Origin of the sequence: Arenimonas sp. (genome assembly GCF_044353605.1) — a bacterium.
In the GTDB taxonomy this organism is placed as follows: Bacteria; Pseudomonadota; Gammaproteobacteria; order Xanthomonadales; family Xanthomonadaceae; genus Arenimonas.
On sequence record NZ_JBILBO010000001.1, the window covers coordinates 1 to 114002 of the forward strand.

Here is a 114002-nt window from a genome sequence, read left to right on the forward strand (position 1 = left end):
CCTGAGTCGGCCGAACATAGGGTGGCGTCACCACCAAGGCGACATCGGCACCGCTGTCTTTGGCCAGTTTGGTCTGACGGATGGTTTTAGCCGTCGAAGAAAGACCGGTGCCCGCCAGCACAGGAATCCGTCCGGCCACCCGAATTGCAGCCAATTCAATAAGTTGACTGTACTCCTCATCGCTCAATGTAGCGGCTTCGCCGGTCGACCCGGCAACGACTATGGCGGCGGAACCGCTCCGAATCTGCATATCAATTTGGGCACGCCATGCGCCGAGATCGAGCATTCCGGACTCGGTGAACGGGGTGGTCAATGCGGTAATACTGCCTTGCAACTGCACTTTCAGGCTCCTTGGAATTAAAAACGGACCGGGGCTTGCCGGACCGCCATCGAGACTCTATTCTGTGTTTAATATTCTGACACAGATTTCCGTGTCGCAGGAACGCCACTTGAACGAACACGAAACCGCTTCCCCTGCCTCCCCCGCCTCCGGCAATCACTTGCTGATCAGCGCCTACAGCACCTACCCCAACTCGCCGCTCCTGATGGTTTCCAGGCGGATCTCCGAATCAGGTTGCAATCTCGTCGACACGCGTCTGGCGACCGTTGGCCGTGACGTGTCTCTGGTCGCATTGGCGACTGGCAGCTGGGACAGCATCGTCAAACTGGAATCCCTGCTCGCAAAATTCGAGCGTGAACACGACATCAAACTGACCTTCTACCGCACCGGCCCGAAACCGATGCAGAGCAATCTGCTTCCGTATCTGGTGGAAGTGGTTGCGGCGGACAAACCCGGCATTCTGTTCCAGCTGGCCGATTTTTTCGACCGCCAGGGCATCACCATCGAGAACATGCAGTCCAATGGCTACCAGGCCATGCATACCGGGGCATCCATGTTCACGGCACAGCTGACCATCGGCATTCCCGCCAACATGCACATCGCGGCATTACGCGATGATTTTATGGAGTTCTGCGACCATCTGAACCTCGACGCGATCATGGATCCAATGAAATACTGACCTTTCCCTCCTTAAGGAAAACTCAATGACCCGCAGCAAGCGCATCTATGTCCTCGATACCAATATCCTGATGCATGATCCAACCGCGCTGTTTAAGTTTGAAGAACACGATGTTTTCATTCCAATGATGGTCCTTGAGGAACTGGACAATGGCAAGAAAGGCCACTCCGAATCCTCACGCAACGCCCGCCAGGTCAGCCGTTTCCTCAATGAACTGGTCGAATCGCACGGCAACCGCGACATCGCCGAGGGCATCGCCCTGATCCAACCGAAAGGCCTCAATCTGCGTGCCGAACAAAGCGTTGGCAAACTCCACTTCCAACTGAAACAGGTCGAAGCCGGCAAGCGCTTCGGTACGGTGCTGCCCGACAACCTGATCCTCGGTTCAATTCTTCAGCTCAAAGAGGATAATCCGGGCGTGCCGGTCGTACTGGTCTCGAAGGATATCAACCTGCGCATCAAGGCCTCGATTTGCGGCGTCGCCGCCGAGGATTACGAAAACGACCGCGCCATCGATGATTTCAACCTGCTGTTCACCGGCGTACGCGAGCTGGAGGCCGACTTCTGGGAGCGTCATCAGGGCAATCTGCGCTCCTGGACCGATAAGGGCCGTACGTTCTATGAAATACAACGCACACGCGGTGATGACTGGTTCATCAACCAGTTCCTGTATATGCCGGGTGAGGATGAAGTTGAAATGCGGGTCTGCCGCATGGACGGCGATAAAGTCGTGCTGCAGATCGTCGACGACTACCGGACGCCGCAGCATCAGGTGTGGGGAGTGAGTGCCCGCAACCGCGAACAGAACTTCGCACTGAATGCCCTGATGGATCCCGAAATCGATCTGGTCACCCTGCTCGGCACCGCGGGAACAGGTAAAACCCTGCTGGCATTGGCTGCCGGCTTGACCCAGACCATGGACAATCAACGCTATCGGGAAATCATCATGACCCGCGCCACGGTTTCCGTCGGCGAGGACATCGGCTTCCTGCCCGGCACCGAAGAGGAAAAAATGACGCCGTGGATGGGCGCGCTGACCGACAATCTGGAAGTGTTGACCAACACCCAGGAACAGAATTCCTGGGGTCGCGGCGCCACCAACGAACTACTCGCTTCCCGGATCAAGATCCGTGCAATGAATTTCATGCGCGGCCGCACCTTCCTCAGCCGCTGGCTGATTGTGGATGAAGCCCAGAACCTGACTCCGAAGCAGATGAAAACCTTGATCACCCGGGCAGGCCCGGGCACCAAGATCATCTGCATGGGCAACGTCGAGCAGATTGATACCCCCTATCTGACCGAAACCACATCGGGTCTGACCTATGCAGTGGACCGGTTCAAGAACTGGGCCCATTCGGCGCACATCACGCTGCGTCGCGGCGAGCGTTCGCGTCTGGCCGACTACGCGTCAGAGGTGCTTTAAGTCATGGCGCGGATGCCGTCCGTGCTCACCATCGCCGGATCCGATTCCGGCGGTGGTGCCGGCATCCAGGCCGACCTGAAAACCTTTGCCGCACATGGCCTGCATGGCCTGTCGGCGATTGCGGCCTTGACCGCACAAAACACACACGGCGTACAAGCCATCCATGTGCCGCCGCCTTCATTTCTGAAGGCTCAGCTGGATTCTGTTTTTTCCGATTTCGACATCCGCGCAGTCAAAATCGGCATGCTGGCCAATGCCACCATCATCAATGTGGTCGCCGACGCCATGGAACGGTACCGTCCGAAACACATCGTACTCGACCCGGTCATGGTGTCCAGCTCCGGTCACACTCTGTTGGAAACACGTGCCATCCGGCGCCTGGTTGAGCGCTTGCTGCCCTTGGCCACGGTCATTACCCCCAACATCAACGAGGCCTTACTGCTGCTCGATCACAGCATTGACAACGATGAACAAGCCGAAGGCGCGTTGGTCGAATTGCTGGCTCTGGGCGCGAAAGCGGTGTTGCTCAAAGGCGGCCATCTGTCTGGCAAGAAGGTCATCGACCGGCTTGATACGGGAAAAGCACTGTATGAGTTCGAACACCCGCGCTTGAAGGTTTCCGGCCACGGCACCGGCTGTACCTTGGCAGCGGCCATTGCCGCCAATCTGGCGTTGAAGAAATCCCTACCGGACGCCTGTGAAGCGGCAGGCGATTATGTGTTCAGATCCCTGAAACGCGCTTACAATCCGGGAACTAGCGGGCTATCGGTTCTGAAACACCTTTAGTAATGCTTTGATAATTAAAAAACGCGCCGAAGCGCGTTTTTTTTTGAAGTTGCAGGAAATATCAGGCCTTGATGTGCTTGATGATGGCCGCCGCAAAGGTCTGAGTGGTCCCTGACCCACCCAGATCCGGGGTCAGGTGGTCTTTGTCGTTCATGGTATCGATGATGGCCTGTTTCAGGCGGCGGCCGGCATCGACCTGGCCGATGTGCTCCAGCATCTGCACGGCGCCCAGCAGCAGCGCGCACGGATTGGCGATGCCTTTGCCGGCGATGTCCGGCGCAGAACCGTGCACGGCTTCGAAAATGGCGCAGTCCTTGCCGATGTTGGCGCCCGGTGCCAGACCGAGACCGCCGACCAGACCGGCACACAGATCGGAAATGATGTCACCGAACAGGTTGGTGGTCACGATGACGTCGAACTGCTCCGGCTTCATCACCAGCTGCATGCAGGTGTTATCGACAATCATCTCGTTGCATTCGATCTGCGGGTATTCAGCAGCAACCTCACGGGCCACTTTCAGGAACAAGCCGGACGTGCTTTTCAGGATATTGGCTTTGTGGACGATGGTGATTTTCTTGCGACCGAGATTCTTGGCCAGTTCAAAAGCATAACGGACAATCCGTTCGGAGCCTTTACGGGTAATCTTCTGGGTCAGCAGAGCCGTATCACCGTCTTCGGAAATACTCTGACCTTCACCGATGTAGGCGCCTTCGGTATTTTCGCGCACGGTAATCAGATCGATGTTGCTGTAGCGCGACTTGGTGTTCGGAAAGCTGATGGCCGGACGGACATTGGCATACAGATCGAATTTACGACGCAGGGCGACATTGATCGAGGAAAAACCCTCGCCGACCGGCGTGGTGAGCGGGCTTTTCAGTGCGACTTTGTGTTTGATGATCGCGGCCAGCGTGGCTTCCGGCAGCAGCTCACCGATTTTCTCGTAGGCGCTCAGACCGGCATCGACGAAATCATACTGCAGACCGACGTTAAGGGCGTTGAGCACATCCAGGGTGGCGTCCATGATTTCCGGACCGATCCCATCTCCTTTGATGACGGCGATTGTCTGCGACATATGATGATTCCTGGGGTATTGAAGTTAGCCCGCTATTATAGCGGACAAGCTCCTTCGGGAGCCGAACAGAGGCTAAACCACCCGCAAAACAGGGCTTAAGGGCTCAATCGTGCTTGTGCTCGGGAATGGCATGGATGCCCTGCTCCTCGAGCTGGTCGAGGAAGTCGACACCGCGGCGCAGATGCGGGATCACGATTGATCCACCGACCACCAGCGCGACGGAGAATGCTTCGAAAAACTCCTCGCGATTGACTCCGGCCTCCTTGCATTGCGCGATGTGGTAGCTGATACAGTCATCGCAACGAAGCACCATCGATGCCACCAGACCCAAAAGCTCCTTGGTTTTCAGATTCAGGGCGCCGTCCTTGTAAGTCTGGGTATCGAGCGCGAAGAAGCGGCGCACAACCTGATTATCCTCCGACAGAATGCGTTCATTCATGCGTTGACGGAACTCGGTAAAGGCTTTGACGCGGTCTTGTTCGCTCACGGGGCTTGCTCCAGCAGAGGTTGGAAATGTCCGGCACGGTCGAGGGCCACCATATCGTCGAACCCGCCGACATGGGTGCCGTTCACGAAAATCTGCGGTACCGAGGTGCGCTTGGCCCGGGCCATCATCTCGGCGCGGGCATCGGCATCCTGGTCGATGCGGATTTCACGGTAATCCAGCCCGCGGGCTTTCAGGAAATTCTTGGCCGCAACACAGTATGGGCAGACGGCGGCGCTGTACAGGAGGATATCGGCCATGGGGTCCTTGGGATGGCGGGGAACTATGCGCTAGTATGTAAGTCCCAGTGTAAGTGAATTCAAGTGCATAACGGATGAACAGACCCCCCATCTCTCGGAACGGACTGGCCCTAGCGGTATTCGCGGCTCTCTGCGCTTCCGGCAGCATCTGCACAGCCCAGGAGACCGCTTTGCCGGAGCTGGGTTCCTCAGCCGGTGAAATGATCACCCCGGCCCAGGAAGCACAATACGGAGGCTACACCCTGCACCAGTTGCGGCAGATGAATTATGTTCTGGACGACCCCTTGCTGGACTCCTGGTTGCAGACCATGGGGCACCGGCTCGGCGCCAATTCCGACAACCCGAAGCAGCCCTATACCTTTTTTCTGCTGCGTGACCGTCAAATCAACGCATTCGCCACGCTGGGGGGTTACATTGGCACCAACGCAGGCCTCGTTCTGACCGCCAAGACCGAGGACGAGGTAGCTGCTGTAATCAGCCATGAAATCTCGCACGTTACCCAGAAGCACGTTATCCGTTCGGTCGAACGTGCGAAGAAAGACCAGATTCCGATCATGTTGGCCGCACTGGGAGTCATCGTGGCGGCCCAGTCGGCCGGCGGCCCCGGCAAATCCTCGGACAATGCCACGGCGGCTGCGATGCTGAGCGCACAGGCTTTGATGATCCAGCGTCAAATCGATTACACCCGGTCCAATGAGTCCGAAGCCGACCGGATCGGTATCCAGACCCTTTACCGTGCCGGCTACAATCCGGACGCACTGGCCGATTTCTTTGCGCGCATGGAGAGTGTCACCCGCGCCAATGCCGGCGGTTACAATGCCCCGGACTACCTTCGCAGCCATCCGGTGAGCGCCACACGAATCAGCGAGGCCCGCGACCGGGCCCACAAGATGCAGGAAAACCGCGCCGAACTTAACGCCAGCAGGACATCGGTGCCCAGTAATCCGCTATTGCCGGAGTTTGCACAACCCGCCGGAACCCAAAAAGCCGGGGGCAGCAGCGACTTCATCTGGGCCAAGGAACGCATGCGTGTCCTTTCCGCAATCAGTCCGGGAGCCGCCATCATCGAATACCGTCGGGGCATCGATGGGTTCGAAAGCAAACCCAGTGATGCCCACCAATATGGACTGGCCTTGGCCTACATCGCCAACAGGCAAGGCAATGATGCCGAATTACTGCTGGCCGAGCTGGGCAAAAAGTACCCCGACCATCTGTGGATTGCCATCGCCCGTGCGCAGGCGGCACAAGCCGCCAAAAAGCCTTTACAGGCCGAATCACGTTTCGAGCAGCTGGTTTCAAAATACCCAGAAAACCGGGCAGTTGTATTGGCCTATGCCGACTTTCTGCTGGAACTGGACAGTGCCGATAAAGCGCAACGCGCCCAGAACCTTTTACGTCGAATCGGCAGCGATGGCGAGGATTTCGTCTATCAACGCCTTCTGGCCCGGGCCTATGAGCTCTCCGGAAACACCCTGAGGGCGGCCGAGGCCTATGCCGAGGTGGCTTTCCTGAACGGACGGGTCGATGATGCCATCAGCCAGCTCAGTACCCTGCTGAAAAACGATGATCTGGACTACTACCAGCGCGCCCGGGTCGAGGCCAGAATTGCCGAATTCATGCCGATTTCATTGGAGCTGAAGCGTCAGGGCATCAAACCTGAGCAGCAAGGCGGCTGAGTCTGTGACAGGCTGTCATAAAGCCGTCATAATGATTAGATGTAATGCCTTAACTCCCGAGCCTAAGGTCCTGCCGTGCAAGCCCATATCCTGATTGTAGAAGACGAACCGGCCATCCGCGACATGATCGCCTATGCCCTGCGTACTCAGTCCTACCAACCGATCTGCGCCCAGGATGCCAAAGAGGCCGTTCAGGCGGTGTCCGAACGTATTCCGGATTTGATTCTTCTGGACTGGATGCTTCCGGGGACACCGGGCATCGAACTGGCACGGCGCTTACGCCGTGAAAGCAATACCCGCGATGTTCCGATTATCATGCTCACCGCCAAGGGTGAGGAGTCCGACCGCATCGCCGGCTTCGACAGTGGCGTCGATGATTATGTAGTCAAACCCTTCTCGGCACGTGAATTGCTGGCCCGCATCAAGGCCGTGCTTCGCCGCAGCCGTGAAAACGAGGAAGACGGATCGATCGAAGTCGGGCCTTTACGTCTGGATGCCAACCAACAGAAGTTGCTGGTACGTGATGAAAAAGTCCACCTCGGACCGACGGAATATCGTCTGCTGCATTTCATGATGAGCCATGCCAACCGAGTCTACAGTCGGAATCAATTGCTCGATTTCGTCTGGGGCGGCGGCAGCGACATCGAAGACCGGACCGTGGACGTGCATGTCCGTCGGCTGCGCAAGGTGCTGGAACCGTTCCGTCTCGAATCCATGATTGAGACCGTGCGCGGCGCCGGTTACCGCTTTGTCGGACAGCCCCCAGCATCCTGAGCATGCCGAAAGCGACCCTCACCGCATTGGCATGGCGACAGTCCCTGATACTCTGGGGCTTCACTTATGCGATTGGACTCGGCATCGGCTATGCCACGGGCGGCCTCACCGGACTGCTGATCGCCTTCATTTTGCTCTCCACCTTCCAGATTGTCCGCAGCTACCGCAAGCTCGGCCGCATCCTCGACCAGCTGGAGTCGCACGCTCTCAATCCACAGCCTGAAGGCCAGGGTGTTTGGGCGGCGCTGGAAACGCTGATCTATAAAAAGAACCGTGAGCACCGCATCCGGATTGGGCGCTTGGTCCAGATGCTCCGCGGCTACCGGCTTGCCGCTGGCGCCATGCCGGAAGGCGCTCTGGTGGTCAGTCGCGAAACGGGTTACATCGTCTGGTCGAACAAGACCGCGAAGCGAATGCTCGGCCTACATCCGGGCGAGGAAGATGCCAACCTGTTCCGGCTTTTCGATGCCGATGTCAAAAATTGGTTCAATTCATCCGATTCCGAAAAGCCGCTTCTGAACGTGCTTTCACCGGGCGAGCTTGATGCCTATCTCGATTTTTTCCAGCTGCCCTATACACTCGTCAACAGCCTGGTGGTGCTGCGTGATTCAACCAAGATGCGCCGGTTGGAAAAAATGCGGAGCGACTTCGTAGCCAACGTCTCGCACGAACTGCGAACCCCGCTCACCGTCATCCATGGTTATCTGGAACTGATTGAGCAGCAGGAGAATCCGGAACTTCAGACCATCATCGGCGAGATGCAGAAGCAATCCAGCCGGATGAACCACCTTGTCGAGGACCTGCTGAATCTGTCACGGCTTGAGTCCGGAAACATGCTGCCTGAAGAAGCCATCAGTACCGGCACGCTGTTGCACACGCTGCAACAGGAAGCTATCGCACTCAGCCAAGGGCGCCATCAGATTACCCTTGTTCCCGATTACAACGGTCTGTTGATCGGGTCCCCGAAGGACATCCATAGTGCATTTTCTAATCTGGTCTCGAATGCCGTTCGCTATACGCCCACCGACGGCAGCATCGCCATCGGATTTCGCCGGAATGAGGTCAACGGCCTCGATTTCTGGGTACAGGATACCGGTTTCGGCATTCCGGCCGACCAAATCAGCCGGCTGACCGAACGCTTCTACCGTGTTTCAATAAGCCGTTCGCGCGAGCTCGGTGGTACCGGCCTTGGCCTTTCCATCTGCAAACATGTGCTGAATCTGCATCAAGCCGAACTGCACATCGAGAGCACGCCCGGCAAGGGCAGTCGCTTCCTCTGCCGCTTTCCGCCAGAGCGAGTGGCTTAACCGTCCCTGCCTCATCTGTTATGCTTGTTTAAAAGGCCCGACTGAAACTCATGAGCGATATTAACGATTATTCCGATTCGGACCTGTTCCTGAACCGCGAGCTGTCGCAGCTGGAGTTCAATTTCCGTGTGCTTGCACAGGCCCAAGATCCTGTAATTCCGTTGCTCGAACGCCTGAAATATCTGTGCATTTCCTGCACTAACCTCGACGAGTTCTTTGAAATCCGTGCCGCAACCGTTAAAACTGCGCTTCAGTACAAGGCGCCGCTGCTGCCGGACAACATGGATCCGCAGTTGGCTCTCGACAAAATCTATTTGCTCTCAAACCGGCTGGTCAAGGCGCAATATGCGCTTTGGAACGAGGTCCTGCGTCCGGAGCTGGCGGCCGCAGGCGTCCGCATCCTCGACCGTGCAAATTGGAATGCCACACAGCGACGCTGGCTTCATCACTATTTCAAGACTGAAGTGCTCCCCATCCTGTCGCCGTTGGCGCTCGACCCGGCGCATCCATTTCCGCAGATTCTCAACAAAAGTCTCAATGTGGCCGTGGTTCTGGACGGCAAGGACGCTTTCGGCAGACGCGGGGGCATCGCCATCGTAAGAGCTCCGCGTTCATTGCCGCGCATCATCCAACTGCCGGAATCGGTATCCGGCGGCCGTGACGATTTCGTATTCCTGTCGGCGATGCTCAGTGAATTCGTCGGGGACTCGTTTCCGGGCATGAAGGTAAAAGGCGCCTATCAGTTCAGGGTGACCCGCAATTCCGAACTGTTCGTCGATGAAGAAGAGGTCGAAAACCTCGCCAGTGCGCTCAAGGACGAGCTGCATTCACGCGGTTACAACCCCGCGGTCCGACTGGAGATTGCCAAGGACTGCCCGAACCGCATCGTCCAGGTACTTCTGGAAAATTTCAATCTTGCCGAAAATGCGGTATCCAGAATCAACGGACCGGTCAATCTCAATCGCGTGATCCAGGTCTATGACATGGCGAAGCGTGCCGACCTCAAGTTCCCGAATTTCAAACAGGGGCGCTCCACGCTCGATGAAGAGGACCCGTTCGGCAGCATCCGCAGCGGAGATATCCTGCTGCACCACCCCTATCAGAGCTTCAATGACGTTCTTGACGTGTTGCAGCATGCCGCCAGCGATCCGCATGTGCTTGCGATCAAACAGACGCTTTACCGGACCGGCAAGGACTCAAAAATCATTGAGCACCTGATAACCGCCGCGCACAACGGCAAGGATGTTTCGGTCGTGGTCGAACTACGCGCGCGTTTCGATGAAGAAGCCAATCTCAATCTTGCTAACCGCCTCCAGGAAGCAGGCGTTCAAGTGATTTACGGCGTCGTCGGCTTCAAAACCCACGCCAAGATGATGCTGATTGTCCGGCGTGAGGGCAAGACATTGCGCCGTTACGCGCACTTGGGTACGGGCAATTACCATGCCGGCACCGCGAAGGTGTACACCGATATCGGTCTGCTGACCTGCCATCCCGGAATCACCCAGGACGTGCACTCGATTTTCCAGCAGCTGTCCGGCTTGAGCAAGCCGATTGCGCTGAAACATCTGCTGACTTCGCCTTTCACCCTGCACGCAAGTCTTCTCAAGAAAATTAAACGCGAAGAGAAACTTGCCCGCGAGGGAAAGAAAGGTCACATCATCGCCAAGATGAATGCCATCAACGAGCCTGAGGTCATCAAAGCGCTTTATGCGGCATCCCAGGCCGGCGTCACCATTGAATTGATTGTTCGCGGCGCCTGCTGCCTGCGCCCAGGCGTGCCCGGACTATCCGATAACATCACCGTCCGCGCCTTGGTCGGCCGCTTTCTCGAACACAGCCGTGTCTACTGGTTCGCCAATAATGGTAAATCCGAGATTTACTGTTCCAGCGCCGACTGGCTCGAGCGCAATCTGCTGCGGCGTGTCGAAACCTGCTTTCCGGTAATCGAACCCGAACTTGCCCAACGGGTCTTTACTGAAGAACTCGAATACTACCTTCGCGACAACTGCCAATCCTGGATGCTGAATGCGGACGGAAGTTACCGGAAAATCGTCCGTGCCGAGTCCGAACCCGTGTTCTGTGCGCAGGCCCGCCTTCTCTCCGAACTCTGCCGGAAGCGATGAAAAACAGCCGCTACAATCCAGCACTGAAAGATGGCGACCTGGTCGCCGCGGTCGACCTCGGCTCGAACAGCTTCCATATGGTGGTGGCCCGGCATGTGCTCGGGCAGCTGCGCATCATCGACCGCATCAAAGAACACGTCATGCTTGCGGACGGACTCGATGCGGACAAGAACCTGAACCCGAAAGCGGCCAAACGCGCACTCGATTGCCTTGCACTGTTTGGTCAACGTCTGGCCTATGTCAAGCCGGTCAACGTGCGTGTAGTCGCGACCAACACCATCCGCACCATGGTCAATCCCGATGCCTTTCTGGCCAAGGCCGAGGCCGCCATCGGGCACCGCATCGAAGTCATCGCCGGCCGTGAAGAGGCGCGGCTGATCTATCTCGGCGTCGCGCACGACAAGCCGCCGGGAAAAGGTAAACGTCTGGTCATCGACATCGGCGGCGGGTCCACGGAGTTCGTGCTTGGCCGAGGCTTCGATATCATCGAACGTGAAAGTCTGCAGATCGGTTGCATCGCCAATCTTCACCGCTTTTTCCCCGGCGGAAAGTGGACTGCGCGCCAATGGCAAAAGGCCAAGAACCAGATTGCAGTCGACATGCAGCCGTTCGTGCGCAACTACCGCAACCAAGGATGGAAGGAGGCTTACGGCGCTTCGGGCACCATCAAGGCTCTTTCCGATATTGCTAAAAGCCGTGCAATGAGCGACGGGACCCTTACCCTGAAGACATTGCAGCTGCTGCGCCAGGAGCTCATCGAGTTCGGAACGATGCAGAACATCCGTTGGCCGCAGATTTCAGTGTCGCGGAGACATTCCATTGCGGGCGGCCTGCTCACGCTTGAAACCGCCTTCGAAGAGCTGGGTATCGAAAGCATGCAGACCAGTGATTATGCACTGCGTGAAGGCGCGCTCTTCGATATACTCGGCCGCAACAAAGACCATGACCCGCGCCTGGGCTCAGTCAAAGCGCTGCAGGAACGCTATTCCATCGACATGGAGCAGGCTGAGCGGGTCGAACATTACGCACTGACTCTGTTCGATCAGGTCCGGAAGTTCTGGGATCTCGATGCGATAGACCGGGAAACCCTGTCCTGGGCATGCAAACTCCATGAAATCGGGCTCGCCGTGGCCCATAGCCAGCATCATCATCATGGCTCTTACCTCATCGAGCATTCCGATATTTCCGGCTTTTCCAAGACCGAGCAGCACCAGATCGCAGTTCTGATTCGAAACCAGCGCCGAAGCATCCATTTCAAAAGCCTGCTGACCCTGAACGAATCGCGGGCAATCCGCGCGCTGCGCTGTATTCTGCTATTACGGCTTACCATTCTGCTTTACCGCAGCCATTCCGCTGAAAAAATTCCAAAGCTCAAGCTGTCAGTCGTGCACTCCAAGCTTCAGTTCGAAATCCCACGCAAATGGCTGGCCAAACATCCGTTGACACGGTCGGACCTCGACAATGAAATCGCCTACCTGAAGGCCGCGGACATCGCGCTGGCCGTCATTGAGAAGTAAATGAATTATCTGCACGGATTCCATGCCGGCAACCATGCCGATGTCCTCAAACATATGGTATTGCTGGCGTTGCTGGCACGGCTGAGACAGAAGGAAAAGCCTTTTTTCGTGCTCGATAGCCATGCCGGACGCGGCCAGTATCTCATTCAAGGCGAACAGGCGCGCAAAACCGATGAAGCCCGTGGCGGCATCTTCAAATTGATTGTCCTGAAGAAACTCCCGGAAGTGCTCAACAACTACCTTAAGCAGGTGGAAAGGGTCAATCCTGTCGGTGGCCTCATCAACTATCCGGGCTCACCGCTTCTGATTGCGCAGCAGCTTCGTGACAGCGACCGACTGGTGTGCGTGGAAATGCAGAAAGGCGAAGCCGATGCCCTCAAACAGCTGTTCGCGCACGACGGGAAGGTACAGGTGCAGCAAGGGGACGGCTATCAGGCGGTCAAAGCGCTGTTGCCGCCCACGCCACGCCGCGGCTTGGTGCTGATTGACCCGCCCTACGAAGCCCAGGAACAGGAATACACACAGATCCTGCAGTGTCTTCAGGACGGTCTCAGTCGTTGGCCGACCGGTCAGTTCGCGGTCTGGTACCCGATCAAACAACGCGCAGCAATCAAATTCTTCCTACGCAGGGCTGCGCAACTGCCCTGCCAGACTGCTCTGGCGGTCGAACTTCTGGTGCGTCCCGATAACTCGCCGCTACGGATGAACGGCAGTGGCATGCTACTGATCAATCCACCCTACCGTATCGATGCCGATCTGCACCCGGGCATGCGGCAACTGGCCGAACTGCTCGACGACGGCGGATCCTCGTTCACCATGAAGTGGCTCAAAACCGAGAATCCCGAAGCCGCAAACTGATAAAATGGCGGCATGAGTTCCGCCTTGCTGCCCTTGCCAGCACCCAATCACCTGCTGACTACCGTCAAGTCACCGCCCAATGGGGCGGCCCTGGCTTATGTCATCCAAGCCCAAGCTATGGCACATCACCGTCTGCAGGTGGTGGTGGTGTCCGACAGTTACCGGGCACAGCAACTGGAGCAGGATCTGCGCGCCCTTCGCACCGAACTGCCCATCCTGCACTTTCCGGATTGGGAAACCCTGAGCTACGACCAGTTCAGCCCCCATCCAGATCTGGTTTCCCAGCGTATAGATTGCCTATACCGGCTGCCCCAAAGCAACCGGGGAATTCTTGTAGTTCCAGTAACCAGTCTGATGCAGCGCATTACGCCCGTGGACTGGATTGCCGCCCAGGTGCTCGACCTATCCGTCGGAATGAAGCTCGACCTTCAGGCCGAACGCGGACGTCTGCAGAAATTCGGATACCGGCACGTTCCGCAAGTGATGGATGCCGGTGATTTCTCGATACGTGGTTCCATCCTGGATCTGTTTCCTGCCGGATCGGCCTTTCCGATACGCATTGAACTGCTGGATGACGAAATCGAATCACTTCGTTTGTTCGATCCGGAATCCCAGCGCTCGGGAGAGACCCGGAAAAGCATCAAGCTGCTGCCGGCCCGCGAATTTCCACTCGATGCACAGGCCTGCAAACATGCGCGCGAACAGTTGCTTGAACGGTTCGAGATCAACCCCCGGAACTGCGGCCTTTATGCCGATCTTAAAGAAGGCGTAGCACCGGCCGGAATCGAATACTACCTTCCGCTTTTTTTCACCGAAACCGCCAGTCTGATCGACTACCTACCCGCGGACTTCGATTTGCTGCTTGCACCCGATGTCCTGAATGCCTCAGATCAGTTCTGGCGGCAGACCACCGAACGCTATGAACAGCGGCGGCACGATATCGAGCGTCCGGTCTTGGCACCGGCTGAGTTGTATTTCACACCCGAGGCCCTGCGTGCCCGCTTCAACCAGCATCACCGCTACCAGTTGCTCAGTGCAGATGAACCCGGCTATTCGGCCGCGGCAACCCTGGCCCTGACACCGCCATTCAGCGGCGCATGGCTTGATTCGGCACGAAAATCCGGGCAGGCCCTGATCGATTTCCTCGTGTCCTATCCCGGAAAAGTGATTCTGGCCGCCGACAGTGCCGGCCGCCGGGAGTCCCTGAAAACACTTTTCAAGGATGCCGGCATCGACGCCATGATGGCAAGTGATTGGCAGGAAGCCTTCCATGCCGCCGAACCCCATCGGCTGATGCTGACCAGCGCGGACCTGTCGGACGGTTTCAGTCTAATCACTCCGCCACTGACGGTTCTGACCGAGCGTCAACTGTTTCCCGAACGCGTCAACCAAAGCCGGCGCCGGAAAAACAAACAGAAAGATCCCGAGGCGATCCTGCGTGATCTCAACGAAATCAGCATCGGTGCACCGATCGTGCATGAAGACCACGGTGTCGGGCGTTATCAGGGTTTGGTCAGCCTTGAAACCGGCGGCATGCCCGGTGAATTCCTCAGCATTGAATATGCCAAAGGCGACAAGCTCTATGTGCCGGTCGCACAACTGCATCTGGTATCGCGCTACTCCGGGACCAGCGCCGAGCATGCCCCGTTACACAGTCTGGGCGGGGAGTCTTGGGATAAGGCCAAGCGCAAAGCTGCGGAAAGGGTCCATGACGTAGCAGCCGAACTGCTGGAGATCCAGGCCAAGCGCCTGGCCCGGGAGGGTTTCGCCCTGGATACCGAGCGCGCACTTTACGAACGTTTTTCCGCTGGATTCCCGTTCGAGGAAACACCGGACCAGGAACAGGCCATCGAGGCAGTGCTTTCAGACATGGCGCAGGCGCATCCGATGGACAGGGTGGTCTGCGGCGATGTCGGCTTCGGCAAAACCGAGGTGGCGTTGCGGGCTGCTTTTGTCGCCGCCATGGCCGGAAAACAAGTGGCAGTTCTGGTGCCGACCACGCTGTTGGCGGAGCAGCATTTCCGGAATTTCAGTGACCGATTCGCCGATTGGCCGATCCGCATCGAGGTGCTTTCCCGTTTTAAAAGCACGAAGGAAATCAAACAGGCACTCGATCTGCTCGCCGTCGGTAAAATCGATATCATCATCGGTACGCACCGGCTTCTACAGAAAGACGTGGCTTTCGATCGTCTTGGACTGGTCATTGTCGATGAGGAACAACGCTTCGGTGTTCGCCATAAGGAAACCCTGAAAGCATTGAAAGCGGACGTGCATTTGCTGACACTGACCGCCACGCCGATACCGCGCACACTGAACATGGCAATGAGCGGCCTGCGCCAGCTCTCCATTATCGGAACCCCACCCGCGCACCGTGTCGCGGTCAAGACTTTCATCTGCCCCTGGGACCAGAATACGCTTCTTGAGGCATTCCAACGTGAACTGGCCCGCGGCGGCCAGGTTTATTTTCTGCACAACGACATCGATACCATCGAGAAAACCGCCGCTGACCTCGAAACCATGTTGCCGGACGCACGCATCCGCATCGCCCATGGACAGATGCCGGAACGGCAGTTGGAAAAGGTCATGCTGGATTTCCATAAGCAGCGGTTCAACGTTCTTGTATCTACCACCATCATTGAATCCGGTATCGACATCCCAAGCGCCAACACCATCATCATCAACCGCGCTGACCGTTTCGGACTGGCCCAGCTACATCAGTTACGCGGCCGCGTCGGACGATCGCATCACCGCGCCTATGCCTACCTGATTGTGCCGGATCTCAAACGGATTACAGCCGATGCCCGGAAACGTCTGGACGCTCTGGCTTCGCTGGAAGAATTGGGCGCCGGTTTTACCCTGTCGACCCATGACCTTGAAATACGCGGCGCAGGCGAACTTCTCGGGGAAGGACAATCCGGCCAGATCACCGAAATTGGATTTGCACTGTACGCACAGTACCTGGAACGCGCTGTGGCTTCAATCAAGGATGGAAAAATCCCCGACGTGCTGGCCGCCATGCCTGCAAGTGCACAAGTCAACCTGCACAGCCCCGCGTTGCTTCCGGAAAGCATGATCGATGATGTACATACGCGCCTGATGCTTTACAAACGCATCGCTTCGGCCAAATCACCCGCCGATCTTCAAGAACTTCAGATTGAAATCATTGACCGTTTCGGTCTGTTGCCACCGGCAGCGGAACACCTGTTTTCCTGTGCCGAATTGCGCTTGATGGCAGAACAACTCGGTGTTCATCGCATCGACCTGCACGATACAGGAGGCTATCTGGCATTCGCAGCCAAACCCTCCATCGACCCGATATCCGTCATCCAGCTGATTCAACGCAATCCGAAGACCTATGCGATGCAGGGATCGGACCGCTTGAAGATCGCCAATAAAACTGAAAACGGCGAGCTACGCGCGCTGTTCCTGCGCGCCCTGCTGACGCAGCTGGGAGCAAGACCTTGAATGCCGGAAAATGCCGCAACGCCGCAATGCTTGCGCTGTTGATCAGCGGGGCGGTGTCTGCACAGAGCCATACGGTTTTTCTGGTACGTCATGCCGAGAAAGCCACCGAACCGGTATCCGACCCGCCACTCAGCGCGGCTGGAATGCAGCGTGCTGACACCCTCGCCCACCTGCTTGCCAATGCCAAACCCGTTGCAATCTACACCAGCCAATACCAGCGCACGCAACTGACCGCGAAACCGTTGGTCGATGCCGTCGGCATCGCCATAACGGTCGTACCGATTGATAAAGCCACCGCCACCGAATATCCGCAACAGTTGCGGGAACAGATCTGTGCACAGGCGCCCGACAGTAATGCCGTGATTATCGGTCACAGCAACACGATACCCGCCATTGCCACGGCCTGGACAGGCCATTCGGTTCGGCCGATTGCCGATGATGAATATAATCGAATACTAATGCTCAAGCTAAAGGAATGCATCGTCGTGGAATCACTCGATTTACGGTATTGAATAGATATTCCAAGGATTTACGCTAGAATCTGACCAAACACCATAAGGAAACAGCCATGAAAAGAGCAGTCTTGATATTGGCCGTCTGTGCAGCGCTGAGCGCGTGCGGCAACAAGGAAGAAGCAAGGAAAGCCGAAGCGGACTCCAAGGTCCTTTATGTCTACAACTGGAACGATTACATCGCCGAAGATACCGTGGCCGGATTCACCAAGGAAACCGGGATAAAGGTCGTCTACGACAGTAACGAAACCTTGGAAGCGAAACTGCTTTCAGGTTCCTCCGGCTACGATCTGGTATTTCCTTCCGCCCGCCCGTTTGCCGAAAAGCAGATCGCCGCTGGCGTCTACACAGACCTGGACAAGGGCGCACTCGCCAATCTGGGCAATCTCGACCCGGCGATTCTGAAATCGCTGGGAGCCATCGATCCGGGCAACGCCAAGCTCGTCCCCTACATGTGGGGCACCACGGGTATCGGCTACAACCTGAAAAAAGTCCGTGAAATCCTCGGGCCGGATGCCGCAATCGACAGCTGGTCGCTGGTTTTCGATCCTGAAACCGCCGGCAAGCTGGCGCAATGCGGCATCGCCGTTCTGGACGATCCGGAGGATGCCATCTCTTCGGCACTGCTATGGAAAGGCGTGGATCCGAGGGTTTCCGACAGCAAAGCGCTGGAAGCCGCAAAACAGGCCTTCCTTGGCACGCGTGCCAACATCAAGTATTTCCACTCCTCGCAGTACATTTCCGATCTCGCCAACGGTGACATCTGTGTTGCTATGGGTTACTCCAGAGACATATTCCAGGCGCGTGACCGAGCCGAAGAAGCCGCAAACGGTGTTGAAATCGAATTTTTCATTCCAAAAGAAGGTGCTGTTCGCTGGGTGGATGTCATGGCTATTCCTGGCGATGCCAAGAACAAGGCCAACGCCATGAAATTCATCGATTATCTATTGCGACCCCGGATTGCCGCGGATATCAGCAATTACGTGTCCTATGCCACTCCAAACACCCCGGCAAGGGCCCTGCTCGACCCCGAACTGGCTGCCGATGAGTCGGTGTATCCGAATGCCGAGGTCAGTGCCAAGCTGGTCGATCCGGTCAGTTTCCCGGCGGATGTACAGCGTGAGCGCGTGCGTTTGTGGACGACCATCAAAACCGGAAAGTGACTCACGAAGCACATTGAATTAAAAATGAACCCGCTCCGCCGGGTTTATTTTTTTGTCAGTTTCCAGCAGCGATGTATTTTCGGATTGCGCTCGAAATCCGGATCAATGGTCTGGGCCGAAATGTCCTCAATCACTGCAAAGGCCGATACGGCGGCGACATCCATTTTGAACTTCCGGAAATTGTTCGAGAAATAGCATACGCCATCATCGGCAACGACTGCCATGATCTTTTCAAGCAAAGCGATATGGTCTTTCTGGACATCGAAATCCGCGGCGCTGGCTGAATTCGAGAATGTCGGTGGATCGCAGAACACCAGATCGAACTTCTGCCGGCAGTTGCCAAGCCATTCCACGACATCGGCCTTGACCAGTTGATGGCTTCCACCCTGGATGTCGTTCAATTCGAAATTAGCTTCGGCCCAATCCAGATAGGTCGCCGACAGATCCACCGAAGTCGAAGCTGCAGCGCCACCTGCAATCGCCTGCACACTGGCGCTACCGGTATAGCAGAACAGGTTCAGGAAACGCTTGCCGCGCGCTTCGGCAACCAAACGCAGCCGTAATGGACGGTGATCGAGGAACAGACCGGTATCCAGATAGTCGAACAGATTCACCCACAATTTCGACACCCCTTCCTTGACCTGGATGAAATCGTGGGTATCATCCATGCGACCGTATTTGCTGCCGCCCTTGCCCCGTCGGCGCGTTTTCACCGAGACCTGTGCACGCGGCAATGCAAACACCGATTCGACCGCCTGCAGCAGTTCACCGAAGCGGCGACGGGTCGTTTCTTCCGGGATTTCGGACGGAGCTTCGTATTCCTGTACATGCAGGAACAGACGGTGTTCGCCGTCATCCTCGGGATAGAGATCGATGGCGGCGGCGTATTCGGGCAGATCGGCATCGTAGACGCGATAACAGGAAATATCGTTCTGCTTCGCCCACTTGCCGAACTTCTTCAGATTCTTCTGCAGCCGGTTGGCCACCATCAATGCACCGTCACCGAGCAGTTTGGGGCCGTCCCGCTCCAGACGAGGGCTGAACACCGGATCACAAAGCAGCAAGGTGCAGGGCAGCGCTCCGTTATGGAACTCGTATTTCTTCTTCGCGCGCAGACCGGTGGCATAAGCCAGCTCATCGTTGCCGCACAATAGAACAGCACGCCATTGGGGAACGCAGGCACTCAATGCATCGCCGGTTTCGCGGTACAGGGCCGTATCGGCTTGCAAGCGCTGGTTATACGGCATGTTGCAGACGACCAGACCTGAAGACTGGAGTGGCGCTTTCAATTGCGAAACGGATTGCCGCTCGAACCGGATTAACTCGGCAAGTCCAGCCCGGTCGCAATTGGCCACGGCCTTGCGCAACACATCCGCCTGTGTGTCGTATCCGGTAAACACCGGCTTCAGCGCACTGCGTCCGTCGTCGGCGCGTCGGCGCGCCTCCGTTCGTAGCGACTGCCAAGCCTCGACATCCAAGCCGAGCCACTTGGTCGGCAGATTGTCGCCATGCCGATGCAGGCCGGGCGCTTCATCGGCGGCCATCAATGCCGCTTCAATCAGCAGCGTGCCACTGCCGCACATCGGATCCAGCAGACCACCGCCTTCCCGGTAAACCTGCAGCCATTTGCCCCGATAGAGCATCGCGGCAGCCAGATTTTCCTTGATCGGCGCCTCGCCCTGCTCCTGACGCCAGCCGCGTTTATGCAGAGAGCCGCCACCCAGATCAACGGCGATATCCGCCTTGTCCTTCCGCACGTGCACGTTGATGCGCACATCGGGATGTTCAACGTCGACATCGGGGCGCGTTCCGGTCTGGGCGCGAAGCCGGTCGACGATGGCATCCTTGCTGCGCTGCGCCGCGTAACGCTCGTGGGTCAGGGTCTGGCTGGAAATGCGGGCATCAATGGCAAAGGTCGCACCCGGACCGATATGCTTCGCCCAATCAATGGCATGTACGCCCTGATACAGGTCCTGTTCGTTCTGACAGTCAAAATGGGCAATCGGCCACAGCACCCGAGAGGCCAGTCGCGAATGCATCACCAGTCCGAGCGCATCGCTCAGGCTACCCTCGGCATTGACCCCGGCCATCGTGGCGGTCGCTTTGACACCCATGGCGGCGGCCTCGTCGACCAGGAGATACTCCAGGCCTTTGGCGCAGGATAAAAAGAACTTCACGACAAGCCGCCAAGGAACAGCGCGAATTGCTGGGCACAGAAGTCGACATGCGCACCCAGCCGGTGATCGTCATTGACCAGACAGATCCGGGCCTGATGGTGCTTGGCCCATTGGGCGACATCATCGGCGGGTATAAGTTCATCGTGCCAACCATGCACAATCGAAAGTGGCACGGCGGATGTCTGTAGACGCATTTCATGGCCTTCCAGACTAATCGGTGGTGCCATCAGGAACAGACCGCGGACCGGCATGCGCAAGGAGACCTGAGCAGAGATGAAGGCCCCCATGCTGGACCCAGCCAGAACGACCGGGCCGTTGATGGCGGCGGTGAGCTCCTGCAGGCGTGCAATCCGGGACTGAACATCGCCCAAAGGCGGCATGACAGTGTCCAGATCCCGGTAATCCGGGCGCTCGCAGCTCCAGCCCAGCAAATCGCAGGCCTGCGCCAGTGCCGTGGCCTTGGTGGCATCGGGCCCGCTGTTGAGTCCGTGCGAAATGATGACGTGTCCGCTCATGCAGCTGTTCCCGTTAAAGCCCGGATGCTGAAAGCGACCGGCCGGCGATGGTATTATGTCGCCATTATGAATGATTTAAGCCCCGCATGGCCAATCCGACAAGACCGACTGCCCTATGAAGCGAAGTTGGATGTCCGCGAAATCGCCCAGATCGACCTGGTGGTGATGCACTGTACCGAACTGCCCGATCTGGCCATGGCCCGCGAATACGGCGAGCGTGTTCTTTATCCTGCCGGCACCGGCAATAGCGGGCATTACTACATCGACCGCGATGGTGGCGTGCATTGCTATGTTGGCCCGGATTTCGTCGCGCATCACACCCGTGGCTACAATCCGCGCGCTATTGGCATCGAGTTGGTCAATACCGGCCGTTACCCGGACTGGTACCGCAGCGACCACCAAGACATGAACGAACCCTACACGGACATGCAAATCCGGGCGACTTCCGCATTGCTTCTGCAGTTAAAGACTGTTCTCCCCAATCTGCAGCTTATTGCCGGGCATGAGGACCTTGATACGGCGGAGGTCGAGGCCAGTGACAATCCCGAACGCTGGGTTCGCCGCAAGTGCGATCCTGGCCCACATTTTCCTTGGTCGCGGATTCTGTCCGAGACCGGTTTGACCCGTCTGCTACCGGAGGCCACGGCATGAGTGCTCCTGTCGTCAACGAACTAATCGATCTGCTGACCCTGGAACGTCTGGAAGAAAACCTGTTCCGTGGCCAGAGTCGGGATATCGGAACCAAATACGTGTTCGGCGGCCAGGTGCTGGGACAATCGCTCAGTGCCGCCCAGCAGACGGTGGATGACGAACGCACCGTTCACTCGCTGCACGCTTATTTTCTGCGTGCCGGCGATATCGACGCGCCCATCGTGTTCGATGTCGACCGTTCGCGCGACGGCCACAGCTTTTCCGTCCGCCGGGTAACCGCGATTCAGCACGGCAAACCCATTCTGGTGTTTGCAGCCTCGTTCCAAAAGCAGGAACCGGGCGTCGAGCATCAGTTCCACATTCCGGAAGTGCCGCAACCCGAAGATGTACCGCCGCAGACGCCGCCAAGCCCGGAGGTCATGGCCGGACTTTCAGCGAAAATGCAGCGCTGGCTCTCCCGCATGGGACCCTTCGAAATGCGTCCGGTATATCCCCGCGACGAACTCAACCCAAGCAAGCGGCCGCCCTACCAGCAGGTTTGGTTCCGGCTGATGGATAAAATCGGTGATGATGCCAATATGCACCGTGCCATGCTGGCTTATGCCTCCGACTTCTATCTACTCGGTACCAGCACCTTTCCCAGCGGCATCAGTTATTACCAACACAATGTACAGATGGCCTCGCTTGACCATGCTCTTTGGTTCCATCGGCCGTTCCGCATTGACGACTGGCTGCTGTATTCGCTCGACAGCCCGTCCGCCAGTGGCGCACGTGGACTGGCGCGCGGCAGCATCTATACACGTGACGGCATTCTGGTAGCCTCGGTTGCGCAAGAGGGCCTGATTCGGGTGACCGATGGCCATATGGAGAAGTCGGCATGAGGATGATGTTCAGCTCGGCACGACTCGAGAACGTCGAACATGTCCGTAAACTTTTTGAAGACGCGGATATCGCTACCAAAATCGTAGGCGGCCGCAGCTACAAGACCTATTCCCGTCGCGGGTTCAGCTATAACGAGCGCCAATCTGCATCGAATGAGCCCCAGCCCCAGCTCTGGGTCTTACGCGCCGACGATTACCGGCGCGCGCGCGAGATACTCTTGGAGAACGGGCTACTGGATGCCAGCCCAGAATCCTATATACCCGAAAGCTATCGGCAACAGAAGAAATCAATCCCTGCACCGGCAGACCGACTGAACAAAGCGCGCATGGCGCTGCTTGTGGCCGTCATCGCTTTGATGGTGATTCAGGGAATCCGTCTGATGAATCAGACCTGATTTTCAACGACGACGTTTAAGCAGAACACCGAGCAAGCCTGCAATCAGCAGCAGCGCAGCAAATGCCGCATAAGGGCTGTAGTACCAGGGATCAGAAGCCGTCACTGCAGTCGGTACAGCCGCGGTCGCAGTATTTCCAGGCTGTTCGCCTTTTTCCAATTGCTGCATGCGCTCCGTCAGCTGTTTGATCTGGGAGTTCTGGAGCTCGATAAGGCGTTTGCTCTCTGTCTGTAACTTGGCGGCTTCATCGAGCTGGTTCCGGAGATTGGCTATCTCAGCCTGTCGGGCGACTATTTCTTCCTGGGTGAGGGAATTTTCGGCACGGAGTTCCGCACCTTGGCCCGATTTACTGGCGCCGGACTGACTGCCTGCATTGTTCATGGTACCTACCGTGGGCACGATTTTGAGTCGCCCTTGATTGAGTGGAAGCGCCTTGCCCGGACCATTCGCTACTGGCGCCGTGGATGGGCGGCTAAGACGATTGGCCGCGCCAAGCACTGGGGCCGGCTGGGCCTGAACTTTCCGGGCCCACTGCCCAGCAAGCAACCCTGCACTGTCATCCGGCAACAGAGCGCGCACTTGCTCTTCGTCGGGAAGACGCAAAATACTACCGCGTTTGAGACGGTTGGCATCGCCCTGAATAAACGCCTCCGGATTGGCGCGCTGGATGGCGGTCATCATCTGGTTCAGGCTGACCGTAGAGGTTTGTGTCTGTTTGTGCGCAATGGCGATGGTGTAAAGGCTTTCGCCGTTTTGGACTTCCCTTTGATTATCCGGTGTCGCTGGAATCTGGCGGATAGCCGGAGCAGGCGAAGCGGAAGCTGGCGCTGAAACATTACGGACAGGCGCCGGTTTCGGCGGGGACTCTTCCGCTGGTTTCGGTTCAGGCACTGACTGCTTCTGAGCCATCGGCGCCGGTTTCGGTTCAGACCCGGTCGGCACAGCCGCTGTCCGGGTGATGGGCGCTGCCGTCGGCGCTGCAACGACCGGCGTCAGCGTCACCTCAGGGGCATCGATGGTCTGTACGGCTGCCTTGGATATGAAGGGCGGATCGACCAGAGCCGTCATTTCCTTGATTTGCCGGCCTCCGTTGCGCCAACTGGCATCAATCAGGATGTTCAGAACCGGTTCGTAAAAGGGGCGAGCTGTGCTCAACTGCACGAACGGACGACCCGAATCATCGATTTGAAGACGGACCTGAAGATCAGCGTAAATATTACGGTCTATGCCAAGCCTGCGAAACGCATCTTCGGAGGCCAATTGCACCGTGAGCGACTGCAAGTCCGCGTCATCGGCATCATAAACCGGTATGCGTGCGGACAGCGGCTGACCGAGTCCGGATTGCATCTGCACCTGGCCAAGCGTAACTGCATAAGCCGGCAGACAAGATAGCCAAGCGAATACCAAAAGTACGATCAGCTTGTATGTACTTCGGGTCATGTTTTTCCCCAGACGACAATCACCGTTTATTCGCCAAAAGCTCGGCAATCTGTACCGCATTGAGTGCCGCGCCTTTACGGATATTGTCGGAAACCACCCACATATTCAAGCCATTCTCACAGGAAATATCCTCGCGGATACGACCGACATAGACGGCATCGGTACCGGAGGCGTGGGTCACCGGGGTCGGGTAGCCGCCTGCAGTACGGTCGTCGACTACCGTCACTCCTGGTGATTTTTCAAGCAGGCTGCGTGCTTCAGCCGCGGTTATTTTTTTTCGTGTTTCGACATGTACCGCCTCCGAGTGTCCGTAGAATACCGGGACACGGACCGCAGTCGGATTGACTTGGATGCTTTCATCCCCCAGGATTTTCCGGGTTTCCCACACCAATTTCATTTCTTCCTTGGTGTAGCCGTTATCGAGGAAATCATCGATGTGCGGAATCAGATTGAATGCGATTTGCACCGGAAACCGCTTCGGGTCGGGATCTTTGAAACTGAGGATGTTGGCGGTCTGCCGGCCGAGCTCTTCCAATGCGGAACGGCCAGCGCCGGAAACCGATTGGTAGGTGGCGACATTGATCCGGCTGATGCCGACTGCGCGGTGAATTGGTGCAAGCGCCACTAGCATCTGCATTGTGGAGCAGTTCGGATTGGCAACGATTCCGCGCGGGATGCTGTCCAATGCCTTGGGATTGACTTCGGAAACCACCAAAGGCACATCCGCATCCATCCGGAACGCGGAGCTGTTGTCGATGACGATGGCACCGGCTGCCACGAACTTGGGGGCGTATTCTTTTGAAATCAAGCCGCCGGCAGAGAACAGTGCAAAATCGACTCCGGTTGGATCGAAGCCGGCCAGATCCTGTACCGTGATTTTCCGACCGTCATACTCAATCTGCTCGCCGGCAGAACGTTCAGAAGCAAGCACATGCAGGGATGCAACCGGGAACCGGCGCTCCTGCAGGATAGAAAGCATGGTCTGACCAACAGCGCCGGTGGCGCCAACAACTGCAACAGTAAATGTTTTCATCATTCGTGCATTCTACGGGGTATCGGGAGTCAAAGGGGGCGACCCGGAACCAGTGGTGTCTGGGCGGGAACATCCCCGCATTGGGCGCGGTGCCGCAAGGCCAAATCCATCAGGCATAGCGCCAGCATGGCTTCACAGATCGGTGGTGCGCGTAACCCTACACAGGGGTCGTGACGGCCGGTGGTAACGACTTCGACTGAATTGCCTTCGGAATCGAGACTGTTGCCGGGCAGACGAAGACTGGATGTCGGTTTGAAGGCGACCTGACAGGTGATGTCCTGCCCGGTGCTGATACCGCCGAGAATGCCGCCCGCTTGATTACTCAGGAAGCCCTCGGCACTCATCAAGTCGCGATGCATGCTGCCGGGCTGGCTGACCGAGGCGAATCCAGCACCGATTTCAACACCTTTGACCGCATTGATTGACATCATGGCGGATGCGATTTCGGCATCGAGCTTGCCATATATAGGTTGTCCCCAACCGACCGGTACACCGGATGCCTGCACGAAAACCCGGGCACCCAGGGAGTCGCCGGACTTGCGGGCGGCATCGAGCAAGGCCTCGAGCTCAGACACTTGCGCTGCGACAGGCCAGAAAAACGGGTTGCTTTCGACCACCGACCAATCCACGGCCTGAGGCATAAGGGCCTGCAGCTGTCCGATCTGGTTGATGCCGGCATGAATCTGGATGTCGTAGCTTTCGAACAGCCATTTCTTGGCAATTACTCCGGCCGCCACACGCATGGTGGTTTCACGCGCGGATGACCGTCCGCCGCCACGTGGATCACGGATACCGTATTTGTGATGGTAGGTGTAATCGGCATGGCCCGGACGGAACTGTTCGGCAATGCCGGAATAATCCTTCGAGCGGGCATCGGTGTTGCAGATCAACAAGGCGATGGGCGTGCCGGTGGTTCGTCCAGCGTAAACGCCCGAGAGTATTTCGATGTCATCCGCTTCATGACGCTGGGATGTGTGACGGGTCTTGCCGGTAGCGCGGCGGGCCAGATCGGTCCGGAACTCCCCGGGGCTGATGGCGATTCCAGGCGGACAGCCGTCGATGACGCATCCGATGGCGGGGCCGTGGCTTTCGCCGAACGTCGTGACTGTAAACAGTTTTCCGAAACAGTTGTCCGACACGGGTTTCCTTTAGCGAATGGACGCCAGTTGGCTGATGCGTTCATGATGGGCGAGGATATCGTTGCGGTCAATCGCAAAAATTCCCATCTGACCGACTTTGAACTCCACCCAGGCGAACGGCACCTCCGGCAACAATTGCATCAGGTGGCGCTCGCTTTCACCGACTTCGCAAATCAGCAGGCCATGTTCGGACAGATGCGCGGGAGCATCACGGAGGATCTTGAGGGCGAAATCAAGACCATCGTCGCCGGCACGCAGTCCCAGATCCGGTTCATGCGCATACTCTTTGGGCAGCGCATCGGTTTCGTCATTGGTGACATAGGGGGGATTGGTCACGATCAGGTCGTAGACCTTACCGACCAGTCCCGAAAACAGATCGCTTCTGATGAGATGGCAGTTGTCGGCATAAAGTCGGGCTTTGTTTTCAGCCGCCAGACTGAGCGCCTCATCCGAGATATCGACGCCATCGACCCGCCAATCGGGGTTGTAGTGGGCCATCGCAATGGCAATGCAGCCCGAACCTGTGCACAGATCCAGCGCTGAATGCACAGGGCGACCACCCAACCACGGCTCGAAACCGGACTCAATCAGCTCGGCAATCGGCGAGCGGGGCACCAAGGCACGGGCGTCGGACTTGAAATTCAGACCGGCGAACCAAGCCTCGCCAGTGAGGTAACAGGCCGGAATACGCTCATCGATACGACGCCGGAATAGCGCCAGAACGGCCTCCTTTTCCTCGGCAGTCAATCGGGCCTGACCATAGGCCGGTCCGATATCATGCGGCAGATGCAGGGCGTGCAACACCAATTGGGTGGACTCATCCAAGGCGTTGTCAAAACTGTGGCCGAAAGTCAGACCAGCGCGGCCGAATGCGCTCGCTCCGTAACGGATGAAATCGATGATGCTGGACAATTCGGCGGTCATGGTCATTCCGGTGCAATTCAATACCCGTATTATAGCCCCAGAGGCTATAATTCAGGCTGAAAAACGCCTTTTAGAGCCTTCGCATGAACCGAAAAATCCTCCTGATCCTCATTGCCGCATTGGCAGCTGGCCTTGGCCTGGCGCTCTCGGTGGCCGTGTTCAAGCCGGTATTGCCTGCCAAGCCGTTGCCGGCGCTGACGGCGGCCAAGGTCATTGACAGTCCTCGCGCCCTGCCCCCGTTTCAGTTGCAAAGCGCAACTGGACCGCTCACTGCCGAGCAGCTCAAAGGCCACTGGACGGTCGTATTTATCGGATTTACCCATTGCCCCGATGTTTGCCCGACGACTTTGACCGATATGGCACGCGCACAAGCTCTTTGGGATATAGCTGGACTGAAGTCCAAGCCCAAACTGCTGTTTGTTTCCATCGACCCGGAACGCGACACGCCTGAAAAAATCGCCGAATACGCCGCCTATTTCCATAAAGACACCCTGACGGCCACTGCCGCTGAACCGCAATTAACGGAATTCACCCGTTCGCTCGGCTTGGTCTACATGAAAGTTCCACAGGGGGATTCCTACACCATGGATCACTCAGCCACCTTGGTGCTGCTCAATCCGCAGGCCGAATTTGCCGGCATCATCCGCCCACCCCTCAAGCCGGAGGCCATCGGCGCGGATCTGCTTGCACTGGCAAAAGCCCGCCCATGAAAATCGCCTCGCTCGCACAGTACCTGCTGCCGCACCGGTTGCTTTCGCACCTAGCCCACCGGTTGGCGTATTCGAAAACCCCTTGGATCAAACACCGTTTCATCCACACGATTCTGGCCAATTTCGATGTCAATCTCGCGGAAGCCGCCAATTCCGACCCGGACAGCTACGAAAGCTTCAATGCCTTCTTCACCCGCGCCCTGAAACCCGGCGCCCGCAGTCCGGATGCCGATCCACGGACGCTGATTCTGCCGGCCGATGGCAAAGTCAGCCAATGCGGAAAAATCGAAAACGGACGCATCTTCCAGGCCAAAGGTCAGGACTACACCGCTGCCGAACTGTTGGGTGATCCCGAAATGGCGAAGGCCTACGCGAACGGCGTATTCATGAACATCTACCTGTCGCCGCGCGATTACCACCGCGTGCACATGCCCTGGGCCGGCACGCTGACCGAAACCCTGCATGTTCCGGGACGTCTGTTCAGTGTGTCACCGGGCACGGTGGCCGATGTCCCCCGCCTGTTCGCCCGTAACGAACGCCTGGTCTGCCACTTCGACACCGACTTCGGGCCGATGTGTTCGGTGATGGTGGGCGCGATGTTGGTTTCCGGCGTGGAAACGGTCTGGAATGGCGTCAATATCCCGGAATACGCCGATGCGCCGAAACGGCTTGATTTCCGTGGCAAGAACATCCGCCTGGAACGCTTTGCGGAAATGGCGCGCTTCAACTACGGATCGACCGTGATTTTGTTATTCCCCGAAGGGGCTGTGCAGTTGGATGAATTTGAACATCAAGCGCCGACCGTACTCGGCAAGCGCCTGGGCCTCTGCCTGAGCTGATTTATGGCTTGCCGGCAGAAATCGGCGGACAGGTCAGCGGTGCATCTTTGACCAAGCGGTAGTGGCTACCGGCGATGACGGCATCCGCCATTTGAGCCGGTGCGGCGGCAATACGTCCAAGCCGCAGGGCATCATTGATCGGTCCACAATCATGCGGGACCGAGATGTTGCCCTCATGCTCCCATCCGCCTTTGTTCAAGCGGAATACGAAAAGCGGCCCAACCTCTTGACGGATCAGCACCTCGGAAACGCCATCGGCGGTCAAATCCACTAAAAAGACATCGCAGGACTTACCGCTGTCATGCAGGCAGTCCGGATACTTCCATGCATTGTCTTTGATGCTTTCCTGCCAGTTCTGCGCCAGAAAACTTTCCGGAACAACCTGCCCCGGGGTTCGCACGCTGAGGTTCAGAGCCAGTAACTTGCGGTCGATTTTTTGCGGTTGTGCATTCCACAGCGCGTCTTTTTCAAGCGCGGCTTTCGCCTTCATGGTGATGACGGCAGCATCTTTCCCGGATGAAGTGGCGGCCAGATTCTTCAAAGCAGCCGTGCCGAAACGTTGCCCCTGGAAACGCAGGTAGTCGTAATCGAACTTTTCAGCATTGACCTTGCCTGCTTTGAGATGCGCCATCTGGCTGTTGACGGAAATACGTGCCGGATCGAGCACCGGCGAGAAAATAGCCAGTAACAGGAACAGCAGAATGAAAGCGGTGCCGATATTGACCGGTGCGATCCGCGACAGCCACTGCGGGCTGCGCAGCGCCGCCCAGAAATAGCCTGAGCCGCAACACAAGGCGACCACTAGGCAGAACGCCGCCACCAGACGGTCGACCGTCCAACCGTATTGACCGACCCGCAGACTCAGGGCATAGGTGGCAATCAACGCCAAGGGCAAAATCAGCGCGGCGGCAATCCGGGCGATGAAACGAATCAAAGGAGCAATTTCTTCAGTGACACTGCCATCCTGGAAAGCAGCATTGATCAGAATGGCCAGCACCGCCGATGCCGCCAGCAGAAGCGCTGTGGCCGCTTTGGTGGCCCAGAGCGGTTCCAATCCGGTAAACGGCAAGGCGAGCAGGAATCCGCCAATCAACAACACGGCCACCGGCAGAATCCAGGACAGCAACACCAGCACCAGACTGCGAACGCCATGCACGATGGCCGGACGGACATCGGTGATGTGCATGGCATAGGCGAACGCGAAGGTGGTGACGGGAATGGCGAACCACGGCTCATCCAGCACATTCTTGAGGAATGCCAGTTTGATCATGTCGAACAGGGCTGCACCGAGCAGCAATACCAACCAGATGATGCCGGTAAACAACGCCGCGAAGGCAAACTGGATCAGCAGCTTGGTTGCGCTTTCGAAATAACTCCGGTAACCGGCGATCAGGCGTCCGTCAAGAACAGCGGCACCGACCATGGCATGGGCGATGAAAAATCCGGCGACGGCATGCAACCAGAACTGTGGCGAAGGATAACGGGCATCCTCAGCAAATTTCTGGGTATCCCAGTACGGCGCCCCGATTCCGCGCCAGATGTCATAGAACCCGAGCAGCGCCAGAACGGCAGCGGCTGGCACCAACCAGCGCCAGAGTGTCCGTGAAGGCATATGACCCAGCGCCGAGATCAGCAGCACGGGCACTAGGGTCATGACCAACAGCAAAGGGGCGAACAAGGCCGAATTTCCGGCGACCCAGAGCCGGCTCTCTGCAGCTTGGTAAATCAGATACAGCACCAGCCCCTGAAGCAAGCCAATCAATAGACGGCTTCCCGCCACGGAACGGCTAACCGAGGATTTCGGAACATAGCTTTCAACGCTGCTCATGGCTGATTTCCTGATGTTTGGCGTTTAGCCGTATTTGAGTTTCATGGCCAACACCGAGCCGGCCAATACAATGGTGATGCTGTTGGCGACGATGATCGGTGTCGATTCCAGCAAAATTCCGTAAACCAGCCATGCCAAGATGCCGGCGGTGAATATCGCATACATGCCCAGAGAGATATCCTGGGTTTGCTTGCTGCGCCAGACCTGGATGACCTGCGGAATGAAAGAAACGGTGGTCAGGGTGGCGGCCAGGAAGCCGAACAGTTCAGTTGCGTTCATGGCAGTCTCGATGGGGTCATGCTGCGATTATACCCACAGCGTATGGCACAATGTACGAAACCCCATTTACGGACGCAGCATGCGTTTCATCGCCCTTTTCGCCCTGTCCACATGTCTCGCCTTCATAGATGCGGTAGCGGCTTCGGAGACTATCCGGGTAGCTAGCTTTAATGCCTCCTTGTATTCGGACAGCGCCGTTGGGCTGATCCAGCGGTTAGAAAATGACGATATTCCTGCACGTAAAATCGCGGCCGTCATCCAGCACCAAAGGCCGGACCTGCTATTGCTCAATGAGTTTGATTACGATGCCGATGGCCGTGCGGCTGATCTGTTCCAGAAACGCTATCTCGGCAAAGCGCAATTCGGCCAAAAATCCATCGCCTACAAATACCGGTATTTCGCTCCGGTCAACACCGGTGTACCGAGCGGTTTCGATCTGAATAGCGATGGAAAAATCGAAGGCGGCAATGACGCCTTCGGCTTCGGTAATCATCCCGGTCAATACGGCATGCTGGTGCTGTCGAAATTCCCCATCGATAAACGAGCCGTCCGGACATTCCAGAAATTCCTTTGGAAAGACATGCCACGGGCACGGATTCCGACGCGTGCCGATAGTTCGCCGTGGTATTCGGAAGAAGCCTGGAATGCCTTCCGCCTGTCTTCGAAATCGCATTGGGATGTTCCGGTCGCCACGCCGATGGGCACCCTGCACTTTCTGGTCTCGCACCCGACGCCGCCGGTGTTCGACGGCCCGGAAGACCGCAACGGCAAACGCAATGCCGATGAAATCCGACTCTGGGGAGAGTATGTCTGGAACCGCGGAAGCGACTGGATTGTCGATGATCAGGGACAGCGTGGCGGCCTGAAGGATGGCGAACGTTTCGTCATCGCTGGCGACTTGAATGCCGATCCTGCCGACGGTGACGGGATTCCCGGCGCCATCACCGAGCTGCTTGAAAACCCGCGCGTGCTGAGAATGCTGACGCCGCGTTCCGAGGGCGCGGTGCAGGCGGCGGAGGCTGCGGGTGGCGCCAATAGCAAGCACCGCGGCTCACCGCGGCATGACACCGGCGATTTCGGGCCGAGAGTCGGCAATCTGCGTCTGGATTATGTGCTGCCCTCGGTCGGCTGGCAGGTCATCGGTAGCGGCGTTTTTTGGCCGAAGGTCGGTGAACCGGGCCGCGACTGGCTGGACGCCACCGACCATCGCATGGTCTGGGTGGATCTGCGCGGCGATTAAACCAGATCCACCTTGAGTGCGGCTGCGACGCGACGGGCCTTCTCACGCGCGGCTTCCAGAGATACGTCACGCGCCAGTGCCACGGCAACACGCCGGGAGCCCTCGACATACGGCTTACCGAACAGACGCAGGGCCGTTCCGGTTTCAGCCAGTGCTTCGGCCACGCCGCTGAATTCGGGAACGCCTGTTCCTTTTGCCAAAATCGCGACCGAGGCCGACGGACCGTAGTCGCGGATTTCGGGGATCGGCAGGCCGAGTATGGCGCGGGTATGCAAGGCGAATTCGGACAGCTCCTGCGATATCAGAGTTACTAATCCGGTGTCATGCGGACGTGGCGACACTTCACTGAACCAGACCTTGTCGCCTTTGACGAACAATTCGACGCCGAATAAGCCATAACCTCCGAGGTTATCGGTGATGGTGCGCGCGATGTCCTGCGCCCTGGCCCAAGCCGTTTCGCTCATCGGCTGCGGCATCCAGCTTTCGCGGTAATCGCCATCAATCTGCAAATGACCGACCGGTGCGCAGAAGGAAGTGCCGCCACGATGACGGACGGTGAGCAAGGTGATTTCGTAATCGAAATCGATGAAGCCCTCGACAATGCAACGGCCCATGCCGGCACGGCCGCCCGTTTGCGCCTTGTGCCAAGCGGCATCGATATCGGATTCGCTTCGGACGGTGCTTTGCCCTTTCCCAGAAGAAGACATGAGCGGCTTGATGACACAGGGAATCCCGACCTCCGGCAAGGCTGCTCGATAACCAGCCTCGTCATCGACGAACCGATACGGAGACGTCGGCAAGCCCAGGGTCTCTGCCGCCAAGCGCCGTATGCCTTCGCGATCCATGGTCAGTCGTGCCGCACGCGCCGTTGGAATCACCTGCAGGCCTTGATTTTCCTCCAGATCAACCAGCGTCTGGGTATGGATGGCTTCGATTTCAGGCACCACCAGATGCGGCCTGACCCGAGCGATGAGATCGCGCAATGCGGCCGGATCGAGCATGTTGAGGGTATGGCATTCGTGCGCGACCTGCATGGCCGGTGCGTTGTCGTAGCGGTCTGCGGCGATGACCTGCACCCCAAAACGCTGCAGCTCGATGGCCACCTCCTTGCCGAGCTCACCCGAGCCCAGAAGCAGGACACGGAAGGCATTTTTCGCTTCGGGAGTACCAAAAACGGGCGGAGAATGGGGCATGGCAATTGTCTGCAGATGGCGGTTTATGCCATTATACCTCTGATGAAAAGTAACGCTCTTTTGAAACCACGCAGCCTATTCCTCGGACTTTTTTCCGTCGGTTATCTGTTTTTGTCGGCCTGCCAGGCCACTTCTGAAGCCACGGTTCCGCGCTGGTCCGAGCCGGTGTTCGCTGGCATACCGGATGCCGGCAAGCTGTCCGAACTGTCAGGACTGACCCGTTCCAACCATGCCGAGGGCGTGTATTGGGCCATCAATGACGGCAATAATCCGGCCGAAATCATCGCCATCGACGCCAATGCGCAGACACTGGGTACGTTCAGCGCGGTTGGATTACGCAATATCGACTGGGAAGACATTGCCAGTTACACGCTGTCCGGCAAGCACTACCTCGCCATTGCGGATTCCGGCGACAACGGTGGTGTGCGCGATGAACTCTACATTCATATCTTTGAGGAACCCGCTGATGCAAAGCGCAGCGGGCAGATACATCCGATCAAAAGCATTCGCTTTCTTTGGCCAGACGGGGCACGGGATGCCGAATCACTTTTCGCTTCCGCGAAAGACAGAAGCTTTTATCTGATATCCAAGAAACGCGTGCCTGCGGAACTGTTCGCGCTCCCGTTCGATGCCGCCGACGGCACCAAAGCCGTTTTGGTCGCAACACTCGAAGGCATCGCCCAACCTGATGCAGAAACCATGAACAACAAAGGCGATTATGGCCGCTATCGGGCACAAATCACCGCCGCCGACCTCCATCCGGACAACCGCACCATCGCTGTGCTGAATTATCAGGAAATCAACTTCTTTACGATGCCGAAGAAATCCAACACGGTTCTGAAACCGGCATCCACCCTCACCCTGCCTTGGTTGCCTCAGGCTGAAGGCATTGCGTTTTCACGGGACGGCAAACAGCTTTATGTCGGCAGCGAACAGGCTCCGACGCCGGTCATCCGATACGACATAGTGCAACCCTGAAGCTTCACTTTGCATTCACAACCTGTAGGCAAATTATCACGGATGCTTCATATCACTCTTCCTAGACTGACTTCGCCGCGATAGTCGGCATCAATGTGGGCAACGGCAGCGGCTTCGTCTGGGGCGGCGGTGCTGACGTCTTGCTCAACGACAACTGGTTCCTGCGTGGAGATCTTTAAAAAGATGGATTTCGATGCTACGGTCAACATCGAGACCCTGGGAAATGTTGGCAAGGCTGAAGTCAACCCGCTATATCTGCAACTTTCAGTCGGCTATCAGTTTTGAGCATGTACCATGAAAGAAAACGGGCAGCTTCGGCTGCCCTTTTTTTATATTATTGTTTTTATTATAAATATTTTTATTGACTGTTCAGTTATTTTTGATATCATTTAAATATCAACCAAGGGGCCTCACATGAAAGAAAACAATCTGAAATCACTACACGGCATCACATTCCTGATCGTCAGCCTGTTGGCCAGCGTACTCAGTGCCTATGGATTTTTCATCGGTGCCCAGGCGCATGACCCCGTCATTGCCTTCGGGTCCTTATTGAGCCTGATCGTATTCACTTTCCTGCTGGTTGGCCTGTACATGGTCGAACCGAACCAGGCTGCCGTACTCAGTCTGTTTGGCAAGTACGTGGGGACCGTGAAGGAGCAAGGTCTGCGCTGGAACAATCCCTTTTACAGCAAGAAGAAGATCTCGCTGCGCACGCGCAACTTTGAATCGGGCAAGCTGAAGGTCAACGATCTGGAGGGCAGCCCGATTGAAATCGCGGCCGTCGTGGTCTGGAGTGTCGTCGATTCGGCAGAAGCGGTATTCAATGTCGACGATTACGAAAGTTTCGTGCACATCCAATCCGAAGCCGCCCTGCGCGCCATGGCCACCTCTTATCCGTATGACCAGCATGAAGAAGGCAAGATTTCCCTGCGCAGCCATGCCGGCGAAATCGCCAAACACCTGACCGAGGAAATCCAGGAGCGTCTGGCTGAGGCCGGCGTGCGCGTCATCGAAGCGCGCATCAGCCACCTGGCCTATGCCCCGGAAATCGCCCAGGCCATGCTGCAACGCCAGCAGGCAAGCGCCATCATCGCCGCCCGCACACGCATCGTCGAAGGCGCGGTCAGCATGGTCGAAATGGCCCTGGCCGAGCTTTCGAAACGCAATGTCGTCGACCTTGACCCGGAACGCCGTGCGGCCATGGTCAGCAATCTGCTGGTCGTACTGTGCGGCGAACGCGGCACCCAGCCCATCGTCAATACCGGTTCGATTTACTGATTCCGCTCGTCAATACCGGTTCGATTTACTGATTCCGCTGCGATGACCGCAAAAAAAGCCTTTCCGCTACGCATCAACGCCCGGTTGCTGGAAGCTGTCCAGCACTGGGCCGATGACGATTTGCGATCGCTGAATGCGCAGATCGAATATGTGTTGCGCGAGGCGCTGCGCAAGGCTGACCGCCTTCCGGCGGCAAGAACCGATGAGGACGACCGCAATGAACGATAACCGCAAGAGTTTCACCCTTTCACCCATCGGCGCATCCGCCAAATGGTTCTTTGCCTTAATGACACTGCTTCCGGTCCTGATTGTCGCTTTCATCTGGTGGAACAATCCTGATGAATTCAGCGAGATGCCGCTCTGGCTACTGGGCCTGCTGCTCGGCATCGGCCCCGCAATTCTGATTGCCGCCGCCATGGGCGTCAGGAATCCCCAAGCCAAACTGGGCAAGGATGGGCTGTCGATTAAAGTCAGCTTCATCGATAAGCAATGGGCAATCAGTGCCATCGATCGCGCCAATGCAGCACTGGTCAATCTGGAATCCCGGCAGGAGCTGCGGCCGAAATGGAAACTGTGGGGGGCGGCTATGCCCGGTCTGAGCTCGGGACTGTTCAAACTCTACGATGGCCGTAAAGCGCACGTCTACATCACCGATCGCAGCAAAGTCGTCTATCTGCCTACCCAAAGTGGTCCGGTTTTATTAAGCTTGGAGCGACCGAGGGAATTCCTCGACACCTTGCAGGCCCTGTAATGCTGATACCCGCGGAATACCGCCTGATCAATGGCAGCTGGCTGGATGTGGTGCCTGCCTGCCTGTACCGTGCCCGCGCCAACAATCATGCACGGCAACTGGCCCGCGCGGATTGGCTGATCCGAGACCGGAGCAGCGGTAGCTATATCGCAACCATGCAAGCCTCACATGTGCACTTCCTGAACCGCAGCCCTGCCCCGCAACAGCGGCTCGACGCCGTTGGTGAGTTGTTGGCAGCGGCCGATGGCAGCGTCACCCATCTTCCGCTTTCCGATCTGGCGCCATTGCATGCGGAACTGGATTTCGATGCCGATGCTTACTGCCAGCAGAGCGGCCTATCCGCAGTGCCCGAGCCGGTCCAACTTGAATACGCGGGCCGTGATTGTTTCCGACGGCCCTTATGGCTGGTCTACGATGCTGCCAAGGCCTGGACCCGGATGCGGACGGCCGCTGAAGCTGACGGGGTCCGAATTCAGGCCATTTCCGGTTACCGAAGCGTGCATTACCAAATGGGTATTTTCCGCCGCAAAATTGCACGCGGCATCGCCTTGCATGACATTCTTTCGGTAAACGCAGCGCCTGGGTTCAGTGAACACCACAGCGGACGCGCCATCGATATCGGCACGCCGGGAGAACCTGCCGCACAGGAATGCTTCGAGAACACACCGGCATTCTCCTGGTTGAACCGCAACGCGGCGGCATTCGGGTTCAGAATCAGCTATCCACGCGGTAATGCACATGGCATCAGCTATGAGCCGTGGCATTGGTTCTGGATCGGCAGTAATCAGTCCTGAGAGCGTTTTACGGCTTCTTTTCGGAAGTCGGCGATGCGCCAAAGGTAGAAGCTGGCCAATGTCCGATAAGGCGCCCAGGCCTCGCCGCGCAACGCCAGTACTTTAGGATGCGGCATTTCCGGCAATCCATCCAAGAGCATGACGCCCTGACGCACACCCAGATCGTCTACGGGCAGTATATCCGGCCGGCCAAGCCGGAACATGAGCATCATTTCGACCGTCCAGCGTCCGATCCCGCGGGTCGGCACCAGCGCCGCAATAATGGCTTCGTTGTCGAGATATTGAAGGCTCCGTACATCCGGAATCTCGCCCGCCTTGTCACGGCGCGCCAAATCGCGCAATGCCAGCGTTTTGTTGCCCGAAACCCCACATGCTCGAAGCTGTGCATCGCTTAAGCGCTCAAGATTCCGGTGATGGAATCGCGGCTCACGCATTGCCTGCTCGACCCTGCCGACAATGGTGGCTGCCGCCTTGCCGCTGAGCTGCTGGTAAAGAATCGCGCGCGCAAGCGCATCGGCGATATCGAACGGCCGACCCCATCCCGATGCGTAGTCAATTGGACCGATCGTGCTGACCCAGGGCCTGAACGCGGGATCGGCCTTGACCAGCGCGCGCCTGGCGACGGCTGCATCGAATCCGCGTTTATGCCGAGGCATGTCCGGGGACCCGGGCGTAATCCTTGAACATCCTTCTGCGGATTGCGATGATGCCGGCAACTATCAGGAGCAGTACCGACAGACCGAAGATGTTCAGAAGCTTGATGCGCTGCCCCAGATTTTCGACATCTTCGTTTAACTCACGCTGGATGCGGCGGAGCTGCTTACGGAGATTGATCTTCTTGGCATCAAGAGCTGCACGACGCGGGTCCTCTATTAAGGAGCCAGGTTTAGCTCCTGCCTGGAGAGCATTGATTTCTCCTTGCACCGTTTCCAAATCAGCCAATAGTCCAATCTGACTGTCACGGTAACGCTGTTCAGCTGTACGGCGGAGCTGGTCGACTTTTTCAAAGGGCCTGGCAACCATTCCGCGACTCCGGATCGAGATCAGATCATCGGATCCTGAGAGCTGGTCGATGATGTTAAAGAAAAAATCGCCATTGCTGGCCTGGGCGCTGTATACAGGCTCGCCGAACAGATTGCTTTCCAGAACCCAAAGTCGATCGCTGAGAAAATCGGTATCACTGATGACGATGAAGTTGATACCGCCTGGTCCTGATTTTGATCCGGCAACCTTGCCAGTGAATCGTGCCGCAAGCACGAACGGTTCCTGGCTTGACACGAATTTATTCAACAGCTTTTCCGGATCATCGGCAGCGCTCCGGTATGCCATAACATCAAGCAGTCGTGAAGCATCTGAACTCTGCAGCAGGGGTTCAATCTTCAGCGTACTGCTGTCGCGCATAGTCAAGGCTCCGGCACTGGACAGGACGATACGGTCGAGGTCCGTTGTCACGACATCGCGTTGATTCATTGCGGCACCAGGAAGGCTGATCAGGCCCGGATTGCGCTTCGGAAACTGGTTCTCGTTGAGTTGCATGAGCCACGCGTACTTGCTGTCAAGTACGACCTGGCCAGGATCGAACACGATGCCCCAAGGCTGTAAAAGTGCGACCGCATCCGACCCGAGGTACAGCTCGCCAGTATTGCCGAAAACCGGAACCGATTCGGCGTTCGGATCAAGCAGGATGACGGCGTGGCGTCCCGCATTGATGAAATTCTGAATCTGCCTGTAGCTGTCTGCCGGCCAACCGCGCGGATGCATGACCCACAGCACATCGACATCCTCGGGGATGCTAAGGCCCCTCGGCGATAGCGTGACCATGTCATAGCGTTCTGAGAGCTGCCGGAATGCCACCCAGGCCGGCGTTACCGGTCCAAAAACCGGATTGGCATTGCCGGTAACCGGCAGTTCGGTGACCAGGGCCACTTTCGGCTTTTTAATGCGTTGGACCGAGCGGATGAGTTTGGAAAGCTCGTATTCCAGATGCTCTTCCGCTTCCGGCTTGACGAATCCGATGGTGTTTTTCCGTCCATCGGAAAGCGCCGTCAAACCGAAATACAGCGGCCCCGATCCATCCTCGAGCGGAATGGCCGAAATGCCATCGGCAATGGCGGCATCCTCCATGACCGAATACGGCTCCGGATCGAGTATACGCAGCTTGATTTTGCCATCGGACTGCGCCGCATACTCTTCGACCTTTTCGACAACGCGCGTGGCGTATTGACGGAACTGGGGGTATGGACGCGCCTCCTTTTCCGAATAATACAGCGTCAGCGTGACCGGAGTCCGGATATCGCGCAGGATGTGAATGCTGCCCTCGGAAAGGGTGAATAGTCGTTTCTCGGTCAAATCGAGACGCACTGGCGGCATCAGAACCAGAACCAACTGGCAAAGCGCGAAATAGACGCAGGACAGCAAGAGAATGGATAAGGGCAGGCGTGCAGAAACCGGCAGAGTCATACGCCCCCTTTTCTTGCGCGCAGCACGAGCAGATTGACCACGAGCCAGAACAAGGTGGTTATTGCAAAAAACAGAACATCGCGCAGATCCAATACCCCGCGGGTAATGGCATTCAGATGGGTCAGAAAACTCATGGACCCGATCAGATCGACGACATGCTGCGGAAAGACTTCACGGATGGGATTGAGCGCAAGCGGATAACCCGCGAGAAGGTATAGCAGCAGAATCATCGCGCTCAGCAGGTAGACCACGAGCTGGTTTTCACTGAACGAGGAAACGCAAAGTCCTATCGAGAGCATGGCCGCAAGCATCAGAAAGGTTCCGATGTAGCCAAGCATGATGGTTCCGTGATCGGGATCGCCCAGCCAGGCCAGACTCAGCCAAAGCGGAAAGGAGAGCAGTAGGGCTGCTACCGCGACACTCCAGAGCGCCCCAAACTTCGCCAGAACCTGCTGCCAGGGCGGCAAAGGAAGTGCGTCCAGCAATTCGATGGTGCCCGAACGGAATTCCTCCGACCAGCTGCGCATCGACAGGGCCGGCACCAACAGCAGACATACCCAGGGCAATAGCCGGAAATAGGCCTGCATGCTTGCCTGTCCGGTTTCGTAGAGATCGCCGAGATAGAACACGAAACTGTTCGAGAGCATGAGAAAAATAATGGCATACACCAAAGCCAGCGGCGTGCGGAAATACGCCGAAAGTTCACGCCTGAACAACGCCAGAAAAGGATTCATGACCTAGCCTCGGCAACGGTCTTTGCAAATACTTCGTCGAGACGTCCGACCTCGAGGCGCAAATCAAGATAAGGCACGTTCTTTTGTGCCAGACGTTCGGCGATGATCTGGTTCTGCGGCTTGCTGCCCTGTACGAATACATAGAGGCGTCCATCGGCGGCGTTCTGCTCGAAACCGCTTATACCGGACAGCCCTTCCAAGGCCGCACGTGCCGCGATGCTTTCACGGGCAACGAACGAAACCGCATTATGGTACTTCGATTGATGCAAAAGTTCTTCGGTGCTCTTGTCGAGCAATTTCCTGCCGCCACCCATGATCAGCGTACGCGGACAAAGTGCCAGAACATCGTCGATCTGATGGGTGCTCATCAGAATGGCGCTGTTTTTCCCGAGATCCTGGATCAGGCGCCGGACCTGCTGCTTCTGGATGGGGTCCAGACCGTCAGTCGGCTCATCGAGCAATAGTACCGGCGGCCGATGCATAATCGCTGCCGCCAGGGCAACACGGCGCATCGAGCCCTTGGACAAAGTTGAGACGGTCTGGTGAGCGATCGGATTGAGTGTTAGCCGCTCGCAGATGTCATCGACGGTGTTGTAGGCCTGCTTGCCAAGCCCACGAACGGACGCAATGAAGCGCAGGTAGGCAAGAACGCTGGACTCCCGATAAATCGGGGCATGTTCCGGCAGATAGCCAAGACTGCGACGTAGAGCGATCGGCTTGTCCGATGGATCATAGCCGCCGAGCCGAACGTTGCCGCGATCGGGCCTCAGGAATCCGGACAGCATACGCATACAGGTGGTCTTGCCCGCGCCATTGGGGCCGAGCAGCGCCACGATTTCCCCGCTCTCGACCTGGAAACCGAGATCCTCAACGGCGGCAATCGCACCGAAACGCTTACTGATTCCTTCTGCCTGGATCATCCCGCCCTATCCGATCGGTTTACTCAAGTGTATAGAACATCAGAGGATGCTGACAACTTCCACCCAAAGAAAAAGCGGGCCGTAGCCCGCTTTTCCGGAGTTCTTACTTAATCGGCCAATAGACCTTGAACTTGGCGTCCTCAGTCATCATCAACTGTGGCGCCACCAGGTATTCCTCGTAGGCGCGATCGCGCGTGGAGGCTCCGTTGACCATAGCCCAGGCACGTATGGACTGGCGCTCGCTTTCGAGGCCGGTCGCATAGCCGGTGTAATCGGTGGTCGCGGCGCGGCCTCCCGGAATCTGTTCCAAGGTGACTTCGGCTTCAGTTTTAACAGCCCATTCGCCGCTGCTTTCACCATTTTTGCTCACCGGCTGGACGACATCGAAACTGTAGCTGTCCGAGGTGAACTCATTGGTCACGATGCGCATCGGACCATTGGCCTGCAGACCATTGGCGGCGATGATTTTGTTGATCCAGGCCATTTTGTTAACGATGCCGATGGCGATTTCATTGTTGTCACGCTTGGAAATCACGGTGGCCACCAGAGCGTTGGTTGCCGGAACCTCTGTAAACGTAATCGGATTCACGCGGTCGGCATAGGAAAGCTTCGGAACCGTGGCAAGGAAGGTGGTCAGACGCTTGCCACCGGCTTTGATCTTGTCACCGACGTTGCGCTCGACGTACATCCCTGCAAAACGGCCAAAAAGGTTCCAGCCGTAATCGACTTCATAGACCTGGCGGATTTCGACGTTCTTATTGAGCGGGCCGGTACGGTCGAGATGGATGGTCAGGAATTTATCACTGCCCTGCGAGGAGTCATCAATGGCATATTTGATTTTTTCCTGGGGAATGCTTTCAATCAGCTTCCAGGTTCCGCTGCCGGTGGAGCGGTTCAGCGAGCTGTAGCTCATGGTCGCGCCGACGCCGGTGGCCGGGTCGCTGACCTGGGACTTGAGCATGCTGTCCGAGCGCAGGATGTTCCACTCGTCAAAACGGTTGAAGCCGTTGAGGACGTCGTATACGGTGCTGATTGGACGATTGCTCTCGATTTTATGTTCAACAGTACGCTTCGAAGGCAGGAACAGGCCGACGGTGGCGAACAATACAACGACCACAGCCAGCGAAATCAGGAATTCGTAAATTCGGTTCATTATAAAGACTCTCTCCAAGGGCAAACTGCCTTTACAGGCAATCAGTCCTAAAGGATACCATTTAATGTCCGGATTGGGTTGCCCCCGGCCGGCACTTTTCACCGGCCGGAGGGTACCGTTTAGACGATTTTAAGTTCGAAAGCCTTTAACACGGCCCGGGTACGGTCACGCACGCCGAGCTTGGACAGGATGTTGGAGACATGGTTCTTGATGGTGCCTTCAGCCACATGCAGGGAGTTGGCAATCTCCTTATTGGAGAACCCACCGGCCATCAACCGCAGGATTTCGGTTTCACGCTCGGTCAATGGATCCGGGCGTTCGAGGCTGACGAAATGGTTGTTCAGCCCTTCCAATCCCGACAGTAGACGTTGTGACATCGCCGGCTGCACCAAGGATCCGCCCTTGGCCACGACCTGTATGGCTTCAACCAGTTGCTCCAGACTCACGTCTTTCAGCAAATACCCTTTGGCGCCGGCGCGAATTCCGGCCAGCACCAGATCATCATCATCGAACGTGGTCAGAATGATGGTCGGCGGCAGGCGGCCGGCGGCCGAGAGTTCCTGCACCGCCTCCAGGCCGGATTTCACCGGCATCCGCATGTCCATCAACACCACATCCGGTTTGATTTCGGGGATCTTATCGATAGCCTGTTGGCCATCACTGGCTTCCGCAACCACCTCGATGTCGCTTGCCAGGGACAGTAAGGATCTGACCCCTTGACGGACCAAGGTCTGATCATCCACCAAAAAAACTCGAATCATGCGCTATTCTCCCAAAGGCAAAGTAATGCTGACGCTGAATCCATGACCGGGCGTGGATTGAATCAAGAGTTTCCCGTTGAGGGCCCTGACGCGCTCTTTCATACCCTGCAAGCCGTTGCCGAGGCGAGCCAGTGTTGCCCCGACCCCGTCGTCTTCCGACTTCAAAATCAATAAATTATCCAACTTTTGTAAAGACAATTCGAGCTTACTGGCGCGGGCATGTTTGATCGTGTTAGTGATCAATTCCTGAACACAGCGGAGAATGACCTGTGCCACGCCGGAGTCCTCCAAGGTCAGATCCGGATCGGCATGAAGGTGGATATCCAAATTGGGCATCGGCTGCACCAGTGGCGCAATTGCCGCCAGAATATCGATGGCACAGCCCTCGCGCATCTCCGAAACCGCTTCACGCACATCGGAGAGCAGAAGCTTGGCCAAAGCGTGGCTTTGCCGGACGTGTTCCTGCGCCTTGCCCTCGCTCAGATGCCCGGCAACTTCCAGATTCAAACTCAAAGCAGTCAGATGGTGGCCCAACAGATCATGCAATTCCCGGGATATCCGCAGACGCTCACCGACCCGGGAATTTTCCGCCAAAAGGGTGCGTGCGGCACGCAGCTCGGCAATCAGGCGGCGTTGTTCTTCCCGGGCAGCCGCCTGCTGCTTCGCAACATAGCCGGTAACGAACACGAATGTCGAAAATCCGGCATACAGCAGGCTTTGCAGGAAGGCTTCCCACCAAGTCAGCCCATCGGAACTGAAAATAAAGACAGGAATGACCAACAGGTGACTGACGATGAGCCACAGGGACCCGAGCCGAACCGGCAGCAGCCAAGGCAGAATGCCGGCAATGACAGTCAACAGCATGCTGCCCAAACCCGTTTCAGAATAATAACTTACGGCGATTGCAAACAGGGTCAACAGGAGCAGGCTGACACTGTCGCGCCAGCCACGGCGGTAAATATTGAGCTGGCCGGTCACCAGCAGGTACAGGACACCGAAAGCGAGGTAGCTGAATATCCAGCCGGAAACCGAGCCCGAGCTGAGCCCGCTTTGATCGAAGCCCTGCCAGCCCGCGTAAAGCAGGGGAATGCCGACCATGCCCCAGGTAAACAGTCCTGCGAAGCGCAACAGTTGCTGATGGTTGATGCGAGCATTCATCGGGGAATGATACCCCCTAATCAATCACTTGCAAGCCGCCATAAGTCATGCATGAACCTTTTCGTGCAAAAACTCTAACGCTGCTCCGGCTCTCCATGCGATAATTCCGCATCAAGCCGAAGACGGGCTGGTTGGATTCTGGAGTAGTCTCGATGTCGATTTCGATCCGCGACGTGCAAGCGCACGAACTGGACGCCATTCTGGCCATGAACAATGCTGCAGGCAGCGGCATCCTGCCGATGAATCAAGGGCAGATCCACTATTTCTGGCAACATGCCGACTATTTCCGGGTCGCCGAATCCGATGACTGCCTCGTCGGTTTCCTGATCGCCATGACCCGGGATGCCGACTACGAAAGCAGCAACTTCCGCTGGTTCAAGGAGCATTACAACGCCTTCGTTTATGTCGACCGCATCGTCATCGCCAAGGGCCAACGCAGTGCCGGCATCGGAAGGCTGTTTTACGCCGATGTGCAGAGCTTCGCGGAAGTGCGGGCGCCGGCCCTTGTCGCCGAGGTATTCATCGAAGACAGCACGCATCCTGCCCTGCTGTTCCACGGCAGTTTCGGTTTCCATGAAGTCGGCCAGCATCAACTCCCGGACTCTCCGCTTCGTGCAGCCATGCTTTACAAGGATCTGTGCAGCTATCCATTCGTGCTCGCCACCTACGGTACACAATTACCCCCAGTTCCCTGGCTTCAGCCAAGGGGCAAACCTCGGGCCGACACCCATCTGGCCACGGGAACCTGACATGGGCGGCACAACGGTCAGCTACGAGCAATGCGGGGAATTGAAATTCGGCCAGGTCGGCATCGCCAATCTGCGCATCCAGAAACTGGATATCACCGCATTGAAAAACGAAATGCAGGAGCGCGTTGAGCGCGCACCGAAACTCTTTCGGCACGCGGCCGTCATTCTCGATTTCAGTGCCCTGCTCGGCTGCCCGGACGCCGAAACCGTCGACGCACTGATTGATGCCTTGCGCAACGCCGGTGTCATGCCGGTCGCCATCGCCTATGGCACCCCGGCTGTGGAAAAACTGGCCGAACAGGTTGGCATGCCGATTCTCGCCAAATTCAGGGCTTCGTTTGAACGGGATGATGGCAGCGAGCCGGCACGCCCGGCACCAGCCCCCGAAAGCAAACCCGTGCCTGCCGCCGCTCCCGCAGCCTTAACCGGTCAGGAGCCCGGCCTATTGCAAACCCAGCCCTTGCGCTCGGGCCAGCAGATTTATGCCGCCGGTCGCGATTTGACGGTGTGCGCCATGGTCGGCGCCGGTGCCGAAGCCATCGCCGACGGCTCCATCCACATTTACGGGCCGCTGCGTGGCCGCGCCTTGGCTGGCGCCTCGGGCAATGCCCAAGCACGGATTTTCTGCCGCGAATTCAACGCCGAACTGGTCGCGATTGCCGGCACTTATAAAGTTCTGGATGAAATCCCCAAAAAACTGCTGGGAAAAGCGGTGCAGATCTGGCTTGATAAAGACCAACTCCGCATCGAAGAACTGGCTTAATATGAACCATCGACATTGACAGACAAGGAGCGCATTTTGGCAGAGATCATCGTAGTCACATCCGGTAAGGGCGGCGTCGGCAAGACCACGTCCAGCGCAAGTATTGCCTGTGGCCTGGCTAAAGCCGGTAAAAAGACCGTGGTCATCGATTTCGACGTCGGTCTGCGCAATCTCGACCTGATTATGGGCTGCGAACGCAGGGTCGTTTACGATTTCGTCAATGTGGTTCATGGCGAGGCCAACCTGAAACAGGCTCTCATCAAAGACAAACGCTTCGACAATCTTTTCGTGTTGGCGGCCTCACAGACCCGCGACAAGGACGCGCTGACCCGCGAAGGCGTCGAAAAAGTGCTTAAGGACCTCGCCGCCGAAGGCTTCGACTACATCCTGTGCGATTCGCCGGCCGGTATCGAAAAAGGCGCCTATCTGGCCATGTACTACGCCGACCGTGCAGTGGTCGTGGTCAACCCGGAAGTGTCTTCGGTGCGCGACTCGGACCGCATCCTCGGCCTGCTGGCCTCCAAGACCCAAAAAGCCGAAGCCGGTGAACACATCACCGAACACCTGTTGCTGACCCGCTACAATCCTGCCCGCGTCGAGAAGGGCGAGATGCTCTCCATTGGCGATGTCGAGGAAATCCTCGGTCTCAAGGTCGTTGGTGTCATTCCGGAATCGCCGGAAGTGCTGCAGTCCTCCAACTCGGGTAACCCGGTCATCCTGGACGAAAACTCCGACGCCGGACAGGCCTATACCGATGCCGTCGCCCGCATCCTCGGCGAAGACCGCCCGATGCGCTTCACCACCGTCGAGAAGAAGGGCTTCTTCTCGAAAATGTTCGGAGGTTGAGCCATGGGACTTCTGCGCAACATCATCGAACAGCTGGAAAAACTCGACAGTAAACCGACCTCGGCCTCGACCGCCAAGAACCGCCTGCAGATTCTGGTGTCGCAGTCCCGCAGGGATGCCAGCGCTCCGGACTACATGCCGCGCCTGCGCAGCGAACTGCTGGAAGTGATCAAGAAATACGTGCAGGTCAACGACGAAGCAGTCAAGGTCAACTTCGAGAAGGACAAGGACGGTATCCAGGAAGTGCTCGACATTCAGATCGCCCTGCCCGACAAAAGCTGAGTAATGGGCTTTGAAGCGGACGCAGCGGTCGTGCGCCTGCGCGATATCGCCATTGAACAGGCCCGGCAACTGCTGGGCCTGTTTGGTTTGGAACTGGTCATGATTGCTGATGGCGAAGCCATTCCCGGTAGCTACTGGGGCGAATGCGAGGCCGGACTGATCGGCAATCGCGTCTACGTGCGGGTGGATACTCCCGTACATTCCCTGCTGCATGAGGCCTGCCATCTGATGGTACTGCCGCCTGATAGAAGAGCCGCCGTGCATACAGATGCCACCGATTCTGTTTTGGAGGAGGACGCCACCTGCTACCTGCAGCTGGCCTTGGCCGACCGGATTGCTGGCTTCGGTTTCGAGCGCGCCTGTGCCGATATGGACACCTGGGGCTACAGCTTCCGGCTGGGCTCAGCGCGTGCCTGGTTTGAACAGGACGCCGACGATGCCCGTACCTTCCTGCACGAACGGGGGATATTCCCCCTGCCCGGCCCAGCCGAGCTTCAGCCAATTAGCGAAGCCTGATATCATCGGAGGGATTACAACCCGCTTTTGGAGCTTCCGTGAATATCCAACGTCTCGCCCTCACCCTCGCCGTCTCCGCCAGCCTGCTCGGCCTGTCCGCCTGCAGCCCGAAAACCGGTGACGGTACTTCGACGGAAGCTGCTTATGCCAATGAGACCGCCGATGAATTCATCGCCCGCGTCAACCGCGAGCTGACCGAAGCCTATCCGGAGATCACCTCTTCACAATGGTTGGCCTCGACCTACATCAACAGCGATTCCGAACGCATCTCGGCCAAGGCCAATGAACGCTATCTGGGCATGTTGAGCAAGTACATCGCCAAAGCCAAGACCTTCCCGACCGATGCCAAAATGACGCCGGAAACGGCACGTGCTTTGCACCTGCTGAAAATCGGCGTCACCCTGCCACCACCGAACGATCCGAAAGCCCTGGCCGAAATGACCGGTCTGGCCACCAAACTTGAAGGCATGTACGGTTCCGGCAAATACTGTCCGAACAGCAAGAAACCGGAAGACTGCCTCGACATCGGTGCTGTGTCCAAGATTCTGGCGGAGCCTACCAGCACTTACGAACAACAGCTGAATGCCTGGAACGGCTGGCACACCATTGCCATGCCGATGCGCAAGGATTACCAGCGCTTCGCCGAACTGTCCAACCAGGGCGCCAAAGATCTGGGCTTCGGCAACACCGGCGAACTCTGGCGCTCGGGCTACGACATGAACCCGGCCGATTTCCAGAAGGAAAGCGACCGTCTATGGGGCCAGGTCGAACCGCTGTACAAAGAACTGCAGTGCTACACCAAGAACAAACTGGTCACCAAGTACGGCGACAAGGGCCAAATCAACGGAATGATTCCGGCGCATCTGACCGGTAACCTCTGGCAGCAGGACTGGGGCAGTCTCTGGCCGATCCTCGAACCCTACAAGGGCGCCGGCAGCCTCGACATCAACAGCGTGCTGCAGAAACAGCATGACAAGGTGCTGAACGAGAAACTGGCCGCCGCCGGCGGTGCTGCAACACTCAGCCCATTGAAATTCGCCGATATCTCACACGAAGCCGACCTGCAGCAGGCCAAGGATATGGCACGCCTTTCCGAAAGCTTCTATACCGGTTTAGGGATGCCGAAATTACCCGAATCGCATTGGTCCAACGCGCAGTTCATCAAGCCGCGTGACCGCGATGTGGTCTGCCACGCAAGCGCCTGGGACATGAACCTGCAGGGCGACGTGCGCATCAAGATGTGCATCACCCCGACTGAAGAAGACCTGACCACGCTCTATCATGAATACGGTCATGTCTATTACTACCTGGCCTACAACAAACTGCCGATTCTGTTCCAGGGCGGCGCCCACGACGGATTCCATGAAGCCATCGGTGACACCATCGTGCTGTCGATGACGCCAGAATACATGAGCTCGATCGGCCTGATCGACAAACCCGCCGTCAGCCAGGAAGCCGTGATCAATGGCCAGATGCGCATGGCCTTGGCCAAGGTCGCGTTCATGCCCTTCGGTCTGATGATCGACCGCTGGCGCTGGGGCGTGTTCGACGGTTCGATCAAACCGGACCAATACAACAAAGCCTGGTGGGACCTGAAAGCCAAATACCAAGGCGTGGCTCCGGCTACCGCCCGCGGCGAAGAACACTTCGATGCCGGCGCGAAATACCATGTGCCGGGCAACACCCCGTACACCCGCTATTTCCTGTCGCACATTCTGCAGTTCCAGTTCTACAAAGCCCTGTGCGATGCGTCCGGCTTCAAAGGCCCGCTTTATCAGTGCAACTTCGCCAACAACCCGGAAGCCGGCAAGCGCTACTGGGCCATGCTGAGCAAAGGATCCAGCCAGCCCTGGCAGAAGACCATGAAGGAACTAACCGGCAAGGAAGAAATGGACGGCTCGGCCGTGCTGGAATATTTCGCGCCGCTGCAAATCTGGCTGAAAGAACAGAACCAAGGTCAGCAGTGTGGCTGGAAAGCTCCGGAATAAGCGTCTGACATGTTGAGCGCATCCTCCGACCTGCAATCCCAAGCCTTGGCCACCGCCACGGCTCTGCCCGCGCGTTTCTACACCGGCGAAGGCACGGCCGCGGTGGACCAGACCGCTGTATTCAACCGACACTGGCAATATGTCTGCCATAGCTCGCAGATCGCCGATGAAGGCGATTATGTGGTCTCGGTACTCGGCCAACTTCCGGTCATCGTGATCCGCACCGCTGAAGGCCTGCGCGGCTACCACAACGTCTGCCGACACCGAGCCGGGCCCTTGGCGCAATGTTCAGGCAAAGGCGCCAAGCAATTGCGTTGCCGCTACCACGGCTGGACCTATAACCTGGATGGCAGCCTGCGCACCGCCACCGAAATGAAGGATGTGGCAGATTTCGACGTCAGCTCGGTGCGTTTGCCGGCATTGCAGGTGCGTGAGTTCGCGGGCCTGGTGTTCGCCGCTTCGGAGAACCCGCCGCCGTTCGAGGAATACGTGGCCGGCATCGCCGAACGTCTGGCGGTCAGTGGCCATGCGCTTGCCGATCTGCGCTTCCACCAGCATCTGAGTTACGACATCGACTGCAACTGGAAGACCTACGTCGACAATTATCTGGAAGGCTACCATGTGCCGCACGTGCATCCGGAGCTGAACAAGCTGCTGGATTACCGCAGCTACGTGACTGAAACCAAACGCTGGTATTCCATCCAGTTCAGTCCGCTGGAAAGCGGCGATGACCTGTACGGCTCGGGCGAAGCGCTGTATTACTTCATGTACCCGAACACCATGCTCAACATCCTGCCGGGCCGCCTGCAGACCAACCGCGTGCTGCCCTTGCCGAACAACCGTTGCCGGGTGGAGTTTGATTTCTTCTATGCGGTAAGTGCCGACCCGAGCAAGGATGAAGTCCGCCGCAAGCGTGATCTGGAATTCTCTGACGTCGTACAGGATGAAGACATCCAGATCTGCGTTGATGTGCAGCGCGGTCTGGACAGCGGCTCGTATGTGGCTGGGCGTTTAAACCCGCTGCGCGAGAACGCCTTGCATCACTTTCAGGAACTGCTGCGTTCCGATTACCGGGCTCACAGTTCGTCAGTGGGTTCGAAGGCCGCCGGCTGATCCGGGCAATGAATGGTTGCATGCGGTGATTGCAGATACAGGCGCCAGACGCCGTACGAAGCCGCTACGAACAGACAGCAGACCCCGGCCATCAGTGCCGGGTTTTTGCTGACCAGTGGCACCAGCAACCCGGAAATCAAGGCATTCGACATCAGGCTGACGAAGGCCTGCATCGAAGACGCCGTGCCGCGTATGTGCGGATACAGATCGAGCAATGCGATGGTCAGGATCGGAAACACCAGCGCAATGCCGAAGGCCAGACCGCTCATCGGCAGCACCGCCCAGGGCAATTCAAGCCGAACCGCGGTGCTGGCATAGATCAGATTCAACACGGCCGAGGCCGCGCAGATGCCGAAGCCCCACTGCACCATGCGCATACCACTGGCCTTGCCGGCCAGCCGGCCGCTGATGAACGCGCCGATGCTCATGCCGGCGATGGTCGGTACGAAGAACCAGCCGAACTGGGTTTCGTCCAGACGCAGGTGGGTCATCACGTAATCGGGCGCCGCTGCGATGTACAGGAACAGGCTGCCGAACAGGAAGGTGCCGGCCAGCGCCAGACGTCGGAACCCGGTATGCAGAATCATTTCGCGGTAGGTCGCGCTCAGCGGCACCGGATGGAACGCCACCCGCTTGGCGGGTGGGTGCGATTCCGGCAGAAAGACGGCCACCACCACCAGCATGAACAGGCTCAACCCGGCCAAAAACCAGAAAATGCCCTGCCAGTGGCTCCAGCTCAGAATGTAACCGCCGATGATCGGCGCAACGGCCGGCGCAATCGAGAATATCATCGACACCATGCTCATCATGCGTTGGGCATGGTCGCCGTCGAACACATCGCGGATGACCGCGCGGCCGACAATCAAGCCGACCCCGGCACAAAGCCCTTGAATGAATCGAAAAATCAGCAACTGTTGCAGATCGACGGCTAGGGCACAGCCGACGGATGATGCCAGGAACAGCGCCAAGCCGCCGAGAATCACAGGCCGGCGCCCGAAGGCATCCGACAGCGCACCGTGCAACAGCGACATCGCAGCGTAGCCCAGCAGATAGATGCTGATGGTCTGCTGGATGACGGCGTCAGCCACCTGCAGATCGTTGGCGAGCACCCGGAACGCGGGGAAAATGCTGTCGATGGCGAATGGACCGACCATCGCCAAAAAACCGAGAATCAGTGCCAATCGGCGCCGGGAAATGGCCATGGCCTCAAGCGGCATGGACGTGCGGCTCCGGCATCAGAATGGCAGCGACGGCCAGCCGAAAATCGGAGCCAGATACCAATAGGCGGCACCAATGACGGCGAGAACGACGGCCAAGCGCAGCAGAAAGCCCATGACTTTGAAAAGCAGGACCAGACAGACCAAGACAAGCAAGCCGATGATGATGCTAGTACTCATGCAATCTCCTTCGTTTCAGTTTACCCGAATGCCGAAGGCGATGCCCATCCGCCGGCAAACCCGTTAGAATGAAAACATCCGCAATACGAGCATGCCATGACCGATTTGACCCGCCCCAGCTTCCACGGTTTCGAACAGATTCCCCTGCGTGAATACGCCGAACGCGCCTACCTCGATTATTCGATGTATGTGGTCCTTGACCGCGCACTGCCCTTCCTCGGCGATGGTCTGAAGCCGGTCCAGCGCCGGATCATCTTTGCCATGAGCGAGCTGTCGCTCAACGCCGCCGCCAAGCCGAAAAAATCGGCGCGTACGGTCGGTGATGTCATCGGTAAATACCACCCGCACGGCGACTCCGCCTGTTACGAAGCCATGGTGTTGATGGCTCAGCCCTTTTCCTACCGCTACCCGCTGATTGAGGGTCAGGGTAACTTCGGTTCCACCGACGATCCGAAATCCTTCGCGGCCATGCGCTACACCGAATCGAAGCTGACCCCGATCGCGGAGGTCCTGCTCGGCGAACTCGGCCTAGGTACGGTCGACTGGAACCCGAACTTCGATGGCTCGCTGCAGGAACCGACCTGGCTCCCGGCGCGTCTGCCGCACATCCTGCTCAACGGGACCACCGGCATTGCCGTCGGCATGGCCACCGACGTCCCGCCGCACAACCTCAATGAAGTGGTCAGCGCCTGCATCCGCCTGCTGGACGACCCGCAGGCCAGCGTGCGCGATCTGTGCGAACACGTGCTCGGCCCGGATTATCCGAGCCAGGCCGAAATCATCACCCCGCGCAGCGAAATCATCGCGATGTACGAAACCGGCGGCGGCTCGATCCGCGCCCGCGCCACCTACGTCAAGGAAAACAGTGATATCGTGCTGACCGCACTGCCCTACCAGGTCTCGCCCTCGAAAGTGATGGAGCAGATCGCGCAGCAGATGCGCGCCAAGAAACTACCGTGGCTGGAAGACCTGCGCGACGAGTCCGATCACGAAACGCCGACCCGGCTGGTACTGGTGCCGCGTTCGAACCGGGTCGATGTCGATTCGCTGATGGGACACCTGTTCGCCACCACCGACCTGGAGAAAAGCTACCGGGTCAACTTCAACATCATCGGCCTCGATGGCCGTCCGCAGGTCAAGCACCTCAAGGCACTGCTCAACGAGTGGCTGACGTTCCGCATGGATACCCTGCGCAAGCGCCTGACCTACCGCAAGGAAAAGCTGGAGCGCCGCTTGCACCTGTTGGAAGGCCTGCTGATTGCGTTCCTGAATCTCGACGAAGTCATCCACATCATCCGCACCGAAGACGAACCGAAAGCCGCATTGATCGCCCGTTTCAAGCTGAGCGAGGACCAGGCCGATTACATCCTCGAAACCAAACTGAAACAACTGGCCCGACTCGAGGAAATGAAAATCCGCGGCGAGCAGGCCGAACTGGCCGCCGAACTGGAAAAAATCATCGCCACGCTCGGCTCCAACGCCAAACTGAAAAAACTGCTGAAAGACGAACTGCAAGCCGACGCCAAGAAATTCGGCGATGCCCGCCTGTCACCGCTGGTGTCGCGCGAAGCGGCTCAGGCCATCGATGAGACCGCGCTGGTCGCCAGCGAACCGATGACCGTGGTGCTGTCGCAGAAGGGCTGGATCCGCGCCGGCAAGGGCCACGAGCTCGACCCCGGCGCACTCGGCTACCGCGATGGCGATGCCCTGCTCGACTTCGTGCGCGGGCGCAGTACCTGGAATGCCGCGGTGCTGGATTCCACCGGCCGCAGCTATTCCTGCTTGACCCACACCCTGCCCTCGGCACGCGGCAACGGCGAGCCGCTCAGCGGCCGCTTCAGTCCGCCTTCGGGCGCCGACTTCGTCGGTCTGGCCTCGGGCGAACCGAATCAGAAATTCGTGGTCGCTTCCAGTTTCGGCTACGGCTTCATCACCGCGTTCGAGAATTTCCTGGCCGGCAAGAAAGCCGGCAAACAGCTGATCAACGCCGACAAGGCCGCCAGCGTTCTTCCCCCGGCGGCGGTGCATGACATCGCAACGGATTTCGTGGTGGCCATCAGCAGCGGCGGAAATCTTTTGGCTTTCCCGGCTTCGGAGCTTCCCGAGCTCGACAAAGGCAAGGGCAATAAGATTCTTCAGATCCCGCCGGCCAAACTCAAGGATGGTGAAGAAAACATCGTTGCCGTCACCTGCGTGCGTAACGGCGGCGAGCTGGTGCTGCACTGCGGGCAGCGCAAGTTGGTGCTGAGCTGGCGCGACCTGCAGGCCTATCAGGGCGCACGTGCCCAGCGCGGACATGCCTTGCCGCGCGGTTTCCAGCGCGTCGATAGTATCGAAAGTCTTTAATTTTCCGAGGAGTCCGATTTCATGGCACTGCTGACCTGGACCAAACGCGCACTGGTGGCGCTGCTGTTGATTGTGATCGTGCTCGCGGCAAGCATCTACTTTCTGCTACGCGGCAGCCTGCCAGTGCTCGATGGTGCACAGTCACTGCAGGGCCTGTCACAAGCAGTGCAGGTCAGCCGCGACGGCAATGGCACGGTCACCATCACGGCGGCCAATGACGCCGATTCGGCCCGCGCACTCGGCTACGTGCACGCCCAGGAACGCTATTTTGAAATGGACCTGCTGCGGCGCTCGGCTGCCGGTGAGCTGTCGGCCTTGTTCGGCAATATGGCCGTGGAAAAAGACAAATCCATCCGTATCCACCGCTTGCGTGCGCGCATCCGCGATCATTTCGCACAGATGGCCGGCAAGGATGCCGCGGTGTTACAAGCCTATGCCGATGGTGTGAATGCCGGCCTGGCCGATCTGTCGGTCCGGCCTTGGCCGTATCTGCTGCTCAGCACCAAACCCGAAGCCTGGCAGCCGGAAGATTCGTTTCTGGTCGGCTACGCGATGTTCTTCGACCTGCAGGATGAAAGCAACGAGCGTGAATTCAAACTCTGGCAGCTGAAAGGTGCATTGCCCAGCCCGATTTACGCCCTACTGACGGAAACCCAATCGGAATGGGATGCGCCGCTGTTCGGTGAACCGAAAAACGCGATGCGCATTCCAGATGCCGATCGGATCAACCTCAACAGCATGAGCGCGCCGCAATTGGCGTTCCAGCCGAACCGGCAGGCCGAAGCGGTCGGCAGCAACAATTTCGCGGTGGCCGGATCGCTGACCCGTGACGGACGCGCCATTGTTGCCGATGACATGCATCTTGGGCTGCGCGCGCCCAACATCTGGTTTCGTGCCCGCCTGCTCACCGGTAGCGATTCGGACGTCTCCGGCTTTACCCTGCCTGGCATTCCCTCGGTCATCGTCGGAAGCAACCGGCATGTGGCTTGGGGTTTCACCAACAGCTATGGCGATTTCACTGATTTCTTCATCGTGCGATGGGCCGATGCCGCACGCAGCAGCTACATCAATGCCGAAGGTAAAGCCGTTCCGGTTCGGCGCTTCCAGGAGCGTATCGCAGTCAAAGGCGGCAAAGCCGTCATGCTGGACGTCAACGAAACTGAATGGGGGCCGGTGACACGGGATGTCGATAAACGGGTTTCACTGGCCTTGCGCTGGGTAGCGCAGGAACCGGGCGCACTCAACCTCGGCTTGAATAGCGTCAGCCACAGCCGTTCGCTCGATGAAGCCCTGCTGGCTGCCGAAAGCACAGGTATTCCCGGTCAGAATCTGGTCATCGGCGACAAGAACGGACGCATCGCCTGGCGCTTGACTGCCCAGATGCCGAAGCGTGCCGGCAACTGCGACAAGCGCATGCCGATGGACCCAACGGCCGGCTGCACGTGGAACGGCTGGCTGCCCGGCGCGGAAAATCCGAAACTGGTTGATCCACCGATTGCACGGCTGTGGACGGCCAACGGCCGCGTCGTCGACGGTCCGTGGCTGGACCTGGTCGGTAATGCCGGTTATGCCTTTGGTGCCCGCGGCACGGCCATCCGTGAAAATCTGTTGGCTAAAAAACAATTCACCGAAAAAGACCTGCTGGCGATTCAGACCGATGGCCGCGCGCCGTTCCTAGAACGTTGGTGGCAAAAGCTCGATGACGCCGCCGGCGATGCCGCCGCGGATTCCGCGTTGCGCACCCTGCGCGATGCCGATCCGAGCTGGGATGGCGGCGCCAAAATTGATTCGGTCAGTTACCGCATTACGCGGGCTTGGCGTTTGGAAGTCAGTAATCGTATCGAAGAAATGCTGTTGGCACCGGCCATTGAACGTCTGGGCCGCGAGGCCACCAAGCCCGGTCCGAACGGTTTCGATTACGAAGCCCCGGGCTTCACCGGCTTCGAGGACGTGGCCTGGGCGCTCTTGGAAGACCAACCGAAGCACTTGTTGACCCGTGACTACAAAGATTGGAACGACCTGCTGGAACAGTCTGCCAAAACGGTGCAGGCCAAACTCAGCGAACAAGGCCCGCTGAAGGATCGCACCTGGGGCGAGCGCAATACCGCCGCCATCTGCCATCCGCTTGCCGCGGCTTTGCCGGCTTTCGCCAAATCGGCGCTATGCATGCCGCCGGATCAGCTCGCCGGCGATGCCGACATGGCTCTGGTAGTGTCACCGAATTTCGGCGCGTCGCAACGCATGGTAGTCTCGCCGGGCCATGAAGAGGATGGCATCATCCACATGCCGGGCGGCCAAAGCGGACACCTGCTCTCGCCATTCTGGGGTGCCGGTCATGCCGATTGGGTACAGCACAAACCAACGCCATTCCTTCCGGGCAATACCGAATACACGCTCACCTTAAAACCGAGATAACTCGTTAATTTGAATTATGTACGCGTTTATTTGCGGGGCAATGTGGCTACCTGATAAATCAGCATGCGCACCGACACCTGCTCGCAAAACATTGATTTTATTATATTGTCATATTCATTTCGTCAGAATTTCGTATCCGTGTCGTTTTACATCGCTTAGAAAACCGTAAGACTGAGCTCACCTCAAACCATTAGGGCCGCGTCATGATCGTTAGGAAGTTAAGACTGAAAAGAGGGTGGTCTCAGAGTCAGCTGGCAGAAATGGCCGGTGTGACCACCCGTACTATTCAGCGGATCGAACAAGGCCATCGGCCAAGCACTGAAACGTGCAAGGCGCTTGCTTCTGTGTTTGAGGTAGACCTATCACTTTTACAACCAGAGGATAAGCAAATGCAAAACGAAACCGAATTGAAAGCGGATGAACAACAAGCGCTCCTTTATGCCAAACGAATGAAGGAGTTTTATGAATTTCTGATTACCTATGTGGTCTTGGCAGCCGTGTTTATTTTTGTTTTTCACGCCGAGCCTGTGGTTTACATAATTTTCGCCGGGCTTGGGGTCGGTCTGATTGTTCAAGGCCTCATCGCATATGAAGTTGTCAGCTTCATGAGCCCTGGCTGGGAGAAGCGGCTGGTTGAGCGCAAGCTTGGGCGAAAGCTGTAACTCACAGCGTTGGTTCGCTCATTGAAGTCGGCACAACTGCGCGCCCTCGATAATGGGGGCGCAGCAAAACTGCAATGGTGCGATTTACGATAATCAGCCCAAAGCCAGCAAGGCGATACTGAGACCCAAGCCAATCATCCAAATCAGGGAGCGCAGGGTGGCGCGATCGGCCAGATACGCCCAGGTATAGAGCAGACGGGCGGCAATGAATGCCATGGCCAGTAGATCGATGCGCGCCTGTTCGGCACCGCCGATCTGGGCGAAAAGCACCCCGGCAATGAATAAGGGCAGCGCTTCGTAGCCATTCAGCTGTGCGGCATGTGCCCGGCCACGCCAGCCTTCGAGAGCGGCTTCCCACGCGCGCGGATTAAAATTATCGTAACCGCCCTGCTTGCGCGGAATACGCGCCAGCGTGGCCTTGGCCGAGCCGACGGTCAGAATGGGCAGCAGACATGCCGCCAGAACACACCATTGTGCAATCGTCATGAAACTCTCCTGATTCGAGTGAATAAAAATGAAATAGTGGTGCGGGGTTAAGCCAGAAGCTTGTGCAGAATCAACTGAAACAGACCGGGCAGGCGTTCCAGATCGGCGACGGCCACATGCTCGTCGACTTTGTGGATGCTGGCATTGACCGGACCAAGTTCGATGACCTCCGCGCCCAGCGGCGCGATGAAACGGGCATCCGAGGTGCCACCGCCGGTGTTCTCGACCGGAACCTGTCCGCAGTATTCGGCTATCGCCTCTCGTGCGGCACTGCGCAAGGGTCCGTCATGGGTCAGGAACGGTTCGCCGCCGCGGTGCCAGTGAAGCTGGTAATCCAGACCTGCGGCGTTCAACACGGACTCGACTTCGTGCTCGAGTTGTTCGGCGCGCCAGCCCGGGTTATAGCGGAAGTTGAACAACGCGCGAAGCGTTCCGGGAATGACATTGTTGGCGCCGGTTCCGGCAGTGATGTTGGAGATCTGGAACGAGGACGGCGGAAACTCGGGATAGCCCTCGTCCCATCGCCGAGCGGCCAGCTCGGCCAGCGGCGCCATGGCCTGATGGATCGGGTTGCGTGCTTTTTCCGGGTAGGCCACATGGCCCTGGATGCCATTGACGGTCAGCGTGCCACTGAGCGTGCCGCGACGGCCAACGCGGACCAGATCGCCGAGCGCCGCCATCGATGAGGGCTCGCCGGTAATGCAGTAGTCAATGTGCTGGCCGCTGCTGCGGAAGTGTTCGGCCACACGCCGCACGCCCTCGATGGCATCGCCTTCTTCATCCGAGGTCAGCAGCAGCGCCAGTGTGCCGCAGTGACCGGGGTGCGCGGCGATGAACTGCTCCATGGCAATCACGAAGGCGGCGACCGAGGCTTTCATGTCGGCAGCGCCACGGCCGTAAAGCATGCCGTCCCGGATTTCCGGACTGAAGGGATCGGAGGCCCAGAGATTCGCATCACCCGGCGGCACGACATCGGTGTGACCGAGCAACACGGTCACCGGTGCACCCTGCCCGTGCGTCACCCATAAATTCTTCACGGCGCCGAAATCCAGTCGCTGGCAATGGCAGCCGGATCGCTCAAGGCGCGCGGCGATGAGCTCCATGCAGCCGGCGTCATCGGGCGTAACCGAACGCCGTGCAATCAATTCCTGTGTCAAATCCAGCACATCGCTCATGGTCGGTCCTCAGGCGGAAAACAGTTTCTTGTACTGCGCGTCCTTGAAGCCGAGCACTACCCGGCCGTCGGGAAACACCAGCACCGGGCGTTTGACCAGCGCCGGGTATTCCTTCAGCAGCATCAGGTATTCGGGCGTCGATCCCGGTGACTTCTTGTTCGGCAGCAGATTGCGCCAGGTAGTGCTGGATTTATTCAACAGGGTGTCGAAGCCACCCAACCGCCCTGCCCAGGCGCTCAGTATTTCCGGTCCGATCGGATGGGCACGGTAATCGATGAATACAAACGGTTGCTCGATGCGCTTCAGCCAATTCAGCGCTTTCCGGCAGGTGTCGCAGTTCGGCAGACCGTAGAGGGTCAAGCTCACTCGACGGCTCCGCGCAATAGATCATTGACCGAGGTCTTGCTGCGGGTTTTTTCATCGACCTGCTTGACGATGACCGCGCAGTACAGGGAATATTTTCCATCGGCCGAAGGCAGGGAGCCGGACACCACCACCGAACCGGCCGGCACGCGGCCATAGCTGACTTCGCCGGTGGCGCGGTTGTAGATGCGGGTGCTCTGGCCGATGAACACGCCCATGCCGATCACCGAGCCGCGTTCGACGATGACGCCCTCGACCACCTCTGAGCGCGCACCGATGAAACAATCGTCTTCAATGATGGTCGGTGCCGCCTGCAACGGCTCCAGCACGCCGCCGATGCCGGCGCCGCCGGAGATGTGGCAGCGGGCACCGACCTGGGCGCAGGAGCCGACGGTGGCCCAGGTATCGACCATGGTACCGGGGCCGACATGTGCGCCGATGTTGATGAAACTCGGCATCAGCACGGCGTCTTTCCCGATGTAGGAACCGGCGCGGGCCACGGTTCCGGGCACCACGCGGGCACCGAGACGGCGGAAGTCTTCGGCATCGTAATTTTCGAAGCGCAGCGGCACCTTGTCCCAGAATGGATTGCCGGGCTCGCCCATCACGTCCATATCGTGGCAGCGGAAATACAGCAGCACCGCTTTCTTAAGCCATTCATTGACCTTCCAGCCGCCTTCCTGCGGTTCGGCGACGCGCGCGTCACCCGATTCCAGCAAGGCAATGACGTGATAGAGATCGGGCTTGAGCGCCTCGATGGCGGCCGCATCAAGCGCGGCGCGGTTGTCGAAAGCGTGTTCGATTCGGGCTTGCAGTTCAGTGGTCATGGTTTCCTTCCTTCCAGATAGTCTAACAGCGCCGCCTGCAAGTCATGCAAGACCGCAGGATCGGATAACGCATGGTTGTCCCGGTCGCTAAGCACGAAAATATCCTCGGCGCGTTCGCCGAAGGTGGCGATCCGTGCATCATGCACCCGGACTTTGCGCTGGAGCAGCACATAGCCGATGTCGGCCAGCAGTCCCGGGCGGTCGGCACAGACCAGGCTCATCAGCGTGCGATCGCCGGCGGCGGAGCTGAATTCAATCCGGGTCGGCGTTTTGAAATGCCGTAACCGACTCGGCAACAGGTGTTTGGCCGGCTTGATGCTGGCCGGATCCTTCAGCGCCGCCGACAGCGTCTGTGCGATGCGTTTGCTGTCCGGCGTATGGCTGCCCTTGAGGGTGATGAAGTTATCCAGTGCATAACCGTCGTTCGAGGACAGGATTCGTGCGTGGAACACACTCAGATTCAGTCGATCAAGCGTGGCCAACAAGCCGGAAATGATGCCGTCGCGGTCGGGCGTGCGCACGAAGATCTCCAGTGAATCCTTTCCGACCAGTTCACGCACCAAAATCTGGGAGGGCATTGCGGCCTGTGACAACACGCCCTGGGTTTGCCAGACCAGCTGGTCCGGGCGGTAACGCAAAAAGGCGTCTTCCGGGTAGGTTTCCCACAAAGGCTGCACATCTGATTCGCTGAAGCCGGCATCCATCAACTTGGCGAGGGCCATATTGCGGGTTTCCGCACGGATGTCTTCGGCATTCAGCGGGTGCTCGAGACCGACGCGCAGCACATAGCGGGTCGCGGTATACAGATCGGCCATGAGCTGATCTTTGAACGCATTCCACAATTTCGGACTGGTACCGGCGATATCCGCGCAGGTCAACACATACAGATAATCCAGATGTTCACGGTCGGCGACCTTGCCGGCGAAACCATTGATGATATCCGGATCGGAGATATCGAATTTTTGGGCCGTGAACGACATCAGCAGGTGCTGGGCGATGAGCCACTCCACCAGCTGTGCATCGGCCGCCGGCAGACCATGGCTGCGCGCGAACCGGGCGAAATCCGCTGCGCCCAGTTCAGCATGATCGCCACCACGGCCTTTGGCGATGTCATGGAACAGCCCGGCCAGCCATATCAGGTGCGGCTTGCGGAGACGCGGGAAGACTTCGTGCGGCAGTGAGAACCCATCCACTCGGCCCTGTTCGAAGCGGCGGATGAATTCCAGCACGTTCAGTGTGTGCTGATCGACGGTATACACGTGGAACAGATCGTACTGCATGCGCCCGGTGACCTGACCGAATTCCGGCAGATACCGCGCGAGAATACCCAACCGGGCCAGCCGCTGCAGACTGAGCACACCCTGCGGATGGCTGATCAGGGCAATGAAAGCTGCCCGTGTGGATTCGGGTTGTTCGTCATAGGGAAGAATATCCGGCAGGGATTCCGCCAAACCGCGCGCGGTATCCGAATGCAATCCTTTGCAGCCAGCCAGTCCGCTCCAAACCGCAAACAAGTCAAAGAGCCGGGGCAGACTTTCGGGTCCAAAGCGGTTGTCGCGGGCAAGCAGGTAGCCATTCTTCAGTTCGAAATGATCATCAATCGCCGTCACCACCTGTTCTTCGGCCAGGTGCTCTTCGAAACGTTGCAGAAGACGGTCATTGATGCGCAACAAAATGGCGGCGGACCGGAAGAAGTCCTGCATGAGTTGCTCGACCGCGAGATTGTCAGGGGTATCCTTCAAACCGAAAAGCTCGGCAAGGCTCTTCTGGTGGTCGAACAGGAGTCGCTCTTCCGGACGTTTGACCACCAGATGCAAGGCGAAGCGTAGACGTGCCACGATGCGCCAATTGCGAAGCAGCGCCTGCCACTCTGCCTCGCCGAGCAGTCCGAGCGGCACCAGTCCGGCCAGTGAAGAAACCCCATAAAGCTTCCGCGACAGCCAGTTCAGGGTATGGAAATCGCGCAGACCGCCCGGCCCCTCTTTCAGATTAGGTTCGAGGTTATCGGCGGTATTGTGGAATTTGGCGTGACGCTGACGTTGTTCGTCGCGCTTGGCTTCGAAATAGCCGCGGGCATCGTAAACCTCGGGGGAATTGACCGCAGCGTCCAGCTCCAGGAACACGGTATTGTTGCCGGCGAGCAGACGGATTTCCAGCAGCGAGGTGTAGGTCGCCACATCCAGACGGCTCTGCTCCAGACAGTGTGCAATTGAACGTACGGCCTGCCCGACCTTCAGCCCCGAATCCCACAACATCGAGAAGAAGCGGCCGATGGCCTCCGCGTGCCGCGCATGTTCGGCTTCTTCACCGCACACCAACAAGTCGATATCGGAATGTGGATACAGCTCGCCGCGGCCATAACCGCCGGTGGCCACCAGCGCCAGCGCCCCAGTGTCGCCAAGACTCAGTGACCAAGCTTTGCTGACCAACACATCCAGGCATTCCCGGTATCGGCCGATCAGGGTTTCTATGGCGACGCCCTTGGCCAGACTGTCGGTCAGGGCACTGCGTTGTTCGGCGAGCGCCAGTTTGGCGGCGGCAGTATATTCAGCAGCGGTTCCGGCCTGCGAGATGGCCGAAGCGGCAGGGTCAGCGCTGACGCTGCCCGCGGTCACAAATCGTTGTCGTCGCCGGGCAGACGGGTCAGGATCTCGACACCGTCATCGGTGACGGCCACCGTATGCTCCCACTGCGCGGACAGGGAACGGTCCTTGGTCACGACTGTCCAGCCATCCGGCATCAGGCGGGTATGGCGGGCGCCCTCATTGACCATCGGCTCGATGGTGAAGGTCATGCCCTTTTCCAGGCGCAGACCGGCGCCGGGCTGGCCGTAATGCAGCACTTGCGGGTCTTCGTGGTAAATCCGGCCGATGCCATGACCGCAGTATTCGCGAACCACCGAAAAACGCTCGGCTTCCACCAGCTTTTGAATGGCATGTCCGATATCGCCCAGAGTCGCTCCCGGGCGAACGGCACGGATGCCTTCGAACATGGCGGCGCGGGTCACGTCAATCAGGCGCTTGGCCTTCACTGACGGTTCGCCGACCGTATACATCCGGCTGGTATCGCCATGCCAGCCGTCTTTGATCACGGTCACGTCGATATTCAGGATATCGCCCTCTTTCAGCACCTTGCCCGGCGACGGAATACCGTGGCAGATGACATTGTTGACCGAGGTGCAGATGGTCGCCGGAAAGCCTTTGTAGCCGACATTGGCCGGAATCGAGTGCTGAACCTGAACGATGTGTTCATGGCAAATGCGGTCCAGCTCCGCCGTGGTGACGCCGGGCTTGACGTGGGGGGCGACGATCTGCAGGACTTCCGCAGCCAGGCGGCCGGCGATGCGCATGTTTTCGATGTCCTCGGCGGACTTAATTGAGACTTTCATGGCGCTATTATCCAACACTTGCGGCAAAATGGCACTTTCTTGTATAATTATCGGGCTTCAAGCGCCCACGCCGAGCGTCAATCGGCGAATTCACACACCGGATATTCCCCTGCTTCGGGGTGCCCCTCGGGGTTCGAAGCAGCGATTCGGTGGAGGCCCAACCCCGGAACCAATCGCCTTACCCAGGCCGGTTCCCTATCGCTTAAAGGATTCAACCATGTCCCAAGTCACCATGCGTCAAATGCTGGAAGCCGGCGTTCACTTCGGCCACCAAACCCGTTACTGGAACCCGAAAATGGGTCCGTACATTTTCGGTGCCCGCGGCAAGATCCACATCATCAATCTTGAAAAAACCATGCCGCTGTTCACCGACGCGATGAATTTCATCTCGGCGATTGCACAAAAGCGTGGCAGCATCCTGTTCGTCGGCACCAAGCGTTCCGCCCGCGATGCCATCAAGGAAGAAGCCACCCGTTGCAACATGCCGTACATGAGCATGCGCTGGCTGGGCGGCACCCTGACCAACTTCCGCACCGTGAAGCAGTCCGTTTCGCGTCTGAAAGAACTGGAATCGGCCGAAATCGACGGCACCTTCGAAAAGCTGGTCAAGCACGAAGTTCTGACCCTGCGCCGCGAGCGCGACAAGCTTGACGCTTCGCTCGGCGGCATCAAAGACATGAACCGTCTGCCGGACGCCCTGTTCGTCATAGACATCGGCCATGAAAACATCGCCATCCAGGAAGCCAAGAAGCTCGGCATCCCGGTCATCGCCGTGGTCGATACCAACTACGATCCCAACCTGGTCGACTACGCCATCCCGGGCAACGACGACGCCATCCGCGCCGTACAACTGTATGTCCGTGCCGCCGCCGATGCCGTACTGGAAGGCAAAGCCGCTGCGCCGATTACCGCCAGCAGCGCCAATGACGACTTCGTCGAACTGGACGAAGAAGGCAATCCGGTCGGCAAAGACGACAAAAAAGGTGCCCGCCGCGCTCCGGCCAAGAAAGCCGCGCCGCGCCGCGAAAAACGCGACGCCTGATTGAAGCCATGACAGGGGGTGCTTCGGCACCCCCTTCCCCATCGGCAGCTGGCCGATGCGACATTCCCCCTTGAACAACTCCGAGGTTAATACGATGGAAATTACCGCTAGCCTGGTAAAAGAACTCCGCGAGCGCTCCGGCGCCGGCATGATGGAATGCAAAAAAGCCCTGACTGAAAACGCCGGCAACATCGACGCCGCCATGGAATACCTGCGCAAGACCGGTCTGGCCAAGGCCGACAAGAAAGCCGACCGCGTTGCCGCGGAAGGTCGCATCGGTATGGCCAGCAGCGGCGGAAAAGCCGTTCTGGTCGAAGTCAACTCCGAAACCGATTTCGTCGCCAAGGATGACAACTTCCTGTCCTTCGTCAATGCCGTCGCCGAGGCCGCCCTGGCTTCCGATGCCGCCGATGCCGAAGCCCTGAAATCGGTCGCCATGAACGGCGGTACCGTGGAAGAAGCCCGCGCCGCACTGATCGCCAAAGTCGGTGAAAACGTGCAAGTCCGTCGTTTGGTCCGCGTCAACTCGCCCAACACCGTTGCGGCCTATATCCACGGCGGCCGTATCGGCGTGCTGGTCGATCTGGCCGGCGGCGAGATGGAATTGGCTCGTGGCATCGCCATGCATGTGGCTGCCATGAATCCTCCTTACAACAAAGCCGCCGATGTTCCGGCCGACTTCATTGCCAAGGAAAAGGAAATCGAACTGGCCAAAATGCCGGAGAAAGACAAGAACAAGCCCGCCGATATCCTGGAAAAGATCATTGCCGGCAAAGTCAGCAAAATCATCAATGAAGTCACCCTGTACGGTCAGCCCTACGTGCTGAATACCGACCAGAGCGTGGAAGCTGCCGTCAAGGCCGCCGGTGCCGATGTCATCGGTTTCCAGCGCCTGGTGGTCGGCGAAGGCATCGAAAAAGTGGTGGAAGATTACGCCGCTGAAGTCGCCAAGGCCATGGCCGTCTGAATTGGAAAGCCACCTTCGGGTGGCTTTTTTTCACTCTCCATTATTCCGGAACACCTATCCGCCATGACCCACATTCGTCGTCTCGATTACGCCAGCACCCCGCATGAGCCCTATGACGTTGCCGCTGAAAAAATGCTTGCCGGCAGTCCGAAGCAGATTCTCAGCAACCACTTCAGCAATGCCGTCGGCAATTTCCATACCGGCTTCTGGGAAGCCGAGCCCGGCATCTGGCAGGTCAATTACACCGAATACGAATATTGCGAAATCCTGCAGGGCGTGATCGTGATGACCGAGGACGGCGGGGAGGCCCAGACCGTCCGCGCCGGCGACCGGTTTACCATTGAACCGGGTTACCGCGGGACCTGGGAAGTGCGTGAATACGCACGCAAAGTCTATGTCATCTACGAGCCCTGAGCCCGTCCGCACCCTGCTATAGCCCCCGCCAATCCGCTAGAATGACCTTACCGACGCCCACCCTGGAGCCCGCCATGAGCACTTTGAAATACCGCCGCATCCTGTTGAAGTTGTCCGGCGAAGCCTTGATGGGCGACGGCGATTACGGCATCGATCCCAACATCATCAACGGCCTGGCACGAGAAATCATCGCGGTTCAACAGGCCGGGGCCGAGGTCGGCGTGGTCATCGGCGGTGGCAACATCTTCCGCGGTGCCGGCTTGGCCGCCGGTGGCATGGACCGCGTCACCGGCGACCACATGGGCATGCTGGCTACTGTCATCAACGCGCTGGCCATGCAGGATGCCCTCGAAAAACATGGCGTCAATGCGCGTGTGATGAGCGCCATCAAAATCAACCAGATCTGCGAAGACTACATCCGTCGCCGCGCCGTGCGTCATCTGGAAAAAGGCCGCATCGCGATTTTCGCGGCCGGGACCGGCAACCCGTTCTTCACCACCGATTCCGCGGCCGCCCTGCGCGCGACCGAAATCAACGCCGAACTGCTGCTCAAGGCCACCAAAGTTGATGGCATCTATGATTCGGATCCGAAAAAGAACCCGGACGCGAAGCGCTTCGAGCGCCTGACCTACGATGATGTGCTGAACCGCAAGCTACAGGTCATGGATACCGCTGCCTTTGCGCTTTGCCGTGAAAACGATATTCCCCTGCGGATTTATGACATGGGCAATGCCGGCGCGTTGATGCGCATTCTGCAAGGCGAAGACATCGGTACACTGGTCACCCGCTAAACGCATGCACGATCATCCGCACGGTCATCACGGTCATCGCCATACCAGCCATCACCATGTTTTTGCATGGGCGATGTGGATTAATCTGGCCTACTCGGCCATCGAAGCCGGATTCGGACTCACCTATAATTCTCTTGCGCTGATTTCGGATGCCCTGCACAACCTCGGCGATGCCGCAGGCCTGGCATTGGCATGGGGTGCAGCGTGGATGGCCAGCAAGACCCCGACCGAACGCCACACCTTCGGCTGGCGGCGCGCCACCCAGCTTTCTCCGCTGTTCAATGCCATGCTTCTGGTCGGCTTCAGCGGCGCACTGCTCTGGGAGGCGATTGGACGGTTTCAGAACCCGCCGGAAGTGCCCGGAGGACTGGTCGTCGCCGTAGCGGGACTCGGCATTCTGGTTAATCTGGGAACGGCCGCGCTGTTTCTGCGTGGCCAGAAAACCGACCTGAACAAACGTGGCGCCTACCTGCATCTGCTCGCCGATGCCGCGGTTTCAGTGGCGGCGGTCATTGCCGGTTTGGGTATCTGGTGGCGGAACTGGTTCTGGCTGGACCCCCTGACCGCACTGCTGGTGGCTTTGGTCATCGGCGTCAGCAGTTGGCATCTGCTCAAGGCCAGCTTCATGCAAGTCATGGATGCGGTACCCGAGAACCTCGAAAAAGCCGAAGTGGAGTCCTATCTTCGTCAGCTGCCGGGAGTTACCGCCATCCACCATGTGCATATCTGGTCGCTGGGTGCCGAAGAAATCGCGCTGACCGCGCATATCGTCCGCAACACCGTGGACGGCCATGACGGATTCATCGACGTTGCCAATCAGGCCCTGCAGGAGCGCTTCGGCATCAACCATGCCACGCTGCAGATTGAGCTGGGCGAATCCTGCCATCACGACCATCATGACCACGCCCCGCACCACTGATGTTTTTTCATTGATTTTAAGCATTTAGCTTGTTCTCGGTTTATAATTAGGCTCATCATCGGAACAGGAGCCCCGCATGCTCAATGAAATCAAAAAAGATGCGCAGACACGCATGGCTAAAAGCGTCGACGCCCTCAAGCACGAGCTGTCTTCGCTGCGGACCGGCCGCGCCAACACCGGGCTGGTCGACAATCTGAAGGTGAACTATTACGGATCCGATATGCCGCTGAGCCAGGTCGCGACGGTCACCGTCGCCGATGCCCGGTCGATTACCATCACCCCTTGGGAAAAGGCCATGGTCGGCGCCATCGAAAAAGCCATTCTGGCCTCGAACCTCGGCTTTACCCCGAACACCCTCGGCCAGGTCATCCGCATCAACCTGCCGCCGCTCACCGAAGAGCGCCGCAAGGACCTGATCAAGCACGTCTATGCCGAAGCCGAAAATGCCAAGATTTCGGTTCGCAACATCCGCCGCGATGCCATCTCCGGAGTGAAGGATCTGCTCAAGGAAAAATCCATTTCCGAGGATGAATCCCGTCGCAGCGAGGATGAAATCCAGAAAATCACCGACAAGGCGGTCAAGGACATCGACGACATCGCCAAGGCCAAGGAAACCGAGCTGCTGGCCGTCTGAAGAGCTCTGGCCATGCGCTCGGACATTCCACGATATCCCCAACACATCGCCGTCATCATGGACGGCAACGGCCGTTGGGCCGAGCAGCGCGGCAGCATCCGCAGTATCGGTCACCGCGCCGGCGCCAAAGCCGTGCAGATCGCCATCGAATTCTGCCTTGAGCAACGCATCGGAAGCCTGACCCTATTCGCATTCTCCAGTGAGAACTGGAATCGGCCGCAGGAAGAAGTCAGCACCCTGATGAAGCTGTTCCTGCGCATGCTGGATACCGAAATCGAAGAACTGCATCGCCGGGGCGTGCGCATCCGCTTCATCGGCCAGCGCAGCGACTTCGCAGCTGAAATCCGCGAAAAAATGATCTGGGCGGAATCCTTGACGGTCGCCAATACTACGCTCAACCTCAATATAGCCGGCAGTTACGGCGGACGCTGGGATATCGTGAATGCCTGCCGAGCCCTGCTGTTATCGGCCCGGAATCCGGAAGACATCACCGAGGAAAGCCTTGGCCGGCACATGGCGCTGGCCGACCAGCCCGATCCGGACCTGCTGATACGCACCGGCGGTGACTGCCGCATCAGTAACTTCCTGCTCTGGCAGATGGCCTACACTGAATTCTGGTTTACCCCCACGCTTTGGCCGGACATCACCCGTCAAGAGCTGTCTCAGGCGCTTGCGGATTTCTCTGGCCGCGAACGCCGGTTCGGTCTGACCAGCGAGCAAATCCTAGGAGAACAGGCATGAGCCACGGTAAACGCATTCGGTCCGCGCTTTGGATGATTCCGTTAGCCATCGGCGCCATTCTGTTTCTGCCTACGCCCTGGATGGGCGCTTTCATGGCGGTTTTGCTTTTGGCCGGTCTGCATGAATGGTGTGCGCTCTCCGGCCTCGACCGCCCTCAGGCCAAATGGGCTTATCTGGCTGCCAACGCCGCATTGGTTGCCACGATTGCCTGGACCGATGGCGGCGCACACCGCAATTTGATGGTGGCGATTGCCATCGGTGGCATATTCTGGCTGTTGGTGCCGTTATGGCTGTGGAAATTCGATTTTGCCCGCGAATCCTGTGATCGCAATCGACGCTTGAAGTTGCTGGCCGGCATGCTGGCCTGTGTGCCGGCTTGGGCGGCATTGGTCTGGATTCATGGCAGTGATGGCGGTCCGGCATGGACGCTGTTCGCCATCGGCCTGGTCGCCGCTGCCGACAGCGGCGCTTATGTTTTTGGTGTCAATTTCGGAAAACATAAACTCGCTCCGAACATCAGTCCCGGAAAAAGCTGGGAGGGTTTCTGGGGCGGCCTATTCGTAACGCTGACTCTCGCCTTGGTCTGCATGCCCTTGTTCGACGCTCCTTGGTCCGATTTCTGGCGCTTTGCCTTGCTCGGTCTGTTGACCGGCGTGTTCTCGGTCTTCGGCGATCTTTTTGAAAGCCTGATGAAACGGCATGCCTGTATCAAGGATTCCAGTGCGCTCATTCCCGGGCATGGTGGATTGCTTGATCGTCTCGACAGCATCGTATCAGGTCTCGTGGTTTTCGCTCTGGTGAAATACGGCCTGGCACTATGAAAAGTCTGTGCCTGCTCGGCGCGTCTGGATCCATCGGCCAGTCCACTCTGAAACTGGTCGATCAGCACCCGGATCGTTTCCGGATTACGGCCATGTCGGCCCATACCCAGATCGATGCTTTGATTGATTTATGCCGCCGTTACCGGCCCTTACAGGCGTGCATCGCCGATTCGTCCCTGTTTACCGCTTTGCGGGACGGTCTGCGTGCGGAAGGACTTGCGACCACGCCGCTTGCCGGATCCGAGGGTCTGCAGGACATGGCGGCTGATAACCGATCCGATACCGTCATCGCGGCCATCGTCGGCGCTGCCGGTGTCGCCTCGACATTCAGTGCGGCACGCGCCGGGAAACGCATTCTGCTGGCCAACAAGGAATCCATCGTTCTGGCCGGACAGCTGTTGATGCAGACCGTCGCTGAATATGGCGCGCAATTGTTTCCGGTCGACAGCGAGCATAATGCGATTTTCCAATGCCTTCCCGCACATGGCGGCCGCGCGGGCGTCCGACGCTTGATCCTGACCGCATCGGGCGGTCCGTTTTTGGGCAAAACACGCGCTGAATTGGCAACAATCACGCCGGAACAGGCCTGCCGGCATCCCAAATGGTCGATGGGGCGCAAGATTTCGGTCGATTCCGCCACCTTGATGAACAAGGGACTGGAAGTCATCGAAGCCCACCATCTGTTCGGCATGCCGGCCGAGGCCATTGAAGTCGTCGTGCACCCTCAAAGCATCGTGCACTCCATGGTGGATTATTGTGACGGCTCGGTACTTGCACAAATGGGTGAGCCCGATATGCGCACCGCGATTGCCTATGGCCTTTCGTACCCTGAACGCATCGATTCCGGCGTCAAAACCCTTGATTTCCGGACGCTGGGGCGGCTGGAGTTCCAGACCCCCGATACCGAAACATTTCCCTGCCTGAGTCTGGCCTATACAGCCATCGGCCGTGGCGGCAACGCTCCGGCTGTGCTGAATGCCGCCAATGAAGTGGCCGTCATGGCTTTTCTTGAGGGACGACTCCCCTTCCTGGCCATCCCCGATATCGTGGCGCAGACCCTTGATGCCCTAGCGTGGGAACCTGCGGAGGATTTAGCTGTCCTAATGGCAAGCGATGCCGAAGCGCGCCGCTACGCCAACAACCGAATCCACTAAACCATGCCTGACTTCATCAGTCCACTGTTCTGGTACATCCTCACCATCGGCATTCTGGTGACCGTGCATGAGTGGGGACACTTCGCCGTCGCACGCCGCTGCGGTGTGCATGTGCTGCGCTTTTCGGTCGGCTTTGGCCGTGCGTTATACAGCCGTACCGGTAAGGACGGAACCGAGTACCGGCTGGCGCTGATTCCGTTCGGCGGCTACGTCAAAATGCTGGACGAACGCGAGCAGGAGGTTCCGCCTGAACTGCAGCCGTTCGCCTTCAATCGGCAATCGGTCGGCAAGCGCTTCGCGATTGTTGCCGCCGGACCTCTGGCCAATCTCATTCTCTGCATCGGCCTGCTCTGGGCCGCATTGATCCTCGGCGTGCCCGAACTGCGCGCCCTGATTGGCCCGTCCACGGGACTGGCGCAACAGGCCGGCTTCCAGACCGGTGATGAACTGGTTGCCGTCGACGCCAAGCCGGTACAGGCCTGGAACGATGCCTTGCCGGCCCTGGCTTTGGCAGCCATGGACCGGCGTCCGATTGACGTACAGGTCACCACGCTGGCGGGCGGCTCTGAAATTCGGCAGCTTGCTCTGGATAAGCTGTCAGAAGACTTTCCCCAGGACAAGCTGCTGCAGGAAATCGGTCTAACGCCGTTCTTTTCCGCAGCACTGCCGATCATCGGCCAGGTGCAGAAAGATGGTCCGGCGGAGGGTGCGCTGCAACCCGGGGACCGCATCACCGCCATCGAGGGCGTCAAAATTGCGCAATTCGGGGATATTCCGAAAACCTTGGCGCAAAAAGCAGGCGACGGCCGGAACCTTCGTGTCGAAGTCCTTCGTGACGGCGTCGCCATGGCTTTTCTCATCGCTCCGACAGAAGTCATTCAGGATGCAAAAAAAGTATGGCGGCTTGGCGTCGGCAGTATGAGTGCGGTCAAAACCGTGCAATACCCGCCCTTGCAGGCTCTGCCTGCCGCTTTTTCAAGAACCTATGACATGACACGGGACAGCCTCGCGGTCATCAAGCGGCTTCTGACAGGCGCTGCATCCGTCGACAATCTGTCCGGACCGATTGGAATCGCGCGTGCCGCGGACAGTCAGGCCAGCTGGGGAATATCGACATTTCTGGGCTTTTTGGCCGCGATTTCGCTGGCATTGTGTATCATGAACCTGTTGCCAATACCGCTTCTAGATGGCGGGCATCTGCTCTATTTCGCTTACGAATGGGCCACCGGCAAAGCGCCCGCAGAAAGTGTCCAGGCTATCGGGCAGTACATCGGCATTTTTTTTCTCGCCGGACTGCTGGGAATAGCCATTTTCAACGATTTTTTTCGTATCATTTCATAATCAACCCGAGCATCACCCCCTGGAACCCCGATGACCCCTTCAAATCTCCGTAAAAGTCTGCTGTGCCTGTCCCTGGCAATTGCAATGAGCCAGCCCGCACAAGCCCAGCTGGCTGAGTCGTTCGTGGCCAGTGACATCCGGGTTGATGGTCTGCAACGGATTTCAGCGGGTACGGTGTTCACCTATCTGCCCATCGAAAAAGGCGATACGGTCAATTCCTCGAAAACCACCGAAGCCATCCGGGCGCTTTACAAGACCGGATTCTTCAGCGACGTCCGGTTCGAACGCCAAGGCAATATTCTGGTAGTGAATGTCACCGAGCGCCCCAGCATCAATACACTGACGCTCAAAGGGAACAAGGAAATCAAGACCGAAGATCTGCTCAAAGGGCTCAAGGGCATCGGTCTGAGCGAAGGTGAAATCTACAACCCGCTCAATCTTGACCGCGTGACCCAGGAACTGTTGCGCCAATACAACAACAAGGGCAAATATAACGTCGTCATCGTACCGACCGTCAAGGAAATCGACCGTAACCGCGTTGATGTCTCCCTCGACATCACTGAAGGCAAGAGCGCACGCCTTCGTGACATCAATATCGTCGGTAATACCGTGTATCCGGACGATGTGATCCGCGATGGCTGGGAGTCCAACACCAGCAACTGGCTGTCCTGGTACAAGCGGGACGACCAATACTCCCGGGAAAAACTGTCCGGCGACCTCGAAAAATTGACGGATTACTACCTGGACCGCGGTTATGTGGATTTCAACGTCGAATCGACCCAGGTCACCATCAGTCCTGACAAGAAGGACATGTTCCTGACCGCCAACGTCGTTGAAGGCAAGATTTACAAAGTCACTGGCGTGACTGTCAGCGGCGAAACCATCGTTCCCAAAGAAGATGTCGAAAAACTGCTTCTGATCCGGACTGGAAATACCTTCTCAAGGCAACTTCTGACCGCAACCAATGACCGCATCACCGCGATGCTGGGCAACATCGGTTACGCGTTCGCCGAAGTCGACCCGGTACCGACCATCAGCCGCGATGACCAGGAAATCAGCATCAATTTCGTGGTCAAACCCGGCCCGCGCGTGCAGATCCGGCGCATGGAAATCAAAGGCAATGTCCGCACCGCTGACGAAGTCGTGCGCCGCGAGCTGCGGCAGTTCGAGAACACGTGGTATTCGCAGGCAGCGCTCGATCGTTCAAAGATCCGTCTTCAGCGGTTGGGCTTCTTCGAAACCGTTGAAATCGAGCAGGAGCCCGTAGCAGGACGGCCGGACCAGGTCGATGTGTTCATCAACGTCAAGGAACGCAACTCCGGCAGCTTCGTGTTCGGACTGGGCTACCAGCAACTTTACGGTCTGACCGCATCCGTGCAGTTAAGTGAAAACAACTTCCTCGGGACCGGAAACCGGATGTCGGTGGCCGTACAGAACAACAGCTACTCCAAGCGCCTCAGCTTCTCCTACACCAATCCGTACTTCACCGAAGACGGCCTCAGCCTCGGTTACAACGTGTCCTACAGCGATTACAATCAGGGTGATTTCAATACAGCGCGCTATACATCCAAGAATTTCAATGCCGAAGCCGTCATGGGCATTCCGCTGAGCGAAACGGACAGCATCCAGGTCGCCCTCGGTTATGACAAAATCGATCTGACCACCACGCTCGGCTCGACACCAAGACCGCTGGTGGACTACCTGAGCGACATCTTCGGTCCGCAACCTTTCTTTCCCTGCTTCGATGTCGATGACGACAGCGACCCGAATACGCCTTCCACGGACGATGACGGAACACCGGGGCCGGACACCCAGCTCTGTGGCTTCAACCAAACCTGGCCGGTCAAACAGATTCGTGCCCAAGCCGGCTGGGGCCGCGACTCACGCAACGACTTCCTGCTGCCGACCCGCGGCACCTATCATCGCGTAAACGCCGAGTTCTCGTTCCCAGGCTCAGAAATTTCGTATTACAAACTCAGCTACCAATTCGAACATTATCGTCCGCTGAATTCCTGGTTGGTCCTTAAAGTCGGCACCGACCTCGGGTACGGTGACAGTTACGGCAACACCGGCGATGCCGGCATGCCGTTCTTCAAGAATTTCTACGTCGGCGGTCCGCAATCGGTTCGCGGCTATGAAGCAAATACGCTCGGACCAAGCTACGGCAGCTGTATCCCCGTGGCTCCTGCGACCACCTGCGTACCCTCCTTCCTGCAACCACTCGGTGGCTCGCTGAAAGTCGCGGGTACATTCGAGTTATTGTTCCCGAAACTGTTCAATGCGCGTGGCACTCGCTTGTCGGCATTCCTCGATTACGGCAACGCTTTCGCCGGAAGCTTTGACTATAGCGGTTATACCGACACCACCGTCGGTGCCGTTTTCGGTGCTGACAAAATCAACTTCAATTCCCTGCGTGCATCCGTTGGCGTGGCCCTGCAGTGGCAAGCTCCGGTCGGTCCGATCTCAATCAGTTATGCCATGCCGCTGAATGACGGTGAATTCGACCGGATTGAACGCCTGCAATTCACCTTCGGTCAGCAGTTCTGACCTAACATGCTGACCCTTAAAGCGCTTGCGGATCGTTTCGGTCTGGACTTCCGGGGTGATGCGGACACCGTCATTTCAGGCATCGGCACGCTCGCCGATGCCCAGTCGGGTCAATTGGCATTTCTGGCCAACAGCAAGTACACCGCGCAACTGGCCGACACCCGGGCCTCGGTGGTGGTGCTGAGCGAATCCGATGCCGATGCCTGCCCCTGCGCCTGTTTGATCAGTGAGAATCCCTATACCAGTTTCGCCCTCATTACCGCCCTGTTCGATGATGACGATGACCTGCCTGCAGGCATCCATGCCACTGCCGTAATCGATGCCACGGCGCGCATCGGCACCGAGGTTCGCATAGGACCCTATGCGGTCATCGGTCCGGACGCCATCATCGGTGACCGCTGCCAGATCCATGCCCATGTCCATATCGGCCGTGGCTGCACCTTGGATGTCGACTGCCTTCTGTTGCCGAAAGTCACCCTGGTCAAACGTGTACACCTCGGAAAGCGCGTCCGCATCCATTCCGGCGCGGTGCTCGGTGCAGACGGTTTCGGAATCGCCTTCCATCAAGGGCAGTGGGTCAAAATCGCACAGCTCGGCGGCGTCCGAATCGGCGATGACTGCGAAATCGGCGCCAATACCACCATCGACCGCGGCGCCATTGAGGATACGGTGCTGGAAAACGACGTCCGTCTCGATAACCAGATCCAGATCGGCCACAATGTGCGCATCGGCGCCCACACTGCCATCGCCGGGTGCGTGGCTGTTGCCGGATCGACCCGCATCGGCCGTTACTGTCTTATCGGTGGCGCTGCCGGCATCGTCGGTCACATCGAAATCGCCGACAAGGTGGTTGTGGGTGCGATGAGTCTGGTCACCCATTCGCTGACTGAAGCGGGCGAATACGCCTCAGGAACACCGATCCAGGCCAAGGGCGAATGGCGCAAAAATGCCGCGCGCTTCAAACAGCTCGATGCCATGGCACGCACGCTCAATACACTGAAGAAAAACGGGGACTGACCCATGCCATACGATATTTCCAAATTACCGGTCGATGCGGTCTGCATCCAGAACCTGCTGCCGCACCGTTATCCCTTCCTGCTGGTCGACCGCGTCACGGAGTTCGAACCGGACAAACGCATCCGCGCCCTCAAGAATGTGACCATCAACGAACCTTTCTTCAACGGCCATTTTCCGGGTGCGCCGGTGATGCCGGGCGTGTTGATTCTGGAAGCACTGGCCCAGGCCGGCGGACTTCTGACGCACCTGAGCCTGATGGAAGACGGCTGCACCGGCAAGGAAGGCAAGCTGTTCTATCTGGTCAAGATCGACAATGCCAAATTCTCGAAAATGGTGGTTCCCGGCGATCAACTCGAGCTGAACGTTGAACTCAAACGCAAGATCCGCAACATGGCGCTCTATCAGGGCGTTGCCTGTGTCGATGGCAAACAGGTCGCCTGTGCCGACATCCTCTGCGCAGAAGGTGACTCATGAGCATTCATGCAACAGCAATCATCGACCCCAGCGCACAACTGCATGCCAGTGTCATTATCGGCCCCTATTCCGTCATCGGCGCCGATGTCAGCATCGGCGAAGGCACCGAAATCGGTTCGCATTGCGTCATCACCGGACCGACCCGGATCGGCCGCAACAACAAGATCCATTCGCACGCAGCACTCGGCGGTGATCCGCAGGACAAGAAATTCGAGGGCGAGCGCGGTGAGCTGATCATCGGCGACAACAATACCATCCGCGAGTTCACCACATTCAACCGCGGCACCGGTGACGGCGGCGGCGTAACCCGGATCGGCGACAACAACTGGATCATGGCCTACGTGCATATCGCCCACGACTGCATCGTCGGCAACAACACCATTTTCGCCAACAATGCCTCGCTTGCGGGCCATGCCATCGTTGAAGACTGGGTGATCATGGCCGGTTTCTCGGGCGCGCACCAATTCTGCAAAATCGGCGCGCATGCCTTCGTGGGCATGGGCAGCCTGATCAGTGCCGATGTGCCGCCATTCGTGATGACCGGCATGCAATACGCCGAGCCGCGCAGCATCAATGCCGAAGGCCTCAAGCGCCGCGGCTTCAGCCCTGAGCGGATCAAGCAGATCAAATCCGCCTACCGCACCGTGTACATGTCCGGCAAGCCTCTGGCCGAAGCTAAAATCGAATTGCAGGCACTGGCACTTGAATCCGAGGATGTCCGGCAGATGCTCGATTTCATCGAGTCCAGCACCCGCGGCATCGTGCGCTAAAGCATCATGAAAATCGCGCTCATCGCCGGCGAAGAATCGGGCGACCTGCTCGCCGCTGAGCTGATGGCCGCGCTGAAAGCACACCAACCCGGAATCCAATTCATCGGCATGGGCGGCCCAAAAATGCAGGCCCAGGGCCTGGATACCTGGTTCGATTACAAAACCCTTTCGGTCATGGGTTTCATCGAAGTGCTCAAGCACCTTCCGGCGCTTTTGAAACTCCGCAAGAATCTACTCAAGCGCCTCGTCGCGGAAAAACCGGATCTGGTCATCGGCGTGGACGCCCCGGACTTCAACCTCGGGATTGAAAAATCCTGCAAACGCGCGGGCCTGCGCACCATGCATTTCGTCAGCCCTTCGGTCTGGGCCTGGCGCGAGAAGCGTGCAGCACGCATTGCCGAAAGTTGCGAGCAGGTCCTGTGTCTGTTTCCGATGGAACCGGCGATTTTCGCCAAATACGGCGTGGATGCACGATATGTCGGCCACCCCTTGGCCGATCGCATCGCCATGACGCCTGACCGCGAGGCTGCCCGCACGGCGCTGGCATTGCCCGATTGCCGGCAGCTGGCCATTCTGCCCGGCTCCCGGGTATCCGAAATCGACCGGCTGCTTCCGGTATTCCTGCAAGGCGCCGCGCTGCTGAAAGCGTCAATACCTGAGTTGCATTTTCTGATTCCGGCAGCGAACAGCCTGTGCCGGGACCGTATCGCGCATCATCTGCAATCCCACCCCTTGCCCGACACGCGCATTCTCGACGGCCATGCGCAGTCCGCCATGATTGCCGCCGAAGCCGTGCTGCTGGCCTCGGGTACGGCAGCCCTGGAGGCCATGCTGTGCAAACGGCCGATGGTCGTGGCCTATCGCATCTCAGCCATTACCTATTCCATGGTGAATGCCCTCGGTTTGATCAAAATTGAACGGTTCAGTCTACCTAATGTGCTTTCAGGGCAAGACCTCGTCCCCGAACTCATACAGGATCGATGCACACCGGAAGCAATAGCCAGTGAACTACAGACCTTGCTCGAAGCTAAAGACAACACGACCTTGATGGCTCACTTTGAACGCCTGCACAGGGATTTGCGCTGCGATGCCGGTGATGCCGCTGCTTCTGCGGTACTCGAGTTATTGGCCAAGCAATGAGTACCGCAGGCGTCGATGAAGCCGGACGCGGGCCTTTGGCCGGACCGGTGGTGTGTGCAGCCGTCATACTGCCGCCGGATGACGGACTGATCGGGCTTGATGATTCGAAAAAACTGGGTGAGGGCCGGCGCGAGCAACTGTTTGATGCCATCATCGCCATCGCCGAGTCCCATTGCATCCGCTTCATCGATGCGGCAACCATCGACCGTATGAACATCCTGCAGGCCACCCTGCATGGCATGCGCCTCGCGGTCCAGGGTTTGAGCCCGACTCCGGAACTGGCATTAATCGACGGCAACCGGCTTCCCGCCGACCTGCCCTGCCCAGCACGCGCACTGATCGGCGGAGACGGTCTTGAACGTTGCATCATGGCCGCGTCCGTTCTGGCCAAAGTCAGCCGGGACCGTTACCTTCGGGAACTCGATACCCGCTATCCGGCCTACGGCTTCGCCCGCCATAAAGGCTATCCAACCGCCGAACATCTGGCCGCGCTGCTGCGTCACGGCCCCTGCCCGGAACACCGCCGCAGTTATGGTCCGGTAAAACAGGCCAGCCTTTTTGCACCCGACTGAAACCACGTCGCTGGAACCGGGATTTAGCACCTGTCAACCCTTGTTATCGCCGGCCAGTCGGCTAAACTGAGCATTGGTTTCAGGCGTGCCCATGACCCCCACTTTCGTTCACTGCCATCTGCACAGCGAGTTCTCGCTGACAGACTCCACCATCCGTCTGCCGGAACTGGTTGCCCGCTGTGCCGACATGGGCATGCCGGCGGTGGCGGTCACCGACAACTGCAATTTTTTTGCCCTAGTCAAATTCTTCAAGGCCGCGGAAAGCGTCGGCATCAAACCCATCGCCGGCGCCGATCTGTTTCTCGACAACGGCCAGGCCGGCCACTACAGGATTACCGTACTGTGCCAAAACCAGGCCGGCTACCTGAGCCTGTCCAAACTAATTTCCAGGGCCTATCTGGAGGGCCATAACCGTGAAGTCCCTGTCATCGCCCAGGAATGGCTGTTTGCCAGAAACGAGGGGCTAATCCTGCTGCACGGCCGCCACAGCCCGCTCGCGCATCTGATGCAACAGGAACACAAACCGGAGAGCGCCGCACAGATCGCCGAATGGCTGAGCCTGTTCCCGCGCCGCCTGTATCTGGAAATCAGCCGACTCGGCTTGCCCGAGGAGGCCGCTTTCAATGCCCGTGCCATCGCGTTCGGCAATCGGCACCAATTGCCGCTGTTAGCCAGCAACGATGTACGCTTTCTGGATGCCGGCGATTACGAAGCACACGAAGCGCGGGTCTGCATATCCACCGGACGCGTATTGGATGACCCGAAACGTCCGAAACTGTACAGTCCTGAGCAGCATCTGAAATCCCCCGAGGAAATGGCGGCGCTGTTCGCCGACATTCCGGAGGCCTTGGCCAATAGTGTCGAATTGGCCAAGCGCTGCAATCTCGAACTGTCACTCGACACCTACTTCCTTCCTGATTTTCCTGTTCCGGAAGGCCATACCCTCGATAGCTGGATAAGCAAGGAGGCGCACGACGGTCTCGAGCGTCGATTGCAGGCGTTTCCGCTGGCTCCCGGGCATGATCATGCTGCCTACCTGGCACGCCTGGATTTGGAACTCGGCGTCATCAGTCGCATGGGGTTCCCCGGTTACTTCCTGATCGTGGCGGACTTCATCAACTGGGGGAAATCCCAGGGCATTCCGGTCGGACCGGGCCGTGGCTCCGGCGCCGGCTCGCTGGCGGCCTGGTCACTCGGCATCACCGATCTCGATCCGATGCGTTATGACCTGCTGTTCGAGCGCTTCCTCAATCCGGAACGCGTGTCGATGCCCGACTTCGACATCGACTTCTGCATGGACCGACGCGACGAAGTGATTGATTACGTCGCGCGCAAATACGGACGCGACAAAGTCAGCCAGATCATCACCTACGGCACCATGGCCGCCAAGGCGGTGGTGCGAGACTGCGGGCGGGCACTCGGCCTGCCCTACGGTTTCGTCGACTCCATTGCAAAGCTAATCCCGATGACGCTCGGCATCAGCCTGGATGACGCACTGGGTCTGTCTGATGCCGCCAAAAAGGATTCCTCGCTGGCATCGGCCGAACTGATTACGCGGTATCACAGTGAAGACGATGTCCGCGATCTGATCGATCTGGCGCGTAAGCTCGAAGATCTCACCCGCAATGCCGGCAAACACGCCGGTGGCGTCGTGATCGCCCCGACCCCGTTGACCGACTTCACCCCGCTGTACGCCGAACAGGTGCATGCCGGAGAAACCGCAACCGGCATCGTCACCCAATTCGACAAGGACGATGTCGAAGCGATCGGCCTGGTCAAATTCGACTTCCTCGGCCTGCGCACGCTGACCATCATCGATTGGGCGGTGAAGGCCATCAATGCCGAGCGCCACAACGATGGGCAGGATCCGATCGACATCCTGGCGATTCCGTTGGATGATGCCGACACCTACCGTCTGCTGTCCAAAGGCCTGACCACGGCGATATTCCAGTTCGAATCCCGCGGCATGAAGGATTACATCAAAAAACTCGAGCCCAGCACCTTCGAAGATCTGATTGCGCTGGCGGCGCTGTACCGGCCAGGTCCGCTCAACTCCGGCATGGTCGACGACTTCATCAACCGCCGGCACGGCCGCGCCGAAGTCAGTTATCCGCATGCCAATCTGGAAGCCATCCTGAAGCCGACCTACGGCGTCATCGTGTACCAGGAACAGGTGATGCAGATCGGCCAGGTCCTGGCCGGTTACTCACTCGGCGGCGCCGATCTGCTGCGCCGCGCCATGGGCAAGAAAAAACCGGAAGAAATGGCCAAGGAACGGGTCAAGTTCGAGCAGGGCGCCCATGACAACGGCATCAACGGGAAAGTGGCGGCCGGCATTTTCGACTTGATGGAGAAATTCGCCGAGTACGGTTTCAACAAATCGCACTCGGCCGCCTACGCGCTGGTCGCCTACCAGACCGCCTGGCTGAAAACGCATTATCCGGCACAGTTCATGGCCGCCACGCTGTCCTCGGACATGGACAACACCGATAAAGTGGTGAACTTCCTGCAGGACTGCAAGGCCTTCAGCATCGATGTGCTGCCGCCGGATGTGAATGCCTCGACCCACAAATTCAAAGCACTCGACCGGCACACCATCCGCTATGGCCTGGGCGCAGTCAAAGGGGTCGGCGAAGGCGCCTGTCTGGCCATCGCCCATGAGCGCGAAGCCAACGGCGCGTTCACCGATCTTCTCGATTTCTGCCGACGCGTGGATTCCAGTAAGCTCAATCGCCGCGTGCTGGAAGCCATGATTTACTCCGGCGCACTCGATAGCCTCGGTAGCAACCGGGCCTCGCTGGCGCTGCAGTTGCCGGAAGTGCTGAAGGCGACAGAACAGATGGCACGCGAAGCGCAATCCGGGCAGGTCTCGCTGTTCGGCGCCAGTCCAACGGTGAGCATCCAGATCGATTTGCCGACCATCACCGATTGGCCCCTCGAGGAGCGTTTGCGTCATGAACGCGATACCTTGGGCTTTTTCCTCAGTGGCCATCCGCTCGATCCGTGGCAGGCGGAGTTCAAGCAGCTGGGGCTGTGTCCGCTGTCGTCGCTGGAAAAAACCTGGCAGGAACGCAAGGACCGCCGCGGTGAAGCGCCGGTGGTGGTGGCAGGCCTGATCAGCCAGATGCGTAAGCGCGGCGACAACCAGGCCTTCGTATTGATCGAAGACCAGGTCACCGGACTGGAGTGCGCCTTCTTCAGCGAGGCCTATCAGGATTACTCCGCCCTGCTGACCCGCGACCGCATCGTGGTCATCGAAGGCACGGTACGCGAAGACAACTTCAACGGCGGCTTCTCGCTGCGCGCCAAACATTGCTGGGACTTCCAAACCCTGTTGTTGCAGTACAGCAAGGGCATCCAATGCCGACTCGACCTGTGCCATCCCGATTCCTGGCAGGCCTTGCAGGCCCTGCTGGCTTCATACCGGCCGGGCCAAACCCCCGTCCTTCTGCAGCTCAAAACCGCAAGCGCCGAAGGCCGTCTGCGCACACCGCCGGCACATTCGGTCCGCTGCGAAGCATCCCTGATTACCAAGTTGCGGGCGCTGGACGGCGTTGCCGAAGTGTCTCTGGCCCTGAACAAGCCATGGTCTGTCGGCAACGGCTTAGCCGGTGCGGCCTCGTAAGCTTCTGATAAAATACGTCGAACCGTCCGAGAACCGCCATGAACCCCAATTTCCTCGATTTCGAACAGCCGATTGCCGACCTGGAAGCCAAAATCCAGGAATTGCAACGCGCCAGCCAAGGCCCGGGCGTCAACATCGAGCTGGAAGTGGAAGGCCTGCAGGTCAAGCTGGAACAGCGCACGGCCGAGATTTTCAGCAAGCTCAGCCCTTGGCAGATCTCGCAGCTGTCGCGCCATCCGCAGCGCCCGTACAGCCTAGATTACTTCGAACTGATTTTCGATGAATTCCATGAGTTGGCCGGCGATCGCGCCTTTGCCGACGATGCCGCTATCGTGGCGGGATTGGCACGCCTGAACGGCCGTGCCTGCATGGTGATCGGCCAGCAGAAAGGGCGAGACACCAAGAGCAAGGTCAAACGCAATTTCGGCATGCCGCGGCCTGAAGGCTACCGCAAGGCCCTGCGTCTGATGAAAATGGCGGAGCGCTTCGGCCTGCCCCTGTTCACCTTCATCGACACCCCTGGCGCCTATCCCGGCATCGGTGCCGAAGAACGCGGCCAGTCGGAAGCCATCGCCCGCAATCTGCTGGAAATGGCCGAACTGAAAATTCCGGTGATCTGCACGGTCATCGGCGAAGGCGGCTCCGGCGGCGCGCTCGCCATCGGCGTGGGCGATGCCACTTTCATTCTGCAGTACAGCACCTATTCGGTGATTTCGCCGGAAGGCTGCGCGTCCATTCTCTGGAAAAGCGCCAGCAAGGCCGAAGAAGCGGCGCAGGCTCTGGGTCTTACGGCAGAGCGCCTGCTGGAACACAAGCTGGTCGATAAAATCATTCCCGAACCGCTCGGCGGCGCCCATCGCAATCCGGCCGCCATGGCGGAAACCCTGAAAGCGGCGATCTGGGATGAGTTGCAGCATCTGGAATCGCTGTCCCTCGAGACCCTGCTCGACCGCCGCTATCAGCGACTGCGGGCTTACGGCGCGTACGACGTCGCTTGACCGAACACCTGCCCGGCTCCCTCTGCGCGCCGCCCTCAGCCAATGTCTGGGCCGGCTTCAGCGGGGGGCTGGATTCCACGGTTTTGCTGCACGGGCTGAAACAGCATCTGCCGAATGCTTGCACGCTAGAGGCCATCCACATCCATCACGGCTTGAATCCGGCGGCCGACGCTTGGGCGGATCATTGTCAATCGGTCTGCGATGGGCTCGGCATCGCCCTGCACGTCGAACGCGTCCGGATTGAAGATCAAAGCCGCAACATCGAAGCACAGGCCCGCGCAGCGCGCTATGCCGCGTTTGCGCGCCACGTGGCGCCTGGCGAGACGTTGGCGCTGGCGCACCATGCCGATGATGTGGCCGAAACCCTTTTATTGCGCTTGATGCGCGGTTCCGGCACCGAAGCCCTGGGCAACATGAAGGCGCATTCCCGACATGGCGAAATGCAGGTCTGGCGGCCGTTGCTCACGCTGCACCGTGCCGAATTGCAGGCTTATGCCGAGGCCAACGCGCTGACGTGGATCGAGGATGCCAGCAATGCCGATACCGGGTTCGATCGCAACTTCCTGCGCAGCGAAGTCCTGCCGCTGCTGGAATCCCGCTTTCCCAATGCCACCGCCCGGCTGGCCCGCAGCGCGGCATTGCTGCAGGCCGATGCCGCATTGCTACAGCCGGTGATCGCGGACCAGCTTGCCCGCTGCACTGGCCCGAACGGCCTGCTGTTGGCCATGCTGATGGCGCAGCCGCCGGAACTGCAGGCGCATCTGCTGCGCGCCTGGTTGCACGGCAACGGAAAGCTTGCGCCCGGGGGAGAAGCCCTGCATGAATTTCTGCGTCAGTTGAGGATGCATGCCAGCGACGATGACACGCGTTTGGATGGCCCGGATTATGCCGTGCAACTCTGGAACGACACATTGATGCTGTGCGCCAGAGCGGCAACGCAATCCAAAGACAGCGCTTTGGATGTCCTTTGGGACGGCCAAGACGCTTTGCCGCTACCGCGTGGTGGCGTGTTGGCGTGGCAGGGCGAAGCGCCCACGCCGGTGCGCGTGCGCTACCGGCACGGCGGCGAGCGCATCCGCCTGCCCGGCCAGGCCATGCACCACAGCGTCAAGAAACTGCTGAGCACGCGCGTGCCGCCCTGGCAGCGCGCGGCCCTGCCCTTTGTTTATAATGAGCACGATGAACTGCTGGCCGTCGGCGACGTACTGGTTTCCGCGCAGTTGGACGATCTTTCACGCCGGCAAGGCACCCGCCTGCACTGGCACAGCGATAGCGAGTAAGCCATGAGCAAAACCCCGAAAGTCCCAGAAGCCTCACCGGTCGCCGCCTTTGAAAAGTCATTGGAAGAACTCGAACAGGTGGTTTCGGCCATGGAGCGTGGCGAACAGAGCCTGGATGAATCGCTGGCGGCCTATGAGCGCGGCATCGCCTTGTATCGGCAGTGCCAGAGCGCGCTCGAACAGGCCGAACAACGCGTCAGCATGGTCAACAACGCCGCCAACCCCGAACAGCAGACACCGTTCCGCGAAACTGATGCCGACTGAGCACGAACGCATCGAGCGCGTTCTGGACGGCGTCTTGCCGCCGGAAAGCCTTGCTCCGCAACGCCTGCACCGCGCCATGCGGCACGCCACGCTCGATGGCGGCAAACGCCTGCGTGCACGCTTGGTGTACGCCACCGGCCGACTGTTCGGACTGAGCATGACTCAACTCGATTCAGCCGCAGCGGCCGTCGAGATGATTCACGCCTATTCGCTGATTCACGATGATCTGCCGGCCATGGACGATGATGCCCTGCGCCGCGGCAAACCGACCGTGCATATCGCCTTCGATGAAGCCACCGCCATTCTGGCCGGCGATGCACTGCAAGCTTTGGCCTACGAAACCCTGGCGCGCGCCGAGTGGCCGGATGCCGCCAAGCTGGCCGCTTTGCAGGAACTCATAAGCGCCTCCGGTTCGCGCGGCATGTGCGGCGGTCAGCAGCTCGACATGGACGCCGGCGGAATAACACTCACCTTGGAAGATCTGCAGAATGTGCATGCACTGAAAACCGGAGCGCTGATCAAGGCCGCCATTCGCCTGCCGGCGATTGTTGCCGACGCCGACAGTGATGCGCGTGCTGCCTTGGACGCCTTCGCCGACGATCTGGGCTTGGCCTTCCAGATTCAAGACGACATCCTCGATGTGGAAGCCAGCACCGAACAACTGGGCAAATCGGCCGGCAAAGACGCGGCGCAGGCCAAAGCCACCTACCCAGCCCTGCTCGGTCTGGACGGCGCCAAAACCCTGCTTTCCGAACTGGCTGAACGCATGCCACAGCACCTGTCCGAATTCGGCGAGCGCGCCGAGGCCCTGAGCGCACTGGCGGCCTTTGCCGTGGCGCGAAGGAATTAGGCCAGCCTCCTATTGACAAGCACGATTAACTTTATGTATAGTTTATTTAACACTGAGTTAAATTAAACCTACCTAAGGAGTGTGCAATGCCGTACCGTGAAAAAGTGGCCTGGTTGTCCTTGCTGTCGATGCTGGCGGTATTTATTCCCTACTTCACCTGGTCTTCGATGCACCCGCCCGGCCCGGAAATTCCCAATCTCAAACAAATGGCCTTGTATGCCGTGACCTCCCTGTCGTGGGCGGCGATTCTGGGCATCGGCCACTTGCTGCTGCGCCGCAGCGCGCCCGGCGAAGCCAAACTACCAATGGACGAGCGCGACACCACCATCGCCCATAAAGCCCGCGGTTACGCTTACGGCGTGTTGATTACCGGCATGATTGTGGTTGGCGGTTTCATGCCGTTCACCAATGCCGGCTGGGAAATCGCCAATACCGCGTTCTTCATGATCGTGCTGGCCGAAGCCGTGTTCTCGATCAGTATCATCCGTGCTTACCGCAGGCAACACGCGTGAGCGGGGTGATCCGCAATAAAATCCGCACGCTGCGCTTCATGCAGGGCGAGATGTCGCAGGCTGAACTCGGCCTGCGCATCGGCTTGACCCGGCAGACCGTGGCCGCGATCGAGGCGGGCAAATACGCGCCCTCGTTGGAAGCCGCGTTCCGCATCGCCGATGTGTTCGGCGTGCCGCTGGCCGAGGTGTTCGAATGGGATGCTAACGCGCAGGAGTGATTGGCAAAACCGGACACGGATATTATCCTAGGCGCCTCTTCATTGCTGAGCTGTATTGCATGCGCCTCATCGTTTTTGCCGGATTGACCGCTGTTTCGCTCGCCTCTCCGCTTCTGGCCAAAAGCGTGCACCCGCGTAGCCTGAAGCCGGTGGAAAACGGCGCCCGCTATCAATTAAGCGAACCCTATGTGTTCGTGGAAAAAGCCGCGACCTTCATTCTGGCCGCCGGCATTTACACCGTGGTGCAGCGCGATTCCAACGCACAGTATCTGCTGCGCAACGATAAATGCCTGCATGTGTATATCGTGCCGCCGAAGAATCCGGCCGCTGCCGGTTCGGCGGATTGGGAATGCGGCATTTACCTGCCGCACAAGGCCGAGAAAGGCGCGGCTTTTTTCCGCATCCGCCCAAAGCAGGATCAGGACCCGGACTACGGCCTGCTGATTGATGCGATCATCCGCGACGGCTACGGCCGTTATGACTTTCCGACCTCGCGCCATGACGATGCCGAACTGCGCCGCCGGTTGCAACCGGTGGAAACGCTTTAATCGTAAACAGCGTAAGGGCGATTCATGAATCGCCCCTACATTTCCGGGGATGGAATTTAATCGGCCGAATCGTTGCCGGCCACGGTCATCCGGCCAATCAGCAGCGATCCGACCTGCACGTGCGAGCGGGTGTCGACGTCGTCACCGATGGCTTCGATGGCCGGCAGCATCTGCGCCAGATTGCCGGCGATGGTCAGCTCATCGACCGCATACTGGATTTCCCCGTTCTCGATCCAGAACCCGGCCGCGCCGCGTGAGTAATCGCCGGTCAGGGTATTCACGCCCTGCCCCATCAGTTCAGTGACCAACAGCCCGGTGCCCATGGCCTTGATCAGACTCTTCAGATCGCCGGCATTGGCGCTGACTTTGAGGTTATGCACGCCGCCGGCATTGCCGGTGGATTGCAGGCCGAGCTTGCGCGCGGAATAACTGCCGAGCAGATAGCGCTGGATGACACCGCCGGACACGATGGCACTGGCCGTGGTGGCCACACCTTCGGCATCGAAATAGGCGGAGCGGAAACCGCGCGCGATGTGCGGGTTTTCGTACAGGTCCAACCATTCCGGAAAAATGCGGCGACCGATGGAATCCTGCAGGAAGCTGGCCTGCCGGTACAGATTGCCGCCGGACACCGCACCGAGGAAAGAGCCAATCAGACCACGCGCCAGTTCCGGCGCGAACAAGACCGGATACTGCCCGGTTTTCACCGAACGCGGATTCAGCCTTGCAGCGGTGCGTTCGGCCGCTTTCAGGCCGATGGCGCGGGCCGGATCCAGACCCTCGAACTGCAGTGCGGTGGAATACCAGTAATCGCGCTGCATGGATTGCTCCTTGCCGGCGATCAGCGAACAGCTGAGCGAATAATGCGTGCTGCGTTCGGCGCCAAAGAAACCGTGCGAGTTGGCATACACCGCGGTGCTGCGGCCGCTGTTGAAGCCAGCGCCATCGGAATTGCTGATGCCCGGTGCATGCAAACCCGCGGCCTCGCATTCCAGCGCCAGCGCAATGCCCTGCTCGGCGCTCAGTTCGCGCGGATGCCACAGATCGAAATCCATCGGCGCACCGGCCAAACGTTCGGCATCGGCCAAGCCGGACGCGGCATCGGCTTCGGTGTAACGCGCGATGGCGCAGGCCTGGGCCACGGTTTCGCGCAGCGATTCGGGGCGCAGATCGGCGGTGCTGGCGGTGCCCTTGCGCTGGTTCACATAAACAGTAACTGCCACGCCCTGGTCGTTGGTGCGCTCGACGGTTTCCACCTCGCCCAGACGGACATTGGCGGCGAAGCCGGTGTCCTGCGACAGCGAGACCTCGGCCTGATCGGCACCGCTTTGGCGGCAGAGGCTCAGGACCTGCTCGGCCAGGGTGTACAATGGCTGGGCATAATCGGGATCGGTGGGCATGGTGTTCATGGTCTTTTGCCTGAATTCGGACGTGTGATGACGAAACGTGGTGTGGATGAAGAAACCGGGGAGTTCCTAGGCCCCAGCCGCGGCGAAGAACGCCGTGCGGCCCTGGCCGTGCTGGAACTGGCCGCGCGCATGGTGGAAATCCCGATGGCGCGCCTGATGCAGATGCCGGTCTCGGAAGAAATGCTGGGCCACATCGGGTTCTGCCAGAAAATTACCGCGCAGATCGCCAAAAAGCGGCAACTGCAGTACGTGGCCAAGCAGATGCGTAAGGAAGATCCGGAAACCCTGGATGCCTGGCGCGCCCTGCTCAACTTCGACAAGGCGGACGTGCGCCGGGAAGTGGCCGAGACGCACCGCATCGAAGCCCTGCGCGACCAGCTGATCGCCGGCGATACCGATGCCTTGACCCGCTTCATGGCGCAGTTTCCGCAGGCCGACAGCCAGCAAATCCGCCAGCTGATCCGCAACGCGCAGTTCGAGAAGACGAAAAACAAACCGCCGCATGCCTACCGCGAATTGTTCCGTGTGCTGCGCGACGTGCATAAGGATTCGCCCGCCGATTAGGCGTTGGTTCCGCCGACGGTCATGCCGTCGATTTTCAAACTCGGCTGACCGACGCCGACCGGTACGCTCTGCCCGTCTTTGCCGCAGATACCGACACCGGCATCCAGCGCCAGATCGTTGCCGATCATGCTGACTTTATTCATGGTGTCCGGGCCGTTACCGATCAGGGTGGCGCCCTTGACCGGCCGGGTGATTTTTCCGTCTTCAATCAGATAGGCTTCCGAGGCGGTGAACACGAACTTGCCCGAGGTGATATCGACCTGGCCGCCGCCGAAATTCGGCGCATACAGGCCTTTCTTCACCGAGGCAATCAATTCCGCCTGCGGCGTATCGCCGGCCAGCATGTAGGTGTTGGTCATGCGCGGCATGGGCAGGTGCGCGAAGCTCTCGCGCCGGCCGTTGCCGGTCGGGGCCACGCCCATCAGGCGCGCGTTCAGGGTGTCCTGCATGTAGCCGCGCAGGATGCCGTCTTCAATCAGCACATTGTATTGGGTCGGCGTGCCTTCATCGTCCACGCTCAGCGAACCGCGGCGTTTGGCCAGCGTGCCGTCGTCCACGATGGTGACGCCCTTGGCCGCCACGCGCTCGCCGATGCGGCCGGAATACACCGAAATGCCCTTGCGGTTGAAATCGCCTTCCAGGCCATGGCCCACGGCTTCGTGCAGCAGCACGCCGGGCCAGCCGGAACCGAGCACCACCGGCATGACTCCGGCCGGGGCGTCGATGGCCTCCAGATTCACCAGCGCCTGGCGCAGGGCTTCATCGGCGATGGCGAACGGGCGTTTGCCGCTGAACAGTTCGGCGTAATCGAAACGCCCGCCGCCGCCGGCATAACCGGATTCACGCCGGCCGTTCTGCTCCACGATCACCTGTACATTGACCCGCACCAGCGGCCGGATATCGGCGGCCAGCACCCCGGCGGAATTCAGCACCAGAATGGTGTCGAGCGCACCGGCCAGACTGACCGTCACCTTGATCACCCGCGCTTCCTTGGCCCGTACGTAGGCGTCCACGGCGCGCAGCAGGGCCACTTTCTCATCGGCCGGCATGCCGGCGATCGGGTCGATGCCGTCGTACAGGGATTTCGGGGCGGCGCGCACGGCCGCCACTTTGTGCGCCTGGCTGGCCCCGCTGGCCGAAATGGCGCGGGCGGCCAAGGCCGATTCGCGCAGGGCGGCGGCATCCATGGCGTCGGAATAGGCGAAGCCGGTCTTCTCGCTGCTGACCGCACGCACACCCACGCCCTGCTCGATGGAGTGCGCACCGTCTTTCACGATGCCATCCTCGAAGGTCCAGTTCTCGCGTTTGCTGTGCTGGAAGTAGAAATCACCAAAGTCGATGCCGGGGCCCATCAGGTCGGCCATGGCATGGTCAATGCCGTCCAGATCGAGGTTGTAGGGGGTGAGCAGTTGCGCGCTGGCGCGGGTCAGAATATCAGTCATGGCCTATTTTAGCAGGCTGGGGCGTGAAGGGACTGAATCCGGGGTTTACCCGGTCCGGATAAGCGCTAATAATGCGGATATCGCCCCTTCGGGGGATCCAATTGCAATTAGCCTACAGGAGCGAAAATTAAGCTTCAGACCGATACGCACTTGCCGGAATCGGAGCATTGACAGTTTTGAGCCTCGTCCACTGGGGCAGAAAAATGCAGTTTGATGCGCCTGAGATCGTTTCGTACTTAATGGGAGTAATGCCAAACGTGGTCGCTGCCATCGCAATCCCGTTTGTGTTACTGGGGATATGGGCCGACCAGCAACCAACCTCCTCCTATTCTGCGTTGCGCCAGCGCTTTGTGATTGTCTCGCTAATTGCCGGACTCGGGCTAATCGCTTGGAAACTCCTGCAGCAGTCAAGTCACACTCTGGTTTTCGATCTCCATGATATTGGTGCAACCCTCATAGGACTCGGAATAGGCGTTATTCTCTTCGTTTTGCTAACGCCAAAAGAGAACGAACCGTCCGCCTGAAATTATCCCAGCCGGACCGGAATGTGATTAAACTAAGCCCATCCGCGGCGGTGCCTTCTTTCAGACCTTGGCGGAAATTGCGCTGTTCGATATTTTCAACCAAATGAGGAACTCACTATGCGCCACCAAACTCTGATTCGTCGTTCGTTGTGCTCGAAATTACAGTGCTCGTTGCTTTTTTTATTCATGGCGGCCGTATCCTACGCCAATGCCCAGGCTCCCGCTCAGGAACTCGCACTGACACGGAACGCCAATGATGCACAGCTCACCTGGGGTGGATGCCCGCCGTTCATGCCTGCCGGATGCGGCATCGCCGTGCTTCAAGGCGACCCTGCAAAAGACAATGTCGATGTGTTTCTCAAAGTGCCTGCCAAGTCCACCCTTCCGCTTCACTGGCATACCTCGGCTGAGCGCATGATTCTGGTAGCGGGTGAGCTTCATGTCACCTACGAAGGCCAGGACAAAGCCGTGCTTACCGTGGGCACCTATGCCTATGGTCCCGCCAAACGCCCGCACGATGCCGTCTGCGTAAGCACTGTCCCATGCGTGCTGTTCATTGCTTTTGAGTCGCCGCTGGATGCCGTGGCTTCCGTGAGTGCGGCAAAATAACAGTTGTTGCGTCCAATAGTCGCACCCCATACGGTGCGACTGCGCGAAATCTTAACTGAACGCACGCATTACAGGACCCTACCATGCCCTCCTCCGCCCTGTCCGTCTGGCACGATTTGGTACGCAGCCGCGATCCGCGCGGCTTGGACGCCCTGCTGGCCGAGGACGTGGTGTTTCATTCGCCGGTGGTGCACACACCACAACACGGCAAGGCCATCACCCGTGCGTATTTGGGCGCGGCGCTGCAGGTGTTCATCAACGACAGTTTCCATTACGTGCGCGAAGTGGTCGGCCCGAACGATGCAGTGCTGGAATTCGAAGTGGACATCGACGGCATCCGAGTCAACGGCGTGGACATGCTGCGTTGGAATGGTGCCCAGCAGCTCACCGAATTCAAAGTCATGCTGCGGCCGCTGAAGGCGGTCAACCTGATTCACCAGAAAATGGGCGCGATGCTGGCGGCCGGTAAACCAGGCGCATGAAAGCATTCCTGAAATTACTCTTGGTCGCGCTGATCGCGGCGGGGGCGTATCTGTGTTTCTGGCCGGTGCCTGCTGAGCCCAAAGTATGGCGCAGCGCGGCGGCACCGGGCTATCTCGGCGTACATGCGCCGAACCGTCGCCTGTCCGGATTGCAGCGCATCGCCTTGAACGGCGACAGCGGCCCCGAACATGTCGCCCTCGGCCCGGACGGTTTGCTGTATGCCGCGGTGGCCAGCGGCCGCATCCTGCGCATGAATCCTGATGGCAGCGGGCTGTCGGTATTCACCGACACCGGCGGGCGCGTGCTCGGTTTCGATTTCGATGCCGCCGGCAATCTGATTGCAGCCGATGCCTTGAACGGCCTGCTGTCCATCGACACCACCGGCAAAGTGCGCGTGCTGACCAACACCGTCGCCGGCGATCCAATCCGCTATGCCGATGCGGTGGCTGTGGCTGCCGACGGCACACTCTATTTCAGCGATGCCTCGCGCCGATTCGCACCGGCCGATTGGGGCGGCACCTTCGAAGCCAGCGTGCTCGACATCCTCGAACAATCGGCCACCGGCCGTATCCTGGTGTATGAACCGGACACGCGCAGCACGCGCGTGCTGGCCACCGGTTTGAGTTTCGCCAACGGCGTGGCGCTGAGCCGCGACGGCCGGCATCTGTTCGTCAACGAAACCGGGCGTTCACGCATCTGGAAATTGGATGTGAGCGCACGTGATCTGGATGTGGGCAGCGGCAGTGCGCAAGCCGTCGTGCTGTTCGACAACCTGCCCGGCTATCCGGACAATCTGACCCGTGGCCGCGATGGCCGGATCTGGGCCGGGTTCGCCAAGCCGCGCAACGCCACGCTCGACACGCTGGCCGACAAACCCTTTCTGCGCAAACTGACCCTGCGTCTGCCGCGCGCCTGGTGGCCGATTCCCAAGCCCTACGGGCATGTGTTCGCGTTCACCGAAGACGGCCGCATTGTGGCCGATTTGCAGGATCCGGACGGCGCCTATCCGGAATCGACCGGCGTCACCGAAACCGCGGAGCGTCTGTACATCCAGAGCTTGCATGCCGGATATCTCGGCTGGATGCCTAACCCGCTCGACTCAGGGCGTGATTAAGTCGTAGAGGATGCGCCGGTCGGTGGCATCCAGAACTTCATGTTCTTCGCCTCGGAAGCGGCGGCTGAAGGCACGCACCGCGGCCGGCAGATCGCGGGTGTCGTAACCGAAGGTCTGCAGGGCCAAGACGGTGTCGAACTCCGGCGGCGGCTCCGGCAGATCGGCCGCATACCAGACGCCGAATCCGGCCTGCCATAATTCCTGCCAGGGAAAACGCGCGCTCGGGTCGCGCTTGCGGGTCGGCGCCATATCGCCGTGTGCGATCACTGCATCGCGCGGAATGCCGTGACGCGTGCACAGATCGACCAGCAGTTCCTTGAGTGCGGCCAGCTGCGCCGGTGCGAAGTCTTCGGTGCCGTCGTTGTCCAGTTCGATGCCGAGCGAGACCGAATTCAGATCATTGATGCCGCGCCAACGGCCCCCGCCCGCATGCCAGGCCCGTTTGCTGTCGGACACCAATTGGAAAATACGGCCGTCTTCGGCAATCAGGTAATGCGCGCTGACCCGGCCGCCGCTGTTTTCGGTTTTCAGCACGCGCAATGCGGCTTCGGCCGAATCCATTTCGGTGGCATGCAAAACGATCAGGCGCGGCCGGCGCTCGTCGAAATTTTCCGAAGGCGACCACTGCGCCATGGGATTGCGCGGCGCCTGATGCACGCAGGCCGCGAGCATCAGCAACGGCAAAACGCGCAGCAGGCGGGAAAGTCCACTCATTTGCGCTCACCGCCGCTTTGCTTCAGCACCTCGGGTTCTTTCCATGGGCCGGTAATCCGGTATTCGGTGGCCGAACCTTCCTTGAGTGGCTTATCGAGCACGGCCTGGGCCACCACACCGGCTGCAGCACCCAGCGGTCCGGCGGTGGCGGCACCGATGATTGGCAGAATGCCGCCGGCCTTGGGCTGCACCAGCACGCGTTGATCGAAACGCTCATTGACCAGATCGGTGCTGCCGCTGATCTTTATGTCTGCCGCGGGCGCATCGATGCGCAGATTCTGGGTGGTGGCATTGCCGTTGGCGAAACGGAACTCCCCCTTGATGCTGTTGAAACCGAGGCCTTTGTCGGTCAGATCATTGAAGTTCAAGGACAGACGGCGCGGCAATTCGGCCAGACTCATCAGCCCGAGTAGACGGCCGCCGCCGGCCTTCACTTCCGGGAACTGGCCTTCGTCAATGCGCAGATCCAGCAGGCCGTTGAAACCGGCCAGACTGAAATCCATCGGCGCCCCGTTCCACACGCCGCTGAGTTTGGCCGTGGTTTTTCCGCGCCGGATGGCGCTGCCGTATTTTGCCACGCTCAACAGCTTGCCCAGATCCGGGCTGCTGACGTTGGCCTGCAGCGAGGTTCGCGCCTGCGCGCCTTCGCCCTGCCAGAGGCCGCTGGCACTGGTGCTGAGCATGGCCGACTGGGTACTGAATTTCTGGATCAGCAGGCCCTGATTGGCGGGAACGGTCTGCATCTCGCTGCGGCCCAACAGCACATCGCCGAAACGCAGATCCTCGATCACCAGATTGATCGGCGGCAAGGCCGCCGGATTGCCGACGTCCAGCGGTTGCATGGCCACCGGCGCTTTCTGTGCCGGCACGCCGGCCTGGGCGAAATGCACACGGCTGAATTTGGCCGTGACCGGGACGTTGGCGGCTTTGGACAGCGTCAGCTGTCCATCCAGACGTGCACCACTGGCGCGCACGCCCATGGCTTCCGACGCCGGCGCCAGCTGCAGGCGGGTCAGGCCGAAGTCTTCGCCCATCAGACGCAGATGAGAGACGCTCAGATCGAAACTCTGCAGACCGGCGCCGTCCTCGGCTTTTTTGGCCAGCGCCAGCCAGGCCGGCGCGTCGAATTCATCACTGCTGCCACGCACCGAGAAACCACTGACGGGAATACTGCCTTGGGTCTGTGCACCGAACAAGGCAATGCCAGCCATCGGCTTGTCTTTCGGTTTTTTCAGCAGCAGCCGGAACGCCGGGCCGAGCCGGAATTCGATTACGCCCTTGTCGGCCGGAAGATTGGTGCGCAGTTGAAACGCCTGTGCCGTTGCGGCCGGTTTATTCAGCGGCACCGGTAGCCGGATTTCGGTACCGACCATGTTCGATTGCGCTTCCAGCAGCACCGGGGCTTCAACGCCGCCACGGACTTCCGGCATGCTGATGCCGAACTGCCATTGGCTTTGTCCGTTCAGCACCCCTTTCAAATCGGCCAGCGAAGGATCGTAACGCAGCAGCGTGTCGGTGTGGAATGGACCGGCGATGGCTGCTTCAACGCGGTTGCCGGCGTCTTTGACATGGTTTCGTCCGACGCGCAGGTCCAGCGACACCGGATTCTTCTCCATGCGACCGCGAATGCCGGCAGCACTGAATCCGTCGTTATCGAAACGGGCGCGGCCCTTGGCATCGCCCATGGCCAGATTCCAATCCGGGGAACGTACGGCCACGCCGCGCAAATCGATGTCACCGTCGATGCGATTGAACGCGAGGCCCTTCTTCAGCGGAAACAGCATGCGCACATCGGCACTGACCGGGCCTTTGCCGACCAGTGCGGTCACTGCTTCGCCGACTTTGGCTTTCAACGGGGTCTGCTGCAGCACCGGCATCAGCCGGGAAAAATCCGAATCGGTATGCACATCGATGGCCAGCTCCGAATCATGGAAGCGCGCGATGCCGCTCGGTTTGACCTGCACGCGATTGCCAAGAAAGTCGGCCGTGCCGATGGCGCTGAATCCCGGGCCATTGAAGTCCACGGCAAGCACCGCGTTTTCGGCCGCCGGCCAATCGGTGGCGAATTTCAGCTGCTCGGCAAGCACGGTCGCCGTGGCACTGAAACGTCCGGCCTTGTTGGCGAACGGCCAATCGGCCAAATCGCCGCTGATGACGACCGAACCGTCCTGCACCGTGCCTTTGACCAAGGCCATATCCAACCAGTCAATGCTGGCTTTGGGCATCAGATGCCGAAGCCAGAAGCGTTTGGCCGTAGCGAAATCGAAGGTCTCCAGGCGCGCCGCAAGATTCAACAGCGGCGCTTTGCGTCCGGCCATGAAGTGCATTTCGGTATCCAGCTTCAAAGCCATGCCATCGCCTTTCCAGCTCAAATCATGCGTACCCAGCACCCAATCGGGACCCGATCGCCACCAGGCCATGGATCCTTCAAAACGGCTGGGCACTTTGCGTCCGAAAGATACCGGCCAGTCCAGAACCACCGGCTTGTCAGCGAAGCGCAATACCCCGCCGCGCTCATCGGCATTCAATACCCCGGAGATGCCTTGAAAGCCAGGCGCACCGCCAATCGGTTTGAAGCCGATGTCAGCGCCATAACCGGCGCCCTGCCAACGGCTGAAGTCAATACGACCACCGGCTTTAACCGCGCTGATCTGTCCGCGGATGCCGGCACGATTGAGCCAGGCATCCAGATCAGGCAACTGGCCTTTGGCCAGCGGCGTGATGACCGTGAACGGATTCAGTGCCACCTCTTGGGCTTGCGCCGCCCAGCGCTGCGAATCGGCCATAAGCCGAACATCACGGATGCGCTCACTGCCGCCGCCTTTGTCGAAGCGGATTTCAGGAATGGAGGCCTGCCAGCCAACTGCGGTGCGCTGCCAGAACCATTGGCCGCGGATGTCATCGAATAGATTGTCTTTGCGCAGTCGCAGTCGCGCCGAATCCGCTTTGGTCGACACCAGCGCCAAATCGGAAACCTGCACACGGCCATGAACACGAACAATCCGACGGCGATCAATCTGTGCCCAGACATCCACATCCGTTTCAGATTCGACTGCGGGAACTTTGAGCCCGGGAAACAGCGCCAGCCAGTGACCGGCATGCAGGTTTTCGCCGCCGCCCCATAAACGACCGCTCATGTCGCGACGATCGAGATCGGCGACCAACTGCAGCGGGGCATCTCCCCGGCGCGCCTCGGCACGCAGCCCGACGCGCAATTGCCGACCTTGTACGCGCATGCGCATGTCGATGCGGGGGATGCGGATGGCTGGGTGACGGTTCGGCCGTATGACCAAGTCAGAGCGCTCCAACTGCAACTCACCGAATCCGGACAGCACATCCAGAGCATCGGTTTTGCTATTTTCCTGGCGTGGCACCCCCAACAGCTGCCAGCTGTCATCGGGAAGTTGCTCTAGCCGCAGATGCAGGTCCTTGGCTTTAAGTTCGGTCAGCGGATGACCCGGAAGCAGGCCGGAATAGACGGCCACCAACAGTTCGGCACGGGCGATTTCAACTGCACTGCCACCCTCGCCGACGCGCAGACCGCTCAAACTGATGCGAGGGCCACGCCGTGTCCATTCGGTACTGCTGTGCTTGAAACGAACCGGCTGACCGACACGTTCCGTCAACCAGGCCTGCACGCGCTCGGGGTTGTTTTCGATGAACGGCAGTAACAGATTCGCAACGCTGACCAAGAGCGCGGCAAGAATCAACAACACCAGAAAGCCATAGCCGGCGGTCCGGCGGGTGATTCGTAAAGTGCGGCGCAGCGGACTCGGCATCGGTCAGGACAGAACCACGTCGAATTGATCCTGCGCGTACTGCTCGTCGGGCTGGAAACGGATGTCCTTGCCGATGAACACCTCCAGTTCGGCCACGGCGGCGGATTCCTCTTCAGTGATCTTCGCCACGACCTTCGGCGCCGCCATGACCATGACTCTTTCGGCTTCGAACTGGCGCACGGCGCGGGTGACTTCCCGGAAGATTTCATAAATGACCGTTTCCGCAGTCTTGATGTAGCCGCGTCCGCTGCAGGCCGGGCACGGTTCGCACAGCTGGCGTTGCAGACTTTCGATAGTGCGCTTGCGGGTCATTTCGACCAGGCCCAGCGGCGAGAAATCGTACACCGTGGTCTTGACATGGTCGTTGGTAAGGCCCTTCTCGAGCGTGCGCAGCACCTGACGCTTATGCTCGGGATCATGCATGTCGATGAAATCGATGATGATGATGCCGCCAAGATTGCGCAGACGCAGCTGGCGCGCAACCGATTGCGCGGCTTCCAGATTGGTCCGGTAAGCGGTTTCCTCGAGGTTCTTCTGGCCGAGGAAGGAGCCGGTATTGATGTCGACCGAGGTCATCGCCTCGGTCTGGTCGAAAACGAGGTAGCCGCCGGATTTCAGCGGCACCTGCTTGTCGAGTGCGCGGCCGATTTCGTCCTCGACCCCGTAAAGATCGAAGATCGGGCGCTCCCCGGAATAATGCTGGATGCGGTCGGACAATCCCGGCATCAATTGCTGCGCGAAACGCTGGACCTTGTCGAAGGTTTCGTGAGAGTCGATGAGCACGGTGGCGGTACGCGCGTGCAACAGATCGCGCACCGCCCGCATCGGCAACGACAGATCCTCATAGATGCATTCACCGACCTTGTGACTCTTGGCGCGCTGACGCAGCACCGCGATGGCCCGGTTCAGATAGGCGATGTCCTGCTCGATGTAAGCGGCGTCGATGCCCTCGGCGTTGGTGCGCACGATGTAGCCGAAACCGGTGGTATCGGCATGGGTTTGTACCAGCTGTTTGAGACGCTGGCGTTCGTTGTCATCATCAATACGGCTGGAAATGCCGACCACCTGTGAATCCGGCAACAGCACCAGATAACGCGACGGAATCGAGATTTCGGTGGTCAGGCGCGCGCCTTTGCTGCCGATCGGATCCTTGATGACCTGCACCACGATTTCCTGGCCTTCATGCACCAGTGAGGTAATCAAAGGCTGGGGTCGGGTTTCGGGCACCACCGATTCCCCGGCGAAGGTTTGGTTCGCGGGCGACACAATATCGGAAGCATGCAGGAAAGCCGCACGCTCCAGACCGATATCGACGAAAGCCGCCTGCATGCCGGGCATGACCCGTTGCACCCGGCCTTTATAGAGATTGCCCAGTACGCCGCGACGTGAACTGCGCTCGATGTGCAATTCCTGCAACAGGCCATTCTCGATCACCGCCACGCGGATCTCGCGCGGCGTGACGTTGATCAGCAGTTCTTCATTGGGCGTCATATCAAGCTGACCAGAGCGGAACATCGAAGTTCCGCAGCAATACCGAGGTTTCGTGCAGCGGCAAACCCATGACCCCGGAATAACTGCCGGTAATACCCGCGATGAAAGCCGCGGCCCGGCCTTGGATGGCGTAGGCACCGGCTTTGCCGAAGGGCTCGCCGGTGGCGATGTAGGCGGTGATTTCGCTCTCGGTCAATTCCGCAAAGCGGACATCGGTGCTGACCGTTGCTGAACGTTCGCGGCCGGCTGAAACCAACCAGACCGCCGTATGAACCTGATGCGTTCGGCCGGATAGGCGGCGTAGCAGGGCAGCCGCCTGGTCGGCATCGGTTGGTTTGCCAAGAACATCGCCATCGATGACCACATCGGTATCGGCCCCGAGCACGATGGCCTGTGCCTGGCCGCACAATTGCAGCAGGCCGGCGCCTGCTTTTTCACGGGCCACGCGATTCACATACTGTTCGGGGCTTTCCCCAAGCTGACGCTGCTCGTGCACCGAGGCGTCGATGGTTTCGAAGCGAACGCCCAGCTGGGCCAGCAGTTCCTGTCGTCGCGGGGATTGGGAAGCCAGATAAATCATGCCGATGCCGTTAAGTTGTAATATAGAGGACTGACAATGCCACAACCGCCCGAAAACGGCCTAAGGAACCCTCATGCCCCTTTCTTCCCGTATTCTACTTTGCTTTGGTGGTCTGCTGTTATCGCTTCCAGTCCTTGCTGCGGATGCGGGCGAAACGGCTGAACGCTGGTTCCAGCAAGGCGCCGAACGGGCGCATCAGCTCGGCTCCGGGAACACCAAGGCCAAAAACATCATCCTGTTCGTCGGCGACGGTATGAGCCTGACCACGGTTTCAGCCGCGCGCATATATGAAGGCCAACAACGGCAGCAGACCGGTGAGGAAAACCAGCTGAGTTTCGAACGCTTTCCGTTTACCGCTTTCAGCAAAACTTACAATACCGACAGCCAAACACCGGACTCTGCAGGCACCATGACCGCAATGATTACTGGCGCAAAAACCCGTATGGGCTTTTTGAGTGTTGGTCAGATTCCGGCGCGCGGGGATTGTTCTGCCGGCCTGAAGCAACCCCTGATCAGTGCGGTGACGCTGGCCAAGAGCGCCGGACTTGCCACCGGCGTGGTGACCAACACCCGCATCACACATGCCACACCCGCCGCCGCCTATGCGCACAGCACGGAACGCAATTGGGAAAGCGATGCCGATATGCCTGCCCCGGCCAAAGCCCAGGGCTGCAAAGACATCGCGGCGCAATTGCTGGATTATGCCAATGGCACCGGCATCGATGTGGTGATGGGCGGCGGTCTCAACAAATTCCTGCCGCCGACCGCCAAGGATTACCGCAATGCCAAAGGTTCACGCCAAGACGGCCGCAATCTGATTTCCGAATGGCAGCAACGCCAACCGGAAACCCGCTTCGTCTTCAGCGGCAGTCAGCTGGGCAAACTCGATCTGGCCAAAACACGCCGTGTGGTCGGGCTGTTCAACGGTGATCAAATGAGCTACGAATATGACCGCGTTGCCGACAAGGAAGACGAGCCGAGTCTGGCCGATATGACCCGAACCGCCATCACTCTGTTGCGCAAGAATGAAGGCGGGTTCTTTCTCGTCGTTGAAGGCGGCCGTATCGATCATGCCCACCATTCCGGCAATGCTTTCCGTGCCTTGACCGATACGCTGGCTTTCAGCGATGCCATCCGCGTCGCTACGGAACTGACTTCCGACAAGGACACCCTGATTCTGGTGACCGCCGATCATTCCCACACCATGAGTTTCGTGGGTTACCCGCAACGCGGCAACCCGATTCTCGGCAAAGTTTTCGGTAAATCCAGCGAAGACGATCCGCCGAGCCTGGTCAAGGATTTGCTCGGCAAGCCCTACACCACCCTGGTGTATGCCAACGGCCCGGGTTACGTGGGTGAAAGCAGCCTGCAGCCGGCCGGCAGCAAAAATTTCCCGCACAATCCCGGCGGCTACTTCGAGCCCGCCACCGGCCGTCCCGATTTGACCGATGTCGACACCGAGCACCCGAACTTCATGCAGGAGGCCTTGGTGCCGAGCAACTCGGAAACCCACGGGGGTGATGATGTCGGCATTTGGGCCAGCGGCCCGGGCAGCGAGGCCGTTCGTGGCAATCTCGAGCAGAATGTGATTTTCCATCTGTTGACCCAACCACAGCCGATGATTCGCAAGTATTTGTGTTCTAAGGATTTTTGTGAAAAAAATGTGCCGGTCAAGTTACCCCATATCAATTGACTCTAGCTTTAATAGCTACAGTCTATTGATTTTATCAATTTAATTAATTGGATAAATGATATAAACAGGCGCACCATCTGAACATACCCTCAACCCGCCAGGAGAGCACCATGTCTACTGAATCGAAATGCCCCTTCCACGCCGCCGGTGGCGCACGTGCCACGCACGGCGCTCAATCCAATGCCGATTGGTGGCCCAATCAGCTGAATTTGTCCATCCTGCATCAACATCAATCGGTATCCAACCCGATGGATCCGGATTTTGATTACGCCGAAGCCTTCAAGAAACTCGATTACGCGGCGCTCAAGAAAGACATGGCAGCACTGATGACCGATTCTCAGGATTGGTGGCCGGCCGACTGGGGTCACTACGGTGGTCTTTTCATCCGCATGTCCTGGCACGCCGCCGGCACCTATCGCACGGCCGATGGCCGCGGCGGTGCCAATACCGGCAATCAGCGTTTCGCGCCGCTCAACAGCTGGCCGGACAACGGCAATCTGGACAAAGCACGTCGTCTGCTGTGGCCGCTGAAACAGAAATACGGAAACGCCATTTCCTGGGCTGACCTGTTCGTTCTGGCCGGCAACGTTGCCATGGAAACCATGGGCTTCAAGACCTTCGGTTTCGGCGGCGGTCGCGCCGACATCTGGGCACCAGAAGAAGACATTTACTGGGGCGCCGAAAAAGAATGGCTGGCCACCAGTGACAAAGCCGACAGCCGCTACAGCGGTGACCGCAATCTGGAAAACCCGCTTGCCGCAGTGCAGATGGGTCTCATCTACGTCAACCCGCAAGGCCCGGACGGCAAGCCCGACCCAGTGGCTTCCGGTCATGACGTGCGTGAAACCTTCGCCCGCATGGCCATGAATGATTACGAAACCGTGGCGCTGGTGGCCGGCGGCCACACCTTCGGTAAAATGCACGGCGCCGGCGACGCAGCTTTGGTCGGCCCGGAGCCGGAAGGCGCGCCGATCGAAGAAATGGGCTTCGGCTGGATCAACAAGCATGGCACCGGCAAGGGTGGCGACACCACCACCAGCGGCTTCGAAGGTGCCTGGAAACCCAATCCCACCACCTGGGATATGGGCTACTTCAAGGTGCTCTTCAAGTACGAGTGGGAACAGATGACCACCGCCGCCGGTGCCATCCAGTGGCGTGCCAAGGACGTCGCTCCGGAAGACATGATTCCGGATGCGCATGACCCGAGCATCAAGCACCCGCCGCAGATGACCACCGCCGATCTGTCGCTGCGTTTCGATCCGGCCTATGAAAAAATCTCGCGTCACTTCCTGGCCAATCCGGAAGAGTTCGCCGATGCCTATGCCCGCGCTTGGTTCAAGCTGACCCACCGCGACATGGGACCGAAGAGCCTCTACCTCGGACCGGAAGTACCGGCCGAAGATCTGATCTGGCAAGATCCGGTACCTGCCGTGGACTTCACCCTCATCGATGCCAAGGATGCTGCTGACCTGAAAGCAAAGATTCTGGCTTCGGGCCTGTCGGTCAGCGAACTGGTCAGCACTGCCTGGGCTTCGGCCTCGAGCTTCCGCGGTTCCGACCGCCGTGGCGGTGCCAACGGTGCCCGCATCCGCCTCGCGCCGCAGAAGGACTGGGAAGCCAATCAGCCGGAACAGCTGGCTAAAGTGCTTTTGGCGCTGCAAGCCATTCAAGCCGCGTTCAATAGCAGCGCGTCCGGCGGTAAAAAAGTGTCTCTGGCCGATTTGATTGTTCTTGCCGGCAATGCCGGTGTTGAAGCCGCTGCCAAAGCCGCCGGTAACCCGGTCGACGTACCGTTCAGCCCGGGTCGTACCGATGCCAGCCAGGAACAGACCGATGCCGAATCGTTTGCTGTACTTGAGCCGGTAGCCGACGGTTTCCGCAACTACCGCAAGAAAGCCTTCAGCGTTTCTCCGGAAGAAATGCTGATCGACAAAGCCCAGCTACTGGGACTGAGCGCGCCGGAAATGACGGTGCTGGTCGGCGGCCTGCGCGTTCTCGGCGCCAATGCTGGTGGCTCCAAACACGGCGTGTTCACCACCCGTCCGGGCCAGCTGAGTACCGACTTCTTCACCAACTTGGTGGATATGTCGACGGCATGGACACCGGTCGGCGACAACGCCTACGAAGGCCGCGACCGCAAAACCGGCGCCGTGAAGTGGACCGCTACCCGCGTCGATCTGGCCTTCGGTTCCAATTCGCAACTGCGTGCCATTGCCGAGGCGTATGCCCAGAATGACAATGCGCATAAGTTCGTCAAGGACTTCGTTGCGGCCTGGACCAAGGTGATGAACGCCGATCGTTTCGATCTGGCCTGATTCCCGGTTGTTGTTCAATGAAAACGGGCCGTTTCGACGGCCCGTTTTTTATGCGCGGTGGTAAGGGTGATTGGCCAGCAGACTGGCCGCGCGATACAACTGCTCGGCGACGATGAGCCTGACCAGCATGTGCGGAAGCGTCAGCGCCCCGATGGACCAGCTTTCATCGGCCTTGGCGGCAACCTCCGGGCTATGGCCCTCGGGCCCGCCGATCAGAAAGGCCAGATCCCGACCCTGATGCCGCCATGCTTCCAGCCGTTGCGCCAGCGCTTCCGAGGAGTGATTGCGGCCGCGGCCATCGAGGAGCACCACAGTGGCATTCTTGGGAAGTGCGGCAATGACGCGCTGCCCTTCATCGGCTTGCGCGCGCACCGCATCGCGGCCCTTGCCGCGGATACCAGGAGCGATTTCGATCAATTCAAAAGGCAGCCAGTGCGAGAGGCGTTTCTGGTATTCGCCGAAACCCTCGGCCACCCAGCTGGGCGCGCGTTCACCCACGGCGATTAAACGCGCTTTCATGGCTCAGTTCAGTGCGTCGCTCTCGGGCGGTTGATCGCCGACCGTCCACAGACGCTCAATGGCGTAATACTCACGCACGCGCGGAAGCATGACATGCACGATGACATCGCCCAGATCGACCAGGACCCATTCGGCCTCGGAGGAACCTTCGACGCCCAGCGGCATCACACCGCACTTCTTGGCGAACTTGACCACTTCATCGGCGACCGATTTGACATGCCGGGACGAAGTGCCGGAGGCGACCACCAGATAATCGGCGATGCTGGTCTTGCCACGCACATCGATCTCGACCGCGTCCTTGGCCTTCATTTCCTCGAGCGCCAGATGCACCTGCTTCAGCAGATCCTCCGGAGCGGGAAGCGGATTGGGCAACTGCGTTTTGATGATGTGAGCTTGGGTCAAGAGGCGATCCTCAGGGATATGGCTGGCTATTATACCCCTGAAGTATAAAGTCCATGCCGGTGGATATAGGCGGCAACCGACGGCGACAGTACCGCATTCATGTTCTGTCCGGTCTGCAGACCATTACGGACAGCCGTAGCCGACTCCGGCCGCAATGCCATCGGCAACAGATAAATCCGGCCGGACGGGCACTGGTCCAAGGTCTCCGGATCCGTTTGCCAACGCCCCAGGCAGGCTTCTGATAGTACGGCATCAGCATCGGCGACATCACGCCCGGGGCGCCGGACGACGATGAAATGGCACAGACCGAACAGATCTCGCCAATGGTGCCAGGATGGTAGCCCGAGAAAGGAATCAATCCCGATCAACCACGCTAGCGGCTGCTCCAGCCCATGTTCTTCGCGAAGCTCGTGCAGGGTCAGCACACTGTAAGATTTCCCGGATCGACGCAGTTCCCGACGATCACAATGCAAGCCCGGACGCCCCGCAATGGCCAAGTCCACCATGGCGGCACGCTGCTCCGCGGAGGCCGAGGCCGGTGGGCGATGCGGTGGATCGGCACTCGGCAACAGAATCACGTCGGTACTGAAAGCGGACTGCGCGGCCATGGCGATAGCCAGATGGCCGTTATGGACGGGATCAAAGGTCCCGCCGTAATAAATGCTCAGGCGCACACCGACACACGCGTGCGGGATTTGGCATCGGTCCATTGGGCCAACACGCGCTCAAGCGACACCCAAGCATCACCGCCCAGACGCCCCTTGGACATGCGGTCGACATCGGCCAACTGTCCACATAAATCCTCAAACAAGCGGCAACTGCCGTGATCGAGCATACGCAGCATTTGTGCCTGCTTGGTCTGCCAAAGTTTGTCGGCCTGCATCGCCGACTGCGCACGCCGGCTTTCTTCCTGAATGCGTGCGTAGTACGCCAAATTGAGCAATTCCTTGCCGATCATAGGCACTAAGGCCGGCACCTGTTCGCCTTCGGCGCGCAAACCGCGCAGAATGCGGCTGGCGCGTGGAAAGTCACGGTCATAACAGGCATCGATGAGCTTGAACACATCGAAACGGCTGCTGTCGGCAACCCACTGTTGCATCTGCGCGACAGTGACCGCACCCTGCACACCCTGCATGGCCAGCTTGTCGATTTCCTGATTGGCGGCCAGAAGATTACCTTCCACACGGGCCGTCAAAATCTGCAAGGCTTCGGCATCGGCCTTGATCCCTTTTGCCGATAAACGGCGACTGATCCAATAACCGATTTCACCGGGTTTGATGGGCCAAGCCACCACCAGTTCGCCACTCTGTTCGATCGCTTCCGACCATTTGCCACCGTGTTTGTTGCTCCAATCCTGGCAAGTAATGAGCAATACCGTATCCGGCGGCGGTGCCTGGCAGAATTCCAGCAGGGCCTGCGCGCCTTCTTTGCCGGGTTTCCCGGTCGGCAGACGCAGATCCAAGAGACGCAGGCTGGCAAACAGACTCATGCTGGCGCCGTGCTGGTGCAGATCGTTCCAATCAAATCCGCCGGCATCGGCATCGATCACGATGCGCTCGGAATAACCTTGTTCCCGCAGGCGCAGACGCAGGGCATCGGCGGCTTCCTGTACCAGCAGGGCTTCGGCGCCGGCAATCAGGTAGACCGGCTTGGTCGGCGCTTTGGCCAAGGTATTGAGAAAGGAATCGACGCTCAGACTCATTGGGGCCGGGATTGCAGCACGAGATTGGTGCGACGCAGGATCGCACGGATCATCTCCTGCTGCATTTCACGCTGCAGCAATTCCTGCTCGGCCGGGCTGCCGGCGGAGGTATTGACGTCATAGGTGAATTCGCGGCGCAGTTCAACCACCTGCTTGTCGATCAGAGTCGCTCCGGCGGCATCGGTCAGCGAATATTCGACCCGGTAGCGGGAAACGTACTCGCGGACCTGCGCGAACTGATCCAAGGACAGCGGTTTGGTTTCAATGGTTTCATCGGCGATGGTGATGGTGTAACCGGTTTCACCGGCCTTGGCCAAGGCCACGCCAGAAGCACTCAAGGCGCGTTCGATGTTGTCGGCCAGTGGACTGTACGGATTTTTGGCATTGACCGTGAACGGTGCATCGATGGCCGCCATCGATACCACATTGCTGGGCTTGAACCCGCAGGCGGCAAGCAGAAGAACCGGCAACAGCAGCAGTGCGCGCATCAGGCGGCACCGACGATATTGACGATTTTATTCGGCACGATGATGATTTTTTTCACCGACAGGCCTTCCAGGAATTTGACGACGTTGGGTTCCGCCAGCGCCTGGGCTTCGATCAGTTCCTTGCCGGCACCGGAGGGCACCTCAATGGTAGCACGGAGCTTGCCGTTGACCTGAACCGCCAACGAGACGCTGTCGCGCACCAGGGCGGCCGAATCGGCTTGCGGAAATGCGAGGGTCTCCAGTACGGTTTCCGGCCGGCCGAGTTGCTGCCAGAGCGTATGCGACACATGTGGCGTAATCGGATTGAGCAGCAGCACGACCGCTTCGAACAATTCCTGAAGCAGCGCGCGTTCGTTGGCGTCTTTGGGTGTGAACCGTGACGCCGCATTCAGCAGCTCCATGACGGCAGCGATGGCGGTATTGAAGGTCAGACGACGACCGTAATCGTCGCCCACTTTATGGATGGTTTCGTGCAACTGTCGGCGCAGCGTTTTGGCGTCCGGGCCGAGCGCCGCAGCGTCCGGCATACCGGCGGCCGGACCGGCAGACACATGCTTCTGGACCTGATTCCACAGCCGGCGCAGGAACCGGTACATGCCCTCGACACCTGATTCGCTCCAATCCAGACCCTGTTCCGGCGGTGCCGCGAACATGGAGAACAGGCGGACCGTATCGGCGCCGAATTTATCGACCATGATCTGCGGATCGACGCCGTTGTTCTTGGATTTCGACATTTTCTCGGTGCCGCCGATCTGCACCGGCTGGCCATCGGCCAACAGCGTGGCGCCGGTGATTTTGCCGCGCTCATCGGTATCGATGGCGACCTCGGCCGGGTTGTACCAGGTCTTCGAGCCATCGGATTCGGTGCGGTAGAAGGTATCGGCGATGACCATGCCCTGACACAGCAGGTGCGTGGCCGGCTCGTCGCTGTGCACCAGACCCGCATCGCGCATCAGCTTGTGATAGAAACGGAAATACATCAGATGCATGATGGCGTGTTCAATGCCGCCGATATAATGATCAACCGGCAGCCAGTAATCGGCGCGCTGATCAACCAGATCCTGCGCGCCCGGCGAGGTATAGCGCGCGTAATACCAGCTCGATTCCATGAAGGTGTCGAAGGTATCGGTTTCGCGTTCGGCGGCACCGCCACATTGCGGACAGGTGGTTTTGCGCCATTCGGGATCGGTCTTGATCGGCGAACCGGTGCCGGCGAAGGCGACGTCTTCCGGCAGACGCACCGGCAACTGATCTTCGGGAACCGGTACCGCGCCGCAGGCGGCGCAGTAAATCATTGGAATCGGGCAACCCCAATAGCGCTGGCGCGAAACGCCCCAATCACGCAGACGGAAGTTGACGCGGTGGGCGCCCTGACCGGCATCGACCAGCTGACGTTTCAGGTGAGCAAAAGCCTCGGCATAGTTCTTGCCATCCAGCGCTCCGGAGTTGATGACCTGCAGGCCGTCGGCGGTTTTGTCGCCGTACCAATCCTGCCAGGCTTCGGTGCTGTACTCCTGGCCGGGGACGGCAATGACCTGTTTGATTGGCAGCATGTACTTCTTGGCGAATTCAAAATCACGGGCATCATGGCCCGGTACGGCCATCACCGCACCGGTGCCGTAACCCATCAGCACGAAATTGGCGACCCAGACCGGCAGCTTTTCACCCGACAGCGGATGCACGGCATACACGCCAGTGGCCATGCCTTTCTTTTCCTGGGTTTCCAGCTCGGCCTCGGACACCCCGCCCTGCTTGCAGGCGGTGATGAATTCGGCCAAGGCCGGATTGGCCTCTGCCGCTTTCTGTGCCAAGGGATGCTCGGCCGCCACGGCGACATAGGTCACGCCCATCAGCGTGTCGGGGCGCGTGGTGAATACCGTCAGCGCCTCGCCGTTTTCGGCCGCGAAACGGATTTCCAGACCCTCGCTGCGGCCAATCCAGTTGCGCTGCATGGTCTTGACCGAATCCGGCCAACCGCTGAGCGTGTCCAGACCATCCAACAGTTCCTGGGCATAATCGGTGATCTTCAGGAACCATTGCGGAACTTCGCGTTTCTCCACCAGCGCGCCGGAGCGCCAGCCGCGGCCGTCGATGACCTGCTCGTTGGCGAGCACGGTCTGATCCATCGGATCCCAGTTCACCACCGAATTTTTGCGGTAGACGATGCCTTTTTTGTACAAGCGCGTGAACATCAACTGTTCCCAGCGGTAATACTCGGGCGTGCAGGTCGCCAGTTCGCGCGACCAATCGATGGCATAGCCCAGACTCTGCAGCTGGCTGCGCATGTGATCGATGTTGGCGTAGGTCCATTTGGCCGGCGCGGTCTTGTTCTTGATCGCGGCGTTCTCAGCCGGCAAGCCGAAGGCATCCCAGCCCATCGGTTGCAACACATTGAACCCTTGCATGCGTTTGAAGCGGGAAATCACATCACCGATGGTGTAATTGCGCACGTGGCCCATATGCAGGGCACCGGAGGGATACGGCAACATCGACAGGCAGTAGTATTTCGGAAGCGCCGATTGCTCGTTGACCTCGAAGGCGCGCTGCGCCCTCCAGAACTCCTGGGCTTGTTTTTCAATGACTTGCGGTGGATATTCGGCGTTTTTGGCAGAGACGGACATGGGCGCTAAGATCTTGGGATTATTGCCCTATAGATTACCTTATGCGCCTGATTTTAGACAGTAAATCCTGCCCGATTGGCTATCAAAACACCGTACTGACACGCCCCATATACCGCTGTGCACGAAAACAGTCACCTAGGCACATTGCAGTGCGATCTTTCGACGTATCATCGGTATTCCGCCTCACCACCGGCAGTCTGTTGAAAACGGATTGCGCATAAGAACAGGAGTTTTTGTGTTTTACACCAAGATTGCCCTGTGCATCATCGGCATGTCCTTGTTTTTCAATGCCGGAAAAATCGAAGCGCGCGGCGGCGCAGCTGACCATTCCGTGCTTTGGGCGGCCTTGTCCTTGTTGACATCACTGCTTGCCTTCTGGGCTGGCGCCGGATGGTTTTTCTGGCTCATCGCGCAAATCGGCCTGTTGATTGGCATTGCTGGCGCACGCGTGTTATTGGATCGGAAATAGTCCGGAGCGGAAGTTGCATTCCTGCAAGCTCCCGCACCGGTGCGTTTCAACGCCGAAGAATAGCGAACACTTATCCCGAGATGGCCGGATAATCGGTATAGCCTTCCGCGCCGCCGCCGTAATACAGCTCCGGACGACCGGGATTGAGCGAGTGTCCGGTGCGCAGGCGCTCGGGAAGATCCGGATTGGCGATGAATGGACGTCCGAACGCGACCGCATCGATCAGACCGGCATCCAACAGCGGCTGGGCTTTTTCCAGCGTGTAGTTGCCGGCGGCGATGATGACGCCCGGGAAGGCCGCACGCAGTGCTTTGCGGAACTCGTCGTTCAAGGCCGGGCCACCGGCCCAATCCGGCTCCGACAGATGCAGATAGCCCAAACCACGCTTGCTGAACTCGGCGGCCAGGTACAGGCCCATGGCCTGCCCGGCCAGATCATCCAGGCCATTGAAGATGCCCAGCGGCGAAATGCGGATACCGACATGGGCCGCATCCCATTCACCGATGACGGCATCGACCACTTCCAGACACAGGCGTGCGCGGTTTTCCAGACTTCCACCGTATTGATCGGTGCGGAAATTGCTTTCCTCCGACATGAACTGGTGCAACAGGTAACCGTGCGCGGCGTGGATCTCGACCATGTCGAAACCAGCCTCACGGGCATTGCGTGTGGCCACCCGGTATTCCTCGAGCAGACGCGGAATTTCATCGGTGCGCAGAGCGCGCGGGGTACTGCAGGCGGCGCGGACCAGTTTGCCGTCGGCATCTTTAATGGTCGTGCGGTTCTCATACGGTTTATCGGCAGCCGAGACCGGCGCCTGGCCGTCGATCTGAAGGCTGGTATGCGACACGCGGCCGACATGCCAGAGCTGCATGCAGATTAGTCCACCTTCGGCATGCACCGCCGCCGTACTCAGTTTCCAGCCTTCGGTCTGCGCGGCGTTGTACAGCCCCGGGGTGTCGGCATAGCCCTTGCCTTCGGGCGAAATCTGGGTGGCTTCAGTAATCACCAGGCCCGCGCTGGCACGTTGCCGATAGTATTCGGCCATCAGCGCAGTCGGGATATCGCCGGGCTGTCCGGCACGCATGCGGGTCAGCGGCGCCATCAGCACGCGGTTTTTCAGGGTAAGCGGACCGATGCGCAGGGCATCGAACAAAGTGACGGACATGCATTTCTCCAAGAATTCGACCCAATGGGATAAAAACGGTACACTTTTTTGATTCTCCCATAATCTTTAGGCGAAACCATGAAAATCAAGGCCCGCATTGCATTAACCCTCGGCGCATTGTGTGTGACACCGGCAGGCATGGCCTCCATACAGGCCCTGCAGTGCGGCAAACTTTTCGATTCGGCCTCGGGCCGGATGAACGGCGCCAGCACCATCGTGGTTGAAAACAACAAGATCAGTCAGGTTCTGCCGGGCGCCGTCAGCATGCCGGGCGCCACGGTGGTCGATCTGCGCAGCCAGACCTGCAGCCCGGGATTCATCGACCTGCACGTGCATCTTGGTCAACAGTCCAGCCCGCAGAGCTATTCCGAGGGCTTCCGCTTGAATCCGGAGTACACCATACTGCGCTCGGTAGGTTATGCCAAAAAGACACTCTTGGCCGGTTTTACGAGCGTGCGCGATCTGGGTGGCGAAAACTCTCTCGCGTTACGTGACGGAATCAATCAGGGCTTGGTAGAAGGGCCGCGCGTCTGGGCAGCCGGTAAATCCATCGCCACCACCGGCGGTCATGCCGATCCGACCAACGGCCTCAGCCACCTTCTGGCCGATGCAATCGGCACCCCCGGCCCCGCTGAGGGCGTCATCAACAGCGCGGAAGAAGGCCGCGCCGCCGTGCGCCAGCGTTACAAGGACGGCTCGGATGTCATCAAGATTACCGCTACCGGTGGCGTGCTCAGCTATGCCAAAAGTGGCGACGCACCGCAGTTCACGGTGGATGAAGTGCGCGCCGTGGTGGAAACCGCCAAGGATTACGGCTTCCGCGTCGCCGCGCATGCGCACGGCAAGGAAGGCATGAAACGTGCCATCGTGGGCGGCGTCACCTCGATCGAGCACGGCACCTACATGGATGATGAAATCTTCAAGTTGATGAAGCAAAACGGAACCTGGTATGTGCCGACGATTGCCGCCGGAAAATTTGTCGCCGAAAAGGCGAAGATCGACGGTTTTTATCCGGAAGTGGTCCGCCCGAAAGCAGCCCGTATCGGCTCACAGATTCAGAATACCTTTGGTAAGGCTTACAAAGCCGGCGTTCCCATTGCCTTCGGCACCGATTCCGGCGTCAGTTACCACGGCGATAACGCCCGTGAATTTGGCTTCATGGTCGAAGCCGGCATGCCAGTCAATGTCGCCTTGCAAACCGCGACCTATAATGCCGCCAAGGTTCTGGGAGCGGAGGATGTCGGTCAGATCAAAGCCGGCTTCTACGCCGATATCGTGGCCATGCCGGGTGATCCGAATGATGACATCCGTGTCACCGAACGCGTGGCCTTCGTCATGAAAGATGGCGTGATCTACAAGCAACCCTGATGGATCATGCCGGATTCATGCGCCGGGCCATGGCACTGGCGCAGCAAGCCCGTGGCCGCACCTGGCCGAATCCGATGGTCGGCTGTGTCATCGTCAAGGACGGGCGCATTATCGGCGAAGGCTTTCATGCCCAGGCCGGGCTAGCCCATGCCGAAGCCGATGCCCTCGCCCGTGCCACCGGGCCTGTAGCCGGTGCCACGCTGTATGTAAACCTCGAACCCTGCTGTCATACCGACAAGCGTACCCCACCCTGCGCCCAGGCCTTGATCCGTGCCGGCATCGCACGCGTGGTCATCGCCAACATCGATCCCAACCCCGCGGTTTCCGGAGGCGGCATTGCCTTGCTGCGGCAAGCAGGCATCGAGGTCATCACCGATGTTTTGGCCGAAGACGGCGAACGCTTGAACGAAGTGTTCTTCCACCAGCAGCGAACCGGCCTGCCCTTCGTGCATTTGAAATTGGCCAGTACCCTGGATGGCCGCATCGCTATGCCGGACGGGCAATCGCAGTGGATTACCGGCGAGGCCGCGCGTACGCATGCCCACCAGTTGCGGGCCGAGCATGACGCCATCGCCATCGGCGCCGGCACGCTGCGCAGCGACAACCCGCGCTTGACCGTTCGCCTTCCCGGCTTTGAGCGGCCGCAACCGCAACGGATTATTTTCAGCCGCAGCGGCAAGCTTCCGACCGACGCCCATGTATTCACCGACGCCGATGCTGCGCGGACACGGGTGTTCGCCGGTACACCACTGCCTGAAGCACTGGCGATGCTGGCTGAAGATGGCATCTGCAACCTGTTGCTGGAAGGTGGTGCCGGGCTGGCCGCCTCTTTTCTGCAGGCCGGTCTGGTCCAGCGCGTCAGCCATTACCTGAATCCCAGCTATCTTGGCGATGGATTGCCGGCACTGGCCGCTTACGGTTTA

107 protein-coding genes and 1 pseudogene (1 of these 108 running past the window's edge) are annotated in these 114002 nt (G+C 58.8%); 67 read left to right on the forward strand and 41 right to left on the reverse strand.

Going from position 1 to position 114002, the window contains the following annotated elements; translation table 11 throughout:
* Positions 1 to 340: dihydrodipicolinate synthase family protein (locus ACIQ1A_RS00005; protein WP_395769028.1), on the reverse strand; the 340-nt coding region annotated here is incomplete at its 3' end.
* Positions 341 to 449: 109 nt separating this feature from the next.
* Here ACIQ1A_RS00005 and ACIQ1A_RS00010 point away from each other — a divergent pair.
* The 3 genes from ACIQ1A_RS00010 to thiD are packed head-to-tail and all read left to right on the forward strand — an operon-like array spanning position 450 to position 3228.
* A complete protein-coding gene (locus tag ACIQ1A_RS00010; protein WP_395769029.1) occupies positions 450 to 1019 on the forward strand; it encodes a glycine cleavage system protein R in 570 nt (189 codons plus the stop codon).
* A 25-nt stretch (positions 1020 to 1044) separates the two neighbouring features.
* Positions 1045 to 2442 (forward strand): PhoH family protein, encoded by a 1398-nt coding sequence (locus ACIQ1A_RS00015; RefSeq protein WP_395769030.1) that lies wholly within the window; start codon positions 1045 to 1047, stop codon positions 2440 to 2442.
* Positions 2443 to 2445: 3 nt separating this feature from the next.
* Positions 2446 to 3228 (forward strand): bifunctional hydroxymethylpyrimidine kinase/phosphomethylpyrimidine kinase, encoded by a 783-nt coding sequence (gene thiD / locus ACIQ1A_RS00020; protein ID WP_395769031.1) that lies wholly within the window; start codon positions 2446 to 2448, stop codon positions 3226 to 3228.
* A gap of 61 nt (positions 3229 to 3289) precedes the next feature.
* On the opposite strand, the gene ACIQ1A_RS00025 is transcribed toward thiD, so the two are convergent.
* The 3 genes from ACIQ1A_RS00025 to grxC form a co-directional block, all read right to left on the reverse strand.
* Positions 3290 to 4300 carry an isocitrate dehydrogenase gene (locus ACIQ1A_RS00025; RefSeq protein WP_395769032.1) on the reverse strand — a complete coding sequence of 337 codons (1011 nt, stop codon included), beginning with the start codon at positions 4298 to 4300 and terminating at the stop codon, positions 3290 to 3292.
* A 103-nt stretch (positions 4301 to 4403) separates the two neighbouring features.
* On the reverse strand, positions 4404 to 4739 hold the full coding sequence (locus ACIQ1A_RS00030; RefSeq protein WP_395769266.1) for a carboxymuconolactone decarboxylase family protein: 336 nt from the start codon (positions 4737 to 4739) through the stop codon (positions 4404 to 4406).
* 44 nt (positions 4740 to 4783) lie between these two features.
* On the reverse strand, positions 4784 to 5044 hold the full coding sequence (grxC, locus tag ACIQ1A_RS00035) for a glutaredoxin 3 (RefSeq protein WP_395769033.1): 261 nt from the start codon (positions 5042 to 5044) through the stop codon (positions 4784 to 4786).
* A gap of 74 nt (positions 5045 to 5118) precedes the next feature.
* Here grxC and ACIQ1A_RS00040 point away from each other — a divergent pair, with 74 nt between their 5' ends.
* The 9 genes from ACIQ1A_RS00040 to ACIQ1A_RS00080 all read left to right on the forward strand — a co-directional run bounded on the left by ACIQ1A_RS00040 (position 5119) and on the right by ACIQ1A_RS00080 (position 18439).
* Positions 5119 to 6720, forward strand: a complete 1602-nt coding sequence (locus ACIQ1A_RS00040) for a M48 family metalloprotease (protein WP_395769034.1) — start codon at positions 5119 to 5121, stop codon at positions 6718 to 6720.
* A gap of 75 nt (positions 6721 to 6795) precedes the next feature.
* A complete protein-coding gene (gene phoB / locus ACIQ1A_RS00045) occupies positions 6796 to 7494 on the forward strand; it encodes a phosphate regulon transcriptional regulator PhoB (RefSeq protein WP_395769035.1) in 699 nt (232 codons plus the stop codon).
* Between the two features lie 2 nt (positions 7495 to 7496).
* Positions 7497 to 8801: a phosphate regulon sensor histidine kinase PhoR gene (phoR, locus tag ACIQ1A_RS00050; protein ID WP_395769036.1), complete on the forward strand. Its 1305-nt coding sequence runs from the start codon at positions 7497 to 7499 to the stop codon at positions 8799 to 8801.
* A gap of 50 nt (positions 8802 to 8851) precedes the next feature.
* Positions 8852 to 10924 carry a polyphosphate kinase 1 gene (gene ppk1 / locus ACIQ1A_RS00055; RefSeq protein ID WP_395769037.1) on the forward strand — a complete coding sequence of 691 codons (2073 nt, stop codon included), beginning with the start codon at positions 8852 to 8854 and terminating at the stop codon, positions 10922 to 10924.
* The gene (locus tag ACIQ1A_RS00060) at positions 10921 to 12441 is read left to right on the forward strand and encodes an exopolyphosphatase (protein WP_395769038.1); all 1521 of its coding nucleotides are present in this window, start codon (positions 10921 to 10923) and stop codon (positions 12439 to 12441) included. The genes ppk1 and ACIQ1A_RS00060 overlap by 4 nt, the downstream gene beginning before the upstream one ends.
* Positions 12442 to 13299 carry a 23S rRNA (adenine(2030)-N(6))-methyltransferase RlmJ gene (locus ACIQ1A_RS00065; RefSeq protein ID WP_395769039.1) on the forward strand — a complete coding sequence of 286 codons (858 nt, stop codon included), beginning with the start codon at positions 12442 to 12444 and terminating at the stop codon, positions 13297 to 13299.
* Between the two features lie 12 nt (positions 13300 to 13311).
* Positions 13312 to 16764 (forward strand): transcription-repair coupling factor, encoded by a 3453-nt coding sequence (gene mfd, locus ACIQ1A_RS00070; protein ID WP_395769040.1) that lies wholly within the window; start codon positions 13312 to 13314, stop codon positions 16762 to 16764.
* On the forward strand, positions 16761 to 17276 hold the full coding sequence (locus ACIQ1A_RS00075; RefSeq protein WP_395769041.1) for a phosphoglycerate mutase family protein: 516 nt from the start codon (positions 16761 to 16763) through the stop codon (positions 17274 to 17276). Before mfd ends, ACIQ1A_RS00075 begins: the two co-directional genes overlap by 4 nt.
* Positions 17277 to 17332: 56 nt before the next feature.
* Positions 17333 to 18439, forward strand: coding sequence for a polyamine ABC transporter substrate-binding protein (locus ACIQ1A_RS00080; protein ID WP_395769042.1), 1107 nt, complete (start codon positions 17333 to 17335; stop codon positions 18437 to 18439).
* A gap of 44 nt (positions 18440 to 18483) precedes the next feature.
* On the opposite strand, the gene rlmKL is transcribed toward ACIQ1A_RS00080, so the two are convergent.
* Together rlmKL and ACIQ1A_RS00090 are read right to left on the reverse strand one after the other, a co-directional pair.
* Positions 18484 to 20616: a bifunctional 23S rRNA (guanine(2069)-N(7))-methyltransferase RlmK/23S rRNA (guanine(2445)-N(2))-methyltransferase RlmL gene (gene rlmKL, locus ACIQ1A_RS00085; protein WP_395769043.1), complete on the reverse strand. Its 2133-nt coding sequence runs from the start codon at positions 20614 to 20616 to the stop codon at positions 18484 to 18486.
* Positions 20613 to 21131, reverse strand: a complete 519-nt coding sequence (locus ACIQ1A_RS00090) for an alpha/beta fold hydrolase (protein ID WP_395769044.1) — start codon at positions 21129 to 21131, stop codon at positions 20613 to 20615. The genes rlmKL and ACIQ1A_RS00090 overlap by 4 nt, the downstream gene beginning before the upstream one ends.
* Before the next feature lie 66 nt (positions 21132 to 21197).
* Here ACIQ1A_RS00090 and ACIQ1A_RS00095 point away from each other — a divergent pair, with 66 nt between their 5' ends.
* From ACIQ1A_RS00095 to ACIQ1A_RS00105, 3 genes are read left to right on the forward strand one after another with little or no spacing between them, the layout of a single operon-like run.
* Positions 21198 to 21782, forward strand: a complete 585-nt coding sequence (locus ACIQ1A_RS00095) for an N-acetylmuramoyl-L-alanine amidase (protein ID WP_395769045.1) — start codon at positions 21198 to 21200, stop codon at positions 21780 to 21782.
* On the forward strand, positions 21779 to 22663 hold the full coding sequence (gene tesB / locus ACIQ1A_RS00100; protein WP_395769046.1) for an acyl-CoA thioesterase II: 885 nt from the start codon (positions 21779 to 21781) through the stop codon (positions 22661 to 22663). The genes ACIQ1A_RS00095 and tesB overlap by 4 nt, the downstream gene beginning before the upstream one ends.
* Positions 22660 to 23058, forward strand: a complete 399-nt coding sequence (locus tag ACIQ1A_RS00105; protein WP_395769047.1) for a hypothetical protein — start codon at positions 22660 to 22662, stop codon at positions 23056 to 23058. The genes tesB and ACIQ1A_RS00105 overlap by 4 nt, the downstream gene beginning before the upstream one ends.
* Before the next feature lie 3 nt (positions 23059 to 23061).
* On the opposite strand, the gene ACIQ1A_RS00110 is transcribed toward ACIQ1A_RS00105, so the two are convergent.
* From ACIQ1A_RS00110 to prmB, 4 genes are read right to left on the reverse strand one after another with little or no spacing between them, the layout of a single operon-like run.
* Positions 23062 to 24498, reverse strand: coding sequence for a FimV family protein (locus tag ACIQ1A_RS00110; protein ID WP_395769048.1), 1437 nt, complete (start codon positions 24496 to 24498; stop codon positions 23062 to 23064).
* A 19-nt stretch (positions 24499 to 24517) separates the two neighbouring features.
* Positions 24518 to 25534 carry an aspartate-semialdehyde dehydrogenase gene (locus tag ACIQ1A_RS00115; protein WP_395769049.1) on the reverse strand — a complete coding sequence of 339 codons (1017 nt, stop codon included), beginning with the start codon at positions 25532 to 25534 and terminating at the stop codon, positions 24518 to 24520.
* 26 nt (positions 25535 to 25560) lie between these two features.
* Positions 25561 to 26670: a chorismate synthase gene (gene aroC, locus ACIQ1A_RS00120; protein WP_395769050.1), complete on the reverse strand. Its 1110-nt coding sequence runs from the start codon at positions 26668 to 26670 to the stop codon at positions 25561 to 25563.
* 9 nt (positions 26671 to 26679) lie between these two features.
* Positions 26680 to 27600, reverse strand: a complete 921-nt coding sequence (prmB, locus tag ACIQ1A_RS00125; RefSeq protein WP_395769051.1) for a 50S ribosomal protein L3 N(5)-glutamine methyltransferase — start codon at positions 27598 to 27600, stop codon at positions 26680 to 26682.
* Positions 27601 to 27677: 77 nt separating this feature from the next.
* On the opposite strand from prmB, the gene ACIQ1A_RS00130 reads away from it, so the two are divergent.
* Together ACIQ1A_RS00130 and asd are read left to right on the forward strand one after the other, a co-directional pair.
* Positions 27678 to 28304 carry an SCO family protein gene (locus tag ACIQ1A_RS00130; RefSeq protein ID WP_395769052.1) on the forward strand — a complete coding sequence of 209 codons (627 nt, stop codon included), beginning with the start codon at positions 27678 to 27680 and terminating at the stop codon, positions 28302 to 28304.
* A complete protein-coding gene (gene asd, locus ACIQ1A_RS00135) occupies positions 28301 to 29143 on the forward strand; it encodes an archaetidylserine decarboxylase (RefSeq protein WP_395769053.1) in 843 nt (280 codons plus the stop codon). Before ACIQ1A_RS00130 ends, asd begins: the two co-directional genes overlap by 4 nt.
* Position 29144: 1 nt before the next feature.
* On the opposite strand, the gene ACIQ1A_RS00140 is transcribed toward asd, so the two are convergent.
* Positions 29145 to 30971, reverse strand: a complete 1827-nt coding sequence (locus ACIQ1A_RS00140) for a DUF4153 domain-containing protein (RefSeq protein WP_395769054.1) — start codon at positions 30969 to 30971, stop codon at positions 29145 to 29147.
* Between the two features lie 24 nt (positions 30972 to 30995).
* Positions 30996 to 31250 carry a SemiSWEET transporter gene (locus ACIQ1A_RS00145; RefSeq protein ID WP_395769055.1) on the reverse strand — a complete coding sequence of 85 codons (255 nt, stop codon included), beginning with the start codon at positions 31248 to 31250 and terminating at the stop codon, positions 30996 to 30998.
* A gap of 79 nt (positions 31251 to 31329) precedes the next feature.
* On the opposite strand from ACIQ1A_RS00145, the gene ACIQ1A_RS00150 reads away from it, so the two are divergent.
* Positions 31330 to 32490, forward strand: coding sequence for an endonuclease/exonuclease/phosphatase family protein (locus ACIQ1A_RS00150; protein WP_395769056.1), 1161 nt, complete (start codon positions 31330 to 31332; stop codon positions 32488 to 32490).
* On the opposite strand, the gene purT is transcribed toward ACIQ1A_RS00150, so the two are convergent.
* Positions 32487 to 33683 carry a formate-dependent phosphoribosylglycinamide formyltransferase gene (purT, locus tag ACIQ1A_RS00155; protein WP_395769057.1) on the reverse strand — a complete coding sequence of 399 codons (1197 nt, stop codon included), beginning with the start codon at positions 33681 to 33683 and terminating at the stop codon, positions 32487 to 32489. The two genes, ACIQ1A_RS00150 and purT, sit on opposite strands and share 4 nt — an antisense overlap.
* A 42-nt stretch (positions 33684 to 33725) precedes the next feature.
* Between purT and ACIQ1A_RS00160 the strand changes: the two genes are divergently transcribed.
* The 5 genes and pseudogenes from ACIQ1A_RS00160 (at position 33726) to ACIQ1A_RS00180 (ending at position 37484) form a co-directional block, all read left to right on the forward strand.
* Positions 33726 to 34661, forward strand: a complete 936-nt coding sequence (locus ACIQ1A_RS00160) for a hypothetical protein (RefSeq protein ID WP_395769058.1) — start codon at positions 33726 to 33728, stop codon at positions 34659 to 34661.
* Between the two features lie 576 nt (positions 34662 to 35237).
* Positions 35238 to 35939 (forward strand): annotated as a pseudogene (locus ACIQ1A_RS00165) (SPFH domain-containing protein); the annotation flags it as partial.
* 42 nt (positions 35940 to 35981) lie between these two features.
* Positions 35982 to 36167 (forward strand): Arc family DNA binding domain-containing protein, encoded by a 186-nt coding sequence (locus tag ACIQ1A_RS00170; protein WP_395769059.1) that lies wholly within the window; start codon positions 35982 to 35984, stop codon positions 36165 to 36167.
* Positions 36157 to 36690 carry a PH domain-containing protein gene (locus ACIQ1A_RS00175; protein ID WP_395769060.1) on the forward strand — a complete coding sequence of 178 codons (534 nt, stop codon included), beginning with the start codon at positions 36157 to 36159 and terminating at the stop codon, positions 36688 to 36690. Before ACIQ1A_RS00170 ends, ACIQ1A_RS00175 begins: the two co-directional genes overlap by 11 nt.
* The gene (locus ACIQ1A_RS00180) at positions 36690 to 37484 is read left to right on the forward strand and encodes a D-alanyl-D-alanine carboxypeptidase family protein (RefSeq protein WP_395769061.1); all 795 of its coding nucleotides are present in this window, start codon (positions 36690 to 36692) and stop codon (positions 37482 to 37484) included. Before ACIQ1A_RS00175 ends, ACIQ1A_RS00180 begins: the two co-directional genes overlap by 1 nt.
* On the opposite strand, the gene ACIQ1A_RS00185 is transcribed toward ACIQ1A_RS00180, so the two are convergent.
* The 7 genes from ACIQ1A_RS00185 to ACIQ1A_RS00215 form a co-directional block, all read right to left on the reverse strand.
* Positions 37475 to 38140, reverse strand: a complete 666-nt coding sequence (locus tag ACIQ1A_RS00185) for a DNA-3-methyladenine glycosylase family protein (RefSeq protein WP_395769062.1) — start codon at positions 38138 to 38140, stop codon at positions 37475 to 37477. The two genes, ACIQ1A_RS00180 and ACIQ1A_RS00185, sit on opposite strands and share 10 nt — an antisense overlap.
* Positions 38127 to 39944: a Gldg family protein gene (locus ACIQ1A_RS00190; RefSeq protein WP_395769063.1), complete on the reverse strand. Its 1818-nt coding sequence runs from the start codon at positions 39942 to 39944 to the stop codon at positions 38127 to 38129. Before ACIQ1A_RS00190 ends, ACIQ1A_RS00185 begins: the two co-directional genes overlap by 14 nt.
* Positions 39941 to 40678 carry an ABC transporter permease gene (locus tag ACIQ1A_RS00195; RefSeq protein ID WP_395769064.1) on the reverse strand — a complete coding sequence of 246 codons (738 nt, stop codon included), beginning with the start codon at positions 40676 to 40678 and terminating at the stop codon, positions 39941 to 39943. The genes ACIQ1A_RS00190 and ACIQ1A_RS00195 overlap by 4 nt, the downstream gene beginning before the upstream one ends.
* Positions 40675 to 41598 (reverse strand): ABC transporter ATP-binding protein, encoded by a 924-nt coding sequence (locus ACIQ1A_RS00200; protein WP_395769065.1) that lies wholly within the window; start codon positions 41596 to 41598, stop codon positions 40675 to 40677. Before ACIQ1A_RS00200 ends, ACIQ1A_RS00195 begins: the two co-directional genes overlap by 4 nt.
* Before the next feature lie 103 nt (positions 41599 to 41701).
* Positions 41702 to 42751: a hypothetical protein gene (locus tag ACIQ1A_RS00205; RefSeq protein ID WP_395769066.1), complete on the reverse strand. Its 1050-nt coding sequence runs from the start codon at positions 42749 to 42751 to the stop codon at positions 41702 to 41704.
* Positions 42752 to 42870: 119 nt separating this feature from the next.
* Positions 42871 to 43512 (reverse strand): response regulator, encoded by a 642-nt coding sequence (locus ACIQ1A_RS00210; protein WP_395769067.1) that lies wholly within the window; start codon positions 43510 to 43512, stop codon positions 42871 to 42873.
* A gap of 3 nt (positions 43513 to 43515) precedes the next feature.
* On the reverse strand, positions 43516 to 44670 hold the full coding sequence (locus ACIQ1A_RS00215) for a sensor histidine kinase (RefSeq protein WP_395769068.1): 1155 nt from the start codon (positions 44668 to 44670) through the stop codon (positions 43516 to 43518).
* A 152-nt stretch (positions 44671 to 44822) separates the two neighbouring features.
* On the opposite strand from ACIQ1A_RS00215, the gene ACIQ1A_RS00220 reads away from it, so the two are divergent.
* From ACIQ1A_RS00220 to ACIQ1A_RS00250, 7 genes are read left to right on the forward strand one after another with little or no spacing between them, the layout of a single operon-like run.
* The gene (locus tag ACIQ1A_RS00220; RefSeq protein ID WP_395769069.1) at positions 44823 to 45419 is read left to right on the forward strand and encodes a GNAT family N-acetyltransferase; all 597 of its coding nucleotides are present in this window, start codon (positions 44823 to 44825) and stop codon (positions 45417 to 45419) included.
* A gap of 1 nt (position 45420) precedes the next feature.
* Positions 45421 to 46182 (forward strand): septum site-determining protein MinC, encoded by a 762-nt coding sequence (gene minC / locus ACIQ1A_RS00225; protein WP_395769070.1) that lies wholly within the window; start codon positions 45421 to 45423, stop codon positions 46180 to 46182.
* Between the two features lie 36 nt (positions 46183 to 46218).
* A complete protein-coding gene (gene minD / locus ACIQ1A_RS00230) occupies positions 46219 to 47028 on the forward strand; it encodes a septum site-determining protein MinD (RefSeq protein WP_297799261.1) in 810 nt (269 codons plus the stop codon).
* Positions 47029 to 47031: 3 nt separating this feature from the next.
* Positions 47032 to 47310 carry a cell division topological specificity factor MinE gene (gene minE / locus ACIQ1A_RS00235; RefSeq protein WP_395769071.1) on the forward strand — a complete coding sequence of 93 codons (279 nt, stop codon included), beginning with the start codon at positions 47032 to 47034 and terminating at the stop codon, positions 47308 to 47310.
* Positions 47311 to 47313: 3 nt separating this feature from the next.
* Positions 47314 to 47826, forward strand: a complete 513-nt coding sequence (locus ACIQ1A_RS00240; RefSeq protein ID WP_395769072.1) for a hypothetical protein — start codon at positions 47314 to 47316, stop codon at positions 47824 to 47826.
* Between the two features lie 38 nt (positions 47827 to 47864).
* On the forward strand, positions 47865 to 49814 hold the full coding sequence (locus ACIQ1A_RS00245) for a M2 family metallopeptidase (RefSeq protein WP_395769073.1): 1950 nt from the start codon (positions 47865 to 47867) through the stop codon (positions 49812 to 49814).
* A 9-nt stretch (positions 49815 to 49823) separates the two neighbouring features.
* Complete coding sequence (locus ACIQ1A_RS00250) at positions 49824 to 50927, forward strand: SRPBCC family protein (protein WP_395769074.1); 1104 nt, start codon at positions 49824 to 49826, stop codon at positions 50925 to 50927.
* Here ACIQ1A_RS00250 and ACIQ1A_RS00255 read toward each other — a convergent pair.
* Complete coding sequence (locus ACIQ1A_RS00255) at positions 50891 to 52144, reverse strand: multidrug effflux MFS transporter (RefSeq protein ID WP_395769075.1); 1254 nt, start codon at positions 52142 to 52144, stop codon at positions 50891 to 50893. The two genes, ACIQ1A_RS00250 and ACIQ1A_RS00255, sit on opposite strands and share 37 nt — an antisense overlap.
* Before the next feature lie 18 nt (positions 52145 to 52162).
* Positions 52163 to 52324 carry a hypothetical protein gene (locus ACIQ1A_RS00260; protein WP_395769076.1) on the reverse strand — a complete coding sequence of 54 codons (162 nt, stop codon included), beginning with the start codon at positions 52322 to 52324 and terminating at the stop codon, positions 52163 to 52165.
* Between the two features lie 96 nt (positions 52325 to 52420).
* On the opposite strand from ACIQ1A_RS00260, the gene parC reads away from it, so the two are divergent.
* From parC to ACIQ1A_RS00275, 3 genes are all read left to right on the forward strand, one after another.
* On the forward strand, positions 52421 to 54670 hold the full coding sequence (gene parC / locus ACIQ1A_RS00265; protein WP_395769077.1) for a DNA topoisomerase IV subunit A: 2250 nt from the start codon (positions 52421 to 52423) through the stop codon (positions 54668 to 54670).
* A 21-nt stretch (positions 54671 to 54691) separates the two neighbouring features.
* Positions 54692 to 57085 carry a penicillin acylase family protein gene (locus ACIQ1A_RS00270; RefSeq protein WP_395769078.1) on the forward strand — a complete coding sequence of 798 codons (2394 nt, stop codon included), beginning with the start codon at positions 54692 to 54694 and terminating at the stop codon, positions 57083 to 57085.
* Positions 57086 to 57288: 203 nt separating this feature from the next.
* Positions 57289 to 57747, forward strand: coding sequence for a helix-turn-helix domain-containing protein (locus tag ACIQ1A_RS00275; RefSeq protein ID WP_395769079.1), 459 nt, complete (start codon positions 57289 to 57291; stop codon positions 57745 to 57747).
* Positions 57748 to 57840: 93 nt separating this feature from the next.
* Here the strand turns inward: ACIQ1A_RS00275 and ACIQ1A_RS00280 are convergent, their stop codons facing one another.
* Genes ACIQ1A_RS00280 through map form a run of 6 tightly spaced genes read right to left on the reverse strand, consistent with a single transcriptional unit; the run spans position 57841 to position 63986 of the window.
* On the reverse strand, positions 57841 to 58233 hold the full coding sequence (locus ACIQ1A_RS00280; RefSeq protein WP_395769080.1) for an MAPEG family protein: 393 nt from the start codon (positions 58231 to 58233) through the stop codon (positions 57841 to 57843).
* Positions 58234 to 58280: 47 nt separating this feature from the next.
* Entirely contained in the window at positions 58281 to 59408 is a 1128-nt protein-coding gene (dapE, locus tag ACIQ1A_RS00285) for a succinyl-diaminopimelate desuccinylase (RefSeq protein WP_395769081.1), read from the reverse strand.
* A gap of 9 nt (positions 59409 to 59417) precedes the next feature.
* Entirely contained in the window at positions 59418 to 59774 is a 357-nt protein-coding gene (locus ACIQ1A_RS00290) for a Spx/MgsR family RNA polymerase-binding regulatory protein (protein ID WP_395769082.1), read from the reverse strand.
* Entirely contained in the window at positions 59771 to 60598 is an 828-nt protein-coding gene (dapD, locus tag ACIQ1A_RS00295) for a 2,3,4,5-tetrahydropyridine-2,6-dicarboxylate N-succinyltransferase (protein ID WP_395769083.1), read from the reverse strand. The genes ACIQ1A_RS00290 and dapD overlap by 4 nt, the downstream gene beginning before the upstream one ends.
* Positions 60595 to 63213: a [protein-PII] uridylyltransferase gene (gene glnD, locus ACIQ1A_RS00300; RefSeq protein ID WP_395769084.1), complete on the reverse strand. Its 2619-nt coding sequence runs from the start codon at positions 63211 to 63213 to the stop codon at positions 60595 to 60597. Before glnD ends, dapD begins: the two co-directional genes overlap by 4 nt.
* Complete coding sequence (gene map, locus ACIQ1A_RS00305; RefSeq protein WP_395769085.1) at positions 63210 to 63986, reverse strand: type I methionyl aminopeptidase; 777 nt, start codon at positions 63984 to 63986, stop codon at positions 63210 to 63212. The genes glnD and map overlap by 4 nt, the downstream gene beginning before the upstream one ends.
* 217 nt (positions 63987 to 64203) lie before the next feature.
* Between map and rpsB the strand changes: the two genes are divergently transcribed.
* From rpsB to ACIQ1A_RS00425, 24 genes are all read left to right on the forward strand, one after another.
* Entirely contained in the window at positions 64204 to 65028 is an 825-nt protein-coding gene (gene rpsB, locus ACIQ1A_RS00310) for a 30S ribosomal protein S2 (RefSeq protein ID WP_395769086.1), read from the forward strand.
* 94 nt (positions 65029 to 65122) lie between these two features.
* Entirely contained in the window at positions 65123 to 65995 is an 873-nt protein-coding gene (gene tsf / locus ACIQ1A_RS00315) for a translation elongation factor Ts (protein ID WP_395769087.1), read from the forward strand.
* Positions 65996 to 66058: 63 nt separating this feature from the next.
* Positions 66059 to 66409 (forward strand): cupin domain-containing protein, encoded by a 351-nt coding sequence (locus ACIQ1A_RS00320; RefSeq protein ID WP_395769088.1) that lies wholly within the window; start codon positions 66059 to 66061, stop codon positions 66407 to 66409.
* Between the two features lie 74 nt (positions 66410 to 66483).
* On the forward strand, positions 66484 to 67200 hold the full coding sequence (gene pyrH, locus ACIQ1A_RS00325; RefSeq protein ID WP_395769089.1) for a UMP kinase: 717 nt from the start codon (positions 66484 to 66486) through the stop codon (positions 67198 to 67200).
* A 4-nt stretch (positions 67201 to 67204) separates the two neighbouring features.
* Positions 67205 to 68119: a cation diffusion facilitator family transporter gene (locus tag ACIQ1A_RS00330; RefSeq protein ID WP_395769090.1), complete on the forward strand. Its 915-nt coding sequence runs from the start codon at positions 67205 to 67207 to the stop codon at positions 68117 to 68119.
* A 76-nt stretch (positions 68120 to 68195) separates the two neighbouring features.
* Entirely contained in the window at positions 68196 to 68753 is a 558-nt protein-coding gene (gene frr, locus ACIQ1A_RS00335) for a ribosome recycling factor (protein ID WP_395769091.1), read from the forward strand.
* 12 nt (positions 68754 to 68765) lie between these two features.
* Entirely contained in the window at positions 68766 to 69494 is a 729-nt protein-coding gene (uppS, locus tag ACIQ1A_RS00340; RefSeq protein ID WP_395769092.1) for a polyprenyl diphosphate synthase, read from the forward strand.
* A complete protein-coding gene (locus ACIQ1A_RS00345; protein ID WP_395769093.1) occupies positions 69491 to 70315 on the forward strand; it encodes a phosphatidate cytidylyltransferase in 825 nt (274 codons plus the stop codon). The genes uppS and ACIQ1A_RS00345 overlap by 4 nt, the downstream gene beginning before the upstream one ends.
* Positions 70297 to 71469, forward strand: coding sequence for a 1-deoxy-D-xylulose-5-phosphate reductoisomerase (locus ACIQ1A_RS00350; RefSeq protein ID WP_395769267.1), 1173 nt, complete (start codon positions 70297 to 70299; stop codon positions 71467 to 71469). Before ACIQ1A_RS00345 ends, ACIQ1A_RS00350 begins: the two co-directional genes overlap by 19 nt.
* Positions 71470 to 71472: 3 nt before the next feature.
* Positions 71473 to 72810, forward strand: coding sequence for an RIP metalloprotease RseP (gene rseP, locus ACIQ1A_RS00355; RefSeq protein ID WP_395769094.1), 1338 nt, complete (start codon positions 71473 to 71475; stop codon positions 72808 to 72810).
* Between the two features lie 30 nt (positions 72811 to 72840).
* Positions 72841 to 75357 carry an outer membrane protein assembly factor BamA gene (bamA, locus tag ACIQ1A_RS00360; RefSeq protein WP_395769095.1) on the forward strand — a complete coding sequence of 839 codons (2517 nt, stop codon included), beginning with the start codon at positions 72841 to 72843 and terminating at the stop codon, positions 75355 to 75357.
* Between the two features lie 6 nt (positions 75358 to 75363).
* Entirely contained in the window at positions 75364 to 76374 is a 1011-nt protein-coding gene (gene lpxD, locus ACIQ1A_RS00365; RefSeq protein WP_395769096.1) for a UDP-3-O-(3-hydroxymyristoyl)glucosamine N-acyltransferase, read from the forward strand.
* Between the two features lie 3 nt (positions 76375 to 76377).
* A complete protein-coding gene (gene fabZ / locus ACIQ1A_RS00370) occupies positions 76378 to 76848 on the forward strand; it encodes a 3-hydroxyacyl-ACP dehydratase FabZ (protein WP_395769097.1) in 471 nt (156 codons plus the stop codon).
* Positions 76845 to 77618, forward strand: coding sequence for an acyl-ACP--UDP-N-acetylglucosamine O-acyltransferase (lpxA, locus tag ACIQ1A_RS00375; RefSeq protein WP_395769098.1), 774 nt, complete (start codon positions 76845 to 76847; stop codon positions 77616 to 77618). Before fabZ ends, lpxA begins: the two co-directional genes overlap by 4 nt.
* 6 nt (positions 77619 to 77624) lie before the next feature.
* Complete coding sequence (gene lpxB, locus ACIQ1A_RS00380; RefSeq protein ID WP_395769099.1) at positions 77625 to 78758, forward strand: lipid-A-disaccharide synthase; 1134 nt, start codon at positions 77625 to 77627, stop codon at positions 78756 to 78758.
* The gene (locus ACIQ1A_RS00385; protein WP_395769100.1) at positions 78755 to 79330 is read left to right on the forward strand and encodes a ribonuclease HII; all 576 of its coding nucleotides are present in this window, start codon (positions 78755 to 78757) and stop codon (positions 79328 to 79330) included. Before lpxB ends, ACIQ1A_RS00385 begins: the two co-directional genes overlap by 4 nt.
* Positions 79331 to 79421: 91 nt before the next feature.
* On the forward strand, positions 79422 to 82955 hold the full coding sequence (gene dnaE, locus ACIQ1A_RS00390) for a DNA polymerase III subunit alpha (RefSeq protein ID WP_395769101.1): 3534 nt from the start codon (positions 79422 to 79424) through the stop codon (positions 82953 to 82955).
* A gap of 38 nt (positions 82956 to 82993) precedes the next feature.
* Complete coding sequence (locus ACIQ1A_RS00395) at positions 82994 to 83953, forward strand: acetyl-CoA carboxylase carboxyltransferase subunit alpha (protein WP_395769102.1); 960 nt, start codon at positions 82994 to 82996, stop codon at positions 83951 to 83953.
* Entirely contained in the window at positions 83950 to 85233 is a 1284-nt protein-coding gene (tilS, locus tag ACIQ1A_RS00400; RefSeq protein WP_395769103.1) for a tRNA lysidine(34) synthetase TilS, read from the forward strand. The genes ACIQ1A_RS00395 and tilS overlap by 4 nt, the downstream gene beginning before the upstream one ends.
* Before the next feature lie 3 nt (positions 85234 to 85236).
* A complete protein-coding gene (locus ACIQ1A_RS00405) occupies positions 85237 to 85497 on the forward strand; it encodes an exodeoxyribonuclease VII small subunit (protein WP_395769104.1) in 261 nt (86 codons plus the stop codon).
* Positions 85487 to 86347, forward strand: a complete 861-nt coding sequence (locus ACIQ1A_RS00410; RefSeq protein ID WP_395769105.1) for a polyprenyl synthetase family protein — start codon at positions 85487 to 85489, stop codon at positions 86345 to 86347. The genes ACIQ1A_RS00405 and ACIQ1A_RS00410 overlap by 11 nt, the downstream gene beginning before the upstream one ends.
* A gap of 86 nt (positions 86348 to 86433) precedes the next feature.
* Positions 86434 to 86859: a hypothetical protein gene (locus ACIQ1A_RS00415; RefSeq protein WP_395769106.1), complete on the forward strand. Its 426-nt coding sequence runs from the start codon at positions 86434 to 86436 to the stop codon at positions 86857 to 86859.
* A 5-nt stretch (positions 86860 to 86864) separates the two neighbouring features.
* Positions 86865 to 87077 carry a helix-turn-helix transcriptional regulator gene (locus ACIQ1A_RS00420; protein WP_395769107.1) on the forward strand — a complete coding sequence of 71 codons (213 nt, stop codon included), beginning with the start codon at positions 86865 to 86867 and terminating at the stop codon, positions 87075 to 87077.
* 59 nt (positions 87078 to 87136) lie between these two features.
* Entirely contained in the window at positions 87137 to 87625 is a 489-nt protein-coding gene (locus tag ACIQ1A_RS00425; protein WP_395769108.1) for a hypothetical protein, read from the forward strand.
* 56 nt (positions 87626 to 87681) lie between these two features.
* Here ACIQ1A_RS00425 and pmbA read toward each other — a convergent pair whose 3' ends face one another.
* Positions 87682 to 89034, reverse strand: coding sequence for a metalloprotease PmbA (gene pmbA, locus ACIQ1A_RS00430; RefSeq protein ID WP_395769109.1), 1353 nt, complete (start codon positions 89032 to 89034; stop codon positions 87682 to 87684).
* Between the two features lie 27 nt (positions 89035 to 89061).
* Here pmbA and yjgA point away from each other — a divergent pair, with 27 nt between their 5' ends.
* Complete coding sequence (gene yjgA, locus ACIQ1A_RS00435; RefSeq protein ID WP_395769110.1) at positions 89062 to 89598, forward strand: ribosome biogenesis factor YjgA; 537 nt, start codon at positions 89062 to 89064, stop codon at positions 89596 to 89598.
* On the opposite strand, the gene tldD is transcribed toward yjgA, so the two are convergent.
* Entirely contained in the window at positions 89595 to 91040 is a 1446-nt protein-coding gene (gene tldD, locus ACIQ1A_RS00440; RefSeq protein WP_395769111.1) for a metalloprotease TldD, read from the reverse strand. The two genes, yjgA and tldD, sit on opposite strands and share 4 nt — an antisense overlap.
* Positions 91041 to 91216: 176 nt before the next feature.
* Here tldD and ACIQ1A_RS00445 point away from each other — a divergent pair, with 176 nt between their 5' ends.
* From ACIQ1A_RS00445 to ACIQ1A_RS00460, 4 genes are all read left to right on the forward strand, one after another.
* Positions 91217 to 91564, forward strand: coding sequence for a hypothetical protein (locus ACIQ1A_RS00445; RefSeq protein ID WP_395769112.1), 348 nt, complete (start codon positions 91217 to 91219; stop codon positions 91562 to 91564).
* Positions 91565 to 91681: 117 nt separating this feature from the next.
* The gene (locus tag ACIQ1A_RS00450; RefSeq protein WP_395769113.1) at positions 91682 to 92173 is read left to right on the forward strand and encodes a cupin domain-containing protein; all 492 of its coding nucleotides are present in this window, start codon (positions 91682 to 91684) and stop codon (positions 92171 to 92173) included.
* An 83-nt stretch (positions 92174 to 92256) separates the two neighbouring features.
* Positions 92257 to 92655, forward strand: a complete 399-nt coding sequence (locus tag ACIQ1A_RS00455) for a nuclear transport factor 2 family protein (protein WP_395769114.1) — start codon at positions 92257 to 92259, stop codon at positions 92653 to 92655.
* Positions 92652 to 93770 carry an SMP-30/gluconolactonase/LRE family protein gene (locus tag ACIQ1A_RS00460; protein WP_395769115.1) on the forward strand — a complete coding sequence of 373 codons (1119 nt, stop codon included), beginning with the start codon at positions 92652 to 92654 and terminating at the stop codon, positions 93768 to 93770. The genes ACIQ1A_RS00455 and ACIQ1A_RS00460 overlap by 4 nt, the downstream gene beginning before the upstream one ends.
* Here the strand turns inward: ACIQ1A_RS00460 and ACIQ1A_RS00465 are convergent.
* The 4 genes from ACIQ1A_RS00465 to ACIQ1A_RS00480 are packed head-to-tail and all read right to left on the reverse strand — an operon-like array spanning position 93756 to position 100334.
* Positions 93756 to 94484: an N-acetylmuramoyl-L-alanine amidase gene (locus ACIQ1A_RS00465; protein WP_395769116.1), complete on the reverse strand. Its 729-nt coding sequence runs from the start codon at positions 94482 to 94484 to the stop codon at positions 93756 to 93758. The two genes, ACIQ1A_RS00460 and ACIQ1A_RS00465, sit on opposite strands and share 15 nt — an antisense overlap.
* Positions 94481 to 98263, reverse strand: a complete 3783-nt coding sequence (locus ACIQ1A_RS00470; protein WP_395769117.1) for a YhdP family protein — start codon at positions 98261 to 98263, stop codon at positions 94481 to 94483. Before ACIQ1A_RS00470 ends, ACIQ1A_RS00465 begins: the two co-directional genes overlap by 4 nt.
* 3 nt (positions 98264 to 98266) lie before the next feature.
* Complete coding sequence (gene rng / locus ACIQ1A_RS00475) at positions 98267 to 99754, reverse strand: ribonuclease G (RefSeq protein WP_395769118.1); 1488 nt, start codon at positions 99752 to 99754, stop codon at positions 98267 to 98269.
* Position 99755: 1 nt separating this feature from the next.
* A complete protein-coding gene (locus ACIQ1A_RS00480) occupies positions 99756 to 100334 on the reverse strand; it encodes a Maf family protein (RefSeq protein WP_395769119.1) in 579 nt (192 codons plus the stop codon).
* Between the two features lie 73 nt (positions 100335 to 100407).
* On the opposite strand from ACIQ1A_RS00480, the gene ACIQ1A_RS00485 reads away from it, so the two are divergent.
* Both ACIQ1A_RS00485 and katG read left to right on the forward strand, forming a co-directional pair.
* The gene (locus ACIQ1A_RS00485; protein WP_395769120.1) at positions 100408 to 102027 is read left to right on the forward strand and encodes an alkaline phosphatase; all 1620 of its coding nucleotides are present in this window, start codon (positions 100408 to 100410) and stop codon (positions 102025 to 102027) included.
* Between the two features lie 110 nt (positions 102028 to 102137).
* On the forward strand, positions 102138 to 104342 hold the full coding sequence (gene katG, locus ACIQ1A_RS00490) for a catalase/peroxidase HPI (protein ID WP_395769121.1): 2205 nt from the start codon (positions 102138 to 102140) through the stop codon (positions 104340 to 104342).
* Between the two features lie 48 nt (positions 104343 to 104390).
* Here katG and rlmH read toward each other — a convergent pair whose 3' ends face one another.
* The 6 genes from rlmH to leuS are packed head-to-tail and all read right to left on the reverse strand — an operon-like array spanning position 104391 to position 110074.
* Positions 104391 to 104861, reverse strand: coding sequence for a 23S rRNA (pseudouridine(1915)-N(3))-methyltransferase RlmH (gene rlmH / locus ACIQ1A_RS00495; RefSeq protein ID WP_395769122.1), 471 nt, complete (start codon positions 104859 to 104861; stop codon positions 104391 to 104393).
* Positions 104862 to 104864: 3 nt separating this feature from the next.
* Positions 104865 to 105263: a ribosome silencing factor gene (gene rsfS, locus ACIQ1A_RS00500; RefSeq protein ID WP_395769123.1), complete on the reverse strand. Its 399-nt coding sequence runs from the start codon at positions 105261 to 105263 to the stop codon at positions 104865 to 104867.
* A gap of 29 nt (positions 105264 to 105292) precedes the next feature.
* The gene (gene nadD, locus ACIQ1A_RS00505; protein ID WP_395769124.1) at positions 105293 to 105937 is read right to left on the reverse strand and encodes a nicotinate-nucleotide adenylyltransferase; all 645 of its coding nucleotides are present in this window, start codon (positions 105935 to 105937) and stop codon (positions 105293 to 105295) included.
* Positions 105928 to 106965 (reverse strand): DNA polymerase III subunit delta, encoded by a 1038-nt coding sequence (gene holA, locus ACIQ1A_RS00510; protein ID WP_395769125.1) that lies wholly within the window; start codon positions 106963 to 106965, stop codon positions 105928 to 105930. Before holA ends, nadD begins: the two co-directional genes overlap by 10 nt.
* Positions 106962 to 107453: an LPS assembly lipoprotein LptE gene (gene lptE / locus ACIQ1A_RS00515; protein ID WP_395769126.1), complete on the reverse strand. Its 492-nt coding sequence runs from the start codon at positions 107451 to 107453 to the stop codon at positions 106962 to 106964. The genes holA and lptE overlap by 4 nt, the downstream gene beginning before the upstream one ends.
* Positions 107453 to 110074, reverse strand: coding sequence for a leucine--tRNA ligase (leuS, locus tag ACIQ1A_RS00520; protein WP_395769127.1), 2622 nt, complete (start codon positions 110072 to 110074; stop codon positions 107453 to 107455). Before leuS ends, lptE begins: the two co-directional genes overlap by 1 nt.
* Before the next feature lie 235 nt (positions 110075 to 110309).
* Between leuS and ACIQ1A_RS00525 the strand changes: the two genes are divergently transcribed.
* Positions 110310 to 110543: a hypothetical protein gene (locus ACIQ1A_RS00525; protein WP_395769128.1), complete on the forward strand. Its 234-nt coding sequence runs from the start codon at positions 110310 to 110312 to the stop codon at positions 110541 to 110543.
* A 70-nt stretch (positions 110544 to 110613) separates the two neighbouring features.
* On the opposite strand, the gene nemA is transcribed toward ACIQ1A_RS00525, so the two are convergent.
* Positions 110614 to 111711 carry an N-ethylmaleimide reductase gene (nemA, locus tag ACIQ1A_RS00530; RefSeq protein WP_395769129.1) on the reverse strand — a complete coding sequence of 366 codons (1098 nt, stop codon included), beginning with the start codon at positions 111709 to 111711 and terminating at the stop codon, positions 110614 to 110616.
* A gap of 78 nt (positions 111712 to 111789) precedes the next feature.
* On the opposite strand from nemA, the gene ACIQ1A_RS00535 reads away from it, so the two are divergent.
* Positions 111790 to 113079, forward strand: a complete 1290-nt coding sequence (locus ACIQ1A_RS00535) for an amidohydrolase family protein (protein ID WP_395769130.1) — start codon at positions 111790 to 111792, stop codon at positions 113077 to 113079.
* On the forward strand, positions 113079 to 114002 hold the 5' portion of the coding sequence (ribD, locus tag ACIQ1A_RS00540) for a bifunctional diaminohydroxyphosphoribosylaminopyrimidine deaminase/5-amino-6-(5-phosphoribosylamino)uracil reductase RibD (RefSeq protein ID WP_395769131.1). Its footprint extends 84 nt past the window's final position; the window shows 924 of its 1008 coding nt (coding positions 1–924); the start codon lies at positions 113079 to 113081; its stop codon lies off the right edge, out of view. The genes ACIQ1A_RS00535 and ribD overlap by 1 nt, the downstream gene beginning before the upstream one ends.

Excerpts from the sequence above, each read along its gene's own strand:
- tsf (WP_395769087.1), top strand. The coding sequence starts at position 65,123 with ATGGAAATTACCGCTAGCCTGGTAAAAGAACTCCGCGAGCGCTCCGGC.
- ACIQ1A_RS00105 (WP_395769047.1), top strand. The coding sequence starts at position 22,660 with ATGAGGATGATGTTCAGCTCGGCACGACTCGAGAACGTCGAACATGTC.
- ACIQ1A_RS00110 (WP_395769048.1), bottom strand. The coding sequence starts at position 24,498 with ATGACCCGAAGTACATACAAGCTGATCGTACTTTTGGTATTCGCTTGG.
- ACIQ1A_RS00065 (WP_395769039.1), top strand. The coding sequence starts at position 12,442 with ATGAATTATCTGCACGGATTCCATGCCGGCAACCATGCCGATGTCCTC.
- map (WP_395769085.1), bottom strand. The coding sequence starts at position 63,986 with ATGAAAGTCTCAATTAAGTCCGCCGAGGACATCGAAAACATGCGCATC.
- ACIQ1A_RS00260 (WP_395769076.1), bottom strand. The coding sequence starts at position 52,324 with ATGAGTACTAGCATCATCATCGGCTTGCTTGTCTTGGTCTGTCTGGTC.
- ACIQ1A_RS00405 (WP_395769104.1), top strand. The coding sequence starts at position 85,237 with ATGAGCAAAACCCCGAAAGTCCCAGAAGCCTCACCGGTCGCCGCCTTT.
- ACIQ1A_RS00140 (WP_395769054.1), bottom strand. The coding sequence starts at position 30,971 with ATGAGCAGCGTTGAAAGCTATGTTCCGAAATCCTCGGTTAGCCGTTCC.
- pyrH (WP_395769089.1), top strand. The coding sequence starts at position 66,484 with ATGAGCACTTTGAAATACCGCCGCATCCTGTTGAAGTTGTCCGGCGAA.
- tesB (WP_395769046.1), top strand. The coding sequence starts at position 21,779 with ATGAGTGCTCCTGTCGTCAACGAACTAATCGATCTGCTGACCCTGGAA.
- ACIQ1A_RS00180 (WP_395769061.1), top strand. The coding sequence starts at position 36,690 with ATGCTGATACCCGCGGAATACCGCCTGATCAATGGCAGCTGGCTGGAT.
- lptE (WP_395769126.1), bottom strand. The coding sequence starts at position 107,453 with ATGCGCGCACTGCTGCTGTTGCCGGTTCTTCTGCTTGCCGCCTGCGGG.
- yjgA (WP_395769110.1), top strand. The coding sequence starts at position 89,062 with ATGACGAAACGTGGTGTGGATGAAGAAACCGGGGAGTTCCTAGGCCCC.
- ACIQ1A_RS00455 (WP_395769114.1), top strand. The coding sequence starts at position 92,257 with ATGCCCTCCTCCGCCCTGTCCGTCTGGCACGATTTGGTACGCAGCCGC.
- leuS (WP_395769127.1), bottom strand. The coding sequence starts at position 110,074 with ATGTCCGTCTCTGCCAAAAACGCCGAATATCCACCGCAAGTCATTGAA.
- holA (WP_395769125.1), bottom strand. The coding sequence starts at position 106,965 with ATGAGTCTGAGCGTCGATTCCTTTCTCAATACCTTGGCCAAAGCGCCG.
- ACIQ1A_RS00385 (WP_395769100.1), top strand. The coding sequence starts at position 78,755 with ATGAGTACCGCAGGCGTCGATGAAGCCGGACGCGGGCCTTTGGCCGGA.
- grxC (WP_395769033.1), bottom strand. The coding sequence starts at position 5,044 with ATGGCCGATATCCTCCTGTACAGCGCCGCCGTCTGCCCATACTGTGTT.
- ACIQ1A_RS00410 (WP_395769105.1), top strand. The coding sequence starts at position 85,487 with ATGCCGACTGAGCACGAACGCATCGAGCGCGTTCTGGACGGCGTCTTG.
- ACIQ1A_RS00195 (WP_395769064.1), bottom strand. The coding sequence starts at position 40,678 with ATGAATCCTTTTCTGGCGTTGTTCAGGCGTGAACTTTCGGCGTATTTC.
- mfd (WP_395769040.1), top strand. The coding sequence starts at position 13,312 with ATGAGTTCCGCCTTGCTGCCCTTGCCAGCACCCAATCACCTGCTGACT.
- ACIQ1A_RS00185 (WP_395769062.1), bottom strand. The coding sequence starts at position 38,140 with ATGCCTCGGCATAAACGCGGATTCGATGCAGCCGTCGCCAGGCGCGCG.
- ACIQ1A_RS00200 (WP_395769065.1), bottom strand. The coding sequence starts at position 41,598 with ATGATCCAGGCAGAAGGAATCAGTAAGCGTTTCGGTGCGATTGCCGCC.
- parC (WP_395769077.1), top strand. The coding sequence starts at position 52,421 with ATGACCGATTTGACCCGCCCCAGCTTCCACGGTTTCGAACAGATTCCC.
- ACIQ1A_RS00170 (WP_395769059.1), top strand. The coding sequence starts at position 35,982 with ATGACCGCAAAAAAAGCCTTTCCGCTACGCATCAACGCCCGGTTGCTG.
- fabZ (WP_395769097.1), top strand. The coding sequence starts at position 76,378 with ATGCCATACGATATTTCCAAATTACCGGTCGATGCGGTCTGCATCCAG.
- ACIQ1A_RS00280 (WP_395769080.1), bottom strand. The coding sequence starts at position 58,233 with ATGACGATTGCACAATGGTGTGTTCTGGCGGCATGTCTGCTGCCCATT.
- asd (WP_395769053.1), top strand. The coding sequence starts at position 28,301 with ATGAAAATCGCCTCGCTCGCACAGTACCTGCTGCCGCACCGGTTGCTT.
- purT (WP_395769057.1), bottom strand. The coding sequence starts at position 33,683 with ATGCCCCATTCTCCGCCCGTTTTTGGTACTCCCGAAGCGAAAAATGCC.
- dnaE (WP_395769101.1), top strand. The coding sequence starts at position 79,422 with ATGACCCCCACTTTCGTTCACTGCCATCTGCACAGCGAGTTCTCGCTG.
- phoR (WP_395769036.1), top strand. The coding sequence starts at position 7,497 with ATGCCGAAAGCGACCCTCACCGCATTGGCATGGCGACAGTCCCTGATA.
- ACIQ1A_RS00175 (WP_395769060.1), top strand. The coding sequence starts at position 36,157 with ATGAACGATAACCGCAAGAGTTTCACCCTTTCACCCATCGGCGCATCC.
- ACIQ1A_RS00025 (WP_395769032.1), bottom strand. The coding sequence starts at position 4,300 with ATGTCGCAGACAATCGCCGTCATCAAAGGAGATGGGATCGGTCCGGAA.
- minC (WP_395769070.1), top strand. The coding sequence starts at position 45,421 with ATGGGCGGCACAACGGTCAGCTACGAGCAATGCGGGGAATTGAAATTC.
- ACIQ1A_RS00460 (WP_395769115.1), top strand. The coding sequence starts at position 92,652 with ATGAAAGCATTCCTGAAATTACTCTTGGTCGCGCTGATCGCGGCGGGG.
- ACIQ1A_RS00205 (WP_395769066.1), bottom strand. The coding sequence starts at position 42,751 with ATGAACCGAATTTACGAATTCCTGATTTCGCTGGCTGTGGTCGTTGTA.
- dapD (WP_395769083.1), bottom strand. The coding sequence starts at position 60,598 with ATGACCACTGAACTGCAAGCCCGAATCGAACACGCTTTCGACAACCGC.
- ACIQ1A_RS00145 (WP_395769055.1), bottom strand. The coding sequence starts at position 31,250 with ATGAACGCAACTGAACTGTTCGGCTTCCTGGCCGCCACCCTGACCACC.
- ACIQ1A_RS00080 (WP_395769042.1), top strand. The coding sequence starts at position 17,333 with ATGAAAAGAGCAGTCTTGATATTGGCCGTCTGTGCAGCGCTGAGCGCG.
- thiD (WP_395769031.1), top strand. The coding sequence starts at position 2,446 with ATGGCGCGGATGCCGTCCGTGCTCACCATCGCCGGATCCGATTCCGGC.
- ACIQ1A_RS00320 (WP_395769088.1), top strand. The coding sequence starts at position 66,059 with ATGACCCACATTCGTCGTCTCGATTACGCCAGCACCCCGCATGAGCCC.
- ACIQ1A_RS00015 (WP_395769030.1), top strand. The coding sequence starts at position 1,045 with ATGACCCGCAGCAAGCGCATCTATGTCCTCGATACCAATATCCTGATG.
- ACIQ1A_RS00090 (WP_395769044.1), bottom strand. The coding sequence starts at position 21,131 with ATGAGCGGACACGTCATCATTTCGCACGGACTCAACAGCGGGCCCGAT.
- ACIQ1A_RS00535 (WP_395769130.1), top strand. The coding sequence starts at position 111,790 with ATGAAAATCAAGGCCCGCATTGCATTAACCCTCGGCGCATTGTGTGTG.
- ACIQ1A_RS00150 (WP_395769056.1), top strand. The coding sequence starts at position 31,330 with ATGCGTTTCATCGCCCTTTTCGCCCTGTCCACATGTCTCGCCTTCATA.
- uppS (WP_395769092.1), top strand. The coding sequence starts at position 68,766 with ATGCGCTCGGACATTCCACGATATCCCCAACACATCGCCGTCATCATG.
- ACIQ1A_RS00470 (WP_395769117.1), bottom strand. The coding sequence starts at position 98,263 with ATGCCGAGTCCGCTGCGCCGCACTTTACGAATCACCCGCCGGACCGCC.
- bamA (WP_395769095.1), top strand. The coding sequence starts at position 72,841 with ATGACCCCTTCAAATCTCCGTAAAAGTCTGCTGTGCCTGTCCCTGGCA.
- ACIQ1A_RS00130 (WP_395769052.1), top strand. The coding sequence starts at position 27,678 with ATGAACCGAAAAATCCTCCTGATCCTCATTGCCGCATTGGCAGCTGGC.
- rng (WP_395769118.1), bottom strand. The coding sequence starts at position 99,754 with ATGACGCCCAATGAAGAACTGCTGATCAACGTCACGCCGCGCGAGATC.
- lpxA (WP_395769098.1), top strand. The coding sequence starts at position 76,845 with ATGAGCATTCATGCAACAGCAATCATCGACCCCAGCGCACAACTGCAT.
- prmB (WP_395769051.1), bottom strand. The coding sequence starts at position 27,600 with ATGACCATGACCGCCGAATTGTCCAGCATCATCGATTTCATCCGTTAC.
- ppk1 (WP_395769037.1), top strand. The coding sequence starts at position 8,852 with ATGAGCGATATTAACGATTATTCCGATTCGGACCTGTTCCTGAACCGC.
- rpsB (WP_395769086.1), top strand. The coding sequence starts at position 64,204 with ATGTCCCAAGTCACCATGCGTCAAATGCTGGAAGCCGGCGTTCACTTC.
- rlmH (WP_395769122.1), bottom strand. The coding sequence starts at position 104,861 with ATGAAAGCGCGTTTAATCGCCGTGGGTGAACGCGCGCCCAGCTGGGTG.
- ACIQ1A_RS00250 (WP_395769074.1), top strand. The coding sequence starts at position 49,824 with ATGTTGAGCGCATCCTCCGACCTGCAATCCCAAGCCTTGGCCACCGCC.
- pmbA (WP_395769109.1), bottom strand. The coding sequence starts at position 89,034 with ATGAACACCATGCCCACCGATCCCGATTATGCCCAGCCATTGTACACC.
- tldD (WP_395769111.1), bottom strand. The coding sequence starts at position 91,040 with ATGACTGATATTCTGACCCGCGCCAGCGCGCAACTGCTCACCCCCTAC.
- ACIQ1A_RS00240 (WP_395769072.1), top strand. The coding sequence starts at position 47,314 with ATGGGCTTTGAAGCGGACGCAGCGGTCGTGCGCCTGCGCGATATCGCC.
- ACIQ1A_RS00425 (WP_395769108.1), top strand. The coding sequence starts at position 87,137 with ATGCGCCTCATCGTTTTTGCCGGATTGACCGCTGTTTCGCTCGCCTCT.
- ACIQ1A_RS00190 (WP_395769063.1), bottom strand. The coding sequence starts at position 39,944 with ATGACTCTGCCGGTTTCTGCACGCCTGCCCTTATCCATTCTCTTGCTG.
- ACIQ1A_RS00415 (WP_395769106.1), top strand. The coding sequence starts at position 86,434 with ATGCCGTACCGTGAAAAAGTGGCCTGGTTGTCCTTGCTGTCGATGCTG.
- dapE (WP_395769081.1), bottom strand. The coding sequence starts at position 59,408 with ATGAGCGATGTGCTGGATTTGACACAGGAATTGATTGCACGGCGTTCG.
- ACIQ1A_RS00160 (WP_395769058.1), top strand. The coding sequence starts at position 33,726 with ATGAAAAGTAACGCTCTTTTGAAACCACGCAGCCTATTCCTCGGACTT.
- frr (WP_395769091.1), top strand. The coding sequence starts at position 68,196 with ATGCTCAATGAAATCAAAAAAGATGCGCAGACACGCATGGCTAAAAGC.
- ACIQ1A_RS00060 (WP_395769038.1), top strand. The coding sequence starts at position 10,921 with ATGAAAAACAGCCGCTACAATCCAGCACTGAAAGATGGCGACCTGGTC.
- ACIQ1A_RS00345 (WP_395769093.1), top strand. The coding sequence starts at position 69,491 with ATGAGCCACGGTAAACGCATTCGGTCCGCGCTTTGGATGATTCCGTTA.
- ACIQ1A_RS00255 (WP_395769075.1), bottom strand. The coding sequence starts at position 52,144 with ATGCCGCTTGAGGCCATGGCCATTTCCCGGCGCCGATTGGCACTGATT.
- ACIQ1A_RS00095 (WP_395769045.1), top strand. The coding sequence starts at position 21,198 with ATGAATGATTTAAGCCCCGCATGGCCAATCCGACAAGACCGACTGCCC.
- ACIQ1A_RS00395 (WP_395769102.1), top strand. The coding sequence starts at position 82,994 with ATGAACCCCAATTTCCTCGATTTCGAACAGCCGATTGCCGACCTGGAA.
- ACIQ1A_RS00115 (WP_395769049.1), bottom strand. The coding sequence starts at position 25,534 with ATGATGAAAACATTTACTGTTGCAGTTGTTGGCGCCACCGGCGCTGTT.
- ACIQ1A_RS00480 (WP_395769119.1), bottom strand. The coding sequence starts at position 100,334 with ATGATTTATCTGGCTTCCCAATCCCCGCGACGACAGGAACTGCTGGCC.
- ACIQ1A_RS00485 (WP_395769120.1), top strand. The coding sequence starts at position 100,408 with ATGCCCCTTTCTTCCCGTATTCTACTTTGCTTTGGTGGTCTGCTGTTA.
- lpxB (WP_395769099.1), top strand. The coding sequence starts at position 77,625 with ATGAAAATCGCGCTCATCGCCGGCGAAGAATCGGGCGACCTGCTCGCC.
- lpxD (WP_395769096.1), top strand. The coding sequence starts at position 75,364 with ATGCTGACCCTTAAAGCGCTTGCGGATCGTTTCGGTCTGGACTTCCGG.
- ACIQ1A_RS00040 (WP_395769034.1), top strand. The coding sequence starts at position 5,119 with ATGAACAGACCCCCCATCTCTCGGAACGGACTGGCCCTAGCGGTATTC.
- ACIQ1A_RS00450 (WP_395769113.1), top strand. The coding sequence starts at position 91,682 with ATGCGCCACCAAACTCTGATTCGTCGTTCGTTGTGCTCGAAATTACAG.
- minE (WP_395769071.1), top strand. The coding sequence starts at position 47,032 with ATGGGACTTCTGCGCAACATCATCGAACAGCTGGAAAAACTCGACAGT.
- rseP (WP_395769094.1), top strand. The coding sequence starts at position 71,473 with ATGCCTGACTTCATCAGTCCACTGTTCTGGTACATCCTCACCATCGGC.
- ACIQ1A_RS00465 (WP_395769116.1), bottom strand. The coding sequence starts at position 94,484 with ATGAGTGGACTTTCCCGCCTGCTGCGCGTTTTGCCGTTGCTGATGCTC.
- ACIQ1A_RS00330 (WP_395769090.1), top strand. The coding sequence starts at position 67,205 with ATGCACGATCATCCGCACGGTCATCACGGTCATCGCCATACCAGCCAT.
- ACIQ1A_RS00030 (WP_395769266.1), bottom strand. The coding sequence starts at position 4,739 with ATGAATGAACGCATTCTGTCGGAGGATAATCAGGTTGTGCGCCGCTTC.
- ACIQ1A_RS00270 (WP_395769078.1), top strand. The coding sequence starts at position 54,692 with ATGGCACTGCTGACCTGGACCAAACGCGCACTGGTGGCGCTGCTGTTG.
- katG (WP_395769121.1), top strand. The coding sequence starts at position 102,138 with ATGTCTACTGAATCGAAATGCCCCTTCCACGCCGCCGGTGGCGCACGT.
- ACIQ1A_RS00215 (WP_395769068.1), bottom strand. The coding sequence starts at position 44,670 with ATGAATGCTCGCATCAACCATCAGCAACTGTTGCGCTTCGCAGGACTG.
- ACIQ1A_RS00220 (WP_395769069.1), top strand. The coding sequence starts at position 44,823 with ATGTCGATTTCGATCCGCGACGTGCAAGCGCACGAACTGGACGCCATT.
- ACIQ1A_RS00210 (WP_395769067.1), bottom strand. The coding sequence starts at position 43,512 with ATGATTCGAGTTTTTTTGGTGGATGATCAGACCTTGGTCCGTCAAGGG.
- nemA (WP_395769129.1), bottom strand. The coding sequence starts at position 111,711 with ATGTCCGTCACTTTGTTCGATGCCCTGCGCATCGGTCCGCTTACCCTG.
- ACIQ1A_RS00275 (WP_395769079.1), top strand. The coding sequence starts at position 57,289 with ATGATCGTTAGGAAGTTAAGACTGAAAAGAGGGTGGTCTCAGAGTCAG.